We start from the raw sequence: 114,522 nt of genomic DNA, 5'->3' as shown, positions 1-114,522 counted from the left end.
TCTTGATCAGCTGCGGAATGTTGTGGCCGTCCACAGGACCTAAATACGTAAGTCCCATATCCTCAAACAGCATGCCCGGAATGATGATCTGTTTGATGCTGCTTTTCGTCTTCCGCATCGCATCCACCATGCCAGGTCCGATGCCCGGAATGCGGTTCAATGCCTTTGTGACGTCCATCTTGAAATCCGTGTACGCCGATGCCGTCCGAAGGCCGGACAGGTACGATGACATACCGCCGACATTCTCGGTGATCGACATTTCGTTGTCATTTAAAACGATAATAAAATTCGATTTCAGGCTGGCCGCATTGTTCAGCGCCTCGTACGCCATGCCGCCGGTCAGCGCACCATCTCCGATGATCGAAACAACGGAATAATTTTCTTTTTTCAGTTCCCGTGCACGCACATAGCCGACGCCTGCGGAAATCGAGGTCGAGCTGTGGCCGGTGTCGAATACATCGCAGTCACTCTCGCTCCGCTTCGGGAATCCGCTGATGCCGCCTTCCCGGCGCAGCGTTTCAAACCCGTCTTTCCGCCCGGTCAGAATCTTGTGCGTGTAGGACTGGTGTCCCACATCCCAGATCAGCTTGTCTTTTGGAAGATCGAAGACGCGGTGCATCGCAATCGTCAGTTCCACGACACCAAGATTGGACGCCAGATGGCCGCCGGTTTTACTCAAAGACTCGATAATAAATTCCCGGATTTCCTCTGCAAGCGCCGGAAGCTGGTCCGCCGGAATCTTCTTAATATCGTTTGGTTTCTGTATTTTTTCTAACATGAAATCATCCCTTACTTTTTTCTGGAAGTCAGAGATTCAAACAGCTCTTCCAGAAATATTTTATCTCCCGGACAGGACAGATTTTTCAGTTCGTCTACGGCCTCTTTCGTAAGCCGTTTTACCTCCTGCTCCGCCCCGTCTGTGCCAAACATCGTCACATACGTTGTTTTTTCATTCTTTTCATCACTGAAAACCGGCTTTCCAAGCTCCTCCATCGTGGATGTGACATCCAGGATGTCGTCCCGGATCTGGAACGCGATTCCGACTTTGGAGGCAATCCGGCAGAGCGCGTCAAGATCATCGTCGTTTGCTCCTGCAAGTGCCGCACCTGCCATCATGGCAGCCTCTAAAAGCGCCGAAGTCTTGTTCTCGTAAATGTAGTCCAGCATCTCACGGTCGATGGCGAAATGGCCGGCTTTTTCATTCATCACGTCAACACTCTGACCGCCCAACATGCCGGAAATTCCGGTTTTCTGACAGAGAATGCCAAAAGCACGCACTACGCGGTCGGTGTGCTCCTCCAGTGGAAAGGCTTTCCAGGCTGTCTCGTATGCATAGTTTAAAAGAGCGTCTCCTGCCAGCACGCCGACGGCCTCCCCGAAGACGACATGGGTCGTTTTTCTGCCGCGGCGGTAATCATCGTTGTCGATCGCAGGGAGATCATCGTGGATCAGGGAATGGGTGTGAATCATCTCCATGGCTGCCATAAATGGTTTTACAGCCTCCCCGGTTCCGCCGAACAGACGGAAACTCTCCTGCAAAAGCAGCGGACGAAGCCTCTTTCCGCCCGCTGTCATACTGTAATTCATGGCTTTTGCCAGTTCCTTTGCAAAGCCTTCCTCTTTCGGCAGGTAAGCGGCAATGATACTTTCCGCTTCCCGCGTTTTTTCTTCGAGTACCGCTTTAAAATTCTCTGAATGTTCCATCCTCATTCATCTGGAGCATTTTTTTCTCGACGCGGTCAATTTTCTGACTGCATTCGTTCAAAAGCTCCATTCCCTCCTTGTATAAACGAAAGGAGTCTTCCAGGCTGACATCGCTGCTCTCCAGCGTTTCGAGCATCTGATCCAGTTTTCCAAATGCTGCTTCCAGTGTCTCACCGGAAGGGGTTCCTTCTTCTTTTCTCTCTTCTGCTTCCATATTTCCCATGTTTTCTCGATTCTCTGCTTTTTCACGATTGTTCCATCCAGGATACGGCCGATGTCTTCTCTGCGCGCGCTGTGATCTTTCCGTCTGATACACAGATTTCGAGCAGATCACCTTCTTTGACATCCTGCACCGAAGTGATGGCTTTTCCTTCTTTTTCCACGTAGGAATAGCCCTGGTTCAGCTTGTCCAGCGGGGACAGACCCTTCATCGCCTGAATGTAAAGGGCAAGGCGGTGGCGCGCTTCTTTGAGCTTTTCTTCCATCGCATCTGTATACCGACGCTCCAGCTCGGCGTGGCGTGCTCTCTGGTCACGGATCTTATTTTCCGGTCCGAGATACTTCCACTTTGTCTCGTACTGCAGAAGGCGGCTTCTCGCTCTCTGCGTCTGGTTTGCCATCGCATGGTTCATGCGGCTTTTATAATTTTCCAGTGTGTTGAGTACCGCGCGGACATCAGCGACCGCCAGCTCCGCCGCTGCGGACGGGGTCGGGGCGCGCAGATCTGCCACGAAATCGATGATCGTTGTGTCGGTCTCATGGCCGACGGCGGAGATCACCGGCGTATGGCAGGAAAAAACGGCACGCGCTACTTTTTCCTCATTGAACGCCCAAAGATCCTCGATCGAACCGCCTCCGCGGCCCACGATCAGCACATCCAGATTCAGTGCGTCCAGACGGCGGATGCCCTCCACGATGCTGTCCGCCGCTCCCTCTCCCTGCACCAGGGCCGGGTAGAGGATGATCTGGACAAAGGGATTCCGGCGGAGTGCAATGTTTTTGATATCCTGCACAGCAGCTCCCGTCGGTGCTGTGACAACGCCGATTTTCTTTACATACGCAGGAATCGGCTGCTTGTACTCCGGGGCAAACATGCCCATCTCTTCCAGTTCTGCTTTTAGGGCCAGATACTTTTCGTATAAAAGGCCGGCGCCCTCTTTTGTGATCTCTTTTGCATAGATCTGATACTTTCCGTCCCGCTCATAGACGCTGATGCTGCCGCCGACAATCACATTATCGCCGTCCCGCATCGGGAAGGCAAGGCCGCGCCGCGAACCGGCGAACATGACACAGGAAATGGTTCCTTCCGCATCTTTTAAGGAAAAATAGATGTGGCCGGACGGATGGTATTTACAGTTGCTTACTTCTCCGCTGACGTAAATCCGGCGGAGCATATAGTCCTGGTCAAAGATGTTTTTGATGTATGAATTGACCTGGCCTACGGTGTAAACATTCTGATTTTTATTTCTCATCTTCTTCTCTTGCCAGTTTTCCAAGAATACCGTTGATAAAGGACGGAGACTGGTCTCTGCCGAAGCGTTTTGCCAGCTCAACGGCCTCGTTGATGGCTACACCGACCGGAACGTCCTCGTCGAATTTCATCTCGTAAACGGCAAGACGCAGGATCGCCAGGTCTACTTTTCCCATACGGGTCGTTTTCCAGCCCTCGGAAGTACGGTTCAGCATCTCGTCGATTTCCGGGATGTGCTCGGTCACATGATGGTATTTCTCTTCCATATAGGTCTGATCTTTTTCGCTTACGGTTACTTCTTCATCCTCGTCGTTGTCGTCAGAGTACGTAAAGTAAAGAGACATCTGCTGCGGCATCTCCTCTTTCTCCTGGAACTCTGCGGTATAGAGAAGTTTAAAAATATTTTCGCGAAGTTTGCTTCTGTTCATTGTCTGTTTTAATTCCTTCCTGTATAGTTAATTAACTATTTTTCTTCCATTTCATCTGGCTCTGAATAGTTAACAAGAACCGCGGGGTTGTAAGGGGTCGCCTTATTCCCTCGCGGTTCGTTGTTTTTTATTTCGTCTGTTCCATATTCACGCCTGCAATGGCTACATTGACATCGGAAACTTCCAGGCCTGTCATATTCTCGATCGCTGTTTTTACTTTTTCCTGTACGTTTTTGCAGGTTGCCGGAATCTCGTATCCATATTTGAGATTGAGGGCAAGATCCACGCAGACAACGCCGTCGAGTACATCAACTTTGACACCCTTGGAAAGATTTTTCATGCCAAGCTTGCTGACTAATTCGTTGGTAATATTTCCGGCCATGGAGGCTACCCCGTCCACTTCCGTTGCCGCAAGTCCTGCGATAATAGCTACCACCTCGTCTGCAATCTGCACGGTTCCGATTCCTTCGTCATCATATATCGTATAAGTGTTTCTTTTCTGAATTTTTGCCTCTGCCATCTTAAAGAACCTCCTCCTTGGCTGACTTTCCTTTATTATACCAAAAGTTTTCCGAAAATAAAAGTTTTTTTTATTCTTCTTCCTGTGCCGCGCACCACTCGCGTGCTGCCGGCGTGTTGGCAAGGCCGCCCTGGCCGGTTTCGCGCAGACTCGGATGCATCTGGTCGCCGACTTCCCGCATCGCATCGATCACCTGATCCGGCGGAATGCGGCTTATGATTCCCGCAAGTGCCATGTCCGCCGCAGAAAGTGCATTCACGGAACCGATCACATTCCGCTTGACGCACGGGACCTCGACAAGACCGCCGACCGGGTCACACACGAGACCGAGCAGGTTCTTTAATGCCATCGCTGCCGCATGCGTGATCTGGGACGGAGTGCCGCCGCCAAGTGCGGTCAGTGCGCCTGCCGCCATCGCGCTTGCTGTTCCGATTTCGGCCTGGCAGCCGCCGGAAGCGCCCGCAATGTAGGCCCGCGCCGCAACGACCTGGCCGATACCGGCTGCCGTGTAGAGCGCACGCACGATCTGCTCATCCGCTGTCCCCTTCTCTTTCTGGTAATTCACGAGCACAGCCGGAAGCACACCGCACGCTCCTGCGGTCGGTGCTGCAACGATCCGCTTCATGCAGGCGTTTGACTCACCCATCGCAAGTGCAGATGCCATAACTTTTCCGACAAACGGTCCGCAGAGCGTGTTCCCGCTCTCGACATACGCACGCATCGTCTTTCCGGCGCCGCCCACAAGACCGCTTCTCGACTGCAGCGAACCGTCGTAATTCCGTTCAGCGCCTTTCATGGCTTCCCACATGCCGCGCATCGTCTCAATGGACTCTTCGCGGCTTACATTTCTCTCATTCATATCGTCCAGAAGGATAACTTCATCAAACGGCAGGTCTTTTTCCTGGCACTCCCGGACAATTTCTTCCAGTGAATTATAAAACATCGTCCTCTTCTCCTTCCGTTACGTTGATGTATGTTACCTTTACAATGCCCTCACGATGCTCCAGCCATTCCAGCGACTCTTTGGGAAGCGGCTGATCCATCTCCACGACCATGACGGCCGATCCGCCTCTCTTGTCGCGGTAGAGGGACATATTCGCAATGTTGACTGACTTATGTGCCAGCATCGACGTAACCTCGGCTACGTGGCCCGGCTGGTCCAGATTGTGGACGATCAGGGTCGGAATCTCGCAGCTGCAGTTGACATCCAGCCCGTCGAGGCGGTTGATCATGATACGGCCGCCGCCAAGGGAGCACGCCTGCACCTCGAGCGTCCGGCCGCTCTTTCCCTTTACTTCCAGAACGACGCTGTTCGGATGGGCACTCGTCAGATTGGCGATGCCGAATGAATAGGAAAGACCCATCTTCCGGGCAATTTCAAAGCTGTCCGGAATCCGCTCGTCATCCGGCCGCATGCCGAGAAGACCCGCGACGAGACCGCGGTCCGTTCCATGACCCTTTCCCGTTGCGGCAAAGGAACCGTACATCAGTATTTTTGCTTCCACCGGCTGTTCCCCGAGAAGTTTCTGCGTCATCCATCCAATCCGCACTGCCCCCGCTGTGTGCGAACTCGACGGACCGACCATCACAGGGCCCAGAATATCGAATAAGTTCATTCCTTCTCCTTTTTAAGCGGCATCCCGCTCTTTTGTTCTTAGTTTTTGCTGAATTCGGTCAGCACAAGGTCTTTGTTTCGATCCTGTACCATGCCGACACTCCACGGATTGACAAAGAGAAGCAGCGGATTTCCCTTGAGGTCCATGACCTTCTTCATATCGGATGTACCCTGAATACGGTCCAGGTTGATCTCCTCTTTGTTTGCGATCCAGCGGATGTGCTCATACGGCAGGTTCTCCAGACGGATATCCACGTTGTACTCGTTCTCCAGACGGTATTTTAAAACGTCAAACTGCAGGACGCCGACAACGCCGACGATGATCTCCTCCATGCCGCCTTTGTACTCCTGGAAAATCTGGATCGCACCTTCCTGTGCAATCTGGGAAATTCCCTTGACGAACTGTTTTCTCTTCATCGTATCGAGCTGGCGCACTCTTGCAAAATGCTCCGGCGCGAAGGTCGGAATTCCCTCGTATGCGAATTTTTTGCCCGGCATACAGATCGTATCTCCGATAGAGAAGATGCCCGGGTCAAATACACCGATGATATCGCCGGCGTATGCTTCATCAACAATATGACGGTCACTCGCCATCATCTGCTGCGGCTGGGAAAGACGCATTTTCTTTCCTCCCTGCACATGGAAGACTTCCATTCCGGCGTCGAATTTGCCGGAGCAGATGCGCATGAATGCGATACGGTCACGGTGTGCTTTGTTCATGTTTGCCTGGATTTTAAAGACAAACGCAGAGAAATCCTCTTTGACCGGATCGATCACGCCGCAGTCTGCCGTACGCGGAAGCGGCGGCATCGTCATCGTGAGGAAGTGCTGCAGAAAAGTCTCCACACCAAAGTTGGTGAGCGCAGATCCGAAGAATACCGGGGAGAGCTCTCCCTTGCTGACAAGCTCCTGGTCAAACTCTGCACTTGCGCCGTCGAGCAGCTCGATCTCATCCATAAGCTGTTCTTTCTGGTCCTCATCGACCACATCGAGAAGATGCGGATCGTCGATATCAATTTCTTCCTCGATACCTTCCTTCGTTCCCTTCATTGTATCGGAGAAGGTAAGGACTTTCTTTTTGTCACGGTCGTAAACACCGCGGAATTTCTTTCCGGAACCGATCGGCCAGTTGATCGGGCAGGTTGCAATGCCGAGCTCTTTTTCGATCTCGTCGAGCAGCTCGAAGGTATCGTTCGCATCGCGGTCCATCTTGTTGATGAAGGTAAAGATCGGGATGTGGCGCATGACACAGACTTTAAACAGCTTTCTGGTCTGTGCCTCGACACCCTTTGAGGCATCGATCACCATAACGGCGGAATCGGCTGCCATCAGGGTACGGTACGTATCCTCCGAGAAGTCCTGGTGTCCCGGGGTATCCAGAATGTTGATGCAGTAGCCGTCGTAATTGAACTGCAGAACGGAAGAGGTAACGGAAATACCACGCTCTTTCTCGATCTCCATCCAGTCGGATACGGCATGGCGCGCAGTCGCTTTTCCTTTTACGGAACCGGCGAGATTGATCGCTCCTCCGTACAGCAGGAATTTCTCAGTCAGTGTGGTTTTACCGGCATCCGGGTGGGAAATGATGGCAAAGGTACGCCGTCTTTCAATTTCTTTTGTATAATCAGGCACAGTTTTATCTCCTTTGGAATATAAAATCTTATTTACTATGTTTTCCATGTTTATGCTTTTTAGACATACTAATTTATTCTATTATATGCCACCATTCCTGTCAATCGTTATCTTGACAGTTCATTCATAATCGAAGCATAAATCTTCTGACTCCGGTTTTCCCAGTTGCTGCAGATCTTTTTGGCCGCCTCCTCGGACGGAACCGTCACGACAATCTCAAAAATAGTCGTCTTCCGCTCTCTTGCCTGACAGCGGACCTCGTAGTCATCTCCCGCGGTCTTGTAGTAATCGGCCACAACGGACGCTTTTTTTCGCAGTTCATAGGAGTGTTCCTTCATATAGCGGTCGATTTCCTCCCGGATTTCCGGAGAGATCTCGTTTTCGAAGAAGGAAAGCGTCTTGCTGCCCTCCTCAGTCATGTGGTAGTACGAGGTGTTGCGCACCTTCTCGATCTCGATCAGCTTTGTATCCTGCAGCTCGCTTAACGCCTCCTGGAGATGAAAGTAGTTCGTGTACTCTTTTTCCAGGATAAAATCCGAAATCTGTGTATTTGACAGCGGAAAATTCACATTCTGCAGCATGTAGAGAATAATCAGTTTGTATAACGTAAAGGATGATTCAATCACGGTGTGTTTCCTCCTTTTTCTTCGTCCAGAAGCTGTCCCTGATACGCATGTTCTTCTTTCATGCGATGATGCAGCTCATTTAAGACGGCGCGTTTTGCCTGGCTCCATGTTGGTGCAATCAGAAGATCCCCGGGGCCGTCTCCCGTCACACGGTGGATCACAAGATCGGGACGGAGGCGCCGCAGACAGTCGATGACAAGGGTAAGATACGCCTCCTGCTCCAGCACCTCAAATTTTCCGGCCGCGTAGTCCGCCGCAAGATCCGTGTTTTTCAGCACATGAAGCAGCTGAAGCTTGATGCCGGAAATGGAAAGTCCATTCAGGTAATCCATTGTTGCAAAGACTTCTTCCTGTCCCTCCCCCGGCAGACCGAGGATCGTGTGGACAATCACGGGAATCCCCCGCCTGTGCAGCTCGTTTACTGCCTGTTCAAAACAGGAAAGCGGATAGCCCCTTCGGATATACTGTGCCGTTTTTTCATGCATCGTCTGCAGTCCCAGCTCCAACCAGACCGGTTTGATCCGGTTCAGCTCTTCTAACAGAGAAAGAACCTCTTCCCCTAAGCAGTCCGGTCTCGTTCCGATCGAAAGGACCACGACCTCCTCGTCCGAAATTGCCTCCCGGAAAATTTTTTCCAGATATTCCACCGGCGCGTACGTGTTCGTATACGCCTGGAAATAGGCGATGAACTTATGCACCGGCCGCTTTTGCTGCAGGAGGGATTTCTGCTCCCGGATCTGTTCCGGGATGGATTTGTTTCTGTCCCCGGCAAAATCACCGGAGCCGCCCGCACTGCAGAAAATGCAGCCCCGGTCACCGCAGGTGCCGTCCCGGTTCGGACACGTCATCCCGCCGTCGAGCGAGAGCTTGTACACTTTTTCCCCGAACGTCTTTTTCAGATAGGCGTCCAGCGAATAATACGGCTTTCCAAGCCAGTCTGTCATGATTTCTTCCCCTTTTATTCGATGTCTTTTCCAATTTTTTTGAAGTTTTCCCGGATCTTCTGCTCATAGCCGTTCGTTCCAAGATGAAGGAAACGGCTTCCTAAGATCTCGTCCGGCAGATACTGCTGCTCGACGTAGTGATTCGGGTAATCATGTGCATACTGATAGCCTTGACCGTGGCCGAGTTTTGCAGAACCTTTGTAATGGGCGTCCTGCAGATGCGGCGGAACCGACGTCCGCACACTTCCGACCGTCTTCATCGCCGCAAAGACTGCCTCGCACGAAGAATTACTCTTCGGTGCACAGGCAACATACGTGGCTGCCTCCGCCAGAATAATCTGCGCCTCCGGCATGCCGACGCGTTCCACGGCAAGGGACGCGGAAACTGCTACATTTAAGGCATTCGGATCGGCAAGGCCGACATCCTCCGCCGCGCAGATCATGATGCGGCGGGCGATAAACTTGATATCCTCCCCGGCATACAGCATTTTGGCCAGATAAAAGACCGCCGCATCCGGGTCAGAACCGCGCATGCTCTTAATAAATGCAGAGATCGTATCGTAATGCTGATCGCCCGTCTTGTCGTACCGCACGACGCGCTTCTGGATGCACTCCGATGCCGTTTCGAGATCGATATGGATTTTTCCGTCCGCCTGACGTTCCGTCGAGAGGACGCCCAGCTCGATTGCATTTAAGGCCGCTCTCGCGTCACCGCCTGCGATGTCGGCGAGGAACTCTTTTGCATCCGCATCGAGCACAACGTTGTACGTCCCGAGCCCCTTTACCGGGTCCGTCACCGCGCGCTCCAGCAGTTTTTCGATGTCCTCTTTTTCGAGCGGCTTTAATTCAAAGATAATGGAACGCGAAATCAGCGCCCCGTTGACCTCGAAATACGGGTTTTCCGTCGTCGCGCCAATCAGAACGAGTGTGCCGTCCTCCACAAACGGAAGCAGATAATCCTGTTGCCCCTTGTTGAAGCGGTGGATCTCGTCGACAAAAAGAATCGTCTTTTTGCCGTACATGCCGATCCGCTGCTGCGCTTCTTTTACGACTTCTTCCATATCCTTTTTGCCGGCTGTCGTGGCATTCAGCTGGGTAAACTCTGCGCTTGTCGTGTTGGCGATGACGCGGGCAAGCGTCGTTTTTCCCGTTCCCGGAGGGCCGTAGAAAATGACGGAGCCAAGTTTATCCGCCTTGATCGCACGGTACAACAGCTTTCCAGGGCCGATGATGTGCTCCTGTCCAACCACCTCGTCCAGCGTTGTCGGGCGCATGCGCGATGCGAGGGGGGACTCTTTTTCCATTGTGGTTTCTTTCATATAATCAAACAAATCCATGTATTTTTCACCCCATTTTTCTTCCTGCCATTTATCTTATCACATTTTGGCGGGTATCCTCAACCCCTTAATCTCGGATTCTCCGCAACTATGTTCGATGGAATCCGCGGAAGCTATTCTTCAATCAGCTCACGCACCGTCACAAACGTGTATCCCTCTTCTTTTAATTCTTTTAAGATCCGCCGCAGCGCTTCCACTGTCGCGCGGTAGCCGTCATGCATGAGAATAATGCTGCCATCCTTCACATTCGGAAGCACCTCGCTGCAGATCGACGCGGTGTTCTGGCTCTCCCAGTCGCGGGAATCCACATCCCAGAGTACCGGGATCATCGTCACTGCAAGGTCCAGCCCCTCTCTCCATTCCCCGAACGGCGGACGGATATAGACGGGATATTCCCCTGTGATCTCGTAGATTGCATTGCTTGTTTTCACGACCTCCTCCCTCGCTTCCTCTTCTGATACTTTCGTAAGCTGAACATGATGAAACGTATGATTTCCGATCAGATGGCCTTCCGCATGCATCCGGCGGACGATTTCTTCGTTTCCGGCAAGACACTGCCCCTGCAGAAAAAACGTTGCCGGAATTTCATTTTCTTTTAAAATTTCAAGCACCTCCGGCGTATAGCACGCATTCGGCCCGTCATCAAATGTCAGCGCCGCACGGCGGGGCACACTTTTTTCTGCTTCCGCCGCTGTCTCTTTCGCGCCTTCTCTTTCACACCGTGCCAGCTCTGCAAACAGAATAGCCGCCATTATCACAGCCAGAAGCGGCAGAGGAACGTGCCGCACTTTTCGGAATCTCCGCATGGTCTGCCCTTCGCACTTTCTTCTGCATTCCCTGTATTATATGAAAAACAGGAGAAAAGATGCCGCACCCGGCGGTTCTTTTCTCCTGTTTTTGTTCTTTATGTATCCTGCACCTGAAGAATATGCGTACCGGACGCAGTATCCTGGTAAACGATATCTCCGATGGACTGCAGCAGCGATTCGTTCAGTGCATCGCCGTATTTCTCCTTTTCTTTGCTTCCCACAAAAATGTAGGTCACATGATACTGCTCCAGCAGGCGCAGCACTTCATTCGTATCGGTCGAGGTGTACATCTGTTTCACGTCCTCGGCGCGGACATTTAAGTCTGCGGGATCCCCTCTCCAGAGCCATTCATGGACATACCATCCAAGCACGGTCGGAAGGCCGGTCATTGCGGAAACACGCTCGTAATCGCTGTAGCTGTCGCCGTTCGCCTCAAGCACAACCGACTGTCCTTCTATTGTTTCATCCAGCCAGCGGATGGCACCTGCGTCCTCGGAAAAGACATTTTCCAGATATGCTGTCGCATCGAGTCCGCGGTACTCGGACAGATCGAAAACATTTCCGAACCAGGAGTACACGCTCGTTCCAAAATAGCCGAACGTCCATAAAAGCAGTACCAGCCCGATTCCGCCGAACACCTGCAGAATCCGCTCTTTTTTCCAGAGCAGGAACCGCGTGATGATGTAGCTCATGCAGATACCGAACAGGATAAATGCCTGATACGTCAGCTTGAACATCGTGTTGGAGCGCGCATACGATTCTTCGTAGATATCGCGCACATAGACGAGCTCCGGAATGATGATAAGGCCGATGGCACAGAGGCCTAAAATACCGATCACCATATCGCTCACCGCAATCTCTCTCCAGAAATTACAGAAGGCAGAAACTTTTTTTGGCTTTTCCGCCGTTTCTTTTTCGCCCGGCTCCGGTTTTTTCTCTCCCAGAATCAGGGCAACGGCCTGCTCTTCCACCTCTTCCTGCGTCTTTCCATCGGCAAGTACAATCTGTCCCTGCCTCTCCATGCCCGGAAGATGACAGTTTTTCCGCCATGCTAGCAGAACGGCTGCGATAAACAGCACAACGAGCACCGTCGGAAGCCCCCAGAGAATCGCCAGCTGATACAGCATCGAATGGTGCTTGGCAATGCCGACACCGGAAACCATCGTCTCAAACTTCATTGTAAACGGAAGGGCGACAATCGTTCCAATTGCAAAAGCTTCTGCAGCCTGCAGGAGAACCGTTCCGATCGTCTCTTTCGCCCGCGCATGATACCGGTACAGCGCACTGTACAGAGAGAAGCCTGCAATCACGACGAAATAGATAACAAAATCCCAGTAGTTGGACCAGTGGAACACACCGATCAGAAAGCCCGCCGCGATGATCTGCGGCTGAAGCAGAACGTCTTTTAACGACCATTTCCACTCTTTTTCCGGATCACGGCAGGTATTTTTCACGTAGGAATATAAAAGGCCCAGCACCAGCAGGACGAACATGACATTCACCACATGGGCATGCAGGTCGCCGAGCACAAAGGAATACGATGGAAACTCATGAATCGTGCGGTCATTTTCCACAAGCGGGTCATACCCGATATAGCGGGTCGAACTCGGGAACCAGTAAGCCGATTCGTTCAGTCCCAGCCACTGTCGGATGCAGCCGTAAATCACATAGTGCATATTTCCTGCAAGGGAAACGGCGCCTCCCGAAAGAAGACCGCCAAGCACCGGTGCAATCTGGCTTTTATTGCCGCCCTCTTTCCGGATGCGGTGGCACGCACGCGACTCTGCCAGATGGTAGGTGATCGAAAACGGCAGAACAAACGCGAACGATGCCACCATCGTACGCATCAGATGGTACGTCTGCTTTACATCCGTGAAGGTAATCTTCGTCAGAAATACGGCATAGAACTGGCCGCCGTAATAGTAGTTAATACCGCTTCCGCTGTACCAGAGATCCTCTGCCGGAACGGCGGTGCTGCGCATCATGGCCTTCATAAAACCATAATCCATGAATTTTTCGGTTCCGTGTGCCTCCGGGTGAAAGCCCGCAAGATAGGTCCAGAGAAGGAAAAAGGCGAAAAACAACACTTCTTCCATCATCAGGAAGTCGATTTCCGGCGCATGGACGCGTACCTTAAAACATCCGAAAATCCAAGAAGCCAGGATCAGTACACCGACTGTGATCAGGCAGACCGGTGCGGTAAACGGAACCAGTCCGAAGCTTCCAAGAGCAAATACAGCAAAACCGGAAACAACGATGCCAAGCACTTTAGAAAACATCCATCCCCGGTCATGAAACCGCGGAAACAGCGCTGCGGCAGCCGGATAAAATCCAATACCGAGCACCAGGGTCATAAGCCACCACTTCAGGAACGAAACGTTGTCCGTTCCAAGAAGCGGCGTTGTGGCCAGCACAAGCAACACCAGCAGAATGCCGGAAACTGTCGTCTTTTTGCTCATCTTTAATTATCTTCCTCTGTCATTGTATAGACATGACGTTTTCTTGCCATCTCATCGCTTGCAAGATACTCGTCGTAGGTGGTCATCTTATCGATCAGCGCGCCGTTCGGAAGGATCTCCATGATACGGTTTGCTGTAGTCTGTACAAACTGATGGTCGTGGCAGGTGAACAGCAGCACGCCCGGGAATTTGATCAGACCGTTGTTCAGTGCAGTGATGGACTCCATATCCAGATGGTTGGTCGGCTCGTCAAGAACGAGAACGTTTGCACCGGAAATCATCATCTTGGAGAGCAGGCAGCGCACTTTCTCTCCTCCGGAAAGGACTCTGACACGTTTCACGCCGTCCTCACCGGCAAAAAGCATTCTTCCGAGGAATCCGCGGACATACGTTACGTCCTTGATCTCGGAATACTGGGTCAGCCAGTCTGCGATCGTCAGGTCGCAGTCGAATTCTGCGGTGTTGTCCTTCGGGAAGTAAGCCTGTGTAGTGGTTACGCCCCATTTGTAGTAACCGGAATCCGGCTCTTCTTCTCCGGTCAGAATCTTGAACAGCATGGTGATCGCCTGCTCGTTGCTTCCGACGAAAGCAACTTTATCTTCTCTTCCGAGGGTGAAGCTTAAGTTATCCAGGATTTTCACGCCGTCTACGGTTTTGGTCAGTCCCTCTACCTGCAGAACGTCGTTTCCGATCTCACGGTTCGGACGGAAATCGATGTAAGGATATTTCCGGCTGGACGGTTTGATATCGTCGAGCTGGATTTTCTCCAGGGCTTTCTTACGGGAAGTAGCCTGTTTACTCTTCGATGCGTTGGCGCTGAATCTAGAGATGAAGTCCTGTAACTCTTTGATCTTCTCCTCTTTCTTCTTGTTCGCCTCTTTCATCTGTTTTACCAGCAGCTGGCTGGACTCAAACCAGAAGTCGTAGTTTCCGGCATAGAGCTGGATTTTTCCGTAATCTATATCTGCGATCTGGGTGCAGACTTTATTCAGGAAGTAACGGTCGTGGGATACGACGATAACGGTATTCTCGAAGTTGATCAGGAACTCCTCAAGCCACTCGATCGCATCGAGGTCCAGGTGGTTGGTCGGCTCGTCGAGAAGAAGGATGTCCGGGTTTCCGAACAGGGCTCTTGCAAGAAGAACTTTGACCTTCTGGCTACCGGTCAGGTCTGCCATCTGTGCGTAGTGCAGTTCCGGCTCAATGCCAAGGCCGTTTAAGAGCTGCTCTGCATCGGTCTCTGCCTCCCAGCCGTTCATCTCTGCAAACTCACCCTCGAGCTCGCTCGCTTTGATACCGTCCTCATCGGTGAAGTCTTCTTTTGCGTACAGCGCCTCTTTCTCTTTCATGATCTCATAGAGACGGGCATTTCCCATGATAACGGTGTCGAGTACCGGATAGCTGTCGTATTTGAAGTGGTCCTGCTCGAGGAAGGAAAGACGCTGGCCCGGTGTGATGGTTACGTCTCCGTTTGTCGGTTCAAGCTGGCCGGACAAGATTTTCAGAAAGGTTGATTTTCCCGCTCCGTTGGCACCGATCATGCCGTAGCAGTTTCCCTCGGTGAATTTGATATTGACATCTTCAAACAACGCTTTTTTTCCGACACGAAGTGTCACATTATTTGCTGCAATCATACTTTTTAAAACCTCATTTTCTTATTCTTAATTGTAAACGTGAAGTTACCGCCGGGGTTTCCCGGTCATACGGAGTATAGTCTACCATAGGTTTCCGTTTTCTGGCAAGTAGGGAAAGCCCTTATTCTTCGTCTTTTTCACCGGAAATTGTAAAAAAGCTGTCATCCCGGTCTTTTTTGTCGATCAGTTCATTGTACTGCAGGCATTCATACTGCCGTTCGTACTCGAGATCCTCCTCCGGCGCATCGCTGTCGTTCCAGCGGTACCAGGTTCCGTCACTTGCTAAAAAGCCGAGGTGATTGAGCGCCGGCATCTTCTCGCGCAGGTCAAGCAGATACTCGTTGTACGGCGTCAGTTCCAGGCCGGTAAGGCTTAACGCATAGCTTGAGAGATAATTTGTGCTGATCCAGACATTGCTCTCGGATTTCATGCTGTAGTTGGTCCAGATGAAGAACGGGGTTCCATAGAACTTCTCCTGATCCTCGACCGAAAGATTCTGATAGGCGTCTCCGGCAATCCATGTTTCAAACGCATCCGGCAGTTTCGGGGAATGATCGCCGAACATAATGATCATCGTCGGCTCGTCCACCTGCTGGAAATACCGGATCAGATAGGAAATTGCCTCATCGGAAAGCTTTAACAGGGAGAAATACTGATCGGCCTCATCACTGTCGTAGCCGTTGCAGTTGATATCCGCCTGGAAATAACGGTTCGTGTAGCCGCTGTGGTTCTGCATCGTCACATCAAAGAGGAAGAACGGGCTGCCCGGCTCCTTGTTCTCGTAGGTTTCCACGATCTTCTCATAGTTCGCCTGATCGCTGATCATGCCGCGGTACCGCTTGGCCGTATCGGAGAACTGATCAATCGAGATGAAATCATCAAAATCAAGGAAACGGTATGCCGTGCTCCGCTTCCAGTTTGTCGCCTTGTTCGGATGCATCGCAATTGCCTGATAACCCTGGTCTTTTAACGTCGTGACAAGGGAATACTGGCTGTGCGTAAAGTAGCTGACGTACGGCACCATGCCCGGGAACCGCTTGCAGGAGTTTCCGGTCAGGAACTCATACTCCGTTTTTGCTGTTCCGCCGCCCTTGGTACACGTCAGCGTGTGCCCTTTGATGATATTTTCGGTCAGCGAGTCGAGGAACGGCATGTAGCTCTCGCTCGTCTGCGGATCGCCGACGGAACGGTAGTCAAACCACGACTCGTTCATGATCGCGATGATGTTGACGGGTGTCACGCTATCCGCATTATCTTTTCGAAGATCTTCTGTTTTCGTCTCTTTCTCGCTCGTATCGGCAATCGCTGTCACTTCGTCTTTCGAATAGCCGTCCGGCGGTGTCAGGCGCATGTATTTGGCGACCGCGGTAAAACCGACTGTCGTTCCGTACTGGCGGTATGTCTTCGCCGGATTCCAGAGGTCACTGATGACACCGAACTCGGCGTTCCAGTTCAGATTCATGTACGCCAGGTATGTTCCGAGCGTCAGCGCAGCAGCAGCCACGCGGAGCAGAATTTTATTTCTCGTTTTCCGTGCAAAACGGTATTCCCGGCTCTGCAGCCAGAGGCGCACAACGAGCATCATCGTGATAAACGAAGTCACGATTTCACCTGTGATCTCGAATTTGTAGCCGCCGACTACGTCCGCCGCCGTCGCAATGCTGTACAGGTCGATGAGCTGGAACGCTTCTCCGCGGAACAGATAAACATAGTAGAATACCAGACTCATGCAGAAATAAAAGATGTTCATGAAAATCATCGCGCGGCGGATGGAGTTCAGAAAGAGGGAAACGAGAATGGAAAGTACGAAAATGACACCGATATTCAACAACGCATAATACCATTTCATCTCCCGGAACTGGCTGTTTGTGACAAATTCCAGTGTGGCAAACAGATAGGCTGCGTTTGCCAGCATCAGAATCGGCTGTTTCCATCCCACATAGCGCGGTTTTGATTTCTGGTCCGGCTTTGCAGCAAACCGGCAGAAACTGACAACTGTCGTCAGTATGATACACGCCAGCAGGCATGGGAACAGAAAGTGAATACTCCACTCCCGGTCTGCCGCCGTCGTATCCAGCAGCGGGCGCGCCAGAAACAGCAGCACCGCCAGCACGCCGAAATACAAAACAAGAAACGCGCACCGGGCGCGCTCCTTTTGATTCTCTTTTAATCTCTGATAAAACTTCTGCATCGAAACTTTATGCTCCTTTTATAAACAAGAATTATAATCCTTCCGTAAACGGCTCGTCCGCCGGATAGCCGCCGCCTAATTTTTGCATACAGCGCTGGATGGAATCTTTTGAATTTCCCCAGTCCTTATCCTTGTTGCGGTAATCGAATTTGTCAGTAAACCATGTTACCTCTTCCTGCAGCCGCTGGTAATTTTCTTTCATGATTTTGAACAGAGTCGGGTAAAATTCCGCTTTCTGTTTATCATTCAGCTTTTTCTCCGCCGTTTCTACCAGATCCGCAAAATGCGGCAGACAGAAGCCTTTTCCCTCGCGGAACAGTCTTGCAAACTCCTCGTCTTTTTTGTAGAGATCAAAGAACGTATCAAGATAGCGGTTATAGTTTGCCTTGAAGTGATCGCAGACGTAGCACGAATGCGTCTTCTCATCAATCCACTGGCCGATCGCAGTCTCACGGCCCTGTTTGTCGAGGGATGTCTTCTGCATCCGCTTGAACACCGAGGATTTTCCCGGTGCAAACAGATCCATCTGTGCGGCAAGCTCCTGGTTCAGTTTTTTCAGATGGGTGGATAAAATCAGACCGCTTCCGAGACGGTTTCCGTAATCGTACATCATTTTATAGTGGTGGCGGCAGAATCCCATCGCGTCTGTTTCCGCACGCACATCATCCTCCATATAGGATGCGCCGGAACCGAGCGCAAACGAAATCGCATGCTGCTCTGCTTCCCGCTCCAGATAGCAGAACGGGCACTCATCTTCCGCCTTGAATGCATCCATCAGCGGAATGGTATGGATCGACTCTTTCATATGCAAAAACCTCCGATTTTATTTGTTGGTGCTTTCTACAGCATACACAAAAACCTCTCATTTGTCAAAAGAACTCTTTTTCCTGTTTTCCTATTATTCTGATGGATAATTTCTATATTTTGCACAATTTACATGTGCATTATAAAAATTTAAAGTTGTTTCTTTTTGGTATTTAATCGTTTAAGATAAATATTATATAAGTCTTTGTATCACTCTGTTCAGAAAGGAGCCATAGCAATGGGAGAACGTCATACGGAGGAGATGCGCCTCCTCGGTCTTACCATCGCTTTTTATCGCAGAGCACGCGGATTAACGCAAAGTGAGCTTGCCGAAGCTGTCCAGATCAGCCGTACACATATGAGCAACATCGAAGCGCCAAACAGTCATACCTCTCTGTCTCTAAACAAGCTGATGGATATTGCGGAAGCACTCGAAATTCCGCTGAAAACATTATTTGATTTCAAACGGTAAGCCCGGAAAGCTTTCCGTTTTTTATAGCAGATTTTTACAGCAACCCCCCGCAGCCGGTGTGCGCCCGGTGCGGGGGGCTTTTTCTCTCTTATTTTCCCGAAAAATCCGGAGTTCCGTCAAGATTATACGGGGTCACCTGGTATACATAGTAGTTCAGCCAGTTCGTGTACAGATTGTTCGCATGTGACCGCCATAAAAGCACTGGTTTTGTATTTGGATCGTCGTTTTTATAATAGTTCTTCGGAATCTCAATCGGGAGTCCTTTGTCTTTATCGCGGTGGTACTCGCCGTCGAGCGTCATACGGTCGTACTCCGGATGACCCATCACAAAAATCTTTCTTCCCTCTTCCGCCATGCCAAGATAGAATCCGGCTTCGTCGGACTCTGCGAGAATCGTGACATCTTTGCAGGCACGGATATCGTCGATCGGTACTTCTGTGTGGCGGGAATGCGGTGCCAGAAACTCGTCATCGAAGCCTCGCACAAGCGGGATCTTGCGGTTGTTGACTTTGTGCCAGAACAGCCCGAATTTCTTCTCCGGAAGCATCCGTTTCTTCAGTCCGTAGAAATGATACAGACTCGCCTGGGCTCCCCAGCAGAGGAACATCGTGGAGGTAACGTGTGTGTTCGTCCAGTCCATGATCTTTGTCAGTTCATCCCAGTAGTCAACTTCTTCAAATTCCATCTGCTCGACCGGTGCACCGGTGATGATCATACCGTCGTAATAATTTTTCCGCACATCCTCAAATTTCACATAGAACGTGTTCAGATGGCTGGTCGATGTATTTTTCGCCTCGTGGCTTGCCACCATCAGAAAGGTGACATCAACCTGCAGGGAGGTGTTGGAAAGGGAGCGCAGAAGCTGCAACTCGGTATCTTCTTTGAGCGGCATCAGATTCAGGATCATAATCTTCAGCGGACGGATGTCCTGATGAACCGCTCTTGTCTCGTCCATGACGAATATATTTTCGCTTTCGAGTATTTCTTTTACAGGTAAATCTGCCTGAACTTTAACCGGCATATTCTTTTTCCTCGTTTCTATTCTTCTTGATCTGCCGCGCTTTTCTCTGCGCAGACAGGCGGTTTGCTTTTTCCGGCAGGAATTTCTGCCGTCTGTTTCCGATTATAGCAGATTCCCGCGCGGGATGCAAACCGCCTTTGCAGATATTTCGTTATTCTTCTGTCATCTTCAGAAATTCCTCTTCTGAGATCACCGGCACGCCGAGTTCGCGCGCTTTCCGGTTTTTGGAGGAACTGGATGTCGTGTCGTTGTTGATCAGATAGCTCGTCTTTCCCGTTACACTTCCGGTGGCTTTTCCGCCGAGCTCCTCGATTCTTGCCTTTAATGCATTCCGGTTCGGGAAATGTTCCACACTTCCGGTGATAACGAAGGTAAGACCGGCTAATTTCTGTTCTTCCTGGCTTGCCTGCGGCTTCTCAATCGTCAGATACGACAGAAGGCGCTCAAGGCGTTCTTTATTTTCCTCATCCGCAAAGTAATCCACGATGCTTTTTGCAATCACTTCTCCGACACCGTCGATCTGCGCGAAATCCTCCGCCGATGCATTCCGGATCCGGTCGAGATCGAAATCGAAGGCTTTGCAGATCATTCTCGCGTTTGCAAGACCGATATTTAAGATGCCAAGTCCGAAAATCAGACGGGGCAGCGTTGTGTTTTTCGCGCGCTCGATGCTGTCGATCAGATTCTGGTATGATTTTTCACCGAAACCGTCCATCTCCACAATCTCGTCGCGGTAGCGGTCGAGACGGAAAATATCGGCAAACTCACGGATGAAGCCGTGGCCCACGAATTTTTCGAGCGTTGCCTCCGACATGCCGTCGATGTTCATCGCGTCGCGGCTTACAAACAGGGTGAATGCCTTCATGAATTTTGCCGGGCACTCCGGATTCGTACAGTAGAGGGTCTCGACATTATTCATCATCTGAATCCGGGTGGCACCGCCGCAGGCAGGACACGTTTCCGGAATATCGCGCACGCCGCTTCTCGTCAGATTCTCTGAGATCTGTGGAATGATCATGTTTGCTTTGTAGACAAGGATTTTATCACCCACACCGAGATCCAGCGAACGCATGATACTGATGTTGTGGACGCTTGCGCGGGAAACCGAAGTTCCTTCCAGCTCGACCGGCTCAAAAACCGCAACCGGATTGATGAGACCGGTTCTCGACGGGCTCCACTCAATTTCAAGCAGAGTGGTCTCCTTCTGTTCATCCGCCCATTTGAAGGCGAAAGCGTTCCGCGGGAATTTCGCGGTTGTGCCAAGTGATTCTCCGTAGGCGATATCGTCATACAACGCGACAAGGCCATCGGACGGAAAATCGTTTGTCTCGATTTTCGTGGAGAAATATTGCATCGCCTCGTCGAGGTTATCTTTGGTGACAGCCTTGTATTCCACCACCTCGAAGCCCTGCTCTTTCAGCCACTCCATCTGACGGATTCTGGAATTTTCGAAATCCTGTTCCGGAGCGCTCACAAGCGCAAATGCCATAAAATGAACGTGGCGTTTTGCCGTAATCTCATTGTTCAGCTGGCGCACAGAACCGCTGCAGAGGTTCCTCGGATTCTTGTATTTCGCATCGACATCCTCGATCTCCTCGTTGATCTTCTCAAAATCGGAATAGCGGATGATCGCCTCGCCGCGCAGAACCAGCTCTCCCTGGTACGGGATTTTTAAGGGAATATTTTCAAACACTTTTGCATTGTTCGTGACAACCTCTCCGATCACGCCGTTTCCACGGGTGACGGCCTTTGCGAGGGTACCGCCGCGGTACGTCAGAACGACGGTCAGACCGTCCATCTTCCAGGATAGCAGCGTTTTGTGATCCCCGATGAAGCTGCGGAGCACTTCCACATCTTTCGTTTTATCAAGGGAAAGCATCGGCGACTCGTGCGCTTCTTTCGGCAGTTCGTCCATCGCCTCGTAGCCGACTTTTGTGGTCGGGCTTCCGGCGAGTGTTACGCCTGTTTTTTCCTCTAATACCTGCAGTTCGTCATACAGCGTGTCGTACTCCAGGTTGCTCATGATCTCCCGGTCTTCCTGGTAATAGGCTTTTGCCGCTTCGTTCAGCTTTTTGACCAGTTCCTTCATCCGTTCTGTCTCGTTCATCGCTTTTCCTCCCCGATCTGCTTTTTCAGTTCTGCTAATTCTTTTTCCGTTAAAGGGCGGTACTCCCCTGTTTTCAGGTCTTTCAAGTGAATATTCATGATCCGCACACGTTTCAGCTTTGTGACACGATATCCTAATGCTTCGCACATCCGCCGGATCTGACGGTTCAGCCCTTGCGTCAGAATAATCGTAAAGCTGCGCTCTCCCGTTTTCTGGATCCGGCACGGGCGCGTCACGGTATCGAGAATCGGCACGCCGGATGCCATTTTTTTCAGAAATTCCGGTGTAGTCTCTTTGTTTACCTCGACCTGGTATTCTTTTTCGTGGCGGTTTCTGGCACGCATGATACCATTTACAATCGCACCGTCGTTCGTCATCAGAAGGAGGCCTTCAGAATCTTTATCGAGTCTTCCCACCGGATAAATCCGCACCGGGTAGGACAGATAATCGATGACGTTGTTTTTCTCCCGTTTTTCCGCAGTACAGACGATGCCGCGCGGTTTGTTGAAGGCGAGATAGACTTTTTTCTCCTCCGGGACAACGGTTTTGCCTTTCACAACAACAACGTCGCCAGGCTCCACCTGCATGCCGGTTTCCGCGCGTTTTCCGTTTATAGTAATCTCGCCCGCTTCTGTCAGACGGTCCGCCTCCCGCCGCGAGCAGACGCCCGCATCACTTAAGTATTTGTTTAAGCGCATGGTTTTATCCTTCCAAAAAAGCAGTTTCATAAAAACCAGAAACTGCTTTTTTTGTTTTGTATTATTCTATTGTTCCTACTGAATGCTCTCTACATATGCTCTCAGGGAAGCATCTGCATCGAGTGCATTCTGATAATCGTTCTGAACCTGTTCGATCAGATTTTTGACTTCTTCGTTTTCGAGCGCCGCTTTCATAGCCTCGGTTACGGCCGCATCGCTGTCGGTATCATCCATGATTTTCAGGCTGCCGTCTTCTGTCGTGTAGAGATAATACTCCGAAAGCATCGGCAGGGTCTGGTTGATTCCCAGATATTTGCATCTGCTGCTGACAAACGCGATGTACGTTCCGTCATTTGGACCGCTGATCGTGTAGGCCTTTACATCTCCGTATGACTCCACATCGCTTTCTGCCTCAATCTGCGCCTGCTCCTCCGCGGTCAGATTATCTGTTACTGCAAAAAGACCGTTGATATCCCTTGCACCGAGCGCGGTGTAATACTGCTCCAGAACGGTGCTTACTTCCGGGACATTGTCCGCGGCAAAGGAGACAGCCGTATTATCGGTATTCTCTGTATTGCTGGTATCGTCTGCCGCTTCCGGCTCACTTGTCGGCTCAGCCTCTGCATCCGGCGCGCTGGCGGTATCGGTACTGGAAGCATCTGCACTGGAATCATTCGCGGAATCCGAAACGCCCGATGAAATGCCTGTGCTGTCCTCAGAATCTGCTTTGCTGTCTGCTTTTACCTGTGTCTTTTTATCCGGCACATTGCTTCCGGTGCTGCTGCTTGTTACGGTTCCGCCGCTCGATTTTCCATCGTTTTTTGGTGATACCAGATGAACGATGAGAAGAACCGCTGCCACAATCAGGAGAATTGCTCCGATCAGAAGCATGTAGCGCAGATTATCGGAAATCCATTCCCGGATTTTATCTTTTGTTGTCATTGGTTTTGCCATATTTTTCCTCCTTCATCAAAACTGATCCGCCGGATCAGTTATTGATATGCTCAGTAAGCAAAAAAACCTCTACTTCACACCGAAGCAGGGGCTTTCCTTGTCCTGCGCCGGTCCTGCCCGCCGCAGCATGCCATGTAGCAAAAACGCGTCTGGAGGGATTCGAACCCCCGACACACGGTACCGGAAACCGTTGCTCTATCCCCTGAGCTACAGACGCTGATGTGATCTGTTTTCTCAACCACACTATGACAGTTTACCACAGACTCCTGCAATTGTAAAGTATTTTTCCCACCCAGCCGCCCATTTTTTTCTTAAATTATTCGCAGACTATTCTGCCACGCAGCTTACGTTTCTTTCTCACACAGCGTCAGTTCCCCGCTTTCCCGGTGGTAATAATAAACGTGATCCGACAGAATCTCCTGCGGCTTGACCGTCTTTTCATTCACGTCCCGTACCATGTCGGAAAGACACTCCTCTGGGAACACATCATAATCTGGAATCACCATGCACTCGTGGATACTGCTCGGAATCACATAAAGACTTGCCTCAAAGCGCTGCGAAAGACTCTCCAGCACGCCGGGATAGCACATGCAGATTGCACCCAGCTTTCCTCTGCGGTTGCTGACCAGGTAAAACTGTTCCGCCAGCGGACCAAGCTCGAACAGGGGAAACGTTACTCCGTACTCCTCTTTCAAATACACCATAAGGCTGTCTGTGCGCACCGGCAGATCCCGCAGGGTGTTCTCCCAGGCACGGGCATCCAGCTCCTCCGCCGAAATTCCCCACAGCTCCCGGTGCGTCTCGTGGATCAGAATTGTCGCATCCGGCACGCGGTTTCCCCGCATCTGGTAATAGTACACGACCGCGAGATCGAGAAATTTTCTGTGTGGAACTTCGGAGAGCAGCGTACGGTTTTTCTCCGCATGAATGAGCTCGCAGTAGATCTGCGGCGCAGCATTTTTCCAGTTGGTAAAAAAGGCAGCTTTCTCCGGTCTTCTCGCCTCCGCTTCCACTTTCCGGTACTGCTCCAGTACCTTTTCTGCAATCTGAGAAAGCGGCACGCCCTGCAGACAGCATTCATACAGAAGCTCCACGTAGATCGTCGGTGCAATCCAGTCCTTCTTTCTGCTGATGACAAACGCCTCTTTTTCGATACCGTTCAGCTTCTGCACCGATTCTACCTTCACCTCAAAATCATCGCCGGCTTTTCTTTTCAGCAGCGCGGCAAGCTGCTCTTTGAACATCTGATAGTCCATTTTTTCCCACCTTTCCTGTTTGATTGCCTTTTGTATTTTTGCTTTACGGAACAAAAAAAGCTCCGGAAAACACAACTTAAAAACCTCTGTACAAATCTGTATATGCCAGAGATTCGTTGGTTCGCGGAACTTCGAACGATGAGAAAAACGGGCCCGGGCTGCTTCCGACAGCCTTTATCAGCCATTTTTCAGACGAATATTCTATTTATTTAGAAAACCATGTCCGCCACAAAGAAAGTTGTGACGGACAACGGCGGGAACATTCTTACTTATACACGGGACAGATATTCACCTGTTCTGGTATCAATTTTGATTTTGTCTCCCTGGTTTACGAACAGCGGAACGCTTACGGTAGCACCAGTCTCAACGGTAGCCGGTTTGGAAGCACCCTGTGCAGTATCTCCCTTGAAGCCTGGCTCAGTCTCGGTGATCTCAAGCTCTACAAACAGAGGCGGCTCGATTGCGAATACATTTCCGTTGTAGGAACATACTTTAACCATTTCGTTTTCTTTTACGAATTTCAGAGCATCTCCGATGGTCTCTTCGTTCAGAGCGATCTGCTCATAGTTTTCTACGTTCATGAAGTAGAATAAATCGCCATCGCTGTACAGATACTGCATGTCTACACGCTCGATACGAGCCTGCGGGAATTTCTCGGTCGGACGGAAGGTACGCTCTACTACACCACCGTTGATGACATTTTTTAATTTGGTTCTTACGAATGCAGCTCCTTTACCAGGTTTTACATGCTGAAATTCAAGAATCTGAACGACCTGACCATCGATCTCGAGGGTAACGCCGTTTCTAAAATCTCCTGCTGAAATCATTCTGATTTTTCCTCCTTAACATAGTACGATGCGCCAAATGCGCACCATAGGCTTATCTTATAATATAATATTTTTCCCGATTTTTCAACTGTTTTTTTTCGTAATCCTGCCGCGGGCCAGATCACGCTCATAAAAGAACAGTACAATGTGTTCCAGATACCGTTTCAGAACGATCTGAATTTCCTCTTTCGGATCGATCGGCTCGGTCAGAATATTGTAAAGTCCGGTCCGTTTTGCACCGTACACATCGGTGAAAAGCTGATCCCCGACAAAGACCGCCTGCTCCTCTTTGATCCCCATTCTCCGGCATGCCTCCTGGTAGTTTTTCACCGAAGGCTTGTGCGCATTTTCGATATAGATAGAACCGACCGCATCGGCAAACGGAGCCACGCGCGGTTTCTGATTGTTGGAAAGCAGACAGGTGGAAAAACCAGTCTCCCGGAGAGACGCAAAGAACGCAGCCGCCTCCTTCGTCGCCGGCGCACCGTGCGGAACAAGCGTATTATCGATATCAAAAATCACGCCCCGGTATCCTTTCCGGTACAGATCCGCGTAATCGATCGTATAGGCACTTTTTTCTCTCCGGTCCGGGTAAAACATCCGCATCAGTATAGTTCCCCGGTTCTTCTGGTTTTTTCCACTCATCTTCTTTCTCCAATCCTCTTTTCGTTTATACAGTAACTTTATTCTTCTTTCAGAAACTCCTGCAGAGCCTCAAAATTTGCTTTCATCTGGTCATAGCCGTGCTGGTAAAATTCCCGCAGCCTCTCCTCGTCCTTTTCGAGACGCGATACCGCCGGTATCTCCGGGCGGATCACAAAGACGGAGCCTTCTTCTTCCCATTTTTCGATGCATTCGAGCACCTGGTTATAATGTTTCGCACGGTTTACAAGCGCACGCACGAGATTCGGGTATTTGCGGAATGCCGCCACATACAGCTCCCAGCCTCTCGTTCCCTCTTTTTTGCGGTAACCGAAATTCCGTGTCAGAATAATGACATTTTTTCGGTGTCCCGTCTTTAAGGAACGAATAATCGGGATCGAATCGGCAACACCGCCGTCGACGTACTCGTTTCCGTCGATCTCCACCATCGGGCAGGCGATCGGCATGCTCGATGATGCACGGCCAATTGCAAGCAGACGTTCTTTATTTTCGCGGTCATCCAGATATTCCGCGCGTCCCGTCTCACAGTTTGTCACAACCAGCTCACACGTCTGCGGCGATGCAAAATACGTATCAAAATCAAATGGAAAAATCTCATACGGATACCGTTCGAACACCATATCCATGTCGAGCAGTGCTTTTTTCTCAACGATTGTCTTGATATTCTTATTGACGTAGCGGTTTTTCTCATCCGTGACAATCATACAGTCCCTCGTTCTGCCAATCTGGCGCGATACATAGTCCAGCGCATTGCAGGCTCCGGCGGAAACGCCGATCACATGAGGGATATAATACTCCTGCTCCATCAGAAAGTCCAGCGCTCCTGCTGTAAAGACGCCGCGATTGGCCCCTCCTTCCAGTATGACTGCTCCGGATTTTGTTATGCTGTAATTTTTTGTCTCATTCATTCTCCTGCACTCTCCTATTTTTCACAATGACACATTACTTCCTGCACAGAGCAATGCCGGAGCAGATCGGAAAATCCCGACACGCTCCGGCCCTTCTGCCTGTTTTATCTGTTTTCCAGCGGAACATAGTCCACTTCATCTTTGACACTCTTGTACGCCGGGCGGATGATCTTGTCGGTGTTGATCAGTTCCTCCATCCGGTGTGCACTCCAGCCGACGATACGCGCGCAGGCGAACATCGGGGTGTAGAGCTCCAGCGGAAGATCCAGCATGCTGTAAACGAAGCCGCTGTAGAAGTCGACGTTTGCGGATACACCTTTGTAAATATGGCGCTCCTCGCCGATGATCTTCGGAGCCAGTTCCTCGACCATAGCGTACAGCCGGTAATCTTTCTCTCTGTGTTTTTCTTTTGCCAGCTGCTCAACGAAGGTCTTGAAGATGCGCGCACGCGGGTCGGAAATGGAGTAAACCGCATGGCCCATACCGTAAATCAGACCTTTCTGGTCGAACGCCTCTTTGTGCAGCAGCTTTCTTAAGTAATTCGATACTTCTTCCTCATCCGTCCAGTCTTTGACGTGTGACTTCATATCGTCGAACATCCGCACAACCTTGATGTTTGCACCGCCGTGCTTCGGTCCCTTTAAGGAGCCGAGCGCCGCTGCAATTGCGGAGTACGTATCGGTTCCGGAAGAAGAAACAACATGTGTTGTAAAGGTTGAGTTGTTACCGCCGCCGTGCTCCATGTGGAGGACGAGGGCAAGATCGAGGATCTTCGCCTCCAGCGGGGTGTATTTCTGATCCGGGCGGAGCATCAGCAGAATGTTTTCTGCGGTGGAAAGCTTCTTCGACGGATTGTGGATATATAAACTTTTTCCCTTGATATAATGGTTGTACGCCTGATAGCCATAGACGGACAGCATCGGGAAAACAGAAATCAGGTTAATGCACTGGCGAAGCACATTCGGAAGGGAGGTATCATCTGCGTGGTTGTCGTACGCGTACAGGGTCAGAACGCTTCGGGACAGAGTGTTCATCATGTCCTTGGTCGGCGCTTTCATAACAACGTCACGCACAAAGTTCTTCGGCAGGGACTGCTGCTGTTTTAAGATTGTCTTAAAATGATTGAGCTGCTCTTCATTCGGCAGATTTCCAAATAAGAGCAGATACGCAACTTCTTCGAATCCCATACGGTTTTCACTTAAAAAGCCCTGGGTCAGTTTTTCCACGTTGATGCCGCGGTAGTACAGACGTCCGTCACACGGCGTTTTGACGCCGTCAATGATATCCGAAGACACAACGTTTGAAATCTGTGTCAGTCCCGCAAGGACGCCAACGCCGTTGACATCGCGCAGTCCGCGTTTTACATCGTATTGCCCATACAGCGAAACATCCATTTTGGAGTTATCCAGACAGATGTTTGTCAGTTCCTCTATTTCCGGTGTTACTTTCATGCTAAAAGCCATATGCATTCCCCTTTCTCTTCTCTTTTTTTACTCACTTTCGCTCATTATAGCATTAAACCAGGGGATTCGTATACTGAAATTTTTATAAACATTCGAAAAATTTTCGTAAGATTTTGTCTCACAAAAGGTATCAGGCTTCTGTTTTACATGCATCGAAGGCTTGATCCAGTGCGTCCAGGAAATCTCCCATCACGTAATACAGCGTCTCAAACCGCAGATAATCGAGGACGTTTTCATCCCACATAAACTTCAGCACCGGCGGGAATTCCTCATCGGACTCCCAGAACTGGAAGACGAGCGGCAGAAACGGAAAGACATGAAAAACAAAAGCAGCGTCTCCCGGGAAATATGGTTTTCCGCCAAGGGAAACGCATGCTTTTTTCAGCTGTTCCACATGCCCGTCATACCGTGCGGCGCGGCTGTCGTGAACGCCGGACGCAATCGTGCGGCCTTTGATCGTTCCCTTTAAGGAATTGGTACGCGCATACGTGCCGGCGAGCACAATCTCCTTCTTTCCGCAGCAGAGCAGGTCGAAAATCGTCAGCGTCTCATTGAAACTGCCCTGATGTACATGAAGAAAATGGTCTTTTGATCCCTCTACAACGCCGGTATGGCGGTTCACTCTCCATTCTTCAAAAAGATACGGCACATAGAAATAATCGTCATCAAACGCAAAGCCATACTTTCCTTCGATCTCCTTCTGATCGTATGTCAGAAAACGTTCCTGCATCTGATCACGCATTTTAATATAGTTCGACACTTCCATTTTTTTGCCTCCCGCTATTTGTCGAGCATCTTTTTCAGCTCGTCCATGAACGTGTTGACGTCCTTGAACTCACGGTAAATCGACGCAAAGCGGACGTACGCCACCTGATCCAGGTCTTTTAAGTAATGCATGACCTTCTCTCCGATCACAGAGCTTGGAATCTCGCGTTCCTCGCCGTTGAAAAGCTCCGTCTCCACCTTGTTGACCATCTCGTTGATCTTCTCGGCGGACACCGGCCGTTTGTGGCAGGCGCGCAGGATACCGGTCTCGATTTTCGAGCGGTCATACTGCTCGCGGTTCATATCTTTTTTGATGACGATCAAAGGGATCGTCTCCACTTTTTCGTATGTCGTAAAGCGTCTGCCGCAGACATCGCACATCCGGCGGCGGCGGATCGCATTGCTGTCTTCAATCGGGCGTGAATCCACAACCCGGGTATTATCCTGATTACAAAATGGACATCTCATATCTTTCGTCCTCGTTTCTAAATAAGTATTTCGGAAAGTTTTCTACTTTTACAGTATACGCATTTTTCCGTGAAATTCAAGTCAACTGCAGCAACATTTTCGCATATGTTTTTCCATAGGAATCAGTAAAAAGGAGCACCGCATGCGCGTTGTAGATCTCCGCCAGAAAGAAGTTATCAATATCTGCACCTGCAAAACGCTCGGCTGTCCGATTGATGTGGAATTCAATCCAAAAACGGGACATCTTACCGGACTCGTTCTTCCGGGTCCTGTGAAATTCTGCGGCTTTTTCTGCCACGGCGAGGATTTTGTGATCCCATGGGACCGCATCTGCCAGATCGGCAACGATATCATTCTCGTCGAAATTCCGGAAAAAGAGAAAAGGCAGCCCTGATCAACGGATATGAAAACCGAATTCCGATTCCAGCGGAATCTTCGTCCATTTTGCATCCGTGATTTCGATGTAGCTGGAGGTGCGGATCCTTTTGATCATCTCCGTGATCGTCTCCTCATCACCCTGCACCTCCATCTCCACCGTCTCATCCCAGCAGTTTCTCACCCAGCCGGTCAGTCCGAGCTGGTAGGCAGCATAATACGCCCGGTAACGGAACCCCACGCCCTGCACCTGGCCGTAGAAAATCACATGGTACCGGATTTCTTCTTTTTCGTCTCTTCTGTCTCGTTTCGCTGTCTCGTTCATATTTCTCTGCCTCCCAACAGTCATTGCCTAAAATTCGTCTGCCGTCGCACAGTACAGCGGAAGCGGGAACCAGTCGGATGGAATGTTCTTCCAGATTTCAGATGGAACCTTGCTTCCCTTACTTGCCAGCGGTGAAAGAAGCAGTTCCTGCGCCTGCTCCCGGTTGAGTACATCTGCCCCCGGATGGGCTTCCCCTGTCACGGTCACAGTTCCATCTTTTACCGTCACGGTCACCGGCTGTCCCTCCAGTACAGCAGACCACGTTCCATCGCTGATGCCCATCGTCTCTGCTTTCATGGTCAGCATTGCCTCGATGACGTCTGCAAATTGGAAAATACGGTACATCGCGGAACCGCAGCGCTCTTTTGTGAAGCTTTCGCAGACTTCCGATAACGCTGCTGCTTTTCCGGTCTCATACACCGGAATGGAAATGAAAAGAGAGTCAAGCGCATTTTCTTTTAAATAAGCGGCAAGTGCAGGAACGAAATCCTGTTCCTCCAACACTTCTGCTTCCACAACCTGGTTTCCGCCGCAAAGTGCCAGATATCCGATCCGCTCACCGTTTTTCCAGATTGCAATTGCCTGCTCGCCGAACGTTTTCAGGCAGGCTTTCACATCCTCTCTTACCACGTAAAGCGGTTTTTCCTCATTCAGCTTCTTTGCAAAGGCTGCCGCCTCTTCGTCCGCTTCGCCGTTTTCCGGAAACAGCGGCGCAAAGGTGTAAGCGGAGAGTTCCCCGTTTTTCCAGGTATGGCGCACATTTGCCACATCCAGGTAAAACGTGTATTTTTCACTTCCCGGCGTAAAGCCAAAGTAGGCATACCGCTGTCTCTGGCCGTCCAGTGCCAGAAGATCACACGTTCCTTCCAGATCCGTAATCCAGTCGCCAAGAAGACGCTTCATGTGGCCTTCGCCCCTTGCCTTTGGATGCACGGAAACGCTTCCCACATATCCTGCGCGGAGCAGCTTACCCCCTGCCGCCATTTGCTGCGGAAGCACCGCAATCTCGGCCCGGAGTCTGCCGTTTTCCGCAACAGCGACGCGGTGGATCCGTGCCATTTTCGGTCCCGCCTGATAAACCCTTGGAATTAACTGCTCAAAGTCGTGCGGACGGTGTGCCGTGCTGAACACGTAGTTTGCAAGTTCGATGCAGTCCTCCCACTCTTCCGGCTTTGCAATTCTGTACTCTGTCATAATGTAAAAACCTCCTGATCCTAAAAACCCTTTTGTTTTTGCTCTTCTTTTTCTCTATCCTAACGGATTTTTGTCCTTTTGTCACGAAAATTCCGAACAAATTGCAATATTTTTGCTATATCTGGTAAAAAAAGGAAACGCGCCCGGAAATTTTCATTCCAGGCGCGTTTCCCTTTTCTCAATGTTTCCTGTTTTACTGGATTCCTTTTACGGTGTAATCCTGTGCCTCTACGGCTGTTTTCAGCACATCGTCTGATACCGGAGCTGTCAGTGTTACAACGGCTGTTCCTTTTTCATGGCTTACTTCTGCGGATGCAACACCCTCGATTGCCTCAAGTGTTTTCTTCACTCTTGCCTCACAGTGGCCACACATCATGCCCTCGATTGTCATGGTTTTTACCATTCCCTGTTCTGTTGTCATGTTCAGATCCTCCTTTGAAATTTCGTTTTTGATTCTTTTATCTTTTGACGCGTCGTGCATCCGAAACAGATTCAGACGCAGGGCGTTTGTCACAACGCAGAAGCTCGAAAGGCTCATCGCCGCCGCACCGAACATCGGGTTCAGCTTCCAGCCGAACAGCGGGATCCATACGCCCGCAGCCAGCGGAATACCGATGATATTGTAAATGAAGGCCCAGAACAAATTCTCGTGAATGTTCCTGAGGGTCGCACGGCTTAAGCGGATCGCTGCCGGTACATCGGAGAGGCGGCTCTTCATCAGGACAACGTCTGCCGCATCGATCGCGATATCGGTTCCTGCTCCGATGGCAATACCGATATCCGCACTGGTCAGAGCCGGTGCATCGTTGATGCCGTCTCCTACCATCGCTACTTTTCCTTTTTCTTTCAGGCGGCTGATGACCGCTTCTTTTCCATCCGGCAGAACGCCTGCGATGACTTCGTCCACACCCGCCTGTGCGCCGATGGCACGCGCGGTGCGCTCATTGTCTCCGGTCAGCATCACGACACGGATTCCCATATTCTGCAGCTCTTTCACCGCACGCGGGCTGTCCTCTTTGATGACATCCGCAACCGCGATCATACCGAGCATCTTTCCATCTTCACTGAAGAACAGCGGTGTCTTTCCTTCTTCGGAAAGTTTTGCTGCCCGCTCTTCCATCTGTTTCGCGAGAACCGCTTTTTTCGTAATCAGTGCGCGGTTGCCTCCGCAGAGCTCTTTTCCGTTCCGTTTTGCCACAAGGCCGTTTCCAGGAAGCGCAGAGAAATCACTGACTTCTTCGCGGGCCAGGCCTTTTTCCTCTGCAAGTGCAAGAATCGCACGGGCCAGCGGATGCTCACTTTTCTGCTCCAGTGCAAAGGCACCTTTTAAAAGCTCCTCCTCACTTACACCGTCCGCCGGGACAAGATCGGTTACCTGCGGCTCTCCGCTTGTGATGGTTCCAGTCTTATCGAGTGCAACGATCTGTGTTTTTCCTGTCTCCTCGAGAGAAACTGCGGTTTTGAACATCGTTCCGTGTTTTGCTCCCATTCCGTTTCCGACCATGATCGCAACCGGTGTTGCAAGGCCGAGCGCACACGGGCAGCTGATAACGAGAACGGAAATACCTCTTGCAAGAGCAAAGCCGACGCTCTCTCCTGCAAACAGCCAGATCACAATCGTAGCAAGTGCAATGCAGATAACGGCCGGCACAAAAATACCGGAAACTTTATCGGCCACTTTGGCGATCGGCGCTTTTGTCGCTGCCGCATCGCTGACCATCTGAATGATCTGGGAGAGTGTTGTGTCTTCTCCGACTCTCGTCGCCTCACAGGTCAGGAAACCGGACTGGTTTAAGGTCGCCGCCGATACGCGGTCGCCGGCCTCTTTATCCACCGGAATACTCTCGCCAGTCAGCGCGGATTCGTTGACGGCACTCGTTCCCTCCAGGACAACGCCGTCCACCGGAATATTTTCGCCCGGGCGGACGATGAAATGATCGCCCTTTTTCACCTGATCAATGCCGACTTCCACTTCTTTTCCGTCTCTTAAGAGAACGGCGGTCTTCGGAGCCAGCTTCATCAGACTCTTTAACGCATCGGTCGTTTTTCCTTTGGAAATCGACTCCAGCATTTTTCCGACGGTAATCAGGGTCAGAATCATGGCTGCGGACTCGAAGTAAAATTCATGCATATAGCTCATGACTGCATCCATGTCCCCCTGTACCTGCGCTCCCGTCATGGCAAACAGGGCGTAGACGCTGTATACAAACGATGCGGTAGAACCAAGCGCTACCAGCGTGTCCATGTTCGGTGCTTTATGCCAGAGACTCTTGAAACCGCTGATAAAGAATTTCTGGTTGATGACCATGACCGCAATGGTAAGCAGGAGCTGTACCAGTCCCATTGCGATGTGATTTCCTTCAAAGAATTTCGGCAGCGGCCATCCCCACATCATATGACTCATGGAGAAATACATGAGCGGAATCAAAAGAAGAACGGAGCTCACCAGACGGCGTTTCATGACCGGTGTTTCCTTGTCTTTCAGCATCTCTTCGTATTCTGCTGTGGAAGCCGACTGTGATGTGCTTCCCTTCTCGCCTTTTTTCGACGCACCGTAGCCTGCATTTTCCACGGCGGCAATAATCTCTGCCGGGGAGGCCGTTCCCTCCACGCCCATGGAATTTGTCAGAAGGCTGACTGCGCAGGATGTGACACCGGGTACCTTTGACACGGCTTTTTCGACACGGGTCTGGCAGGCGGCGCAGCTCATGCCGGTTACATTGTACTGTTCCATCGTATGTCTTCCTTTCTGTAGTTCTGGATTTTCTATTTCATATACCCTAATGGGGTATCTTGTTTTCTTCTACACTATATACCCTGTCAGGGTATTTTGCAAGTGTTTTTTCAAAAAATTTCCACTTCTCTTCTGCCATCCCCCGCACAATCCGGCCGGACCATCCTCAGAAATCCCTTGACAACCCGGCGCATGTATTTTATATTGAAGCAATCATGGATGATTTTTTCTTCTTCATCCTTCGGAGGTTTTTATGATTACATATGATTATTATCGCATTTTTTACTTCGTAGCACAATATCACAGTTTTACAAAAGCCGCGGAAATTCTGAAAAACAACCAGCCCAACATCACACGGTGCATGAACAATCTGGAAAGTGAGCTTGGCTGCAAACTTTTTATCCGTTCCCACCAGGGTGTCACACTGACAGCGGAGGGCGAAAAAGTGTATGAGCGTGTGGCCGTTGCCTACGAACAGCTCCGCACGGTTGAGGAGGAGCTGGCTCTTGAGCGGTCTCTTGAGAGCGGCCTTATCACAATCGGTGCGAGCGAGACGGCACTTCGTCTGATGCTGCTCTCCCGCCTGGAGCACTTCCACACCCGCTATCCGCACGTCCGCCTGCGCATCTCCAACCACTCGACGCCGCAGGCCATCCAGGCGCTCGAAAACGGTCTGGTCGACTTCGCAGTCGTCACAAGCCCGGTGGAAATCCGCAAACCGCTGCACAAGATCCCGATTTTCCCATTCCAGGAAATTCTGATCGGCGGATCGAAATATGCATCCCTTTCCGCAGAGCCGCATCATCTCGGCGAATTGTCAGAATATCCTTTTATCTCGCTTGCCAAAGACACCGGCACGCGGGAGCTATACGCCGAGTACTTTCTGAATCACAACCTCGCCTTCCACCCCGATATGGAGGCGGCGACGACGGATCAGATTCTTCCTATGGTCGAGTATAACCTCGGCATCGGATTTTATCCGAAGGAGCTGGCACGCGATGCCTTAAAGAGCCGTACCGTCTGTCGGATTCCGCTCATCGAGGAGGCCCCCAAACGTGAAATCTGTCTTATCATCAACCCGCGGCAGCACCAGAACGCGGCGGCAAAAGAGCTGATCGAGGAGCTTCTGGAACGCGTATAAGATTTTATGGACTTTTGTTTGAAACAGAAAAAGACCCTGTCTACCGGCGGACGGAACATCGCTGCTCCATCCTTCCCGTATACAGGGTCTCTTTTTTATTTATGCCTGCTGTCCGGCAATCTGCTCTTTTTTATGCGGCATGGCAAAGACCATCGCCGTGTAGGAAAGCATTGCGCCTGTGATGTAGAAGAACATCAGAAATCCGCTCCGGTTCAGCACAGCGATGCGGACGATTCCAATCCAGAAACCGACGTTGGACGCCAGGGAGAACACACGCGCAAACATCATGTTTTTCTCCTCACCCTTTGCCAGGCGGACGATCAGCAGCAGCATGGCCGCTGAAAAGAATAGTGTCATACAGCACTCCAGAAATACTTCCATTTTTTCAGCCTTCTTTCTTCACTCTCTCTTATTTCTCAGCGGTACTTTTCCAGTGACATCAGAAGGAAGCTCACCAGAAGAAGTCCGCAGGAAATCCAGATTACATGGATTCCATACAGCATGGAGAACACGCCTCCGATTCCGGCGCCGATGGCGAAAGCCAGAATCACGCCGAAATAGTATCCGGCCTGACGGAGCTGTTCTTTTTTCTTATCCCGCATATACATAGACAGCGCTGCGGTTCCGCTTCGCAGGTTTCCGATGCACATGGTGCTTGCATACGAATAACCGCCGACCTTGCGGAAGGTCTGTACCTGAATCGCGCACGCAAACGATACAAGCATCGCCGCGAGCATATTATAAGAAGACGGAATAAATCCGACGATCGCAAGGATCACAATTTCCGCCGCGAGAAGTACCTGCCGCCAGTGCAGCCTCTTTGCATACCGGTAATGCTCCTGGAAATTTTCTGCCAGAAATACACCCATCGCAAAAAAGAGGATCGGGAAGAGATACCGAAGGCCTGCCGTAAAGTTTCCTTCCAGAAAGTTCTGGCTCATCAGCACAACGTTTCCCGTCTGGGCATTTGAGAATACTTCATCTCTGCAATTGTACGTGTAGGCATCCTGAAAACCGCCGGACAGCGCCAGAAACATACTGTTGATAAATGCTTCCGACATCTGATTTTCCGAGAGCAGGCGTCCTACAAGGCTTGCTTTCTTTTCCATAAATTTTCCCTTTCTTTCAACAGACGGCCCGGCTTTTTGGCGCCTGCCGTTTTGCTTCCCTTATTATAACCGCCCGCTTTTTGAGATGGAAAAACGGATATCGTATTATGCTCATATATTTTTCATATGACTATATTGATTTAAAATCATTTTAATATGATACACCGTAAAAAAAGGAGAAATTTTGTCACTTTGCACAAACAAAATTTCTCCCTTTTTGTAAATTGTCTTTATTGTTCTAAAATTTTCTTACTTTCTTCCTCTCTGTTTCTCACTCTGCTCGCGGTGGTACTGCAGCGTGTAGAGCTGGTAATATCTTCCCTGCGCTGCTAAAAGCTCCTGATGCGTTCCATGCTCCACGATTTTTCCGTGGGACAGTACGATAATCTCATCCGCATGCTGGATCGTCGAAAGACGGTGCGCTACGATCAGCATCGTTCCGATGTTCTTCATCTTTTCCATGGAATCCTGGATCAGAAGCTCGGTTTCGGTGTCGATGTTCGCCGTCGCCTCGTCAAGGATCATGACCGAAGGCTTATGGATGATGGTACGCGCAAACGAGAGAAGCTGGCGCTGTCCGGCGGAAAAGTTGTTTCCTCTCTCCCGCACCGGCTCGTCGAGGCCGTGATCCAGCTTGTTGATAAACTGGTCAGCATTCACGTAATGGCAGACGTCCATGATCTCTTCATCGGAAATCCCCTCCTCGCGGAGAATAATGTTGCTACGGATCGTTCCCGAGAACAGAAAGACATCCTGCAGCATCTGGCCGAATTTTTTCCGCAGGGAATCGATCTTGATCTTTCGGATGTCGATGCCGTCGATCAGAATCTCACCCTTCTGGAACTCGTAGTTCCGGCAGATCAGGGAAAGAATCGTCGATTTTCCGGAACCGGTGGAACCCACAAATGCGATTGTCTCTTTCGGATTGACGTGGAACGAAACGCCTTTTAACACCCACTCGCCCGGGATATAGGAAAACCATACGTCGCGGAACTCAATTTCACCCCTGATGCCGGTAAGCTCGATCGCATCCGGCGCATCCTGCATTTTTGGCTCAAGATCCAGAATCGAGAATACTTTCTCGGCGGATGCAAATGCAGACTGCAGCCAGTTGAACTGCTCCGCCAGGTTCTGGATCGGGTTGAAGAATTTTGAAATATACATGTAAAAGCTGACGATCATACCGCTGGTAAGCGTCTGGCCGAGGAACGACGTCCCCTCCAGATAGCCCTTGCCGCCTAAATACAAAAGGCAGAGCACGGAGCTGATATACAGCATGTAGACGAGCGGACGAAAAATACCAAACACGAAAATCTGCTCCTGCTGTGCGCGGCCGAGTGCGTTGCTCTTGTCGGTAAACTCGCGCATCTTGGCATCCTCGCGGTTGAAGATCTGTGTGATTTTCATACCGGAAAGGTTCTCCGACAGATACGTGTTGATGTCCGTAGTACAGTCTTTTACTTTCCGGTGTGCTCTTCGCGAGAATTTGCGGAAAATAATCGAAAACAGCATGATAAACGGCACGAAGCAGAGCACCATCAGCGTCAGCTCATAGTTCAGAAACAGCATCGCAATCAGAATACCGATGATCACGAAGAAGTTCTTCAGAAGATTGACCAGAAGATTGGTGAACATCAGCGAAATCGCGTTCGTATCGTTTGTCGTTCTCGTGACAAGCTTTCCGACCGGAATCTCATTTAACTGCTCGTGGGAAAGGCGCTCGATGTGGACGAACAGATCCTCCCTCATATTGGAAATGATTTTCTGACCCGTCTTCTGCAGAATCACGGCCTGGAAATACGTGCACGCCATCGAGACAAGAAGGATTGCCGCATAGCCCGCTACCCACAGAAACAGGGTATTCAGCGCGAATTTTCCAACGACGAGCTCCTCAATTTTGCCGACGATCAGCGGCGAAATGATATCGTACGCGATCGAAAACAGCATCAGAAAACCAACAACGATAAACTGGCGGTAAAACGGCTTTGCGTAATCCATCAGACGCTGCATGATTTCACTGTCTTTCATGTTCCGCTCAAAGCCGGTTTCTTTTTCTCCATCTTTCACTACAAACGCGGCCACAATCAGCAGGGTGGAAATCACGCCGATGATCGCGCCGACCCAGAGAATCGGATAATAATTGTGCATTTCTACTCCTCCCCCGCTTCCTCTTCAAGTTTCTGCAGATCGACCATCTTGCGGTACGCCGTGCAGGTCCGGTACAGATCCTCGTGTTTTCCGACTGCATGGACTTCTCCGTCCTCGACGAACACGATCTTGTCCATCTGCTCCACCGTTGAAATCCGGTGTGCGATCAGAATTGTCGTCAGTCCCTCACGTTTTTTGAGATTGTCGAGAATCGTGCGCTCTGTTTTGGTATCGACCGCAGAGACGGAATCGTCGAGAATCAGAATCGGTGCGTGTTTCATCAGCGCACGCGCAATCGAGATTCGCTGCTTCTGTCCGCCGGAAACCGTCACACCGCGCTCGCCAAGAACGGTGCGGTAGCCCTCTTTGAACTCTGCGATATTGTCATGGACATCGGACATCATCGCCGCATCCTCAATGGCCTCCTGGTTTTCGTCATCAAAGGCGAAGGAAATATTGCCGGAAATCGTGTCGGAGAACAGGAAGTTGTCCTGCGGCACGTAGGCACAGCCCTCACGCACGGTGTGGATGGAAACGGTGTTGACATCGTGGTCATCAATGAACAGCGTTCCGTCCGGCACGTTGTAGGTGCGGAGCAGCAGATCGACGATGGTCGTTTTTCCGGAACCGGTCTTTCCGACGATGCCGACACTCTCGCCCGGCTCAATGGTAAACGATACGTTTTTCAGCACATCGTACTCCCCGTCCGGATAGCGGAAGGTCAGATTGCGGAACTCGATTTTTCCATGGATGGACGGCAGATCCTGCACACCGCCGCGGTCCTTCACATCGACTTTTGCGTCAAGCAGTTCCGTAATACGGTTTAAGGACGCTTTTCCACGGGATGTTTTCTCGATCAGCATGGAGACCGCCATGATCGGCCATACAACGGCCGAGAAATAGCCGATATACTCGACAAGCTGGCCGGCGTCGAAGCTTCCGCAGTAAACGAGATAGCCGCCGTAGCCTAAGATTACACAGATGACGGACTCGACGAACAGCGTTACCATAATGTTCAGCAGTGTGGAAATTTTGGTATATTCTACGTTGATGTCCTCGTTCTCGCGGTTCAGTCTACGGAACATCATCAGCTCTTTCGTCTCTTTGACGAATGCTTTGATGACAGCAAGACCGGAATAGTTTTCCTGCGCGAAATCGGACAGCTCGGAAAAGGCCGCCTGGCGCTCTTCCCACTTTTTCATCAGGTATTTGCCGAGCGTTGTGCCGGCGGCCATCAGAAATGCCATCGGGATCATGGAAAGGCCGGTCAGGAAGTGGTTCATGCGCCACATTTTGATCACGGCAAGCAGGCCTAAAAACAGCGCATCGCAGAACATCAGAATACCGTCGCCGAAGCACTCCTGCACGGTATCGAGATCGTTCGTGTAAAGACTCATCAGGTTTCCGACTTTGTTGACCTGATAATACTCCTGGGACAGCTCCTTGCTGTGCGCGAACATGCAGGTACGAAGATCGGTCACCACGCGGATCGCGGAGCCGAAAAAGCAGACTCGCCACAGGAAACGGCCGACTACCATGACGATAATGGTAATAATCATGGGCCGGCAGACCTGATCCAGCAGAAATTCCATATCAAACACCGCCGCCTGGCCGTTGACCAGAACAGGGTCGCCGTTCATGCCGTTGATGACCATGCGGTACAGCTCCGGTATGAAAAGCTGGAAATAATCTACGAGAATCAGCGCTGCAAGACCGAGAATCAGAATGGGCGCATTCTTCAGGTAGTATTTGTTAATGTACTTTCCAAATATCATATATTTTCTCCCTCTTTTTGTTTTTGCCATTGTCTGCTATGATCTTTCTGACCATAACAGTCCTTCCCTTTTCCAAAGCGTTTTCGCCCCGGAATGCCTCCTTTCTTCTCCTGCATTTCACAGCTCCGATGCAATTTTAACAGAGATAAACAGAAGGAACTGGACTTTGAAAAATCCAATTCCTTCTGTTCCAATTCACATTCCTGCTCCAAAAGCGTTCCGCTTCTTCTTTGCAGGACACCGTTGTCCTGTGAATATTTGTTCTATTTTTTAGTATACGGTTCTTTTTCTCTCCCGTCAAGCATTTCACGCGTTTTTCTGTTTTCTTTTTTATTTTTTGCCGTTTTCCGCTTTTTTTGCGCAAAATCTGCGCATTCCGGTTAAAACAGCCAAAAGAAGAAGAAGGCTGACGCCAAGTGTGATCCACCACGTTCTGGTCACGGCTGCAATCAGATATCCCACCAGGCAGACACACGCCGTAACGGCCGCATACTGCATCTGCGTCGATACGTGGTTCAGATGGTTGCTCTGCGCACCCGCACTTGACATAACCGTCGTATCCGAGATCGGCGAAATATGGTCACCGCAGACCGCCCCTGCCAGGACGGCGGATACCGAGATAATCATCATCTCCAGATTTGTTCCGGCGGCGAACATGCCCGTTGCAATCGGCACAAGAATCGCGAACGTTCCCCAAGAGGTTCCCGTCGAAAAGGAAAGGAACACCGCCACGGCGAACAGCACCACCGGGATAAAAATACTTGCGGATGCATGGTCTCCCACGACGCTTCCGACAAACTGGGCCAGGCCCATCGCATCACCGACGCCTTTTAAGGTCCACGCAAAGACGAGAATCGTAACCGCCGGAACCATCAGCTTGAAGCCCTCGGACAGGCTGTCCATAAAGCTCTTGAAGGTGATGACCTTCCGCGGCAGATACAGCGCCATCATAAACAGGATCGTCACGACGGAGGCAAAAATCAGACTCGTCTCTGCATCACATCCTGCGAACGCGGAAATCACATTGTCCGCGCCGCCGAGGAAGCCAGTGTAAACCATCGCTCCAATCGCTGATACAATCAGTACGGCAACCGGGAGCACGAGGTCGATGACTTTTCCATTCGGATTGACCTCCTGCTCGGAAACCTGCTCAAACTCCTCGCCTCCGGTCGTGAAAAGATCACCTTTGGCGGCATTATCCTCGTGGAGCTTCATCTGACCAAAATCAAAGCCGGTGTAGCAGATGTAAAAGACCATCGCAATTGTAAGGATCGCATACAGGTTATACGGAATTGTCCGCAGAAACAGCTGGAATCCACTGATTCCCGCATCCGCCGGCACATACGAGTTGACGGCTGCCGCCCAGCTTGAGATCGGCGCGATAATACAGATCGGCGCTGCGGTGGAGTCGATGATGTATGCGAGTTTCGCGCGGGAAACCTTGTGGCTGTCCGTGACCGGGCGCATGACAGAGCCGACTGTCAGACAGTTGAAATAGTCATCCACAAAAATCAGAACACCAAGCCCCATCGTTGCCAGAAGCGCACTCCGCTTCGTTTTGATCTTCGTCCCCGCCCATTTTCCATACGCCGCTGAGCCGCCGGATTTCGCCATCAGCACGACAACCATGCCAAGCAGGATATCGAAGATCAGAATGTTGATGTTCATGCTGTTCCGTAAAATTTCAAAGAAGCTTGTGAACGCATCCCACGGATGGAAGCCGGTGTACAAAAGGACACCGACTGCCGATCCGATGAACAGGGAACTGTAAACTTCTTTTGTGACAAATGCAAGCAGAATTGCAAGCAGCGGCGGGACGAGTGCCCACCAGGTTCCGATAAACATTGAACCATTCATGTCGTCTGTTTTCCCTTTCTGCTGTTAAGTTCGTTTACACTTCCGGCGTCACAATTTTTCCAGCTACTGCACATGCTGCCGCTGTCTTTGGAGATGCCAGATAAATTTCAACTTTAGAAGTACCCATTCTTCCAAGAAAGTTTCGGTTGTTCGTTGCTACAACACGCTCGCCGTCAGAGAGGATTCCGCCCGCTCTTCCGCAGCACAGGCCGCATCCCGGATGTGTAATCATGGCGCCTGCCTCTGCCAGTGTATCGAGAATGCCCATTTTGCTTGCCTGCAGATAAATCTTGCGGCTTGCCGGTGTTACGATCAGTTTTACGTAGTCGGCTACTTTTTTGCCTTTTAAAACCTCGGCTGCCGCCTGCAGATCCTCGAGACGGCCGTTCGTACAGGAACCGATGAAGACCTGATCGATCGGGGTTCCCTCGAGAACGCTGGTATCACGGATCTTGTCTACCTGGGACGGGCATGCCATAACCGGCACAAAATCCTCGGCGCGGTAGGTGATGGTACACAGATATTTTGCATCCTCATCGCCTTTTAAGCTCTTCTGATAGTCATTGAGTTCGATCTCGCAGTATTCTGCGGTCTTCTCATCCGGGGTAAAAAGTGCACATTTGGCACCTGCCTCGATCGCCATGTTGGCAATCGTCATACGGCTTGCCACGGTCATATTTTCTACGGTGCTTCCTGAGAACTCCAGTGCGCGGTACGTTGCGCCGTCTGCACCGAGGTCACCGATCAGACGCAGGATAATGTCTTTTGACATCACATTTTTCGGCAGCTCGCCTTCGATGACAACTTTGATCGTCTCCGGCACTTTGATCCACATCGTACCCGTTCCAAGGATGCTCGCCATCTCTGTGTAGCCGATTCCGGAAGAGAATGCACCGACACAGCCGTATGTCGTCGTGTGGCTGTCAGTTCCGAAAACAACGTTGCCCGGTTTTACGTAACCTGCCTCTGTCATTAACTGATGGCAGATTCCGTCGCTTCTGTGTACGTTTTTCATGCCATATTTCTTTGCAAATTCATCGCCTTTGTGGAAATGTCTCGTATCGTCCACCTGGCTTGCCGGAACGAGGTGGTCGTAGATCAGAACGACTTTATCCGGGTCCCACAGTTTGGTAAAACCCATCTCCTCGAATTTATCGCCGACAAACGGGATGAAGATATCATGAATCATGACTCTGTCCACGTTGACCGTCACAATGTCGCCCGGTTTTACGTCTTTTCCGGTGTTGTGGCGGATGATTTTTTCAATTACTGTATTGCCCATCGTTTCTTCCTCCCGCTCTTAATCCAATCCGTTGCGCTTGCGCATTGCCTTTACCAGGCCGCCTGCCTGAATGATATCCATCAGGTTCTCCGGCAGAGCAGCGATCGGGTATGTTTTTCCGTTGTAATCAACATGCTCATTCATCTTGACGGTGATGGTGTCGCCCTCTTTGATATCGTCGTGCAGATCCGGCTGCTCGATCAGAAGAAGGCCGTTATTGATGGAGTTGCGGAAAAAGATCCGGGCAAAGGATTTCGCGATAACGCAGGAAATGCCGAGCGCCTTGATGATCTCCGGTGCCTGCTCTCTCGAGGAGCCGCAGCCGAAGTTCTTTCCTGCCACGATGATGTCGCCCTTTTCAATCTGTCCGGCCAGTTCCGGGCGGAGCGGGGAAAAGCCGTACTGTTTCATATCGTCAATTGTCTTTAAAGCAAGATACTCGGTCGGGATAATGATATCGGTATCAATATCGTCTCCAAGCACCCATACTTTTCCTGTAAATGCTTCCATATGTTTATTCTCCCAAAAATATTATGTATCCCTCAAAGAAAATGGTCAGATCTGATCTGCCGTCGCAATCTTTCCGGCAATCGCGGATGCGGTTACCGTAGCAGCGGATCCCAGGTATACTTTGGAGCTTGGATGACCGGCACGGCCCTTGAAGTTACGGGTTCCGGTGCTGATCAGCACTTCGTTCTCGCCGATGACACCCTGGCAGCTTCCCCAGCAGACGCTGCAGTTCGGGTTCATGACGATGGCTCCGGCCTCCATGAAGGTGTCGATGATGCCTTCTTTTAATGCCTGGCGGTAGATCGTCTGGCTTGCCGGAACAACGAGGAAACGGACGCCCTCTGCGACTTTCTTTCCGCGGATGATCTCTGCGCCGACGCGGAGATCTTCGATTCTTCCGTTGTTGCAGGATCCAAGGAATGCTTCATTGATCGGCGTTCCGCAGGTCTCTTCTGCCGGAACAACGCGGTCTACGAAATCCGGTTTTGCAACAACCGGGCGGACTTTGGAAAGGTCAAAGGTGTACTCTCTGACGTATTTTGCGTCCGGATCGCTGTGGAAGATTTCTTTTGGCTCTCTTCCGTGCTCTTTCAGGTACTCGATGGCTTTCTCATCTGCCTCAAAGATACCGGTCTTGGCGCCGGCCTCAACTGCCATGTTGCAAAGTGCCATACGGTCGCTGATGCTTAAAGTCTTTGCACCCTCACCGGTAAACTCCATCACCTGGTAGTTGCATCCGTTTGCGCCTACCTCGCCGATGATGGTGAGGATCAGATCTCTCGCATAAACGCCCTCCGGCAGTTTTCCTACAAGATTGAATTTTACGCTTTCCGGTACGAGTACCCAGGAAGTTCCCGTTACCATGCCGTACAGGAAATCGGTACAGCCGACACCGGTGCCGAATGCGCCGAGTGCTCCGTAAGAGCAGGTATGGCTGTCAGCGCCGAAGATCAGCTCGCCCGGGCGGACGTAATTCTCGATCATCACCTGATGGCATACACCTTTTCCCTCCCAGAAATCAATGCTATTCTCTCTTGCAAAATCACGCATTTTTTTCTGGGATGCCGCTGTTTTCGGGCTGTCGGACGGTACATTGTGGTCAACGATAAAAACCAGCTTTTTCGGATCCGCGATGTGCGGATGGTTTAATTTATTGCGATACATATCAACCGTCAGATGAGTAGTTCCGTCATTGCTCATCAGACGATCCAGTGTTACGGTATGAATATCTCCCGGTTTTACTTCCGGAACGCCGGCTGCAGCGGCGATAATTTTCTCTGCAATTGTCATTCCCATGGTCTTACTCCTCCTCGCGGTTCAAAGAAGCGATCAGGCCTCCCTGATTCAGTATATTCTGCATATATTCCGGCAGTTTCGTGCAGGTGTACGTTTTCCCGTTCACTTCTGCGGTTCCCTCGGACATGTGAAGGATCATGGTATCACCGTTTTCTACGGCATCCGGCAGGTCTTTACAGACAATCGCCGGCAGACCAATATTGATGGCGTTGCGGAAAAAGATTCTGGCGAAGGATTTTGCGATAACTGCCTGCACACCCAATGCTTTTAAAACACCCGGCGCCTGCTCTCTTGAGGAACCACAGCCAAAGTTTTCTCCTCCTACGACAAAATCTCCCGGTTTTACTTTCTTTGCAAAGTCCGGATCTAACGATTCAAACGCATGGCCTTTCATCTCATCCAGATTCGGCAGAAGCAGATACTGGGACGCGATGATCTGGTCTGTATCAAGGTCATTATGAAATTTAAAAATTTTACCCTCTTCCATTTTCTTTCGTTCCTTTCGCATAAAAATTCTGACAAAATCTATTGTAACACAAAAGATATGGTTTGCAAAAGGGAAAAAAGCAAAAAATATAGGCCGCCTCACCTTTTTCCGGTAAGACGGCCTGAAATGCTTCTTTAGTGGGTCGTTCCCATTGCCTCTTTTACTTCTTCTTTGTTGGTTACAACCGCCTCGATGCAGTATTCCAGAGATTTTGCAATCGTTTCCAGCGGCATGCTTGCCATGGTGCTTGCTTTTCCGACTACCTGCTCGCATGCGAACGGTACATGGATGAAGCCTGCGCGGATGTTCGGATATTTCGTTGCGCACAGGTGAAGCACATTGTACATAACGCAGTTGCATACGTAGGTGCCTGCGGTGAAGGATACGTGGCACGGAAGGCCGTGTTCGCGGACGTTCTGAACCATTGCTTTGACCGGAATCGTTGCAAAGTATGCGGTCGGGCCGTCTGCCTGCAGCGGTTCATCGGACGGCTGCTCTCCGGCGTTGTCCGGGATTCTTGCGTCTGCAAGGTTGATGCCGACTTTCTCTACGGTTACGCATGCGCGTCCGCCTGCCTGTCCGACATCGATGACAACGTCCGGATTGTGCTCTTTGATGGCTGCTTCCACACAGGAAATACTTCTGGTAAACTCGGTCGGAATCTCAACTTTTACGATCTCTGCTCCGGCGATGGTATCCGGCAGAAGTTTGATGGCCTCGAATGCCGGGTTCACGCTCTCTCCTCCAAATGGGTCAAATCCTGTTAATAAAACTTTCATCGTCTTTTCTCCTTTTGTCTCTTAATTTTTGTCTCCTGGTTCTGTCCTTTAGTATAACACAGGCTCGGGTGCAATAATCTTTCCCCGGTCCATAATCTGACGGTTATCGGTAAAAATATCGGGTTCCCGGCAGACCAGGTCGAAGTGGCCTTTCGCATTCTGCACGCCGCCGAGCGCGATATTGCGTCCAAGCCCTACGTGGAAGGTTCCATACGCGGATTCATCCTCAATGTAGCAGTTGCCGAGGCAGTTCGAGCACGAATTCAGCCCTATGCCAAGCTCTCCTGCGATATAAATCCGTGGATCGAAATATTCCTCCATGTACTTCTTTAAGCGGATGCCGGTCGGTGTCTCCTCGATATCGACGATTCTGCCGCCTTTGAAGATGATTCTCGTCGGCTCATCGGCTCGTCCGATGTATCCCAGCGATCCGTCGAGCACCATAATGCCCTCTGTCTTTGTCTCCTCGATCGGTACATAGACCTCAATACTTGAGGACGAATAGCCTTTTCCGTCTCTTAATACGCCGTTGAAAAATCCCGGATTGCGGTTCTCTTTGTAGAACATCATATCCGTTCCTGCCGGTGTCGTCACATGCACTTTGCCGGATGAACGGAGATACTTCATAAACAGCTTTGCCATCATGCGGCTCTTTTTCGTGTCCATCAAAAGGAAATCGAACTCCAGAAGACTTCTTCCGTCGTTCGTCGAAAGCGGAAGCGACAGAAACTTTTTGTGCTTCTGAATCGCACGCTTCGCTGCTTTTGTTGTCACAAGCGAATACTCGGTCGCTGCAATGATCGCAGTGTAGGGATCAAAGACCGCCTCGTTATCGTCGAAAAAGATGCCCACATGGCGTCCTTTATTTTCAACAATCAGTGTGTTGACGGACCGCGCTTTTTTCCGCGCCTGCATTTCCAGCGCTTTCGCCTCCGCCTGATGCTCCTTTGATGTCACAATCAGTACTTTATCCCACGCTTTTACTCTTACCCATTCGTGGATGATGATCCAAGCCCCCCGTTCCATGTTCGGTGTCATTTGTTTCTCTTCCTTCTCCTGTCATATCTAGTCAACCATTTTACGGACGTTAAGGCCACCGCCCTTCCCTTTCGGAAAATACGATGACCTTAGTTAGTCTGTCCTGACGATTTACTTTAATACTATCATATAACAGATCTGGAATACAAGCATAATTAATCCAACCAGCACCTGATTTTTGATTACGCCCCAGCGGTCCTTCATATTCAGGATTGCAACCGGTACGATATTGAAGTTTGCTGCCATCGGAGTCATTAAGGTTCCGCAGTAACCGCAGGTCAGTGCGATCATACCGATGACTACCGGATTTGCACCGTATGCCAGTACGAACGGAGCACCGATACCAACCGTCATAACGGTGATGGCTGCAAATGCATTACCCATGATCATGGTGAACAGTACCATACCAACGGCATAAACGATGATACCAATATTAACATTTCCTTTCGGAACAACTTTCTCTACGATCTGTGCAATAACCTCACCAACACCGGCTGCAGTAAAGACACCGCCCAGGCAGCCAAGCAGCTGCGGCAGCATACTGAGCGGTCCTGTAAGGGAAAGGAAACGCTCGGAATCTTTCAGGAAAACCTGCGGTTTGTTCTCTTTCGAGTCGTATGCAACCAGGAAAATAATGGCTACGAGAACACCAAGTGTAATCGCGATCATGGAGCTCATATTGGAGAACAGTGAAAAAGCAAGGGAAAATACAGCAACACAGAATGCCGGAACGAAAATCTTCATTCCAATCTTCTTAAACTGTGCTTCGGTGTGTGCTTTTTCCGGTGCGTTTGTTTTTCCAACCTTTACTTTCTTGAAGATCGGCGGCAGACACATAATAATAACAAGGACACCGGAAACCTTGGCCGGAAGCCAGGTGCCAAGTGCTGTAACAATACCGAACGAACACCAGAAAATGGCTGTTCCGATTCTGGACGGATTTTCTTCATCCAGAAGGTTTTTAATGCCCGCGTAGATTGCAATCAGGCCAACGAGAATCCATACAATATTTAATCCGGCCGTATTAAATGCGGCTGGAACCTGTATAACTTTTAATGCGCTCATCTAGTGTTCCTCCTATTTCTGTGTCTTTTTGCCGGCTGATTTTTCATAGTATTTTTTCGAAATCCGATTGTCTTTTACAATGACATAGACACAGGAAACAACCAGTGAGAATAATGCAACCGGAATTTCAACTGCCGCAAGGTCAATCAGGCTTACTTCATAGCCAAGACCGGCAAGTGTCGTCTGTACCAGAATTCCACCGGCACCGCCGACAAACAGAACCTGGAAGAAGAACCAGGTGAAGTTCTGCATTGCTGCTGCAAGTCCTTTGACTTCTTCTAAGTGCTCTTCGTTTACGGTACCTTCTTTGTTCTCGATCGCACCTTCTGCCATCGGAAGAAGAACCGGACGGATGAATCCGGCAACACCGCCGAATCCTACGTTGAATGCACCGAACAGGCCATTTAATACGCCGTATACAGCGATCAGCTTGCCGGCTGTTGCACTCTTAACTTTCTTAATCAGGTTTGCTGCTGCTTCACGAAGACCGTTTCTTTCAAGCGTACCAGTAACGAGCAGGATCATCATGAAGATCGCCATGCTTCGGTTCGCTACGAAGTTGGTTCCGATGGTCTCAAGAAGACCGCCGACGCCAAGGCCGCCAACGATCCCTGTCGTAATCAGCGCCAGGAAAATGATGAGGATTGAATCCAGTTTCAGCGCGAATCCGACGATAACGATTAACACGCCAAGTAATTTGATGAGTTCCATACCTAAACTCCTCCTTAAATAAAATGTAGTTTTTTTGGATACAGGCTGCTCCGCACGCTCGTGCTTTCACAACCCTGTATCCTGTATTTCTTCCAGTTACCTAGAGACAATCATCGGTCTCTTTCGTATGTAGCTGGTCAAAATCGTTCCATCCTGCTCGGTAAAGCGGCAGTCCATAACGTTCCGCGCCTCCATGAGCATCTGTATTGTCACTTCGTCGTGCGCCACATGAGCCCGCGCACACAGGTTCAGGTATTCTCCCTGTGCCGTTTCATCCGCAACCTCGCTCGTATAAGCGACGGTTGTAATCCACGGATAGCGGATCGACGAATATCCATGCGTCGGATTCGATTCATACGGAATCCAGTAATTGATCATTTCTTTATAATAATTAGCCGGAAACAGTTTCGGCATCCACGCATGGGCATATTTTTCAAACTGTGCACTCCACTCCTGGTTCAGTGCTTTCATCTCCGGATACGCTGCAATCTTGTCTGCGATCACATCCTCCATGACCTTATTCACATCATAGTTTCCTTTGTATTCCGGATTCATTACATACCAGAAATAACCATATAAGAGCGATCTCGGAAGCCAGAAACCTTTGTAGGACGGGGAGGTATAACCAGAAAACTGCTGCTCCCATTCGTGGCTTGGCACACCGTGGTTATCCACCATCATATCCGGTGCATATTTCTCGTAAATCCGGCTGATGCCCATCGCTTCGCTGTGAATCGTATCCTGCTGGAAATAATGACGGTAAAACTCTTTTCCAAGAGAATTGAACCGTGCCACATGGAATTTCCACGTCGGATGCTCCTTCTGCAGTTCATAGTGAATCGCTGCACCGTCCACGTTTTCCATCGGGATCAGGATCAGATTCAGCTTATCCGGCAGCTCTTTGTAAACATCTTCTGTTAAAAGTTTCTTCAGCAGCATAAACGATGCATTCGTTGAGGCAACCTCGTTTGCATGGTGTCTTGCATTGATCACCTCGCTCGGCACTCTCGCCAGACGCTTTGTCAGCGACAGATATCCCTCGTACTCCGGTTTCAGCCAGACTGCATAGAGCTCGCGGCCCGTATAGGAAACGGCAATCCGGAAGACCTTGATACCCGGAACTTCTTTCAGCTCCTCAATGATCTCCCGATACGTATCGTATCCGATCAGTTCGTGCTCATGCAGGTTGATGTTCTCGATCCGTTTCGCCTTTGGCTTTTCTTCCCGCTCCGGGGTCTGTGCCGCGTACGATGCGCCGCTTTCTGTTTCAAAGACAAGCGCTGTTTCCACAGGAACACAGCTGCATTTTTCAAGAACACCTTTCGACCACAGCGCTGCGTATGCTTTTACGGTAGCCTCTGCTGCGCCTTTCACTGTGATATGGAAATTCAGCTCTCCGTTTTCCCACGAAACTGCGGAAATCCAGGTTTCGACTTCACTTCGTTTTCTCTCTGCGGCAGCGGTCTCTCCGTCTTTTGTGATGCATGCCGCATCTTTTAACGGCTCTGTCAGCGTAACGCGAAAGACCGGCCGGCCCTCTTTCTGATGGATCACCGGCAGAATCAGGCCCGGTGCATCCAGCATCACGCCGGCTTTCTGAATGCCGTAATTTTTAAAATAATCACCGCCCACAAAATACATGTCCTCATGGAGTGCATCAAGCGATGAGATCAGATCCTCACGGGAACCTGTCGGCTCGTCCGGCTCGCTTACCGTAATGTCCATTCTCAGTTCGTGGAAGAACGGCTGCATCTCCTCCGCAACGGTTCCGCCGGTTTTTTCCTCGATATAGCGGCGGCAGTCCGGAAGGACTTCGCTCTGATAGACATCCCAGATTTCTTCCAGATCGGTGCGGACTTTTTGGTCAAGGATGGTGTTTCCATCTACTTCCACTTTTATATAACCGGTCGACGGATGAACTTTTCCCATCTGCGGGTATTCATTCATATACGGGCGCTCCGACCACGCGGCCTTGTATGTATCCTCACAGCAGACGCTGTTTTCTTTGCTTCCCTGGCAGAGATATGTGATGTCATCTTCTCCCTCATAGGCTTTGAATACGACATTTTTTCTCTCGATACCGAGCTCTTTTACCAGAAGATCCTCGATCGGGTACAGCTCCTGCAGATAACGGATCGGTAGGTCGTACCATTTGTCCGGCGTCTCGGCACTCAGGTTGTGGTAAGACGGGATGGCTCCGTTTTCATCATTCCATTCCGTCTGGCCTTCTGGGAGAAACGGTTTGAAATAAACGGTAACCGTATCGGCTCCGGCCTCTTTCAGACGCGGAAGCATTTCTTCTGCCAGCCAGGAATAGCCCTGTTTGTAGGCACAGTAAATCGTTGTCTGTTCCGGCACAGCGCCTGCTTCGCGGATTTTTGCATCGATCGCTTCGCACATCTTCCGGCGCACGCTCTCGGTCTCGCTGACTGCTCCGGTGATTTTTACGGTGCTTCCCTCTTTGAGTTTCGGATAGACTTCCGTTTCCAGAAGTTCTTCAAATACTTCGACCTCCCACGGGAGTTCATATACTTTCTCGTACATTTTCTGACCGGATTTGTAATTGTAGACTTCTGCATCTCCGGCCTCTTTTTTCTGCTCTTCGCTCCAGCGCGGCGATCCGTAAACCGCATAGGTGCCGCTTTCTTTTTCCTGTAAAGCTTTCAGTTCGGCAAGCTGGCCGTCCTCTCCGCGTAGGATAAAATCATCCACCATGTCCATCAGGAGATCTTTCCAGCTTCTCTCACCGCAGATCTTTGGAAATGTATTGCAGAGGCGGGCGGTGAATGCGGTCAGTGCTTCGCCGTCTCCGCGCAGATACACTTTTACGCCGTCACCGTCTGTCTCTCCAAGGACCAGTTCTGTCTGATCTGCTTTTTCAAAAATAATCTGATTTCCCTTGTAACCCGCCTCGGCAAGAATGGTTCCTTCGTATCCTGTCGTCTCCATCCCGAAACGGTATGCCAGATCACACGCTGCAAGAAACATAGCATCGCTTGCGTCCTCTGGAAGCACCAGTTTTACATCAAGTGCATCCGGGAGGAAATCGTGATTCTGATCTTTTAAAAACGGACCTTTTTGGAACATTTTTTCCAATCCTGTTTTTTCCCGGAAATCCAGGTCGTAAACCGGCCCGATGTGGTCCGAAGCCGCCTCATACCCCTCCGGGGCTGCATCTGCTGTTTTCTTCCACAGCTTCCGGAATTCTTCTTTTGTTTCCGGTACCGGGATTTCTCCATCCGCGGCTGCAACAGGAAACACTGCCGTCTCTGCCTGGAAACCAAGAAGCAGCGCCGCCTCAACGGTGTTTCGCTTCTGTTCTTTTGTCATATCTGCTGTAAACCTTAACCGTTTCATGCATGCACCTCCGAAATCGTTATCGTTCACACATATGTTGTAACTGTAACCAGCGGTTGGATTCGTCATCCAAAATCCGCCGTTTTCCGCACTGCATCATGAATTCAATTCTACTAAAATGTTCAAAAGATGTCAACCTGTTTCTGATTTTTCTATGAAATTTGCACAATTCTTCCAATAAAAATCAATTTTGCGTCCGTACTATCTGAAAATTTTGTGGAAAATTTCTTTTTCCTCAAAAAGAAAAAGAGGCGTTCACAGCCAGCAGAAACATTTCTTTCCTGCGGACCGTGACAGCCTTTTTGCCGTCTTTCTTTTTCTTATTTCCAGACCGTATCGTAGTTGATCGGTTTATAGAATGCTTTTTCCCGGCTCTCATGATCATCCGGACGGTTGCCGAGAAGCCACATGGTTTTAGTTGCGACTGCCTCCGGGGTCATATCGTATGACTCGAGAATGTTGCACAGGGTTTTCATCTCATGGCCGACTTCATAGACGGTCATATCGCTTCCCTCGTGAGAAACCTGGGTACACATGATGATGAGTTTTTCCGGGTACTTCTGGCAGAGCTCGTAAAACGGCTCCTTGATGCTCGCCGGAATACCGCCGACACCGAAGCTCTCCACAATGATCGCATCGTAGTGCTCAAAAATCGCCGGAAGCAATACCGGGCTGATTCCCGGGATCAGTTTCAAGAGAAAAACGTTATCGCTTAAGTTTTCATAAAAACGAACCGGCTTTTCATACGGCAGCATCGGCAGATACCGAAGAATCCGGCGGTCCTGTATTACCGCAAGGTACGGGAAATCGATGCTGGAAAAGGCATTGTAGCTCTTCGTCCGCACCTTCTTCGCGCGCGTTCCCGCGATGACTTTTCCGTCGAACACAATCTGCACACCCTGGGATGCATCATCACAGGCGTAATAAAAGCTGTCGGACAGGTTTGTCTTTGCATCCGTGATATCCAAATTGATCGGCCGCTGTGCTCCGGTGATGACGATCGGCTTTTCCGAATTCTGAATCATATAGGAAAGCGCCGCCGCGGTGTACGCCATCGTATCAGTTCCGTGCGCGATGACGAAACCGTCGTAATCCTCGTAATGCTCCTTCGCCACTTTCACCAGCGTGCTCCAGTTCTCCGGAACCACATTCGAGCTGTCCAGATTAAACGGATGCACCGCCGTAATCTCACAGAGGCCTTCCACCTCCGGAATATAAGACAATAACTCCTCCGGCGTAATCTGCGGAGTCAAACCATTTTCCGTCTTCTTCGAAGCGATTGTGCCGCCGGTTGCGATAAATAAAATCTTTTTCAATGTAAATCACTCCTGTTTTCTCGTTTGGTAAGAAGTTTTCTTTATCTTAGCAGACTTTTTCGGCGGTGTAAATGATGAATTTGGAAATCAGGAAACCAATTCTTTCCACCGTTTTATTCATTCACAGACATTTTTTTCAGAATTTCCGTATTCATTTCATCGTAAGAATTCCAATATTCCTTTCGAATTGAAATTCCCGTATAATTGAAAAGTTCTTTGATCATCGCCATGATTTTTTCGCTGCTGAACCCTGTCAATGCCACAATTGTTTCTTCTGTAACAGAAACAATTTCATGCGCCGCAAGATTACGTATATTTTCTTCCACGCTTCTTACATTTGCAATCAATTCTTTTAAATGAGCATCTTCCGATAAACCATCAAGCAGGATTTTTAAATGAATGGAATAAATATCCCCTCCCAAAAATTCTTTATTCTTCTCCGCATAATATTCTTTAAAAACTTCTTCTGCTCTTGTTCCCTCCAATTTTCGTTTTGACCACCATCTACGCTCTTTTCCATCTTCTCTTTTCTTATTGCAATAATCATTAATATCAATTTTGCACTGTTTTTTCAAAATAATTTCAAACAAGTCCACTATTAATGGTGTAATGGAACGCACGAAATCAACATATTCTTCTTTTTTTAAACGCAGTTCCATGTTAAGTGCATATTCAAAATATTTCCTCTGTGACGATGAACGGACCGGCAGACACTGAATCTTCGTTTTTTCAATCATTTTGTCTACACTCTTAAAATCCAGCAAAACTCTTGCATAAGCTAACTTTAGAAGATCCTTGTACTCTGTCGTCATTTCATCCGGCAATGTCTCTGCAATATCAAACGCAGCACTGTAATTATAAGCCAGCACATGCTTCTTTATAATCTCTTCTTTTTTTATATTTGCCAGCGTCGGGCATTGCACCTCTTTGCAGCGGTTCTCATAATTTTCTGCATTATCCTCATTTAATTCCCACAATGTAACCACATCATAATCTTTATGAACATGTTCGTTGATCCTTTTCTCTGGAGTTGCCACCTGTATCAGTTTCGCAGGGAATTCACCAATTGTCTGCAAAACCGCGAGTCCGCTTTTCATCGCCGGTGTGCCCGATGATATATTCAGCAGCAGCGTATCTGTCTCATCCATCGTTTGATACACTCTGCTTATAATATCGCGAAAATCCTGATAAAAATAATCGAATTCATGAACCTTTGTCAGTTCCCTCCTTTCGATTACCTCATATTCCACTTTTCGATTCTGCATCTGTGCCAACCGATCCAGACAGTAACGATATCGATTGTCCTTTTCTTGGTTGTCCAGCATCTCCTTTGACATATATAAAATGACTTTCTGCGGCTGATACACTCTGCAGATATGCAGCATAGATCCATCATGAATATTAGTAGATGAGATCGGATCTGTTCCTCCAACTGGTGTAAATAAAATAGTTTGATTCATTCTTCCCCTCCGTCAAATAATGATTACTTCTTCGTTTTTGATCTCCTGATTAATTCCAAACAAATTAACCTCTCCAGCCCCTCTGATTTTGTATATTCGAACACTATCCGTTGTCTTATCAATTAATTTCGGGATTTCTGCTAATAATTTTCGATACAAACTCTCCGATACCATTGCCTCAAATGCTGATTTCTGGACACGGAAGCCATATCCATTCATTTTCTTTGCAAAATCTGTCCGGCACTTGTTATTCACAATATCATAAATCACAAGAATGTAAACCTTTTTCTCCGTCTTTATTTCTTCTGTATTCCAAAAATAATTTTCCATCCAAACAGCGCCTTTCTTTTTATCGAATCAAGATCGGAGAATATTCTTCTACATTTTCTGTCTCGATTGCTTTTACAAACTGGTTAATCTGCATATTTAATGCCTGCCGGAAACTGACGCTGTACTCCACATAGGAAAGATACTTATTCTGGGTTCTGAATTTGGTTTCCAGCTTCTGGATATATTTTTTGAACCCTTCTTTTTCCAGAAATACTCCTGGCTGATCTATTCCACTGTAAAAATTTTCTGTCGTCAATTCATGTCCATTCAGCATACTGAGCGCAGTTGTATCAATTAATACGGCTCTCCACTCTTCCATCAGGTCACTCGCCAGTGTTGGGTGTTTTTCTCTGTCTTTGTGCATTACGCCAAAATACGGATTTAGTCCTTTTCCTTCGATTTTTCCATAAATTTCATTCAGAATAATGGAATATCCGAGGCTGATCATAGAGTTGAACGGATCCATCGGCGGACGTCGGGACCTTCCTTCAAATGCAAATTCCGGTTCGATAAGCTGTCCTAATACCTGAAAATATTTTCTGGCAGCAGTTCCCTCATACCCCATAAGCTGTTCAATACTTCCTGCATTCTGTACTTTTTTGCACATATACTGCATTTCATCAACTGCCCGCCCAACATCTGCGTGGCTTGACCTCGCATATCTTCTTAAAATTACAACCTGATTTCGGATTTTGGCATCAATAATCTTTTTTGAAAAAGCAAGCTTAAACTTTTCATTTTTTCCAAGATCCGCCTGTTTTCTCTGCCTTTGTACATTGACATGTGTCGTTGAAATCAGGCGGCCGTAATAGGCTCCATAGGTAGAGTAAAAGATGATATTTACTCCACGTTTCAAACATTCCGCCAAGCATTGCGTTGTCACCTGAACATTACCAAAAACTTCTATCACTTCCAATGTCTCCGCTGGAATACTCCTTAGCATTCCATCCTTGTACTTCACCTGAAATCGATTCTCAGCGACTCCGATGCTAGCTCCTTGTTCACAAACATATAGGTAGCTCATGCACTTCCCTCCCTTTGCATTTTTCACTCTATCCCACTCCATACTGTTTTCTGCCCCTAGCGGGGTATCTACTTTTCTACCTCATTCACCAAAACCAATGGCGAGGCAGGCAGCAAAAGCCTATGGGAAATTCTCGTCCCCTATCGGAGCATCTTCTTTTTTTATACGTAATGAAAGCACTTGGTGATAAGTTCGTAGAACCGTTTTCGTCCCCTATCGGGGAATCTACTTTCTCTACGAAGAAAAGGTGATGATTTGCTTTGTAATGGTAACAAGTTTTCGTCCCCTATCGGGGAATCTACTTTCTCTACAGTATTCACAGAAAGGAAAGCGATTTTATGATGATTGTTTTCGTCCCCTATCGGGGAATCTACTTTCTCTACTGAGCGCAAGCAAAACGTCAATCTTGATCGGCGACCTCGTTTTCGTCCCCTATCGGGGAATCTACTTTCTCTACAGCAATTACAAGGATTTATATCGTTTTTTGACGTCGAGTTTTCGTCCCCTATCGGGGAATCTACTTTCTCTACAAAGCAAAAAAAATTAAAAGTCTGGAAGGAATCCGTTTTCGTCCCCTATCGGGGAATCTACTTTCTCTACGAAATACAAGATTAAGCTTTACATCGGTGGTCATTTGTTTTCGTCCCCTATCGGGGAATCTACTTTCTCTACCAGAAATGAATTACAATACGATAATTTTAAAACGTTTTCGTCCCCTATCGGGGAATCTACTTTCTCTACGATGGTGTCTTGAAATGTATCACAGACGTTTATTACCGTTTTCGTCCCCTATCGGGGAATCTACTTTCTCTACTGATAACAAAGTGGTTTTAAAAGGGAAAGTCTTGTTTTCGTCCCCTATCGGGGAATCTACTTTCTCTACAAATCCGGAATGCAGAAATACTGTTCTCCAAAATGCAGTTTTCGTCCCCTATCGGGGAATCTACTTTCTCTACAAGAGAGCCAACGAAGCAGCAGAAAGAAAACAAATTGTTTTCGTCCCCTATCGGGGAATCTACTTTCTCTACTGCAAAAGAAATTTCTAAAATAACTGGTTATGCAGTTTTCGTCCCCTATCGGGGAATCTACTTTCTCTACTTATCGAAATCCTGTTAGCAGAAAACATCACCGAATGTTTTCGTCCCCTATCGGGGAATCTACTTTCTCTACTGGAATAGTCCAGATAAGACAACGATCAAAGCAACGCGTTTTCGTCCCCTATCGGGGAATCTACTTTCTCTACCCTGCCTCTAGAACCCCTCTGTTTATCAGGGTTCCGGAGTTGTTTTGCGGGGCAAAATTTAAAAATTGTTTTTCTTTTTCTATTTCTTATGCTTGCGCCGCTTTTTCCCTTATTTTATGCAGTGCGGCGCAAAATTCTTTTTACTGCCGGGAAAACTCTATTCTTCCCATTCCCATATCATATAATTTTCCTTGATATTTCGTGCATTTGCATACATGCGGTGCAACTCCAAGGCCTACGTCCTTTGCATGTTTATGCTGTGCATACACTTTAGGATGCAAAGTATTTCGATTTATCTGATCAATCACGCGTACTGCTTTTCTGCCAAACATTGGATATAAAACCGTTTTTGTTGGAAATCCGCAGCCGCCGCCAAGCCAGACAATTCCTTTTTCTTTTGTTCCGCGATGAAACCGCATATAGAAATTATCATAGCATGTTTTCTGAAATTGATCCAGTGCAGATTCTATTTTTTCTATTGAATATGGGCATAACGTTCTATCGATGGTAAGGCTGAATCTAATCTCTGTCCCTGGTTTCAATGTTTCTCTCAAAATCGGTAGTGGTTTTTCTTCACCATTCAAAGTTACGTCTATCTTTTGACTCAAAGTTAACTGTTCTAAATCAATTGGCTCACTATCTCCTACAAGTAGACCTGCCATGTGATCATTCACAGCACTATTCAGCCGTTGCTCCCGGCCTAGCGTGTAAAATGCCTGCTGCTCCAATTTCTGTGTTTCTTTCATCAAACACGCACGATCTGGTATTCTTTTCGCACGTTCCTGCGACTTTTCACTAATCTCCAAAGCAATTCTCTTATATTTTTCTGGATTATTTTCTATTTCCGATGCAAGTAATGCTGTCCGAAGCATTCCCTTTATACTACTTCCCGGCACATACGGCATTCCATACCCATCTCTACAAAATCCATCAATATCACTGCTTTTTTTCCTGGGTCCTAATTGCAAGAATGCTTCCCCAGCATCCATTTCGTATCGTTTCCATTCCCGCCATTCTTTTTCACTGATTCCATGGCTTCCCAGCCATTGCGCCAACGACGGACCTCTGTCGCCGCTGCTCATAAGATAGCTTGTAAATTCCCGTTCCAGTCCTTTTTTCCGCAGTGCAGTATACATTTTTTCAATATCAGGAATTACGACTCGATGATTTCGCGGCGCATAAATATATGCATTCTTTTTTATTTTTTCTCCAGACCCAACATAAATAGGCGATAAAGCATATATTTTTCCCTCATAGTGTTCTAAATAATCTTTCATCCCTATATCCTCATAAATAACGGCTTGGCATACCGATAAACTGAATGGTTTCCTCCGTCTGAGACATCGTAAATATCTCCCTCGAACTTCTTTTCAAAACAGGAACCCGCCTGAAAAACATAGAGATCCTTTTTTCGCCTCCACTCCGGAGCATATTCCGGTGATGCTACAAATCCCGAACGTTTTTCCAACTGATAACTGGCCCCTGAGAGTGCCTCTTCAAGTTCTTCATCCCTTGGAAGTGCTGGCGAAAGCAGCATATATCTACCCGCCTTTTTTTCCAATTGCTTCATAAATTGTTCTGGAACTTTTTTCGGAATGCAGTTAAACTTTCCAAGTCCCGAAAACTTCTTTCCTCCAATTCCTGTATAAGACAAAGATTCCAACAATTCTTCCAATAACTGTTTATCCTCTTCCTGCTCCCATGCTGTCAGAATATACAAACCGCTTTTTTCTCCAAAATAGAAAACACCCACTCGATAGGGCAGTGTATCCTCTTTTTCTCTTCTTACCGCTGCCTGTGTTTCCTGCTGAAATTTTCCGAAATCTTTCATGTCAATTTCTGTCGGATCTAAAGTTCCCTCCAGGAAATCGTCCATCTTATCAATCGGCAGGAATTTTAATTTTTTGTATGCTTTTTTCTGCTCCGAAACGCCTTTTTTCACCGGTTCTACATACACCATTGGCTTTGGCACAAAATACTGCTGTCCCATATAGGGAAATGCATCTGAAAACAATAATCTTCCGCTTCTTACTGCATCCAGAAACTCTTCTTCCATCTGCATTTTTAATGCTTCGATATAAAGTGCCGAAAATAGCTGGTCTGCCTGAAACGTATTCGCTGTTTCATTCAGCATTCCTATTCCAAAATGAACACCGGTTAAAAATTCAAATTTGTAAATCGAATAATTCATCGCTGCTCCTTTATCCTTCTAAAACTTCCCGGCACTGATCCATTGTTTCATCTGAAACATCTCCAATCAGTATATCCAGATCAAGATCTGTGATTTTTACTCGTCCGTATCCTCTTGAACCGCTTCCTCCCAGATAATCAATCTGCATCAAAGTAAATCCATCTTTCAGGATCTTGAAATCTTTGATCATAGTTTCTTCATCTGATACTTCATAGATCAGCTCCATTGGAAATTTTGCTCCGCGCACAACACGTTCAATCTGACGCGGATTTGCAACTGCTGTTGTTCTCTTAATGCTGTTCTCGAATTTAACTTCTGTATAACTTGTCAGTCCTGCATTTTTCAGCTCGTCTGTATTTTCCAGAAACATATCGGAAAATAAAATACGGCTTACTTTTCCCTTTTTGGCACTTCCAAACAGGTTGGTCAGGCACTCTGCATCATCATCTGGTGTTTCTGCAATCCAGTCCTCATTATATCTCTTTGCAAGCAGCGCCCGCATTTTTCCTTTCAAGCTGCTGCCTGGGATCATCGGTCTTCCCGTTCTGCTGTCTTTTACAACAGGAGAATCAACTGCACCAATTGCAGAAAAAGCACCGGAACCTCCGATATGTAAGCCTGTAACTGTTTCTATCGTTCCACTGATCATAACTTTTGCAAACATAGTTTTCTCCCCCTATTCATCTTTCTGTCCGTAAAATTTTCTGTATGCTACCAAAGCTTCCATATACCGGCTAAATAGTAAAAACTGTTTTCTGCTTCCTTTTATATCATCCAAACAATCCAAAAGTTCTGCCCCAACGACAAAATTTTTTACGGAAGGTTCTCTTCCCGCTTCATAAACAACTCGAACTTTTAAGTAATTGATTCTTCCAATTACTTCCTGTGATAAACGCTCATCTGTGGAATTAATCACATCATTATAAATTTCTGCTGTCATTGCAAGCAGATTTCGAATTTTAGATGTTGTCACCAGTCCTATTCGACTTTTCTTTTGTTCTATTTCCTGAATCAATTTCTTAATAACATTTTCCGCCGTTTTCACATAATTTTCTTCTGTTAATTTCATTTCTGTTCCTCCTTGTCCCGTTTCAGATAGACGTAAAGATAAATTGCCGTAATCAACTCTCTTTTCTCTCTTGCATCATTTCCCCACTCGTACATTTTTCTCGAAAAAATCTGATACGCCTCTTTTTCTTCCCTGCTGCTGTCCTTATCCGGCTCCATTCTGGAAAGCAGATAAGCATATCTTGCAATATTAATATGCTCTTCACTGTTTCGCAGCAATTCTGTCAGATGATACAGAAAAGACATTCCTCTCTCTTCCGTCTGTTCAAAATACCATTTTAGTGTTTTTACTTTTTCTTCTACTACCTTCTTCTGGAATTCATCCCACGGATATACGTGGCTTTCATCCAGCACGGTGATGGCATTTTTCCCATCGTTTTGTTTGGATGCATCCTCCAGACGTTCTACTTCCTTTGCCATAACATTTAATGGATATTTTTCCGGGTAAACACCAATTCCGCCGGATATTGTCAAAGTTCCCTGTGCGAAACGGGCCAATGCATTTTTCAATTTCTGGAAAGCTGCAATCACTTCATTCCATGCCCCCACAAGAAATACATCATCACCTCCGGAATATACAATGGCAGCGTTTCGTTTTCCTTTTCCAGCAAAAATCCCCGCTTCGCCTTCTCTCAGCAGACTGTTTATGTAGCATTTGAAAAACAAGGACAATTGTCTTGACAAGGTTGCCGTTCTTGACAGCGTAACATATTTGTGGCTTCCATCTGGCCGTTGAAATCCATAGACAAATGTGGTTCCAAGGTTATCAACATCTGCACGTAAAACACCGATTCGCTCAATTCCTTCTGCTTTCTGTGCAAATCCTTCAAAGGTATCTTCTGTTGCATAATCTCCTACCCACAATTTTGTTGCTACCTGATTTCCTGTATAAAAATCATTTTTGGTATAACTTCGAACATATCCATCCTGCTGCATTCTTTTTAATAAGCTTTCCTTTGTATCTGCCACAAGATATTTTTCTCCTGGAAGAGGAAGCGCATTTTTTTCTTTTCCTATTACCACGGTAAAATAAGGGTCGTGCAAAATATTCCCTGACATTTTTTCCAATGCATTACACATTCCGCATTTATCATCTGTCAATTCTGCCATTCTTCGACACACCTTGCATTCCCGCTCTCCACTGTGTCGTTTTTTGTTTAAGGATCGTATCATATCCGCATCATAACGATGGGATTTTTTTCCTGCAATCATTTTCGATATTTTCAGATATAATCCCGAATAACTGCCTTCTGGTTCATCTCTTAATTCATTTGCACTGACTGGCGCATATCCGCTTGCCACATAAAGTGCTGTATCAAACTGCCGCATCATCCAGGCATTTAATTCTTTTTCATAGTCTGCTATCTCATTTTTTACATGTTCTGTATTCGGTAAAAGCATGTAGCAATGACCACCACCTGTATAGATCAAATTTGCTCTGGAAAGCGCCAGTTTTTCCAGTAATTCATCTACTACATGTTCCATCATGATTTCAAGATAAAAACTTCTCGCCCGGAGTCCTTTTAATACTCCGCTCTCTCCTACGGTATAAATAAAATTCTGAATGCCGGAAATATCCATGGAATACAGGAGAAACATCTTTTCTTCATACGACTGTTTTGCATTTTCAAACAGAAGTTTTTTATAATTTCTTTCCTGTTTTTCTTCCAGATACTGTTCTGTACACGCTGCGATCGCTGCTGTCATTTTTATATGATCATACAGAGAGATATCTGTCAGCTCTTTTTTCGAAGTAGATGACGGAATATAACTAAGATTTGCTTCCAATACGGATAAAAGCGAATTCAGATATTTTTCATCCAGTTCTATTCCTCTCAGGCATTCTGTAATATTCTGTATTACTGTTTTATAAAAATGTTCATCCATAGAAACTGGCTGATCCGTCGGATAGTTGATTCCTGCATGTGGATCTAATACCTGCATGGCATAATGCTTTTTCTCATGATTTCCATTCAAAATATTAAAAACACTGTCCAACGGCACAGTTTTATCAAATCCGCCTTCGCCCTCTTCTGCTTCTCTCCGATCCGTAAAGGCCGCAATATTGTCAGCATAATAAGTCAAGTAAGAAAGATCGTCATCTGCGACCTGTGCTGTTCTTAAATTTTTTCCATGGTGAAACCGAACGCAATTTAAAATATTCTGATCGAAAATTTTTGCTTCTGTTTTTAAATATTCATATCCGCTCTGACTGTGGTTTCTTCCATCTCCGCTTCGGTAAACCACTTTTCCGATATCATGGAGCAGACTTCCTATCACCAGTTTTATCTGTCGGTCTGTTATCATCGTTCTCTCCTCTCCAGTAATTTTATACATCCCATACCAATCGACGTTTTTATTCCAACACCTGAATATGTACCAAATTCAAATAGCATTTTCGCGAAATTTGCCATGGTCTGTGTTCCATTCATTTTAATTGTAATCTTTCCGATAAACGATGGGATTCTTACGCTTTCAAGAGGAAAATTTACGCTTTTCAAATCGTACTTTACAATCTGCGCATTTTCACACAACTGCTCCAGGGTTTCCTCATCCACCATGATATCTTCCTTTACTGCAGCGTCATATTTTTTCATCAGGCTTTGGAAAATACAGCGCAGATCTGGATAGAAAACGTATCTTCCTTTTTGTTTAAACGCTGTAGGGGTTAAGAAATGGATCTGGAAGTATCTGTCATCACTTACTGCATAGAAATGTTCCAGTAATTCTTTATTTGAAAGTTCTTCATATTTTTTCTGCTGGATGCATACTTCCATATTTCTGTTTTTGATTTTAAATTTCTCCTGGTGCATTAACGTATCCAGGATGATGATTTTAGCCGCTTCCTCATTTAAGGTGCAGATCACCCAATACCAGATTCCATCTCGATATTCTAAATGCTGTGTGTAGGGATGTAACTGTGATAAATGAAGATATTCTGCGTATTCCTCTGGCAGCATTTCTATTAATGCTCCATGGAAAAGAGATGCCATCGGATATGTGATTTCCTGTTCTGCTTTTAATTTTAATTCCAATTTTGCCAGCATATTTTTTCTCTCATTCTTTTTATTGGATTTCTAAAATTGTTTATTATGTCGTTTTTTTGCTTCTGTTTGCTTTTTTATTTGTATTATATAACAATTTCTCTGTATTGCAAATAAGTTTTTATATTTTTAAACCAATAGTTTAAAATTTCTGTCACTTAGTGCAAAAAAGTCAGAAGATATTTATTTCATCTTCTGACTTTCTTATTGATTTCTATATTCCTTTCAATCTACATTCTCAAAAATCTCCGCCAGTGTCATGCTGATATGCGGAAATTCTTTTAACACAATCTTGGTGTCTGCATTATAATGTGCCTCTTCTGCATCATCCTGCAGAATATAACTATATTTCAACTCATATTTCCCATCTTCCAGATAATAAATTTCCACTACCCGCTCTCTTGGCGATATGATCCAGTATTCTGCCACACCAGCGTTCTGATAAATTTCTTTTTTCACTGTCTTATCTCTCAACGCCGTAGCAGGGCTAAGCGTCTCTGCTATAAACTTTGGTACACCGAAATAAGATCCACCTTTTAAGTGTTTTCTGTCACATGCAACCATTACATCTGGGATAACGTAATCATCGTTTATATCCGCATGGTATTTATAATCCAGATTTCCCATAAAGACCAAATTATTTTTTCCTCATAGCCCTTCCGAAACAATGCAGTATATATTTCCATTCCACCTGCTTTTCTTACATCTATATTCCGCACAAGTTGGCTCATGATCCGATGCAATTAACAGGCAAGCACTCGTAAGCACTCCAATCACCGACAGTGTAAGCGTAATTTCCGTGATACTGTCTTTTGTACTTTTCTTCATACTCTATATTTTTTATAAATCCTCTGATATACCATCATAAGCGCCGGTAATCCCACCACCATGGCAAGTATGATCAACGTCAGCGCAGCTGTTCCGTTCCAGAAGCCTGCAAGGGAAGCCGCCCACAGAACCAGCGAATACACGATCCACATCACTCCATTGGCATGATTATACGCCCGGATATCCGAAATCTCATTTTCTTTCACGCTTGAGCCAGACCAGAACCACATGGGTTTCTTTCGGTTCCATGCGTAGATGCCGAATCCTGTAATCAAGGCGCTGCAGGGAATTGTCGTGATAAACCAGATTATATTGTCCATATTCTTTTCCTCCCATACTTAGGTAATCTTCAACACCGCTTACTGATGTCATTATACCATATCATTCCGTCATCTGCACAGAAATTACGATTTTGTAAGTTTTTATATCTGTGATCTCTCCGCCGTAAAATACTGAAACAAACATTTCTCCGGCACGACGTTTTCCAGTACCATTTCGCAGTAAACGCTCTCCGGTGACAGATCGGCAGCCTTGGCGGCGGTGAATACTTTTTCTACGGTTTCATGCTGTGGAAAGCCCATTTCGTAGAGGCACATTCCTTTTCCGGAAAGAATTTCCGGGCCGGAGGGGTCGGTCTGGTAGCAGCCTTTTACGGTTAGATCCGGGCCGCCAAAAACTGTTAATGCCGAAGGACTGATCTTTCATGAGAGCGACCGGCTCAAAGACAATGCGCTGGGGTTCGCGGTTCTGCAGAAATGGTTCGCCGAGATGTCTCCGCGCCTCAGCGACCTGGGTGCAGGTGTAGCGGATGTTTTTTGCCTGCTGCTCGAGCTTTCTCTTCTGCTCTTTTATAATAGAAAGCATCATCCCCATCCGCTGCTCGATTCCGGCGAGGTCGTCCTGTTCCATGATGGTTTTGATCTCCTCGAGGGAAAAGCCATAGTCGCGGAACAGAAGAATCGCCGAAATTTCGTCTATCTGCGAAAGGCTGTAGTACCGGTATCCATTTTCCCCGACCAATGCCGGGCGGAGCAGGCCATGTGTTTCATAGTATTTCAGCGTCCGCGGCGTCACACCGCACAGTTTTACAAATTCGTTTACTTTATAGTATTTTTCTGATGGCATATTCTTTTCTCCCTTCGTGCAGATTTTGCTCTTGACCTGTACGTTACGTATAAGTTTATGCTAGCAGAGTCAACAACAAAAATGAAGGACAAAGTTATGGATTTAACAAAAGGAAAAGTATCTACAGCACTTTTGAAATTCACCATGCCGATCATTCTGATGCAGATTCTGAACCAGGCATACATGGTCGCGGACAGCGTTATCGTCGCGCGGTTCGTCAATGAAACGGCGCTCTCGATCTGGTCATCGGCGAACAATATTCTCTTAATCGGTTACACCATTTTAAGCGGTTTTTCCGGCGCAGGCCATATCGTTGTGGGACGTTTTTACGGCGAACAGCAGTATAACAAAATAAAACCGACCGTCTTTACTCTGGGAATGGCGGGCATGGCGCTCGGTCTTGTTCAGACAGTTATTTATCTTCTGTTCTCCTGCATCTCTGAAAGAATATCTGACCCTCGCCATTCCAACGATTGTCCAGAGCTCCGTGCTCTCGATCGGAACGATGGCGCTTCAGGTCATCGTAAACCGCGCCGGTATTGAGTACATCAACGGATATACCGTGGCAACTACCATTTTCAACCTCCTGCTCCTCCCAATCGTGGCAACCAGTGTCGGATTTGAGACGTTTGCCTCGCAGAACATCGGCATAAAAGAAATGGGCCGCGTGAAAGAAGGCTATTTCTTGTGACCAGAAGCTGACCCCGATCAGAATCAGAACACAGGCGATGCCGTCTGCCGCAGTCAGCAGTAAAAATTTATTCTGGTACAGGATCCGCTGTTTTAACAGTTCTTCCAGCTCCTGCGCATTCACAATCTGCTCTGCGGAATCCAGAAATGCTTTCTCGATCGCCTCCGAGTAGATCTTTAGCACAAGCAGATTCACCAGCAGGAAAAGAAACAGCGTCGCCAGAACCATCGCCGTGTCGGATACAAAAATGCGTCTTCGAACCGTTCCTTTTTTCATCGCTTTCTCCTTTCGTCTGTTTTTCTGTCTCTATCATACTTTGGAAAGATAAACAGAACATCATAGAAATGTTAAACATACGTGAAACGCCCTTTACCGGCTACGCCTTCAGCAGCACCTTCTGCCCGCAGACCGGGATTTCCTCGAGATACTTAAAATACCACTTCTTCCTCCGCGCCGAATACCGCACCACCACCGGAATCCAGCAATTTTCCACTTTCAGATACACATACTGCCCGGAAGCCACTTCCACCTCGCCGTTCTGCTGCTCTACAAATGCACGGTTTTTCTTTATTTTTACAATGCCTTTCGTCATAATGATCATCCTTTCTGAACGGGTTTGAAAAGATACTCTACCTGTATTGTATGCAGAGGGGATAGGAAATTTCCACTTTTCAGGGGCAAAAAAACAGGACACGGGATTCCCCCATTGTCCTGTTCTCCTTTTATCACACACCTGCTTACCCCTCAGCATCGTTCTGCTGCCAAACTTTATCGCTCGAATCAGAACAGCTGCCCCAGCAGTTTCAGCTTTTCCTTTTTGGGGAATGCGGCTTCAAATTTTTCAAAAGCTTCCGGGTTCTTGTCACAGATAAAACTCCAACGCCAGCTGCATGGCCGTTTCATCAGAATCCGCCAGCTTACGAAAAATCACCGCCATATATTTCAATGGTCCGCCCGCCAGATAATCATGATGAAGCTGCGCAAGTTTTGAATCGCGGTATTGTTCCAGCGTCAGCATTTTGCGAAAATTGGCAGAGAATGTTTCTTTCGTCCAATGCTCAAACTGCGCCATGCTGTAATCATGAATCTGTGCAATCGGGGTCTGCAGATAGAAGTGTAATGGGGTCTGGTACCAATGTGCAGCTCCTCGGTGTCCAGAAACGCATCCTTGTGATCGACTCTTCCGGCTTTCCGGATCTGGCCTGTCTGTGCTTTTTTCAGGCAGCCACATTCCCGGCAGCCCGACTCACTGATTATCGTAACACGTAACCTCTCTTTGTGAAACCCCGGAGTCAAAAACAAAAAATCTCAAAACCAGTTGCTCTTGTTCTCCTGGTTTTGAGATTTTTTATGCTGTGTATCTTTTATTTTTCACCCGCCATCGGCTGATGGTCTGCAATTTTCAGAAAAACAAATCCAAGCGCAAAGAAAACCGCCAGACATGCAACCGCTACGTTGATCGTTCCTCCCGCCAGCTTTACAACTGCAATGACTACAGATCCAAGGAAGGAAGCGCCCTTGGCAAAAATATCATAGATGCCAAAATATTCTCCCGAATTCTCCGCCGGAATAATTTTGGAATAATACGACCGCGACAACGACTGAATTGATCCCTGAAAGCATCCCACTCCAAATGCCAGAATCGCAAAGTGCACCAGCGTCCGCAGTGTCAGCGCATAGAGGCAGATGACAAAATAGCCTGCGATACAGATCAGAATCAGGGATACCGTGTCTTTTTTCCGCGACAATTTTGCAAAAAACAGAGATCCTCCAAAAGCGACAACCTGCGTGGCAAGCAGGAAAACAACCTGTCCGACCGTATTCAGATTCAGATCGGTTCCGATGTTGATGCAGTTGTCAATGATAGTTCCAACCCCATCAATATAGAGAAAGAATCCAATCAGAAAGAAAAATACTTTCCGGTCCGAAACTGCGATTTTTTTCAGGGTTCTGAATATTTTTCCAAATGTCTGACCGACGGTAACCGTTCTCATTTCCACGTAATTCTTCTGCCGATACTCCTTCAGCAACGGCAGCGTCACCACCAGCCACCAGAGAGCCGTCACGCAAAAGCCAATCATCTTAGAGACAAAATCCGGCAGCACCCCGACCATATCCGGCCCCAACACGTAAGCAATCAGTGCTACAAGAAACGGAATGCAGGATCCCAGGTATCCCCACGCATAGCCATAGGAGGATACCTCATCCATACGTTCCTCCGTCGTCACGTCATTCAGCATGGAATCGTAAATCGTCAGCGATGCATTATAGCAGACTCTTGTCACAATATAAATGACCAGAAACAGCACCCAGCTCGTCGCAACGCCATTCAGCACACATCCTGTGATGCCAAGACCTGCCGTTGTGGTAAAAAAGATCTTTTTCTTATCCTTACGATCCGCCAGCACACCGCAGACAGGACCGATCAGTGCCACCACCACCGTAACAATTGAAATGGCAATCGAATAATACGCCGTCGCCTGATCCGAACTGATTTTTCCCGGCCCTGTACCGATTGCCAGACTCTTAAACCAGATCGGAATCAGCGAACAGGCAAGCATAATAAATGCCGAATTTCCCACATCATATAAAACCCATGCAAACTCCTGCTCCGTCAGATTTCGAAACACTTTTGTCCGATGAAGAGCACGAAACAGACCACTCATACTCCAATCCCCACTTTCCTTTATTTTGTCATGCAGTATCAGTGTAGCATAGATTTCTTGATATTCAAAGTATTTTTTTGTATGAAAGTAGCCAAAATCATTTGCGAAACGCCAGTTTTCCCATCCTTCCATGATCCGCCGGAAATTTCACAGCAGATCATTTCGATTTCTCAGATTAATGCCGGTGTCTGCGCCAAAACGGAAAGGATCGCAATCACCGCAAAAATCACAGCAGCTGCCACTGCAGCAATCATAATTTTTCTTTTCATAGCATACCTACTTTCTCTATCATGTTTGCGGAATATTTTGTTTTCGTAATCATATCTTTTTTTCTAAAGACATTATACCCTATGCATAGGAATACATCAAACTTTTCCAGTCCAGGCCATTTCCAGACAGCTTTTAAAAACAGTCTGGCATGACTCCAAACGATTACAGGCGCAGGCGGTCATAACCGTCTGCGCCTGTAGTCGTTTCACTTTTTTTGCAGATGTTTTATAAGAATCTGATTACTATTTTTTTATTTCTCTGCTATACTTATGCTAAGATACCAGACACGCTCTTGCACCGGCCTGGCAGTCCGTGCATTGAGAAAAAATAAGAAAGCAGAGGATCAAAGAGATGACGAAAATCCCAAACAGACTTCACAAATACGTGCCATCTATGCTGCTGTTTCTGCTGTTTGAAGCAGTGGCAGTTACGCTGTGGCTCACAAAGGACAATTTTTTCTATCTGCTGAATTTCAGCTACATCGGAGCCTGCCTTGGGCTTGGAACGGCACTGTTTACCGCCGGGAAACGGTATGCCCGGCATTTCGTCCAGTTGGCGGTGGGCAGCTATATGTTGCTGTACCTTGGCGTGATTTCCCGTGAAAATATGCAGATCGAAGGGTTCTGGTACTACCTGTTTCTCGGCGTTTTCGAAGCAGCAACTATCCACTACGCGGTTGCAAAAATTTTCGGACCGTTGCTTTTTGGGCGTGGCTGGTGCGGTTACGCCTGCTGGACAGCTATGGTGCTGGACTTTCTGCCCTACAATCAGCCGCAGAAGCCACGAAAAGAAAAGCTGGGCTTCCTTCGCTATGTGATGTTTCTTCTGTCTCTGGCGTTGGTGTCTGGGCTGTTTCTGATGCAGGTGGCACATCTGGAGCAAATCATGTTCTGGCTTTTCCTGGCCGGAAATGCGCTTTATTACCTTGTCGGTATTGTGTTCGCCTTCCTGTTTCAAGATAACCGGGCATTCTGCAAGTACCTGTGTCCCATTACGGTTTTTCTCAAACCTATGAGCTATTTCTCTCTTCTGCGCGTCCACTGTGATGAGGATAAGTGTGTCCATTGCAGGAAGTGTCTGCAGGTCTGCCCCATGAACGTGGAGGTTAATAAGGAAACCCGCAAGCGGAAAAACGGAACAGAGTGTATTCTCTGCTATGAATGCACGAAAGTTTGTCCCTCAAAAGCACTGCATTAACCGTTTTTCCTCATCCGTAAGTTTATTCCTCGCTTCGGCTGATTGATCATATATAGTACATTAATGATTGGAATTATCTATATCTTCTTTTAGCATTCTACTGCTACCTTAATTACACCATCTCTCTTACCTTCAAAGAGTTCATAAGCTTCCTCTATCCTTTCTAAGGGATAGGTGTGGGTGATAAGCGGCTCTGTGTTCAGTTTTCCCTCTGCAATCAACCGTAATGTTTCTTCACAGTCACAGCCATCCACTCCTCCGGTTTTAAAGGTAAGATTTTTTCCATACATATCCGGAAGCGGCAGGATCTGTGCCTGATCATAAAGAGCAACCACCGTCACCAGACCATTGGGTCTCGCGCATTCCCAGGCCAGACGGAAGGTAGCTTCCGCCCCCGCAACCTCCAGCACAACGTCAGCTCCCCCATGATCGCTGTTTGCCCGTACAAACGCTTCACACTTCTCCGGAGAAACCAACAAAATCTCCGGATAATGCTGTCGGATAAACTGCAGACGATTTTTATCCTTTTCACACACAATAATCCGTCTTGGTTTTTTCAGCATTACCGAAAGCAGGGTACAGATACCGGTGGGGCCGGCTCCGATGATCAGCACCGTGTCCTGCTCTGAGATCTCTGAAATACGCGCTGCCCAGTAACCGGTAGCCAGAACATCGCCCACCAGCAATGCCTGTCGATCTGTAACGCCATCCGGAATCTTATTCAGTCCCTGATCTGCAAAGGGCACACGCACATATTCCGCCTGGCCGCCATCAATCCGGCAGCCCAGCGCCCAACCGCCATTTTCATCTGTACAGTTATTCACATACCCTTTCTTGCAGAAAAAGCATTCACCGCAGAAGGTCTCCACGTTTACTGTCACCCGGTCTCCCGGTTTTACCTTGGTAACTGCCTTTCCAACCTCTTCCACAATCCCCACCATCTCATGACCAACCGTGATCCCGGGTACTGCCCGCGGAACGCTGCCATGTTTGATATGCAGATCGCTGGAGCAAATGCTGGCGAGTGTCACTTTGACAATAGCATCCCGCTCCTGCATCAGGGTCGGTTTTGGCTTCTCTCTTAATTCGAATTTTCCTTTTGAAACGTAGGTATACGCCTGCATATTTCTATTTTCCTCCACGTTTTTTATAATCCTCATCTATACGTTTTTTCCAGTCTGCGTTCAACGGGGCACTGCACCGGACAGAGCTGATTGCTTCGCTGACCACCTCATAATTCAACGCGGTTCCTTCACTGTCGCACTGATAGTTGACTGCACGGTCTGCACCGATTCCGAACTGGCTTGCGGTCTCTACCGCGTCAATATTGGCACCGAGGAACAAAAACTCCCAACCGTATTTCGCTTTCTGCCGCTCGATCATCTGCTTCACTTTTTCGCTGTCATACCGGCGGCTGGCATTTTCCATTCCGTCCGTAGTGATTACAAACATGGTATGCTCCGGGACATCTTCCGGTCGTGCGTACTTATGAATATTTCCAATGTGATGAATCGCACCGCCGATGGCATCTAAGAGCGCTGTGCATCCGCGAACTGTATAATCCCGGTCGGTCATCGGTCGGATTTTCTTTACATCTACACGGTCGTGCAGGACTTCACTCACATTGTCAAACAGTACCGTTGAGATCAATGCTTCGCCCTCTGCTTTTTTCTGCTGCTCAATCATAGAATTGAATCCGCCGATGGTGTCCCGTTCCAGTCCGTTCATGGAACCGCTACGGTCTAAGATAAAAACGATCTCTGTTAAATTCTTTCTCATATGCTTGTCCTCCTCCAAAAAGATCTCGCCCTTGCGGGCTCGCTGTCGCGGTATTCGCCAAGGTTTCGAGCAAGCTCGAACTTTGGCTCATTACACGCGCATATGGCTGCTCGGTTTTGTACCTTACAGTCATAGTATAGCGATTTTCTTTTGTGGAGTGGTCGCATGGAAAGCGACATTTCTTTGTTCTTATGCTCCGATCAGACTCTGGTCAAAGGCAAACAGTGCTTCATTGATTTCATACACATTATAGTTTCCCCGTTCAACAAAATATTCTACAATGATGTCGAATTTACTCGAATGGGACAATGTGAATCCTGCCTTGCCGAGCATCTCCTGCATCTGGGCAAGCGGCAGCTCCAAAGCGAGGGCAAATGCCAGCACCGTAGGTTTGGATGGCTTATAGAATCTATCCGAACGGATTTTTGAGAAGAGCTTTCTGTCAATATTTGCTTTCTTGTAGCACTGTGCATCCGTCATACCGCTTTCCTCAATCTTTCGAAGCAGCATTTCTGAAAAGCTCTCATCCATCTGTCCCAGCGCCTCTTCCAGAGACTGACTGCTGCAGGATTTACAGATTGCTTCGGGCGGCAGCGGGACAGATGCAGCTTCAAAGCAGGATTCCTCTTGCCATGCTTCGGAACACCGACTCTGTTCTGCCCTCCTGTCGGTATGTTCTTCCACATACCTGTCATCTATGTACACTGCGATGTCATCAAACAGCTTTCCGCTAATCTGATATGTCTTTCGGTCAAAAATAACGATATAGACCATCATCTCGTTTTCCAGCAGAAATTCGCTGATGGTATCGACTGCAACCTTCAGAGCCTGGTCTTTTGGATAGCCGTAAACACCGGAAGAAATCAGCGGAAAAGCTACAGACTGACAGCCATTTTCTTTCGCCAGATTCAAAGATGTCCGATAACAGGATTCCAGAAGCTCCTGCTCCCGATGCCTGCCATCCCTCCAGCGCGGACCGACTGCATGGATCACATATTTGCAGGGCAGGCGGTATCCCTTTGTAATTTTTGCACTGCCGGTTTCGCAGCCATGCAGCGTACTGCATTCTGCAAGCAGTTCCGGTCCGGCCGCACGATGAATGCAACCGTCCACACCGCCGCCGCCCAAAAGGGACGTGTTGGCAGCATTGACGATTGCGTCAACGTTCATTTTTGTAATATCGTTTCTGATCATTTGCAACGGCATGAAGCACCCCTCCCATTCGTCCAGCAGTTGAAAATCAACATTAGTAAATAAAATATCCCATAACATAAGCTTCTTTAAAAACACTTTGATTCTTGACTCCAGGAACTTTATCGAGATATTCCATGTCATTACTTGCAATCTTAACTCTTTTTAAGTTAAGATGCAATATTTGAGTTAAAAGTAGTTGAAAATCAACATTATTAAAAATCATTTTCGAAAAAAGTCCGATGTAGCATGAGCATTACACCCACACTGCACCGGACATTCCACATCATCAACTGCTCTGTCTATTTTCTTCTTCCTGCTCATGCAGCTGCTCTTTTTTCTACTCGTCCCCTTTCAGGATTTCTTTGCCACAATGTCAAGTGATGAATTAAAAAAAGACAAGCAACATCAAAGAAAAATTTCTTTCACAGCACTTGCCTTTTTCTATTATATTATCGTTATAAAAGCTCCTACTTGAATGCTTACAAACTGTTCTTCAAAATCTCCAATACCTCATCATGATTCAACACCTTATATCCACCTTCCATGATGATGGTTCCATTTGCAATACCATGCAACATTTCTTCTGTTGCCCCCAACTCATGGAGATTCATTGTAAGTCCCAGTTCTTTCATCCAAACTTCCATACAGGAAAGCCCTTCTCTGGCAACCTGTTCATCAGCTTTTCCAGCAGGATTGACCTCCCACACATTCACAGCAAAACGGCAAAACTTGCTAAGACCATAAGGCATAATATACCGATATTGAACTTATTATAAATGAATCTATATCACCTGAAATGTTTTCCATTTTCCGGACTTCTGCCTCCAGAAGAAAATGACCGCCCGAATGCTCCAGTCACAAACCATTGCAATAGCAATCCCGATCACGCCCATTTTCAAAACAATTCCCAAGAGCCATGATAAAAGCAGACGCACCGCTATCGTGGAGATAACCGAAACATACATGGTAAATTTCACATCACCCGCTGCCCGCAGCCCATTACTAAGCGCACCGGAAAAGGGATATGCTGCTGCATTAAACACGTTATGGATTAAAACCAGCCAGATTACAAGCCGTTTGGTCTCCGGCTGCAAAGCATAAAATTTCATAAAGAATGGAGTCAGAAGAAAAATCAAAAGATTCCATGCCGATGAAATCAGCAATGTGATTCTTGTCAATCTCTTAAAATAATGCTCCGCAGCATCTGCATCCCCATTTCCCATACACTGTCCAATGACCGTTATAAATACGGGACCCATAGCGACTCCCGCCAGCGCAGCCAATGACCAGATACTTTGTGCAACACCATTTGCAGCAATCTGATATGTTCCAAAAAGTGCAACGATACCGCTTAATGCTACTTTGACTAACTGGAATATACCGTTTTCCATCCCATTTGGAATAGCGATTTTTAGAATTTGTTTCATGAAATCCACATTCCACCGGAAAATCCACTTGCAGCGATAGAACACTTCATTTTTTCTCTGAAAACAAAGTACTGTAATCATCACGGCTGAAAATGTCCGAGCGATCAGTGAAGGGTATGCAACACCTGCAACACCTGCACGCAAAACAAGTACACCAATGAAATTTCCAATAACATTGATGATATTGGAAATTACCGACAAATACATGGTCACACTGGTTTTTCCAATACTGCGAAAAAGGGCAGCGCCAGCATTGTAAACCGCCAATGCCGGATAGGAATATGCAGAAATCCTAAGGTATGTAATACAAGAGTGCATCACAGAATCTTCCACTTTACCGAACATCAGACGAAGCATCCCTTCATTTCCAATTAGAACCATCACTACGATCAGTATGGAAAAAATCGCAGAAAATGAAAGAAGCTGACTGGCGGATTCTCCAGCGTCATCATTTTTCTTTCTACCAATATACTGGCTGATCACAACCGCCCCTCCAGATGCCAATGCTGTAAACAGATAAATAAAAATAGTATTGAACTGATTTACCAGTGAAACACCGGATACTGCCACTTCTCCTGCGTAGCTGACCACCAGTGTGTCCGCCATCCCTACAAGCATTATCAGCAGCTGCTCTAAAAACAGGGGAATAATCATAGCCATCAACTTCTCGTTTGAAAACAGAGTTGTTTGCTGATTCACGCCTTTTCCTCCTCTTATTGTTATTTTTTTGTTTTACAGATCATATAATCGATTGCATCAAGTGACTGCTGCTTTTCATGTACCTCATCAAGCAATTTGTACCGATATTTTCGCAACATCCTTATCTGCATTTCTTGATCTTCGCATCCTGAAATTTTTGCGATTTCTTCTTTGCTTAATCCGGCGTTTATACGGGAATCATAATCCGGTTTCATGAAATGGCACTCCCTCCTCAATAAAAAATATAGGTGCAGAAATTAAAGCTGTTTGCTTTATCTCTACACCTATATTATAATTTTCTAATTGAATTATATCAAATACTTAGTTTTTATGGTTTGTCCATGCCTAAAAAGCATTGAATATGTTTGATGAATTTTGTGGTTGCTAAGCTAAACGGCTGACCACGTTTCCATGCTAATACACTTGTTGCTGTAAGTGGCGGATCAAGCGGTCTGAATGTAACCTTTGATTGATTCCAGAACGGTACAGCCCCTTCAATCACCAATGAATATGCCAAGCCTCCATTCACCATAATTGCGCTGTTCGTACTTAAATTGCTGGTAAAAACAATATCCAGTTTCTCATAGTAGTTGCCAAACCAACTTGCCAACTCACTCTGCACATTCATACGCCTAGGAAGAATCAAAGGCAGTACAGACAAATCTTTTGCGCTTACCGTTTCTTTCTTGGAGAGTGGATCATCCGATTTCATCAGAACCACCCATTTTTCCCTTATATTCAAGCGAATAAATTCATATTTTTCCATATCAACCGGCTCAAGAAGCAAACCAATATCCAGTAGTCCCTTCTCCATTTGTTCCTTTACCAAATCTGCTGTGGCTGTAAAAATGTCAAAAGTAACACGGGGATATTTCCGACGAAAGGACTCAATTATTTTAGGAAGAAGTTGTACAGCAGCAATTTCTCCACACCCAATGGAAATTTTACCTTCCACCTGTTCCTCTTGCTCCACTAATTCTTTTTCTGTCTTATCTACAAGCTGCAAAATTTCTTCCGCACGACGGCGAAGAAGTATTCCTTCATTTGTCAATTTGATTTTCCGTGTCCCTCTATCAAACAGCTTTACACCAATATCTTCCTCCATCTGTGCAAGCTGACGTGAAAGTGTCGGCTGCGTGATATGTAAAACTTCTGAGGCTTTTGTGATACTTTCTTCCCTTACTACAGTCAGAAAATATCGAAGAACTCTAATTTCCACGAAAAATACCTCCCAAATTCATCATGCTTAATAAGTATATTTTAACGTATCTATACTCGAAAGGCAATAAAAAACATCTGCTCATCGTATGCTTACCGGTAATATAATTTTATGTAAAACTTGATAAACACCTATCATTTAATCGTTCTGTCTACATTGTAGAGCGGGGAAAATCGAAAAACAATGGACGGAGTACAAGTCCTTCCAAGAGGGATAAGAAAACTTCTGAATGGGTAAACAGTGCTAAAAAAGGTTCTGACATTGAAGCACAGCTCCATGTCAGAACCCATTTATTTCACAAATTATTTTTGTGGGTTGCGTCGCCCGGTGTTTTCCGAGCCACGCACTTCCTCATGGTAAAAGTAATCCACAATGACCGGGTGCCCAGGCTCTGCCCGGCCGTAGGGCAGCTCGTTGTCCACGAAGGGACAGCTGTTTTCTTTCGCCAGCCGTTCCGCTTGATCCTCCAAACCACGGAAGTAGCTTCTGTCTCTCTTGTTGTAGATAGCGTCGTACAGCGGAACCAAGTCAGGATATTTTTTACAAATATAGTCCATGATGTCTTTTTTGAATCCGCCTCGCAGGTTTAGATTTTCTAACCATATCAGGTCGCATTGATTTCTGGCCTGATGGAAGATAGCCTCAAAATCCGTGATACCCGGAAAGACAGGGGCAATAAAGCAGACGGTGCGAATGCCCGCATCATAGATCTGCTTCATGGCATCCAGCCGTCGCTTGATGCTGACGGCATTGTCCATATCATTTTTAAAGCCTTCGTCCAATGTATTGATCGACCAAGAGACCGTGACCTTTCCCAATTTTTTCAGAAGGTCGATGTCACGGATTACCAAATCCGACTTGGTACAGATGAGAATTTCTGCCTCACTGCCCCGGAGCTGTTCAAGAAGCTTTCGGGTGTTCTGAAACTGAGCCTCCTGGGGCAGATAGCCATCGGTCACAGAACCGATGACTACGCGTTGCCCTTTGTACTTTTGCGGATTTTTGATTGCTGGCCAATGTTTCACATCCAGGAATGTACCCCACGGTTCGGTGTGCCCGGTAAATCGCTTCATAAACGAGGCGTAGCAGTATTTGCAGCCATGGGTACAGCCCACATAAGGATTGACGGAATAGCCTCCCACCGGCAGGGCGGATTTTGTCATAATATTTTTGGTTTCTACATCCTGAATCAGAATGCTGCTCTCTTTTACTTCTGTCATGTCTTCTGTTCCTCCAATACCCGGTAAAAAGCCGGGGGAAATTCTTGTACCATCTGTGCCTCTCCCATGATAGGAAGCAGATCTTCCTTCATAAATACAGGGATGCCAAGCGAATGGGCCTGATGTGTCAGGTTCCACACCCATTCCGGTTTCGATACGGCTTTGCCCTTCCTATGTCCGGTCTCAGTCCCAATGACGATCCACTCAATTTAATACAAACAGCCACCGCTGATGCCGCCTTACCGTTTTAAGATTTAGCCTTCTGCCGCAGGTGCAACTTTCCCGAAGCCGTTCCAGGCATACAGGCCCTTCTTGTCCCCATCGCCCAGGAACTTGTCCACCTGACAGATGTGCAGGATATGGTCGCCAACTTCCACCGACTGCTGCAGGGTGGCCACCATCGCCAGACGAGTATCCACCGGAATCTGGATATCACTGCCATCCACAGCCATCATCTCGATGTTGTTGGCGGCCACCTTGTCGGTCTCGGCACCGGTAGATGCTCCGCAGGCCATTACTGCGCCTGCCAGACTCTCACAGGGAACAGTGACAATGACTTTGCCGGTCTCACGCACACGCTTGCCGGTGTGGGACTGTTTGCCAGTGGCGAAACCCACCATAGGCGGATTGAAGGAGAGGTAAGACACAAAGCAAATGGGAGCCAGGTTCGTAGAACCATCCTCCTTTTTAGAGCAGATCAATGTCAGCGGATTGGGGGAGGTCAGAACAGTAGCCTCCATAATGTTCAGTTCTTTCATATCATTCAGACCTTTCTGAGAAATTTCAGTCGTTGACTGCATGGCCAACCAGTGATATATTTATTATACTTGACAGCAATTTTTGTTCAAGTACGCAAATTATTTGTACCTGGTATCAAAAAGTATACTGCAAAAGACGAGGAAAGATCCAATCATGACTTATGAAGAATTCAAAGAAAAGGTTGGCAGTGTCATTCTAACCGATGATGGAAACTGCCCGGTCACACCGGTGGTTCAAATGCTGCAGGGCAAATGGAAACTCCAAATTCTCTATGAACTATGCATCAAGTGTCCCATGCGGTTTGGGGAACTGAAAAAAGTTCTCAAGCCCATCACCAATACAGCCCTTACCAACGCCCTGAAGGAGCTGGAAGCGGATGAATTGATCCAGCGCATCCAATATAATGAAATGCCTCTGCGAGTGGAGTACTCCCTCACCGAAAAAGGGCGGGACCTGCTGCCGGTCTTTTACGCCATTTCCCAATGGGGAATGAAATATATACCATGATTCTAACTATATTAATATCTGCCTGATAATAGCCGGGAGGCATTGACAATTTGAGTCAACTTCCCGGCTTTTTATGCATTCTCTACTGCTGCAAAGGATTCAGGAAGCAACCTGATTCATGAGAGTTTATGCATTTGTATAGTCATTTTGAACCTGCTCCGAAATCGTCATACCTCACACGCCTCCCGGAGAGCAGGCAGCAGCTCATCCAGCCGCCCGTCCAGTCCGAAGGACTTCTCTTTGATATTGTCCGCAATGTAGATCTCCCCCAGATTGATGGTCACATAAGTGGCGTTTGGCTCGCCGGCCACCAGGCGCATCATCGGGGCCTTGATCAGCTGATTGCGCCAGCCAATGCCCAGCTCCAGAACCACCAGTTTCTTTCCGTGGTAGGTTTTCAGAAAGTTTTGGAACCGTGCCTGGGCAGCGGCATCCGGGATCATTCTCTGACCCGCGCCCATGTGGATGTCCATGGGACCTCCGCACTTGGGACAACGCGGCACCAACTCTGTAGGCACATGGCCGCCCTGTTCGGCAGCCGATAATTTTTCGGCCACCTCTAAACTTGAATAGAGGGTATCGTGGCAGGGGCGGGCACACTGCATAGTAATCCAGTTGCCCTCAATCTCATAGATTTTCGTCGGATCAAAGCCACACAGTTCAAAGTGACCTTCTCCGTTTGATGTGACGACAAAGTAATCTTTCTCTCCCACAATGGCCTTCAAATCGTTCATCACCGGCGTAGGCTGGTACTGCCCACAGTAACGATGGATGAGCCGGGCCCAGAAGGCCCATTTTTCCTCCTCGCTGGGCCATCCGGCCATCATGCCCTGCAAAATACAACGTAAGCCGTATTTTTGTTTGAAATCCCCAAACAGTCTTTCAAAAGTCGCATTGTCCGCAAACAAATGCAGTCCTTCGGTGATGGACAGGCCGTTACTGGCTCCGATCAGGATAGCGTCCGCTTCTCTGAATTTTTTCGCAATAGGGTTCCAATCAATCATATTCGTTCGCTCCTTTCTATTTTATGGTTGCTGCGATGGATCGCTCCTGCCGGAGGGCAGCCAGAGTTTCCGCCAAATCTCCTTGCAGATACAGGCTGCGTCCCCGCAGATGCTCTGGCCTATGAGCTGCCTCTCGATTAAGACATGCATAAAAGACGTTTTCGTTTTTGGCAGTAAGTTCCCAGAAGGGCAATTTGATGATACTGGGTGTCATCTCACCCACGCCAAGTTCCAACAGCAGGACTTTTTTGTCGGACTGATCCATTATCCAGTGTCGCAGGAATCTATGGTAGCGATGCAGACTATCCTGCCAGAAGGTTCCCTCCAGAAAGGTATCATCTCGTACCCAGGGCACCAGCACCCGCCCGCAATCCGGGCAACGAGGAACAGCCTCCTCCGGCAGGCGAACACCTGCCAGGCAACCAGTCAGTTCCTTCACCAGTTCGCGGTTTTCCCCAATATCATCCCGGCAGGGCTGACTGCATTGGCAGTAGCTAAAGTCTCCCTGAAAGGCGCAAATTTGTTTCTGGGGAAATACTCGAAAAAACTGCTGATCCACATTGGTGGTCAGAACAAAAGCAGGTTTGTCCGCAACAAGCGCCTGCAGGTCCAGATAGGGCTGCCCAGTAGGGGCTTCCCACATGAAGCGGATATATTGACTGTAATACCCCCACTGTTCCCCATAGCTGGAAAAGCAATGGTAGAATCCAGCCAGCGGAGAGGTAAAGCCATACTGTTCGCGAAAGGGAGCCAATGCCTCCGAAAGTGCCGGGGACCAATGGTAGTGGTCGTATCCAGCCGCGCTTGACAGGCCGGAGCCGCCTCCGATCACAACAGCATCTGCTTGATCAATACGCTCGGCAAGTTCCTGAAGCGTCGCTTGGTTTGCAACCCTCATCGATCGTTATCTCCGCTGTCCATGGTATCCCGTGCATCCCGCAGCACTTGAGCAATGTCGGCCACAATGGTCATGCCCTTGTCCTCCAACTGCTTGGGCAGGAAGTCATACTTGTTGTTGACAGCAATATATCGAGCATGGGGAAAGCTGAGGGTCATGTTCCAGAAAGGTTCTTGGATAAACATGGGAGTCATTCGGCCCACGCCCAGCTCCAGGAACAGAATTTTGCTGTCTTTGTGTTCCAGCACATAGCGAGAAATTTTTTCGTACTGTTCTTCGTATTTCTTTCCTTGCAGAAAATTCCCATATCCTCGCACCCAAGGGAATGCCTCGCCGCCGCAGTGGGGGCATCGGGGAATGAGATCCGTGGGAATCTTCGTGTCACTCCCCATAGCGGCTACCATATCAGCCACCGGCTTTACCGCATCCCAAGTGTCATCGGTACAACAGGCGGCACACTGGAAGAAGCGGTGATCCCCCTGAATCTCTGCCACCTTCTCCTCCGGGTAGAGTTTGACAAACTGGGTATCCTGGTTCGTGGTGAGGATGAAGAAGTCCTTGCCTTTCAGCAAAGCGTCTAAATCCAAATAGGAATGACGCACAGGTGCGGTCTGGGTGGTGTGAAGGAATGTGGCGAGATACCCCCAATACTCTTCCCTTGTCTTCCAGGGGTGCATCATCCCTGCAAAAGCACCTTTGAAGTGGTACTTCTCGGCAAAAGGGCGGAAGTATTTGCGGTAGGAGTCGTTGTCCTCGTAGTAAAAATCTCCACCACCGGCAGCGGACAGGCCGGAGGCCCCGCCCACTACCACACAGTCAGCTTCCTTTACCTCCTGTACCAAACGATGGATCTGTTCGCTATACGGCAGCGGCTTTTTGTCAGTCAGCTGATAAGGCGTACCGCCGGAAGCATAGATATGATAGTGCCTGGAATAATTCATCTGGGTCTGCATGACCAGATCATCATAGAAGTTCATTGTCACCATTCCTTTCAAGTGGGTGTTATTTTTATTCTTACTTCAAATTATTTTAGCATCCTCTTGCGTCACTGTCAATATGTTGTTATAATAAAAATAACATCAAAGCAAAAAAGGAGATCAGGCTATGAAATATTCTACCCGCCTTAGCGATGCTGTTCATATTCTGGCTTTTATCGCTCTGTACCCAAACTGCGACCTGACCAGTAACAAGCTGGCAGAGAGCATTCAGACGAATCCTGCCTATGTGCGCCAGCTCATGTCCGCCCTGCGGAAGGGAGGACTGCTGGTCAGCGTGAAGGGACATCCCCGACCTGCTCTGGCTCGTGAGCCGGAGAAAATCACTCTACTGGATGCCTATCGGGCAGTAGAGGGCAACAAGCCCCTGCTCCATCAGGACATCCACACCAATCCTGCCTGTGGCGTGGGTGTAAATATTCAACTGGTGCTGCGGGATTTTTACTTGGACATTCAAAAAGCAGCGGAACAAAGAATGCAAGGAATCACGTTGAAAGATGTGCTGGAACAATATCACATGACTCCCATTGGTTACCCCTGTCCTTTTGCCAAACGTATGCGGGAGCTGGTGCAGAAAGAGATAGGTGATGGTGTCCGTATCTTGGATTACACCCATGACGCTGGTCCTGAACCAGAAATATTTCAGAAGTAAAGTTTCTTTTTCCTTCAGCCTATGGTAAGATAGACTTTAAGGAGGAGTGCTAAATGATTCAGAACCCCTTACCACACGACCACGGACAAACTATCGAGCAGGAACTGGAACATATGCCCCGCGTAGAAAACTTTCAAACCGTAGCTGATATTTTCAAGCAGCTGGGGGATGGCAGCCGTATTCGCATTTTTTGGTTGCTTTGCCACTGTGAGGAATGTGTTATCAATCTTTCAGCCATGGTAAATATGAGCAGTCCTGCAGTTTCTCACCATCTCAAGCAGTTGAAATCAGCAGGTCTGATCGTTAGCCGCCGGGACGGAAAAGAGGTCTATTATAAAGCGGCCGATACCGAGCAGACCCGAAATTTCCATCACATGATTGAGTGGCTTGTAAAAATCGCCTGTCCGTCGCAAGTAGAAAAACAAAAAGGAACGCCATGAAAAAAGAAGAATCCAAAGTTATCGCTCAAAAATTTCAAAAAATTCTAAACGGCACCCTCGCCTTGAAGCATTGCCGGGCTGGCGGAACGGGTACCACACTCTTTGGAGAACAGTTTCGAGCGGTTACCGCTGGAAAAGGGGTTATGGAGGCATATGAAACTTTTCCTGGAATAGAGGTATCCTTCAATGTTTTTCTTGCTTCAGAGATCAAGTTTCAGCATGATGCTTCGGATTCTGTTTTAGAAATTTACTATTGTCGCAGTGGTCGCGTGGGTTGGAATATGCAAGACGGTACTGCCGTCTATTTAGGTACAGGTGATGTGACAGCACACAGTATGGCCTGCTGCGCGGATTCCGCCATGATGTTTCCCCTAGGATATGCAGAGGGAATTTCCATTTCCGTGGATCTGAAACAGCTCTCTTCCATTTGCCCGGAAGTTTTAAAGAATGCCGGTGTGGAGGCAGACCAGTTACGGGATCGATTTTGCTCCGGAAAGCCATCCGCAATCCCGTCCTGTTCCGATTTAGAGCACATTTTTGCCCCACTCTTTTCTGCTCCTGTATCCGTTCGAATTTCCCTCTTGAAATTGAAGGTGCTGGAAATTTTGATTTATTTGAGCAACATGAAATCGGAGCATAAAGAATTGACTCAATACTTCTCCCAGCAAACCGAATTGATAAAAGAAATTCATCAACAGTTGACAGAGCACTTGGATCAACGATTTACGATCGCAGAACTTTCCAAACAGTATTTGATAAATACCCCCACTCTAAAGGAGATATTCAAGGCAGTCTACGGCCAGCCTATCGCCACCTATATGAAGGAATTTCGAGTGCGTCAGGCTATGAAATTATTACGGGAAACAAATGACACTATCGCGGATATTGCTTCCCAGGTAGGCTACCAAACCCAGGGAAAATTTTCAAGCGCTTTTCAGTCTATAGTCAAAATGTCACCCAGAGAATACAGAAAAATCCAGGGTATAGCTCCATCGGATTTCTTTAGCAAAACACTGTAATGAAAAATTCTGGTAGACTACTGCCAACAAAGCCAAGTTCTTCACTTTTGATGTATAGTCAATCAGCGTTGTCATCCTAATCCGTGCTGACTGCATCAGCAGCCGTTTTCCACATACTGAACATAGGAGATCAAACCGTCTGTTCTTACAGCATCCAGTGTTTTTACGCTGATTCCCAGTATACTGGCTGCTTCCTTCCTTGTAATCAGTTTATCCATCGCCTTCTTCGTCATAGTTCATAGCGAAAGCTCCCTTCCTGTGATAGCTACATACTACCACAAAAGTAATTATCTTTCACTGACAACTATCCTAACACACAGGGATAACTTGAATAGAGTAAAATGCTCGCATCTATCATTTCAAGCAAGAGAAAATGAAGTGAAATGCTTGCATTCTCTAATGATTATTATGAATTGATTTTTAGGGCAACACAATCCGTCGAATTATTTTGCGCTTACTTTCAAAAAATCTTGAAACGCATATTTTTAAAAATGCAGATGTAGACTGTCAAGGAGCTGGAAGCGGATAAACTGATCGTCCGCACCGAGTATCCGCAGATTCCGCCGAAGGTGGAATATACGCTTTCGGAACGAGGAAAAACGCTGATGACTGTGCTGGATCAGCTCTGTGTCTTGGGCGAGGAGAATCGACTGACAGAGTGACAACTTCCAATGGAGCAGTGAAGCACACTGCCGCCTGTGAGAAATCCTACATCTCTGGGGTGATAAGAAAAAGTACAGAGAAACCATATTTTCAGAAAGCACTGCCGGGTGCTGTATCAGCATGATACTTGGCAGGCTTTATCCATATCAGTGTATGGAGATTGGAGACAACAGCAAATGAAAGAAAACTGTCTATGGTATTGGCAAAAAAAGAGACAGGACAAATGTCGAAAGGATAGTCCAGAATTAAAGGATGCACTCCTCAGGAGGATGCTTCCACCAAACAATGAATCTATTACCAAGATATCCAGAGAAGAAGGAATCTCTGAACAGACACTTCGTAACTGGCGGGATAAAGCCAGAAAGGAAGGCTATGCTGCTCCTGGTACGGATGCTGTTCCTGATGACTGGAGTACACAGGATAAATTTTTAGTTGTTGTTGAAACAGCAGGTATGAATGAAACGGAACTTGCCGAGTATGCCCGTAAAAAAGGTCTTTATATCGAGCAGATCAAAGCCTGGAAAGATGCCTGCATGAATGCCAATGGTGGCATCGCTAAAGAAGCTTCCCGGCTTAACCGCGAACTTAAGGATTCTGAGAAAGAACGCAGAAAACTTGAAAAAGAATTACAGCGCAAGGGCTACGTCTGCTTCCATCAATCGGGGCTTGACCGTATCGCCCAGACCGTCCTCGGCGGTCTGATAGATGATATTGAAAGGTTCAAGTGTCTCCATACCGGGCAAAGGCTTTCGATTGGTGCAAGCCGCCGCAAGGCGCATGGCAAAGTAGGTCTTGCCCTCGCCGGGATTACCCTAGATAATTGTCAGCTTTCGGGAAAGGACTTGCCGTAAAACTCTATGACAAAATCAATGGGATAGCCGCCCTTGCTCTGGCTGTGGCGAAACCACTTGTTTCCCCGGACGGTCAGACTGTCATGTTCTTTCCAGCGGTATTCTCGTCCGCTTTTTATCAGTGTCTCTCCCTGTGTGCGGAGAAAATCTTCCAGACTGACGGCATTTGCCCGGTCAATCTGCGCTTGGGTATAATTCATCGGGATAGTTCCTCCTTTTTCTGTCGTGTTTGGGGTCGATTTTGGAGCTTTTGTTCCTCTGTACGCTCGTTAAATCGGGCGGCAGTATCTACACATGACTTGACCTTCCAAAGGCGGTGTAAATCGTCTCTGACAGCCTTAAACTCGCCGTAGGTGCTTTCGTGTGCCTGTTCCAGCTCGTCATACTCGTCGGACAGCTTTTTCATATCCACCTTGCCGTCCGGGAACTCCTCGGTCAGCTTTCGTCTGGCGGCGTAGAACTGTATCAGTTCCGCTTCATGCTCTACCTTGTACTTGGCTCTGGGCTTCTCAAACTTGATTTTCTGCAAGCCGTCATAGACAGGCTTCAAGTTCTGGAAAGCGGCGGAGCTGTCATAGAGTTGCTTAATTGCTTTCATTCGGGCGGTCTGTTCGTCCAGCGTTTTCTTCAAGCTCTCTGTGGCAGCACTGTGTTCGCTGACACGGCTTTCCAAATCTTCAAGGGAGTAAATGCCGTTTGCCCGGAGATAATTGAAAGTCTCGTTCATCTCCTTTAGATTGCTGACCTTGCCTTTCTGCGAATATGCCCCGGCTCTGCGCTGGGTGTAATAGGCGCTCAGCAGCGAAACAAGGTCGGGTGCCTGCGGCTTGGCAAGCTCCGCTTTTGCTTCGGCAATCCAATCAAACAGGAGAGCGATTTTCTTCTTGATGTCCCGGATAACGGCATTGGTGGCTCTGATCCAGCGGTTGAACTCGCCTTTCTCGGTGCGTATGCCTTTCTTCTCCATTGCCTGGACGGTTGCGCCCTCATGGACGGTGGGAAAAAGCTCCACGCCCTGACGCTCATAGCTCCGGTGGTCGATACGAACATCAATACCTTTTTCCGCAAACTTGGCATTGCATAGCTCCGCCCATGCTTCACGCCAATGTTCCAGCGTTTCGGGACTGCCCCAGTCGGTAGTGGGAACGGCGTTGAACACAAACTTTCCGTCTGCGTCTCGGATACGGTTGCCGTCCTCGTCCAGCTCATACACCCGGCGTTGCTTTAGTCCCCATTTGCCGTTCTGCTCGATGGGGCGGATGGGGCAAAGCACATGAAAATGCGGATTGGGTACGCCGCCGTCCTCCCGGTCTGGCTGGTGTACGGCGAAGTCAACCACCATGCCACGGCTCACAAAGTTCTCCAATAAAAATTGCCTTGCAAGAGCGATGTTTTCCTCAAGGGAAAATTCATTCTGCAAGGCAATGTCAAAGCTGTATGCAAGCTGGGCGTTCTTTCCACGCTCGGCTTTTTCCACGGCGTTCCATAGGGTTTGGCGGTCTGCGTATTCTGGCGGTGCATGGGACGGCAAGAGAATGTCAGAGCAGATCACGCCGCCCTTGCGGGTGTAGTCGCTGTATTCGCCGTAATACTCGCTATACAATCGCTCCCCGGCTCGGTAGGCAGCAGAAGCGATAGCGGACTGTCCTGCGCTTCGCTTAGTCTGCGTGACGCTCAGATGAAATAGTGCCATCGGCTTTCAACTCCTTTTCTCTGTTTGCTTGGCTGATGTGGGTAATCGTCATGTGACGGACGGCTCGCTGGACTTCGGACAAAGAAAAGATTTGTTCCATCAGCTCTGTCATTTCGGTGCGTGTGAGATCTTTGACCTCCGGGGCAAGGCTCTCAATCGTGCCGCCCAGATTGCAAAGACGATGGGTGCGTTTCTGCCTTTCGCCTTTCTCCAGATATTTCTTTCTGTTCTCAAGACGGTTGAGCTTGTGCTGTTCCTGTGCAAGCTGCGTCTCGGCCCGTTCCTTTTCGGCTCGGAGCTGGTCAAGGGTTTTCGGTTTTGTCATTGTGATTGACCTCCTATTTTTGATTTTGGGGATAAAAAAAGACCGTCAACTTTTCGCATAGTGCGACCAGTCAACGGTCTGATTTTCGGTATTTGTTTTTCCAAACTTGCTGGCGGCGAACGGTTTGTCAAAACCGTTTGCGGACGGCAAGTACATAAGGGATAGCCGCATTAGCAGCGCAAGGGGGTGTAGCCACCTTGACGGATCGAAGTGACGAAACATTCTCGGTCATGCAGCTTTTTTCTGCTGACAGAGAATGAAGCTCCGCAGGACGCACGATACTCCCGATAGGAGAGTATAGAAGTGCGCCCTTTAGTTCCTAAAGGGATTTTATCAGTTCGCCAAACTTGAATCTGTCGTATTAGAGATTCTTCACTTGCAGCTCCCTTAACGATTTCTTCGCTGGCGAAGTTGGTAGCGACCGATACATCACCGGCTACAAACTGTGATAATCAAAAATAAACACATTTGCCGATATTAAAGAAAGGAAGCCCCCTTTTTGGGGGCTTCCTTTCTTGTTTACTCCACCGATCAACGGCTCAATATTAAAAAATCTCCGAAACCAAGAACGCTACAACATAGCAGATCGGTTGGTGTATCATGTAAATAATAAGCGAATGTTTCCCTAAAAAGTTAATACCTGGAACTTTCCATTTTCCAAATAGCCGGTTAATCAGCCCCTTTTCCTGTAAGAAACTGTACAGGAAATATCCTGTTGCAAATAAGAAAATCCATGGGAGCAACGGAAAATAGTCGGTAGATGAAAAGCCAGCTTGCGGAAATCCAATATAAGCTAATACCGATTTCAACCATGTAACATTCAGCAAATTATCAGATAGTTGGATAGGGTCTTGCTTCGTCCAACTTCTGAGAATGAGGAATAGCACAAAACTAACACTTACCCCAACCCCAGCCGGGATTTTTTTCAGAACCTTATCCAGTAAAATCCATATCAAAATACAGCTGCCAATAAGCGTTAGAACACCGTAGCGCACCCGATCATTGGGAAGAACTATGGCGGTAACGAGCGAAACGACCACACCACCACCAAACGCCCACAATCCCCTTTTCATGTGTTTTTTTCCTAAATGCCAGCTGAACCCAGCCAGCAAAATAAAAGTCCAGCAAATGGATTGCTGCCAAATATAGGCACCGTGGGACTTATACCATGGAATATCTGCATTATACAGATAAACTAAATCCCATAAGAAATGATACGAAATCATTTCAATAATGGTTATACCTCTTATCAAATCAATAAACGGTAAACGCTGCTTTATTTGCGTTGTTTCCAGCAAAATTTCATCACCCCTTTTATTTACTCCAAAATCGGCTCCACCAGCTCCGGGGCGACTCTGGCTGCTGCCGTTCCGGCTCTGCCGGAGCTACGCAATCCTCTGATTTTCTTCATGTTCTGTACCTCTTTCGTAAATTCCGATTCATAATGTAAGAGTAAGGTCTATCCGGCCTTGCTCTTTTCTTTTAAAATGGAGATATGGTCTGACGAAATTTCCGATTGGGACATCACGCCCGCAGACAAATGTGTCAGCCAGCCTCCATTTGTTGCTCACTTTTCGTATTCAAATTGTACCATAAAACTTGTGAACAGTTCTACCGCAACTTTGGACTATATGAGAAAAGTCCGAACAGTTTTCTGCCCGGACTTCCTCGCTCAATCATAAATCAATTCCGCTTTCACAATCTCCTCTGCCTGTGCCTTGCAAGCGTTCATCTGCCGCACCCATTCCATTTGATTATCGGCTTTCAGTTGCTCAGTCACACCGTTTTGCTCTGCCAGTGACCGCACGATCTGCTCCATGCGGTTTCGTGCCGCTTCGTCAATCTCGGCACAATGTTCAAAGAGCTTGTCGGATAGCACCAGTTCATTGAACAGTATCGGGCGGTGCATTTCCAGATACGCCTTGCGAAGTCTGCCGTAGTGTCCGATGGGCTTGGTCTTGCGGATAACGATGTTCGGGATAAGATAATCTCCGTTCTGTGTGTAAGTGATATTCATGCTGTTTGTACTCCTTTCATCGGCTCTCTCTGCGGTAAACTGCTGACAGGGACGAACACGCCCTTTGCAATGTCCTCCGCACGAATGGCGGCTTTCTTAGCTTCAATTTCTGCCTTTTTCCGCTTCTTGATTTTGTCCTCGTATCGCTTCTGCGCTCCGCTGGCTTTCCGCTTCAAGTAGTTCTGATGAAGCCTGTCCTTGCGTTCCTCACGCTTGCGGATTTCCTCTAATTCCTCCGGGGTAAGCTCCGCTTCTCCAAACGCCGGGGGAACGAATCGCCCAACAAAATTGAAGTAAATCTCGACCTCCTGTGTGGTCTGTATACTGCCTTTACGGTCACGCTCATGCACAAGGATTTTCTCGATAAACTCGTTGAGCATAGCAATGGTCAGCTTGTCGAAGTTCTCATACTTGTCAATCAGAGCGATAAAACGATCAGCGTCCTTTTCGTGCTTCTCATAGCTCTTGACAGCCTTTTCCAGAACAGAGATTTCAGCGGTAAGCTCGGACTGTTCCTTTTCGTATTGAGCGTCCAGAGTGGCGTATCTGCTGTCGGACAGCTTGCCTAAAATGTTGTCCTCATAGATTTTGCAGAGCAGGACTTCCAGCTCGGAAACTCTCTGCTTTGCTGTGGCAAGGCGTGTACGCTGTTTCCTGACCTCTGTGGTCTGCTGGCTGGACTGCGCTTCCTGCACCACACGGACAAACTCGGCTCGGTCATGCTTGGCATACTCGGCAATGGCTTTCAGCATTTCAGAGACAAGGGACAGTACCACATCTTCATTGATACGGTGCTGGGTCTTGCAGAGCTTTCCAACTGGGACTTTGCTGTATTGGGAACAGGTATATTGAGAAATGCGCTTGCCGTTGTTGGTGCGGTGGACATACATCTTGCCGCCGCAATCGGCACAATAGAGCAAGCCCGTGAGGGGAGCTGCTTCGCCCCAGCCGTCCGGGTAGCGTCTGACATTTCCACGGATTTTCTGCACAAGGTCAAAGGTCTGCTGGTCAATGATAGGCTCATGGGTATTCTCAAAAATTGTCCATTCGTCCTCCGGGACATAATGGCTTTTCTTTTCCTTGAAGTGCTTTCGGGTCTTGAAATTGATGGTGTGTCCCAGATATTCACGCTTTTCAAGAATGTTGCAGATGGTGGAAGAACCCCAGCCGTACACATCTTTGAAAGTCTTGTTTTTGTTCACGCCCTCGCTGTGCTGGGCAAGGTAAGCGGACGGAATGAGGACTTTTTCTTCTTTCAGCTTGCTGGCGATCTGATACGGACCGTAGCCCTCAATCGTCATGGCAAAGATGCGCTTGACCACATCAGCGGCTTCGGGGTCAACCAACCATTGGTCTCTGGCTTCGTTCCAGAGATAGCCGTAAATGACCGTGCCTGTGAGGTGCTTGCCGGACTTGCCTTTGGACTGGAAAGTGGAACGGATTTTACGGCTGGTATCTCTGGCGTAATACTCGTTCATAATGTTGCGGAACGGGGTAAAATCATCGTCCCCTCTGGCACTGTCCACGCCGTCATTGATGGCGATAAGGCGAACGCCACGCTGACGCAGAATTTCCATAATCTGACCGACTTTCAGATAGTCACGACCCATGCGGCTCATGTCCTTGATACACAGATACTCCACATTCCCGGCTTCAACCTCTTTCATCATGGCTAAAAATCCGGGGCGGTCAAAACAAGTGCCGCTGATACCATCGTCCGTGAAATAGACAATGTTTGTAAAGCCCTGCCGTGCGGCGAAGTCCTCCAACATAGCCTTTTGATTGGATATGGAATTGCTCTCACGCTGTTGGTCATCATCTTTGCCAAAGTCATCACGGCTCAGTCGTTCGTACAGAGCTGTGATTTTCTCATTTTTTCTCATAACTTGCACTCCTTTCTTCGGTTTTAGGTTGTGTGTTCTAAGAGACTTCCCAACCGCTTGATTAAGAAGTCTTTTAGAGCATACAACACCGGCTGCCAGCTTATATTTCTTATACTGCCGCACTGCGAAGTGGTTTGGCTTTTCCGATTCCAGTGCATCAAACATCAGGTCTACGGGATTTTTGAACTCCTCGTCATCCTCCCGGACTTCCATGGCGTTGATGAACTCGATGAGGGTGGAGAAGTTTTGCTCCTCCACCGGAGCTTCATAGTGGATATATCCGATCAATGCGCAATACAGCAATGTTTCCGCCTTGACCCAGAAATCGTCTCCGGCCTTGCCCTCGCCTTTGGTATTAGCGATTAGCGTTGTCACCAGCTTCAGAATATCCTTTTCCGAGTGGATGTATGCAAAGGGGTTATAGTGCATGGACTTCTTGAAGTTGATGGTATTTAGGACCTTGATTCGGTACGGCTCATAAATGACCTTGCCGTGCTTATCCTTCATGGGCTTTCCGTCCTTCTCCAGCTTGGGTGCGCCCCTTTGGAGCATTTTTCCACACTCCACCAGAATTGTTCCTTTCGGAAGCGTTTTGTCAATACAGAGATTCGTAATTCATTAAAAAATGATTGTTTTTATGACAAACTCATTAGAAATTACCGGCAACCACTTCCTGACAGATCAGATTCTTCACTCTATCCTCTACTGTTACCTTTTTTGCTTTGTTGAAGAACACCCCGACAAGATAGGTAGTGTTTCCTATTCTCGCCTTGAAATTGCCACCATCAATATAATTCTCTTTATTTTCCACTGCTTTCTCCTCCTGCATTTGCACCGCTCCTTTCCAAGATTCCCCTACAAGGGAAAGGGTAACAAAAAAGGTAACATGACCGAAAAGACTTCTCAAATCACCGCTACCTATGCTTGCTATCCGTATTTTATTTATTTTTCTATTTTCTTGTTACTTTTGTTACCTTTCATAGAAAGCCCAGTAAAATCAATACTTCCACTGGGTAACAAGATAAGTAACAGCAAGGTAACTTCATCAATTTTGTTACTTAAATGGTATCTCCAACTCCATCTGCTTTGGTATTTCGATAAACCCATCGCTATCCGCTTTGTCGGGGATTTCCTGAGACGAACCGGCACGCACCCAGCCACGCTGTTTACCATATTCTCCAAAGTGCATTGCCCCATCGCTCATTACCCAGTCGCTCACAGAGTTGTTCATAATATCACAAATCTGCTTTAGTTCAATTCTCTTTGGCTCATAGTCTCTGCGAAGCGCTTCTTTCCATAGCAGTTTGGAGCAGACTCTGTCTCCCTTGAAATCATCAAGAAAAGAAAGTATCATACCGGCATCAGCATCTTCCGGCATGAACTGCTTCTGATACTCTTTCAGGTAATCAGAGGACTCTTTGCCAAGCATCAGTTTGAAGTCTCCTGATCTAAATATCTCCATAGCTTCCGCCCACACTTGCTCGATATATTCCCTTGAAAGAGCTTCATTATCAAGAATATGACAATCCGCCCTCTCAGGATAAACCATGACCGGCATGAACCGTCTGTTACCGGTTCGGTCAAGCGGAAGCGTATCCATAGCATTGGATGTGCCACCAAATACACACTGTCTTGGTCTGTCCTTGGGCTGTGTTTCATAAGGTACTTTGTAAATATCACTCTGCCTGCTGATAAAAGACTTAATATCTTCAATACTCCTTGCACTGGCTGTCGCTATCATTTCCGACAATTCTATGATTAGATGCCCCTGCATTTTCCGGAACACATTTTCATCATCAAGCTTTTTCAGATCATCAGTAAACCACGAATCATTCATGGCAAGGAATCTGAAAAAAGTTGACTTTCCGGCTCCCTGACCGCCCACAAGTATCAGCATATATTCAAATTTCGTTCCCGGATGAAACACTCTTGAAATTGCCCCCAACAAAAGAACTTTCATTGCTTCGTAAACATAAACATTCCTGTCAGCTCCAAGAAAGTGATACAACACATCCTTGATACGCTCTTTTTTGTCCCAAACCAAAGAATTAAGTTTTTCCTGAATGGGGTGGTACTTGTTTTCCATAGCCACTACATTGATTGCCGATTTTATCTTTTTCTCCGTTGTCAAACTGTAATTTTCTTCAAGATACAGCATGATATGGTCTATGTCAGAATCCGTCAGGACAGGACTTTCCCGATACCATCCTAAATCTTTTACAATGTCGTTCCGGTCTGTCATCATGTTGTAACAAATAACACCCCTGAACTTCGGATCATTCCCCAATACCGTAACAACATTCCTAATGCACTGCCTCACAGCTCCTTTGTCTGTTGTGATTAACTGTTCCCTGATTTCTGAGATACTCATTGACTCTCCGTTCAATATCCTCCACCCCCTTTCCCAAATCTCTTACCAACATTTCTTTTTCTTCTTCTGTCCCCCATAGCAAAATATCAAGCTGACACTCCACTTTTGGCAGATTCTGCACCGCTTCCTCATACCTTGCATCAATTTCATCCATGCTCTTCGGTTTGAAATTTCTTTCCCATTTTTTTAACAAATGGAAATAATCAGACAACACCCGGTAGGTCTTTGTCTTAGCTTCTGCCAGTATCTGCATTGGGGATTTTTCTCTCCTGACCGGCTTTGGTGGAGAACGAACCGAACTGTCATAGGCTATTCCAAATTCATCTGCAATCTGCATGGCTGCATCTTTGGGAGAAAGATTATAATACCTGCCAACAAAATCAATCGCATCTCCTTTTTCCCCACAGCCAAAACAGAAATATTTTTTATCTGTCGGCTTTACTTTCATGCTCGCTGTCTTATCCTGATGAAACGGACATCTGCACATATTACTACGGTTAAAAACAATTCCGGCTCGTTCCATAACCGCCCTTGCGGTCACTCGTTCCTTTACTTCATCAAATACTCCCATAATATCCTTTCCGGACAATAAAAAAGCATCTGTTTTTTCCAGTCATGGATAACAAATGCTCCTTAAAGTTCCATATTCTTTTTTCTGACAGATACGTTCCGTTCTTTCTCTGCTTCTTTGACTTGCTTTTGCATTTCTTTCAGCTTCTCCTGAATAGATACTCTTGCCTGCTCCCGAATCAGCTCCTTTGCTTTCGCCTTATTCTTCGGTTCATTTAGGGCAGAAATGATATTGCCAAGAAAAACCTGAGACGCTTTTTCCAGTCGGAAAACAATCGCATTTACAACTTTGGAAGCAACCGATTTGGAACTGTCACTGAGCTTCTCCTTTGGCTGTTTCTGTAACAGTTCCCCATAATCTTTTACGACATCCACATCATGCTTCACTGTTTCCTCTTTCACACGCTCTGTGACCACCTCACAAGCCTTTTCATAGGCAAGGTCTACCGCTTCCTCAACAACTACATTTACATCCTCTATCTTCATCATAAGACCATCTAAGACAGCTTGTTTCTCATCAATGCGCTTCTGTTGGTTCATGATAATAAAATCCTGCTTTTCCAGATAGCTTGCACCACCAAAGACCGGTTCAACATCTATATCCAGTCCGTGTTTCTGACAGATGCTGATAAACAACTTTCTGCACTCTTCATCAAAGACCATCTTACGGTTATTGTATTTCCCCTTTTTCTCATTCGGTTTCGGGAGTTCAAACCCCAATTCTTCCAATGCCTTATCCTGTTGGGGACACAATTCTCCATATTGATTGACCACATCAAAAACGTGTCTTTCGTGGATATGCGGTGTGGCTTCATCAAGATGCAAAGCCCAGTCCAAAATATGGACGTGAGAACCATATCGCTTATTAAATTCCTCAAAATATTCTGCACTAATCTGAGCAAGTACATCGGCTGAAACTGTTCCGTCAATGTTTCCAAGCTGTAATAAAGTCTCTTCCGGACACGTTTTGTTATTTTCAAGAATACCATCAATCGTTTTTACACGGTCATAGTGCCTTGCCTTTCGATTTCTTTCGTTCTGTCCTTCCACATGATCTGAATATTTTTCAACATAATATGCCTTCTCCACTTCGGTAAAAGTAAATCTTGCTCTTTCGTTTTCATCATTTGGCAGACTATAACCCTGATAGCAGTCCCAATAGACATTGAATTTCGTCCTCTCTGCGTCAATATGCTCACTGTTCTCAACATCAAATCTGCGGTCATTATGTTTGGCATCATAAGTCCCATGCTTTCCCGACCTTCCATTATGTCTTGTTGCTTTCATTCAACTCTTCCTTTCTTTTTTTCTACAAAAAAAGACCAAGTAAATCTCTCTACTCAGCCTGTTAATAATAACAATATTTAGTTTTTCCCGAAGGGATTTGCAACGAAGTTGCTTAATCTTGTGAAGCTCTGCTACAAGCAATACCCAGTACTTAGTGGCGAAACGCCACTAACTGGGCAATGGTTGCACCCTTGACCGGCTAAGGCGCTTCGCCCTTAACCCAAGCGGAGTCTTTCTCCTGCACCTTGCGTAAGGCTCTGCCTTTACAATCCGACAACCTGGAATTTATCTTTTATCAACGGGAAACGTATTAAACCACGCTCTTTCTTCAAAAGGGCGTTTTTTAGGCAAAATGTTTTCTTCTTCTGGAATACCAATCGGAAGAAAACAGACCAATTCATAATCATCAGGAACATTTAAAATTTGCGCCATTTGATAACCTATTTTATCTTCGTCTGTAATATGTCCTTCATACCAACAGCTTTGATACCCTAGTTCCACCAATGCAAGCAACATATTTTCAATAGCTGCGGAATAGTCCTGAACTGCAAAACACTTATCTCTATATGCATTTATTCTCTGTGTTAAAACACAAATTATAGCTGGCGCAGTTTCTCCTACAGGTGGATTTATAACATTATGCAGTTTTTGCAATATATCTTTATCATCTACGGCAATTAAACTTGTTGTCTGTTTGTTACAGCCAGAAGGGGCATTTAATCCCGCCTGCATAATTGTAATCAAATCTTCCCGTGGAACAGAAATTGGTTTGTATTTTCCACGATAGCTATGCCTATTGTTAATAATATCAATAATCTTCATTTTATCCTCCTGCAAACTTGAAGTTATAATTTTCCTTACTTCTATAAATCTTCATCTTCTTTATCTTTTTTTCGTTTACTGCTACGTGAACTATCTATTCCTGCTCCAACGGCTACACCGATAGCAATTCCCAAAGGAAGATTATCTAAGGCAGTTCCAAATGCAACACCTAAACATAAACCAATTGCCATATACATAATGACACCTCCATAAATTCAAGTTGTCAATAGCGTTTAACAGAATTAAGATTCTTTTTATTCCTTTATTCTGCCTTATTAAGATGCCACAAATCAAGAATACTTCTCAATTTGTGGCACTAATTCATTAAACAAAATGTGCTATAATCGAATGTCTTTCTTCAACTATATTAAACCTAAATGTTTTTCGACACAAGTTAATGTACTCTCAACTGTACTATCCACAGTTCTCTCTATCCAAAAGAAAGAACTGCTTTTAATCTCCTCTATGCGATTTACATTGAGTTCATATAAGGTAATATTCACAGTTTGTTTGGCTTTTTCTATATCAGTCGCTGAATTTAAGTACTGAAAAAATCCCTGATGATCTGGTCGATTACCATATTCATCAACAAGATTAGATGGGTCTTTTATGAGAAAAACAACTCTCGCTGGTTCAGAAAAAGCGAGTGCCTGAGCAACTGTAAGATGACAATCGCACAAAACTTTCTTATTTTCTGATAAACGAATCAAATCAAGAAGAACAAACTCTAACTGTTCACGAGTATTATTCAACAGCCAATTCTTATATTCTTCAACTGTTCTTCCAAAAAATTCATCTGCACTGTTAAAATACGTATTCATCGCAGGCTGAAATAATGGGTTCGACATTTTTTTGTGCTCGTCGAATCTCTCATCAACATCAAATAGTTCAAATCCATACTTTTCCGCCAACGCACGTGAAACGGTTGTCTTTCCTCCACAAGGTGTTCCCGTTATAAAATAAACATTTTTTAAGTACTCTTTGATTACATTATCTTGAAATATCATTGCACAATCTCCTTTATTAAATAGTTTTTCGGGTTCTGCCTATACATAAAACTATTTAACATAGTTCTATGAACTCAGATATTTCTTAATTTTAAGAACATCATCATATTCATTTCACCTCCACAACTTTCGATTTGGTAAACCATCTATACAATACCATACTTCATTGTCCATTACAATAATTGCATCGCTCCCGCTTATTCTCATCAATTCTGCAACTATTATATTGTGATATTATGCTTACTCTTAGGCTGTCTGTTCACTTTTCTTTGCGTGATACGCTTCACGTCTCATAGCCAGTGTTTTTTCATATCTTACTTTTGCAATAGGATCTCCGCTTAATGCATCGTCACGCATTTTTCTGTAGCTCTTCACTGTGGCTCTAACCTGATACTGTTTACGCTCTGCAAGCTGACTCTGTGCTTCCTGATCTCCGGCTTCCGCTCTGGCTCTCAAGGCTTCCATCTGCTCCTTTCTTCTTGCGGTATGCCGTCTGTTGTATTCTGCATTTCTCTCTTCCAAATATTTCGCATATTCAGGGTCATTTTCTGCTCTCTGCTTACGCTTTTCTGCTGATTTCCTTGAACGTTCTCTTGCAATAGCTCTACGCTCCTCAAGCTCTCTGACGGCTTCCTGATTGCCTTTTTCTGCCTGCTCCTTTAATTCTGCCAAAGCAATCTTTTTCTTCTTTGTAGCACGCTCCTGACGTTTCTTTTCCCTTTCCAATGCCAAGCGTTCTTTCTCTTCCATCTTCGCCCGATATTCAGGGTCAGACATTCTCAATTCTCGCATTTTTTCAGATCTCTTACGGTTGTTCTGTCTGCCTTTTTCAAGGATTGCTTTATATTCTGCCATAGTTTCAGGATCTCCAGCTTCTGCTTTTGCCTTGATCTCTGCACGCTTCTGATTTCTTTTCTGCGTAGATTTCTTAGAAGATTTTCTCTTTCTTTCAGCAATCTCTTCCGCTCTGCGTGCTTCCTCTGACTGCAAGGCTTCCACTTCATCCTCACTGAGTGGAAGAACAAAATTTCCAATGAAATTGAAATAAATATCCACTTGCTGAGTACGGTCTTTTGTTCTGCCACCCTCTGCTTCATGAATTACAACCTTTTCAATGAAATCATTAAGCATAGGTGTTGTCAGTTCCTCAAAATCTCGGTATTTCTTAACCAGTCGCACAAATTTATCAATCTGCACTGCCTTAGTGGATATACGTTCTGTAGCAGTTTCAAGTTCTGACATTCTCTGCTCTAGGTTGCTTTGTTCGGTGTCATATTCTGTCATAAGGCGGTTAAACTGTCTCTCCGGCAATCGCCCAAGTGTGAAATTCTCATACAGACCTTTTATCAGATCATCCAAATCCATCATACGACGTTTTGCTTCTAACAACTCTTTTTTATCATCTGTATTATCCTTTTCACACTGCAATTCATACTGTGCTTTCAACTGTTCTACAAACTCTTTTTCATCTTTAAGGACATACTGTGACACTCTCTTAGTTGCCTGATAAATCAGCATTTCTATTGTGCTTGCCTTGATATAGTGACCAGTACATGAATGATATTTATTGTGGTACCGGCTACACCGGAATGCCTGATTGCTGTCATATATTTTCCCATCTTTTGGCTTTGAATTGATATATGCCAGTCTGCTTCCACAATCCGCACAATAAAGCAGTCCTGACAGCCTGTGCGCAGGCTTTTCACTGTTTCGCCTTGGAGATACCCTTTTTCTCATTCTCTGCACTTTATCATATGTTTCCTGATCAATGATAGCTTCATGTGTATTGTAAAAGACAAGCAGTTCGTCCTCATTTGCAATTCTTTTCCGTTTTGTCTTAAAATTATCCCTCGTTGTCTTCCCAAGAACGGTATGCCCCAAATACTCACGTCTGTTCAAAATATAGCCCACTGTTGTAGCATTCCATGTATAAGGGTCATGGTAATTCGTACACTGGCAATCCTCAGGATGATTCTGTCTCGCATAAGCCGAAGGAATAAGGATTTTATCCTCTGACAAGGTATCTGCTATTGCGGTTGCACCCATTCCATCACAAGCAAGCTGAAAAATACGTCTGACAACCGAAGCAGAAGCTTCATCAACATACAATGTCTGCTTATCCTCAGGCTTTCTGTAATAGCCATAAGGCACTGCACCGCTGACACGTTTTCCGTCTCGCATTTTTGCCTTGAACACTGCCTTGATTTTCTTACTGGTATCTTTTGCATACCACTCATTCATGATATTCAGAAATGGTGTAAAATCATTATCTGCCGGATTGGCACTGTCAACTCCGTTATTTACTGCAATAAAACGGACATTTTTCTTAGGGAACATCATTTCCGTATAGAAACCTACTTGCAGATAGTTTCTGCCAAATCGGGACATATCTTTGACGATCACTGTTCCCACTCTGCCGGCTTCAATCTCTGTCAGCAAAGAATTGAATGCCGGTCTGTTGAAGTTCGTTCCTGAATATCCATCATCACTGAAATGCTGAATATTACCAAAGCCATGTTGCACTGCATAATCTTCCAGATACTTCTTCTGGTTTGTTATGGAGTTGGATTCGCCCTGCATCTCATCATCACGGGACAGACGCTCGTAAAGTGCTGTTATTCTATTATCTTTAGCCATTTTCTCAGCTCCTTTCATAATGCTAAAAAATAAGAACACACAGAAAACACTTCATTTTTTAATGACCTATTTTCTCTGTATTCTTAAAATCTAACCCTTCGGGTCCGTCACAACATAGGAGCTGTGCATCTGCATCAGGTTGGGTTTCAGCCAGAATCGGGTCTTACCGGAACCGGAGCCGCCAATCACCAGTACATTTTTGTTTCTGGCAGTCTTGGGGTCCTTGGGGCGACTGTTCATGGTCAGGCTCTCCGTTTTCGTCAGAATCACATTGTTCTGAAATACAGGATCAACGTAAGGTGCAATATCCTCACGGGTTCCCCATGAAGCGTTTTGTCAAGTGCTTTTTTGAGTTATTGACGCAAATTATCGTGAAAGTGCGAAAGTGCAAAGTGCAAAGGGTCTGCGTTTTGCACTTTCAGCTTGCGGGTTCGGGTGGCTGCTTCTTCTTGATGAAGTTGTACCATTGACCGCCGACACGCCTTGCGCCTAAAATGCCGCCCATGTTGCGCTTGGCGTTCTGTACCGTCCTTTCGGATATTCCGGCTTCGGCTGCGGCTTTTACAATGTCCTCGCTGGCAAGCTCTTTCCCGTCTGCAAACAGGGCAAGTATCAGCCTTTCGGCTTGCTCGGTCTTGGTGGCGGTGTTGCCGCCCGCGCCGGACAGCAGCTCGTCAGCGGTGATGTCGTATTCGCCTATCCACGAAAAGCCCGTTTCCGGGTCAAGGCAAAAGGCAACGGGCTTGCCCTCCGGCGCAAGGGAAGATTTGTCATGGACGATAACGCGCACATTCGGTTCTCGCTTCACGCGCCCGATCAGCAGGACGCTCCTTGCTGCGGCGCGGAAGTCGATAGAACCTAAGCCCCTGTATGCGCTCTGCCCTCCGGCAGCTTTGTTGAGATGTCCGATAAGGATAACGGCGCACCCGGTACGCTCGGCAACATCGGCAAGGCGGCGGAACATGGGGCGCACTTCGTTTGCCCGGTTCATGTCGGTTTTTTCGCCCATGTACGCCTGTATGGGGTCAAGGATAATCAGCCGCGCCCCGTTCTGCGTGATTGCCTTTTCTATGCGCTCATCGGACAGGGTAAGCTCCCGCTTGGCTTCATCAATCACAAGCACCCGGTCAAGGTCGGCTTCGGCTTCTATCAAGCGGGGCTTGACGGTATCGCCCAGCCCGTCCTCGGCGGTCTGGTAAATCACTTGGAATGGCGGCAAGGGCTTCATTCCCGGCAGCGTTCCCCCGGTGGTGCAGGCGGCGGCAAGGCGTAGGGCAAAGGTGGTCTTGCCCTCGCCGGGATTGCCTTGCACAATGGTTACTTTCCCAAAGGGGATATACAGCTCCCATAGCCATTCAACGGTCTGTGTGTCAACCTCGCTCATGCAGATAATCTCAACGGTTTCTTCCTGCGGCGGCTCTTTCAAGCCATAGACAGCTTCCCGCAGATATTTCCCGTCTGTGATTTCTGCCCGGTGCTGCAATACCTCGTTCCAGTCCTTGAAAAGAGGGATAAGCCGATGGACGGTCAAGCCCTCCGGCACAAGCTCTGCAAGGCGGCTACAAGCGTCGTTTCCGGCTTCGTCGCTGTCAAGGCAGAGAAAAACGGTCTTGATGTTCGGACGGTCAGAGAGAAAGCGCAACAGGGCTTTTTCTCCCACGCCGCCCAACGCCAGATAGCTTTGCTTCTGCCAGTCCTTTTTGAACAGGCAGAGGAAAGATAAGAGGTCTATCGGGGCTTCAAAGACAAACAACCTTTCGCCCTCGCCACGGTAGCAGAAGTTAAAGGCTTTGTCGCTGCCTTTCACATCAAGCCGAAAACTCCCGGCTGTGCCGCGCTGATGGGCGTATCGCGGTATGCCGCTTTCATCTCTGCCGACGAATACGGCGTTATGGTGGGCGGCTTCCTCGTAAATATCCCCGGTGGAAAAGAAAAAGCCCGTCACATCTTCATCAATACGGCGGGCTGCTGTGAGGTAGTTCCTCGCTATGCGGTTGTCGGTGCTGCGGGGTGGCAGTCGGAAGTCGGATAGGGGCGCGGGGCTTGGTCTGTCCGGCGGCGGGGCGGCTCCTTTTTCGCCTGTCAGCAGTTCAACGGCTTCGGTGAAGCTCTTGCCGAAAAACTCCATGACAAAATCAATGGGTGCACCGCCCTTACTCTGGCTGTGCCTGTACCATTTGTTTCCCCGGACGGTCAGGCTGTCGTGCCGCTTCCAGCGGTATTCATTTCCGGCACGGGTAAGCTGCTCGCCCTGTGATTGCAGGAAAGAAACAAGGTCGGCTTGTTTGGCGCGGTCTATCTGTTCTTGGGTGTAATACATAAAAGTTCAACTCCTTTCAGCGGTCTATATCATGCCGTTTGGTGCGGCTCTGCGTCTGCTCCGGTTGGTCGGCGCGGAGTGCAATATCCACGCACCTGCGGATTTTTTGAAGCTCGGCAACCTCGGCGCGGGTTTCTTTCAGTTTGGTATAATCGCCGTCCCTTTGTGTTTTGAGGTCAGCATATTCCTGTTCCCATTCCGCAATAGGCAAGGTCTTTGTTCCTTTCGGCAGATTTGCATGGAGATAGCGATTTGCTGCGTTCCATAGGGTCAGCTCGGCGCGGTGGGCTTCCTCGTACTTGTCGCGCTTGTTTGTCCAGCCGTTTTGCAGCTTTTTCAGTTCATCGTGAATGGGCTTGTACTCTGTGTAGTTCTTCCCGTATTCAATTAACTTTTGTAGCTTCTTCATGCGTTCCTCGGCGGTTTTCATTCCTGCCCGGATTGAATAGGCTCTATCACTGACAGAGGAAAGAGAAGCGTCCAGCTCGTCAAGATTAGAGATGCCATGCTCGGAGAGATAGTTGACCGCTGCCGCTATGGTTTTCAGTTCATCGGCTGTGTGCTGTTGTTGCCAACGCTGCGAATACTTCCGGCTCTTTTCTCTCTGAACGCTCAAATACTTCATCAACAGATTTGCAAGGTTGGGAGATTGCGGCGGCTGCTTCGGGGCGGTTTCCCACACTTTGAACAGGTCGGCAATCCATTCTTTGAGCTTGCTAACCTGCGCCCGGATTTCCCGTATAAGGCGGTTTGCTTTTTGGATATTTCGGTTCAGTTCGCCTTTCTCGGTGGCTACACCTTTCTTCTCCATTTGACAGGCGGCTACGCCCATATGGACGGTCGGTATTTCGTCAATGCCGCGCTCGGCGTTACTGCGGTGGTCGATACGCTCCGGGCTTCCGGCACGCTCAAGATAGTCGTTTGAAATATCAGCCCATGCCTTGCGCCAAACAAGCGCATTCTCTTGGCTGTTCCAGCCCGTGAGGTCAACCTTGTGCGTCTTATATCTGCCGCTTGGCAAGCGGATACGCTCACCGTTTTCATCAAGGTCATATTCCTTTTTGGACTTTGCCGCCCACGCGCCGCGCTCGTCAAGGGGGCGCATAGTCAGCATGATATGACAATGGGGATTGCCGCTGTCGGTGTCGTGAATGGCAAAATCCACACACATTCCTCTGGAAACAAATTGAGAGGAACAGTATTTCCGGACAAGCCGGATCTGTTCCTCTCTGGATAATTCTATGGGGAGTGCTGCGTCAATCTCACGCGCAAGCTGGGCGTTCCCGGCTTTCTCGTAAAGCTCCACGCTGTTCCACAAGGTTGAACGGTCAGAGAATGAGGGCGGCGCGAGGGGCGGCAGCATGATTTCTGTATGGACAACGCCGCCTTTGCGAGTGTAGTCATGGGTCATTCCGTCCCATTCGTTTGTCAGCTTTTCGCCGCTTCGGTAGGCGGCGGCAACGGCTGATTTGCCTTTTCCTCGGCTCACAATGCCGATGTTCCAATGGTAAATGGCTATGGGTATCACCTCCCGGATAGGATAATAAAACCCTCAAAAATGGTACAGACGCCAAAGGCGGGTGTACTGTTTTTGTGGGTGTGCAGGGATAGCCGCGAAGCGGCGCAAGGGGTGCAGCCCCTTGTTGCGGCAAAGCCGCCATATCGGAGCGCGGGGAAATCTCCCTGTGCGGAGATAAGCCCTCGGCAGAGCGCACACGCCCGTAAGGGTGTATAAGTGCGCCCTTAGTTCCTAAGGGATTTTCAGCTTGTCGTTTCCTCGGCTCGTTTTTTCAAAAACTCCTGTGCTGGCTCGCTCGTCAGGGCAAGCCGGAAAAAGGTCTGCGCATCCTCGTCCGGCATGGCAATAAGCTCCGGCACAAGGCTTTCCATGAAGCCGCCGCGCTTGCAAAGCCTGTGGTTTCTCGCCTTGCGTTCCTCGACGGATAGCTTCTGCTTGATGATTTTCTCCCGGTTCTCAAGCTGCCGGATTTTCTTCTTTCCGTCCTCAATCTCGGCTTGCAGCTCCTCGCGGGTTTTCTCTCTTGGCTTTGTCATGGTTGGTCGCTCCTTTCTGCTCATAAGCATAGAAAAAGGACAGTCGATTTTCTCGGCTGCCCTTGTGGGTGGCTATTCAATTTTAGTCTGCTGTTTTCAAATATATAAAATAGCTTGCTGTTCCGCCATAGCCATTTTCAGTATTCCATTCAGCTGTTACTTCATAAATATATCCGCCCAGTTTAAGAGTGAGTACGTTTCCAACAATAGTTACATCTTCGCTGTTTGCAGCAGGCTCTCCCCAATGTTCGTCACTCCAGCACTGCACACTTAAAATTGTATCTGGGTCTTCTGTAAATCTTAATGTAGCTGTTGTTTCTGTTGTTTCAAATGGCGGGGACAACAGATCCTTGCACTCTAACGGGTGTGGGCTATCAGCTATTGTGCTTTCAGCAGTTCCGTCAATATTTGTTTTTTGCCACGAATAAGTTCCTAATACTGCACCGATAGCGGTTTCGTCACTCACAACGCTTAATGTGGGCGGTTCTTCCAAAATTATATTGGCAGTCCCAGAGTTTAGTAATTCATTTGCATAGTTGTTGAGTGCTTCACATGGCTCATATTTTGTCTTATAACCGATACCGTCAATGACAATAAATGGGTTATACGCCATAATATCTGTTTGTGTACCGTCTACCATAGTCAAGGTAAAAACAACGCCTTGTCCAGCATACTCTGTGTAAGAATTATCCTCATTATAGACAACAACATCATTCAAATATTCAACTAATTCTTGGATATTTTCAATCTCAATCGTTTTGTCTGGCGGTGTTAATAACACTTTAGCGGAAACAATCTGCGCTGCGTCCAAATCCTTATACGGTTTTTTCCCCTGTTGTGAAAAAAATACGATTACCGCGATACCTACTAAAATGATACAAGCTATTGCAATCATCAATCTCTTTTTTCTCATGGAACAAGCCTCCTGTTCTTCTCTGTTACTTGTATAGATGAAAAAATTGAAAGGAAGTTTCACTATCTATAAATATCATAGCACATGGTTATGAATAAATCCACCTCATTTCAGCCTGTCAGTGGCCTTGTTTTCTCTGGCAGACCGCCGCGCAGCTTCCCGCCGTTCCTCGTTGTATGGGGCGGTCAGACGGAAAGAGAAGCGCCCCTTTGCAATCTCAAACTCCATGCAGCCCGTTTCGGGGTCTGCGTCGGTCTGGCGGCACTGGTCGGGGTGCTGTCTGGTGTAGGCGGCAAGCCGCTTCTTTAAGTCGGTGTTGTGGGTGCGGATATGGATAAGGGGGTCTTTCTCGTCAAACCAAATATCGGTGGTCTTTTCCTGCTTCGTAAGCCCTGTTCTCATGTAAGCTCCTTTCTGCGCCCCTGTTACGCAATAGGGGCATTTTTCGGGTGTTTTTTCCGGCTCTTGACTTGGGGGAAATGAGGATTTTCAAATAGAAACCGTCCAGACAGGGAATGGTTCGTCGGGGCGGCTGTTATCGCAAGATTTCCGTTTTTTCCGGCTCTTGACCGTCAGACGCAGATAAACGCGAACTGTCGGCAAGTACCAGTTTGAGCAGCTTGTCGCAGAACGTTTCTGTGCTGCTGTGATTGAAAAACAACTCCGCAACAATGGTCTGCCCGTTCCTCTGAGTTGTGATGATACTGTCGGGGGGCTGTTCTGCCATAGGCGGCTCCTTTCTTTGGGCGCAAAAGAGGGATTTCCCGTAGTTCGGAAAATCCCTCTTGGTTGACGGTTATTCTGTTTTACTGTGTGGGCTGTGCGGCGGCAGCCTGTGCCTTTCGCCTTGCCCGGTATTCCCGCGCTTTCATGCGGTCATACTCCCGCTGCTTTTCAAGGTTTCGCGCCCGGTACTCCCTTGAATACTGCCGGTGGTATGCGCGGCTCTTTTCCTTTTTGGCTTCTTCGATTTCCTCCCGCATTTGCCGGATTTCCTGCTCGGTCGGCTCTGCAAGCTGTGTCACTTCATTCTCAAACTTGCCGATATAATTGAAATATATGCTGATGTGCTGGATTGCGTATCTCGCCCTTTTCTGGTCGCGCTCATGCACTTCAATCCGGCTGATAAACTCGTTGAGAATGGCGGGGGTCAGGTCGGTAAAGGCGGCATGGCGTTCCGTCAGCTTCAAAAACTTCTGCACCCGTCCTCCCGCGTTCTCATAAGCGGATAGCTGCTCTTGGAGCGTGGCAAGCTCCGCTTTCAGCGCATAGTATTCTTCCGAATACTTCTGCGACATTTGCTCATAACGGTCTTGCGGGATAGTGCCGAGGGCGTTGTCCTCATAGAGCTTATTCAGCACCTTGTCAATCTGTTCAAGGCGCGTCGTGATTTGCGGAATACGCTTCTGCTGCTTTTTGGTCTGGTCGGTCTGCTGCATGGCAAGGTTCTTTTTCACTAAGGCTTCAAACTCCGCCCGATTGCTGATAGAATAGTCCTCGATTTTCTTCAGCACTTCTGCGATGGTCTGCATGAGCAAGTCCGCGTCCATGATGTGCGGGGAATTGCATTTCGGATTTCTGGCTTTCCCCTTGTGGTACTCGCTGCAATAGGCAACATGCCGCTTGCCGCCGTTTCGGTAATCTATACGAATGTGCATTTTTGCGCCGCAGTCCTTACAGAAAAGCAAGCCGGACAGAGGGTGGATTTCCCCGTCCCCGTTGGGGCGTTTGACGGGTGCGTTTTCCAAAATCCGCTGTACGGTTTCAAAATCGCTGCGGCTGATAATCGGCTCATGCACATTTTCTGTGATGTGCCACTGACTCCGGTCTACATAGTGGTTATGTTTATCTCGGAAATGCTTTGTGGTCTTGAAGTTGACCACATCGCCGCAATACTCCTGCCGTGTGAGGATATTGGTCAAGGTGACTTTGTTCCACTTGCAGCGGTTATCCTCGTTGAGCGTCTTATTTTTACAGGTTCCCCACCCGCGGTCTTTCATGTAGAAAGTGGGGGTTGGGATTTGCTCCTGTGTCAGATATATGGCGATTTGATTGCGGTTCTTCCCACCGATAAACAGACGGAAAATCAAACGGACAACCTCGGCGGCTTCTTCGTCGATTATCCAAAAATCCTTGTCGTCCGGGTCTTTGACATAGCCGTAAGGGGCTTCGGTGACAATCGGCTTTCCACTCATGCCTTTGGTCTTAATGCCCGTTTTCACTTTCTTGCTGATGTCCTTTGCGTACCACTCCGACATGATATTGATAAAGGGCGCAAACTCCAATGTGTCGGGCTTCTCGCTGTCAATGCCGTTGTTGACCGCGATAAAGCGCACATTGTTCCGTCTGAATATCTCCATAGCGTTTCCGACTTGGAGATAGTCACGCCCCCAGCGGGTAAGGTCTTTCATAATGCAGACACCGATTTTCCCGTTTTCCACATCGTCCATCATGCGGGAGTATGCGGAACGGTCAAAAAACCTGCCGCTTTCGTCATCGTCGATGTAGTGCCGGATATTCGTCAGCTTTAACTGTCTGGCGTAGCTTTCCAGAAATTTCTTCTGATTCTGTATGCTGTTGCTCTCGCCGCCGTCCCTGTCCTCGTCGCCCACGGAAAGGCGGGAGTAAAGGGCTGTAATTTTGCTATAATCAGTCATGTGCATAACCTCCTGTGCGTCCATGTATGTGTCATTTACACTTAAAATTATGCACTCCAGCGGGCCGAACCATATTCCAAACCATGTCGATATTTCTTGGCGTTCTTGCTTTTAAGATACACCGCCAGCCTCAGACTGCCTCCACAACACAGCCCTACCAACAAGTCCAATGGATGCAGGCTTGGCCAGAAACTTTCCAGCGCCCCAGGCAGAACCGCAATCAGCGAAAGAAACTTTTCTGAAGCATCCGCCCCTTTTGCCATTCGCCATGCCTCTCCAAAATTGGTAGCAAACAGTCGTCCCATCAGGATATACGGCATATTCAGCAAAATGAGCTTTTTGATGTCCAATGTCTTTTTCATCGTTCCAGCTCCTTTCGCTTGGTGCGATCCACCACAGCATTTTTAACCATCTCTTTGAACTGGTTAAGTTTTGCCAGTACGGACGAGCGCTCTGTTTTCGTTGCCTTTTTGACCTTTTTGTTGGTGTACTCTGTAAAAGCTGCTGTCAAAGCATCTGCATCACGGCCTTTGAAAAAAATTAGGTACTTTGGCGGAGAACTGCTGCGGTCCTTTTTCACCGCATAATCCACACCATATTTCCGGGCGATTTTCTCAAACTCCTTGATAGAGGGGTCTGTGATCTCAATGTTGGATATTCCCTGATTCTGCCCGACAAGCTGCTTCACAGTCTGTTTTCCATGCGGAACAACTGGCGCATCACGGCTTCTCTGTTTTTCCAGCTTCTTTTCCTTGCGATGTGCCATGTACTTGCTTATGGCAGCCTTTAACATTCTGCCGGTAAACTTTGTTCCACTGACAACCAGCGTCAAAGTTCTGTTTTCCACTTCTTCCTGCATTTTCTCGCCTCCTTTCCACGAAGTTTGCAGGGAATCTCTTTTTTTGCTAAGGCGGAACCACCAGCCGCCGCAGAAGATAACGCTTCATACCGCCCTCCTTAGCGTAACTGGTCAGAATGGTCATAGTGCAGATTGCCCTGACGTACCTTTGCGTGGCTCAAAATCTTAATCTGCCCCTTTTCCTGACTATCCAGTGCTTTTTCATAACCGGTATCCGACAGGAACAGGCGGGTTCGTTCGCCTTTCCAGCCAACAGGGGAATCGTTCGTCAGCACATCAAAAATAATCATGTGCCGGGTGTCCTCCGCAAAACGCTGGAGATCCATATATCCATGACCGTGATAATTCTGCGCTCCTGCCTTTGCCCGCATTTCTTCCATCAGCTGCCCTATGGTCTTTCCCTCAGACATCATGCTTGCTCCTTTCTCCCGGCAGTTCCGGGCAATAAAAAAGCGACCATTTACCAGCCGCCATACAGATCGTGATTTACTTGTGAGGTGTAATGATTGCTTATCGTGGTCGGTGCATTGAACAGAACGGTCAGAAGATACTGCTTCATGTTACGAATTTCCGTGGTGTTCTTCTGTAAACAGTCCATGACAAACTCAATGTGCGAGTTATCCAGCTTCAAGAATCTGGAACGAACGATTTCATGCGGAAAATCACTTCCTGCAATACGGGTGGTCTTTCGCTTTGCACAGACCGTTTCCACGATTAGCTCCACAATCTCATCCAAATCCTCCCGATAAGTTTCATACTGCTGACACAGGTATTCATACCCGATATTCTCCTGAATCAATTCCCGATAACTCTCTATCTCTGTGAGTGACATCGCATCCCTTCCTTTCCGTTCCGGCAGACAATCTGCCGCGCAATCCCGGAAGGGAATGGAATCGGTACTTGATCCATAAATATTTTGTTTTTGAGTATTTGATTTCTCTATATTTAATTCTGCGGGCTTTTCCGTATCCGGTTTATCCATATACGGGTTTTCCGTATCTGGTGAATCCGTATCCGGTTTTCTAAGCTGTGGCTGCTCGTATATGACATACTCTGTATCGCTGATGCGTCCCTGCCGGTCACGCAGCTTGTGCCGCACAATGTAACCGGCAGCCTCCAATTCCCGCAACGCAACGCCTATGGCATCCACGCCCTCCTTACAGATCTTTGCAAGACCACGGGTGGTGTAATTCCAGTCCTCTGGCAAAGATAACATCATGGAAAGCAGTCCCTTGGCTTTTAACGACAGGTTTGCATTTCGTAAATGATGATTGCTCATCACGGTATAATCACGGGTCCGTTCAATGCGAAAAACGGCCATCGACCTCACTCCTTCCGAATTTTGGGTACAAAAAAACCACAATCCTAAATCAAAGAATTGTGGCGTTCAACTTTCTCTATATTTTCTTGTGCATTTCTTTCCCGGCTTAAAGTCGAGGATGTGTCCCTCAACAACACGGGCATACCGCTTGATTTTGATTTTCCGGCGCTGATGATCTTGGAGAGCGTTCTAATAGCTGTCCTCTGCAAGAAACAGACGCATTTCATCACCTCTGCTCCCGTAAGCACTGCACGGATGGAGAACACCAAATTCAATCATCCATCGGGTGCTGTCCTTAAAGCGTTCCACAGCAAGAATGTTATGTCCTTTCAGCTCCCTTGCTAAAATATCTTTCATAGGCGGCTCCTTTCATCGCTCCTGGTCTCTCTGACGTTTACGCTGCCATTGTTCCAATAGCTTGATAATGGTCTCCTGCATCCTGGCTGGTGTGTAGCTTCTGGGAAAATACTTCCGCAGAGTGTCAGAAGTAAAAGTAACCCTGTCCAGCAGTTCGGGAATCAGTTCTGTCAGTCGAATAAATCTTTGAACCTGATTTCTACTTGACCCCGCCTGTTGTGCCAAAATTTCGTCAGCCCGCAACTTCGTCCCAACTTGGGACGAAGTTAAATCCACTCGCTCTCCCTGATGCAAGCACGATAGTCACTTTCCTCCTCGCCATGACAAAAAGCACCCAGTTATTTGTTACTGAGTGCCTGCATTAGAATCGTATTTAATTGTTCAGATTTGGTCAGATTATGCCAAACCCTCCAGCGAAAAATCCGGTGTCTGAGAGTGCCAAATCACCCTCAAAAATACCCCCGAAATTGTTCTCTGGTTGTCCTATTTTTTAACCACTAAGACCGTTTTTTGACCCCATTTTTGCCGACTGTCCTATATTTAACCACTAAAAATCGGGTGAAAACGGCTCTCGTTTGGTCAAATGAGGTCAAACTATATCAGCCTGTTTAGGTATAAGAAAACCCCGGAAAACCTTGGCTTAACAGTGATAAGGAACTAATTTACTTATCAACTGTTAGCTGACGGTTTCCGGGGTGCATACGGACAAATCCCGTCTGATTTCTAACAGGAAGTCAGACGGGATTTTCGCTTTATATTACGAATTATGGAGGACATACCATGAAAACCTTAATATCTTGTGCCTACAATATGGATAATTGCTGTGTGGAAGTGAAATTCAGCGACGGCAGTATGATTGCGATTGACACTATCGTCGTTGAGAACGAGATTGCTGACAATATGTATCAGCGGTCAGAGCTGGATTATTTGATCTACAACGCTCCTTTGGAGTATGCAGACCTTATCTTGAACGGCGATCCCGAAACCTATTTGAAAACTGTAACAGAATACAAGCCTTGGGATAGCTGACAACACGCTGCCCGCAGGAGAAAATCCTGCGGGCGTTTTTCTGTTTATATTATTTCCCTCCGTTGGATCTCAATTTAGGAAAGAAGATGACAATCTTGAAGCTCTTTCCCCACTGGGAAGCTGCTTCCAGATGAAGATTTAGATCGTCGGCCATCTTCTTAACCAGGTAAAGTCCCATACCGGTAGCCTTCTTTCTGCTGTCAGTAGAATCCCCGGTAAAGCCCTTTTGAAAAATGTACGGCAGATTATATTTTTTTACGCCAATGCCGTTATCTTCAACAGAAAGGATATCTGCAGTCTCCGAATGTATCACGGAAATTGTAAGCATGGGACTATCGCTGCTATATTTGATGGCATTGCTAACGATTTGTCCCAACATAAACTGAAGTCCTCTACGGTCTGTATAGACTGTTTCAGATTGCAGTTTGTTGAGAATGACAAAATGCTTCTCTTCAAGAAGTGGGGCATAGTCCTCCAGAACTTCACCCAAGCAGTCATTCAAATTGACATCCTCAAATCGGTAATCCTTTGTACTGCTCTTCAACCGGGCATAGTACAGCATCTGCGTGACATCCTCCTGAAGCTGACTGCGGACATAATCCAGCTTTGCTTGCAGGGAAGGAGAGATTTCATCGTTCCGGTTATCCAAGAGCATGGTCAGCAACGATAGGGGCGTTTTCGCTTCATGTGCCCAGCCCTCCACGTATTCTTCATAGTCCCGTAGGGCATCCGCCATATTGTTACTCTCGTTTTTGTATTCCCGTAAAACCGAAGCCAAAAATCGGACAGATTCTCCTTCTTTCTGACTAATGGCACTGAGCAGCCGTTCTTCATTGCAGATGGTAGGATCACTGAGGAAATCTCGGAACAGTTCCATGTGGGTGTTCTCCCTCTTGTTTAGTACAAACAGAATCGCTGAAAACAAAAGGATGCTCGTCAGAACTACTAACCCGATCAAGGTTTGAAATACCTGAATGTCAGAAATCCAAAGAATGACAGCGCAAAAGCAATCCACGCCCAGCAGCAACAGAAGCCAGGGGTAGTACCGTTCTATCATGTGCCAAAGCTGCTTCATAGAGACACCTCCGCTTCCAAACGGTAGCCCATTCCTCGAACTGCAACGATTCGCTGCTTCATTTCAAGGGCGGACATCGTTTTTTTCAGCCGGGTTAGGTTAACCTGCAAGGCATTTTCATCTATGTATTCCGTGGTTCCCCATAGTGCCATGCAAAGCTGCTCCGTCGTGACCAGAGCATCGCCGCCGGACAAAAGAGCGACCAACAGTTTTCCCTGATTTTTTGGAAGCACCACAGAGGTATTATGAATATAAAGCGTGTAGGTCTGCTGGTCTAACAGGAAATCTGGTCCCTCTATGAGATTGGTACGGCCTTCATACCTTTTGAGAATATTGGATACCCTGGCAAGAAGTCGATCTTTTCTGCACGGCTTCGTCAAATATTCATCGGCACCCAACTGGAACGCTTGCAGTTCATCCTTTACCTGATCTCTGGAAGTCAGCACCAGGACGGGGATAGCAGTTTTATTCTTTAGCTCCTGGCAGATTTGAAAGCCACTGATCTCCGGCAAGTTCAGGTCTAAGATCACAAGGTCAGGGCGGAGGGCTGCCAAGAGCCGAGCGGCATCTTCAAACTCGGTAATTG

General features: G+C 47.6%; 112 protein-coding genes, 1 tRNA gene, 7 pseudogenes and 1 CRISPR repeat array (2 of these 121 cut by a window edge). Of the genes and pseudogenes, 13 read left to right on the top strand and 107 right to left on the bottom strand.

The genetic code is table 11. The features are described from left to right. The 17 genes from dxs to DWY63_RS00935 all read right to left on the bottom strand — a co-directional run. Positions 1-778 carry the 5' end (the start) of a 1-deoxy-D-xylulose-5-phosphate synthase gene (gene dxs, locus DWY63_RS01015; RefSeq protein ID WP_117800839.1) on the bottom strand. It extends 1,100 nt beyond the left edge of the window, so the window shows 778 of its 1,878 coding nt (coding positions 1-778); the start codon lies at positions 776-778; the stop codon falls past the left edge of the window. An 11-nt stretch (positions 779-789) separates the two neighbouring features. Further along, positions 790-1,704 (bottom strand): polyprenyl synthetase family protein, encoded by a 915-nt coding sequence (locus tag DWY63_RS01010; protein WP_330415388.1) that lies wholly within the window; start codon positions 1,702-1,704, stop codon positions 790-792. Continuing rightward, the gene (gene xseB, locus DWY63_RS01005; protein ID WP_226906307.1) at positions 1,682-1,927 is read right to left on the bottom strand and encodes an exodeoxyribonuclease VII small subunit; all 246 of its coding nucleotides are present in this window, start codon (positions 1,925-1,927) and stop codon (positions 1,682-1,684) included. The genes DWY63_RS01010 and xseB overlap by 23 nt, the downstream gene beginning before the upstream one ends. A 22-nt stretch (positions 1,928-1,949) precedes the next feature. Beyond that, entirely contained in the window at positions 1,950-3,176 is a 1,227-nt protein-coding gene (gene xseA, locus DWY63_RS01000; protein WP_022463350.1) for an exodeoxyribonuclease VII large subunit, read from the bottom strand. After that, positions 3,166-3,603: a transcription antitermination factor NusB gene (gene nusB / locus DWY63_RS00995; protein ID WP_022463351.1), complete on the bottom strand. Its 438-nt coding sequence runs from the start codon at positions 3,601-3,603 to the stop codon at positions 3,166-3,168. The genes xseA and nusB overlap by 11 nt, the downstream gene beginning before the upstream one ends. 127 nt (positions 3,604-3,730) lie before the next feature. Continuing rightward, positions 3,731-4,123 carry an Asp23/Gls24 family envelope stress response protein gene (locus tag DWY63_RS00990; protein ID WP_022463352.1) on the bottom strand — a complete coding sequence of 131 codons (393 nt, stop codon included), beginning with the start codon at positions 4,121-4,123 and terminating at the stop codon, positions 3,731-3,733. 70 nt (positions 4,124-4,193) lie between these two features. Further along, on the bottom strand, positions 4,194-5,066 hold the full coding sequence (sdaAA, locus tag DWY63_RS00985) for an L-serine ammonia-lyase, iron-sulfur-dependent, subunit alpha (RefSeq protein WP_117760404.1): 873 nt from the start codon (positions 5,064-5,066) through the stop codon (positions 4,194-4,196). Next, positions 5,056-5,739, bottom strand: a complete 684-nt coding sequence (gene sdaAB, locus DWY63_RS00980) for an L-serine ammonia-lyase, iron-sulfur-dependent subunit beta (protein WP_117760405.1) — start codon at positions 5,737-5,739, stop codon at positions 5,056-5,058. The genes sdaAA and sdaAB overlap by 11 nt, the downstream gene beginning before the upstream one ends. Before the next feature lie 38 nt (positions 5,740-5,777). Further along, positions 5,778-7,370, bottom strand: a complete 1,593-nt coding sequence (locus tag DWY63_RS00975; protein WP_022462532.1) for a peptide chain release factor 3 — start codon at positions 7,368-7,370, stop codon at positions 5,778-5,780. Positions 7,371-7,477: 107 nt separating this feature from the next. Beyond that, complete coding sequence (locus DWY63_RS00970; protein WP_022462531.1) at positions 7,478-7,996, bottom strand: DUF4364 family protein; 519 nt, start codon at positions 7,994-7,996, stop codon at positions 7,478-7,480. Further along, positions 7,993-8,940, bottom strand: coding sequence for a TIGR01212 family radical SAM protein (locus tag DWY63_RS00965; protein WP_022462530.1), 948 nt, complete (start codon positions 8,938-8,940; stop codon positions 7,993-7,995). The genes DWY63_RS00970 and DWY63_RS00965 overlap by 4 nt, the downstream gene beginning before the upstream one ends. A gap of 14 nt (positions 8,941-8,954) precedes the next feature. Further along, positions 8,955-10,277: a replication-associated recombination protein A gene (locus DWY63_RS00960; protein ID WP_022462529.1), complete on the bottom strand. Its 1,323-nt coding sequence runs from the start codon at positions 10,275-10,277 to the stop codon at positions 8,955-8,957. Between the two features lie 113 nt (positions 10,278-10,390). Next, entirely contained in the window at positions 10,391-11,065 is a 675-nt protein-coding gene (locus DWY63_RS00955) for a polysaccharide deacetylase family protein (protein ID WP_158568302.1), read from the bottom strand. Between the two features lie 116 nt (positions 11,066-11,181). Continuing rightward, positions 11,182-13,545 (bottom strand): DUF2298 domain-containing protein, encoded by a 2,364-nt coding sequence (locus DWY63_RS00950; RefSeq protein ID WP_117800836.1) that lies wholly within the window; start codon positions 13,543-13,545, stop codon positions 11,182-11,184. Positions 13,546-13,547: 2 nt separating this feature from the next. Next, positions 13,548-15,179, bottom strand: coding sequence for an ABC-F family ATP-binding cassette domain-containing protein (locus DWY63_RS00945; protein ID WP_022462526.1), 1,632 nt, complete (start codon positions 15,177-15,179; stop codon positions 13,548-13,550). Positions 15,180-15,300: 121 nt separating this feature from the next. Continuing rightward, positions 15,301-17,370, bottom strand: coding sequence for an LTA synthase family protein (locus DWY63_RS00940; protein ID WP_117800833.1), 2,070 nt, complete (start codon positions 17,368-17,370; stop codon positions 15,301-15,303). Positions 17,371-17,401: 31 nt separating this feature from the next. Beyond that, positions 17,402-18,175, bottom strand: coding sequence for a DUF6062 family protein (locus tag DWY63_RS00935; protein WP_117509116.1), 774 nt, complete (start codon positions 18,173-18,175; stop codon positions 17,402-17,404). Between the two features lie 237 nt (positions 18,176-18,412). Here DWY63_RS00935 and DWY63_RS00930 point away from each other — a divergent pair, with 237 nt between their 5' ends. After that, positions 18,413-18,646 (top strand): helix-turn-helix domain-containing protein, encoded by a 234-nt coding sequence (locus tag DWY63_RS00930; protein ID WP_022462523.1) that lies wholly within the window; start codon positions 18,413-18,415, stop codon positions 18,644-18,646. An 88-nt stretch (positions 18,647-18,734) separates the two neighbouring features. On the opposite strand, the gene metA is transcribed toward DWY63_RS00930, so the two are convergent. From metA to nrdR, 12 genes are all read right to left on the bottom strand, one after another. Then, the gene (metA, locus tag DWY63_RS00925) at positions 18,735-19,667 is read right to left on the bottom strand and encodes a homoserine O-acetyltransferase MetA (RefSeq protein ID WP_055228462.1); all 933 of its coding nucleotides are present in this window, start codon (positions 19,665-19,667) and stop codon (positions 18,735-18,737) included. A 151-nt stretch (positions 19,668-19,818) separates the two neighbouring features. After that, the gene (ligA, locus tag DWY63_RS00920) at positions 19,819-21,774 is read right to left on the bottom strand and encodes an NAD-dependent DNA ligase LigA (RefSeq protein ID WP_117800830.1); all 1,956 of its coding nucleotides are present in this window, start codon (positions 21,772-21,774) and stop codon (positions 19,819-19,821) included. Beyond that, on the bottom strand, positions 21,771-22,472 hold the full coding sequence (locus tag DWY63_RS00915; protein WP_117801207.1) for a pseudouridine synthase: 702 nt from the start codon (positions 22,470-22,472) through the stop codon (positions 21,771-21,773). Before DWY63_RS00915 ends, ligA begins: the two co-directional genes overlap by 4 nt. A 75-nt stretch (positions 22,473-22,547) precedes the next feature. Next, positions 22,548-23,426 (bottom strand): hypothetical protein, encoded by an 879-nt coding sequence (locus tag DWY63_RS00910; protein WP_117800827.1) that lies wholly within the window; start codon positions 23,424-23,426, stop codon positions 22,548-22,550. A 144-nt stretch (positions 23,427-23,570) separates the two neighbouring features. Then, positions 23,571-23,643 (bottom strand) — tRNA-Arg (locus tag DWY63_RS00905). 127 nt (positions 23,644-23,770) lie between these two features. Then, positions 23,771-24,682: a DUF5688 family protein gene (locus DWY63_RS00900; RefSeq protein WP_022462518.1), complete on the bottom strand. Its 912-nt coding sequence runs from the start codon at positions 24,680-24,682 to the stop codon at positions 23,771-23,773. A gap of 269 nt (positions 24,683-24,951) precedes the next feature. After that, complete coding sequence (gene efp / locus DWY63_RS00895) at positions 24,952-25,509, bottom strand: elongation factor P (RefSeq protein WP_022462517.1); 558 nt, start codon at positions 25,507-25,509, stop codon at positions 24,952-24,954. A gap of 84 nt (positions 25,510-25,593) precedes the next feature. After that, positions 25,594-26,118: a YqeG family HAD IIIA-type phosphatase gene (locus DWY63_RS00890; RefSeq protein WP_117801204.1), complete on the bottom strand. Its 525-nt coding sequence runs from the start codon at positions 26,116-26,118 to the stop codon at positions 25,594-25,596. A 74-nt stretch (positions 26,119-26,192) separates the two neighbouring features. Beyond that, the gene (locus tag DWY63_RS00885; RefSeq protein WP_117800823.1) at positions 26,193-27,080 is read right to left on the bottom strand and encodes a patatin-like phospholipase family protein; all 888 of its coding nucleotides are present in this window, start codon (positions 27,078-27,080) and stop codon (positions 26,193-26,195) included. A gap of 104 nt (positions 27,081-27,184) precedes the next feature. Next, the gene (locus DWY63_RS00880) at positions 27,185-28,543 is read right to left on the bottom strand and encodes a citrate/2-methylcitrate synthase (protein ID WP_117801202.1); all 1,359 of its coding nucleotides are present in this window, start codon (positions 28,541-28,543) and stop codon (positions 27,185-27,187) included. A gap of 130 nt (positions 28,544-28,673) precedes the next feature. Beyond that, complete coding sequence (locus DWY63_RS00875; protein ID WP_117760416.1) at positions 28,674-29,309, bottom strand: DUF3786 domain-containing protein; 636 nt, start codon at positions 29,307-29,309, stop codon at positions 28,674-28,676. 14 nt (positions 29,310-29,323) lie between these two features. After that, on the bottom strand, positions 29,324-29,776 hold the full coding sequence (nrdR, locus tag DWY63_RS00870; protein WP_022462512.1) for a transcriptional regulator NrdR: 453 nt from the start codon (positions 29,774-29,776) through the stop codon (positions 29,324-29,326). 142 nt (positions 29,777-29,918) lie between these two features. On the opposite strand from nrdR, the gene DWY63_RS00865 reads away from it, so the two are divergent. Continuing rightward, complete coding sequence (locus tag DWY63_RS00865) at positions 29,919-30,170, top strand: YlmC/YmxH family sporulation protein (RefSeq protein ID WP_117760417.1); 252 nt, start codon at positions 29,919-29,921, stop codon at positions 30,168-30,170. Here DWY63_RS00865 and DWY63_RS00860 read toward each other — a convergent pair whose 3' ends face one another. The 3 genes from DWY63_RS00860 to DWY63_RS00850 form a co-directional block, all read right to left on the bottom strand. Next, positions 30,171-30,476 carry an acylphosphatase gene (locus DWY63_RS00860; RefSeq protein WP_022462510.1) on the bottom strand — a complete coding sequence of 102 codons (306 nt, stop codon included), beginning with the start codon at positions 30,474-30,476 and terminating at the stop codon, positions 30,171-30,173. A 27-nt stretch (positions 30,477-30,503) separates the two neighbouring features. Beyond that, positions 30,504-31,670 carry a GNAT family N-acetyltransferase gene (locus tag DWY63_RS00855; protein ID WP_117800820.1) on the bottom strand — a complete coding sequence of 389 codons (1,167 nt, stop codon included), beginning with the start codon at positions 31,668-31,670 and terminating at the stop codon, positions 30,504-30,506. Positions 31,671-31,863: 193 nt separating this feature from the next. After that, positions 31,864-34,404 (bottom strand): heavy metal translocating P-type ATPase, encoded by a 2,541-nt coding sequence (locus DWY63_RS00850; protein WP_117800818.1) that lies wholly within the window; start codon positions 34,402-34,404, stop codon positions 31,864-31,866. A gap of 253 nt (positions 34,405-34,657) precedes the next feature. Here DWY63_RS00850 and DWY63_RS00845 point away from each other — a divergent pair, with 253 nt between their 5' ends. Then, the gene (locus DWY63_RS00845) at positions 34,658-35,545 is read left to right on the top strand and encodes a LysR family transcriptional regulator (protein WP_117800816.1); all 888 of its coding nucleotides are present in this window, start codon (positions 34,658-34,660) and stop codon (positions 35,543-35,545) included. A 99-nt stretch (positions 35,546-35,644) separates the two neighbouring features. On the opposite strand, the gene DWY63_RS00840 is transcribed toward DWY63_RS00845, so the two are convergent. The 28 genes from DWY63_RS00840 to DWY63_RS00710 all read right to left on the bottom strand — a co-directional run bounded on the left by DWY63_RS00840 (position 35,645) and on the right by DWY63_RS00710 (position 66,588). Then, a complete protein-coding gene (locus DWY63_RS00840; protein ID WP_022462506.1) occupies positions 35,645-35,926 on the bottom strand; it encodes a hypothetical protein in 282 nt (93 codons plus the stop codon). A gap of 35 nt (positions 35,927-35,961) precedes the next feature. After that, positions 35,962-36,654 (bottom strand): YoaK family protein, encoded by a 693-nt coding sequence (locus DWY63_RS00835; protein WP_242991102.1) that lies wholly within the window; start codon positions 36,652-36,654, stop codon positions 35,962-35,964. 249 nt (positions 36,655-36,903) lie between these two features. Then, a complete protein-coding gene (locus DWY63_RS00830) occupies positions 36,904-38,802 on the bottom strand; it encodes an ABC transporter ATP-binding protein (protein WP_117800814.1) in 1,899 nt (632 codons plus the stop codon). Between the two features lie 2 nt (positions 38,803-38,804). After that, positions 38,805-40,577, bottom strand: a complete 1,773-nt coding sequence (locus DWY63_RS00825) for an ABC transporter ATP-binding protein (protein ID WP_158568301.1) — start codon at positions 40,575-40,577, stop codon at positions 38,805-38,807. Between the two features lie 330 nt (positions 40,578-40,907). After that, positions 40,908-42,434 carry a Na+/H+ antiporter NhaC family protein gene (locus DWY63_RS00820; protein WP_055267079.1) on the bottom strand — a complete coding sequence of 509 codons (1,527 nt, stop codon included), beginning with the start codon at positions 42,432-42,434 and terminating at the stop codon, positions 40,908-40,910. A 34-nt stretch (positions 42,435-42,468) separates the two neighbouring features. Then, on the bottom strand, positions 42,469-43,716 hold the full coding sequence (locus DWY63_RS00815) for a 3-isopropylmalate dehydratase large subunit (RefSeq protein WP_117800812.1): 1,248 nt from the start codon (positions 43,714-43,716) through the stop codon (positions 42,469-42,471). 18 nt (positions 43,717-43,734) lie between these two features. Continuing rightward, the gene (locus DWY63_RS00810; RefSeq protein WP_022462500.1) at positions 43,735-44,226 is read right to left on the bottom strand and encodes a LeuD/DmdB family oxidoreductase small subunit; all 492 of its coding nucleotides are present in this window, start codon (positions 44,224-44,226) and stop codon (positions 43,735-43,737) included. Positions 44,227-44,271: 45 nt separating this feature from the next. Further along, the gene (locus tag DWY63_RS00805; protein ID WP_117800810.1) at positions 44,272-45,522 is read right to left on the bottom strand and encodes a 3-isopropylmalate dehydratase large subunit; all 1,251 of its coding nucleotides are present in this window, start codon (positions 45,520-45,522) and stop codon (positions 44,272-44,274) included. 4 nt (positions 45,523-45,526) lie between these two features. Beyond that, positions 45,527-46,009, bottom strand: coding sequence for a LeuD/DmdB family oxidoreductase small subunit (locus DWY63_RS00800; protein WP_117800808.1), 483 nt, complete (start codon positions 46,007-46,009; stop codon positions 45,527-45,529). Between the two features lie 134 nt (positions 46,010-46,143). Further along, positions 46,144-46,788, bottom strand: a complete 645-nt coding sequence (gene pcp, locus DWY63_RS00795) for a pyroglutamyl-peptidase I (protein WP_022462497.1) — start codon at positions 46,786-46,788, stop codon at positions 46,144-46,146. Positions 46,789-46,836: 48 nt separating this feature from the next. Continuing rightward, entirely contained in the window at positions 46,837-47,826 is a 990-nt protein-coding gene (locus DWY63_RS00790) for a peptidase (RefSeq protein ID WP_243001820.1), read from the bottom strand. A gap of 111 nt (positions 47,827-47,937) precedes the next feature. Beyond that, positions 47,938-48,891 carry a DUF979 domain-containing protein gene (locus DWY63_RS00785; protein ID WP_022462495.1) on the bottom strand — a complete coding sequence of 318 codons (954 nt, stop codon included), beginning with the start codon at positions 48,889-48,891 and terminating at the stop codon, positions 47,938-47,940. A gap of 12 nt (positions 48,892-48,903) precedes the next feature. Continuing rightward, complete coding sequence (locus DWY63_RS00780) at positions 48,904-49,602, bottom strand: DUF969 domain-containing protein (RefSeq protein ID WP_117800806.1); 699 nt, start codon at positions 49,600-49,602, stop codon at positions 48,904-48,906. 96 nt (positions 49,603-49,698) lie between these two features. Then, the gene (locus tag DWY63_RS00775; protein ID WP_243001819.1) at positions 49,699-52,959 is read right to left on the bottom strand and encodes a M14 family metallopeptidase; all 3,261 of its coding nucleotides are present in this window, start codon (positions 52,957-52,959) and stop codon (positions 49,699-49,701) included. Between the two features lie 320 nt (positions 52,960-53,279). Then, positions 53,280-54,275, bottom strand: a complete 996-nt coding sequence (locus tag DWY63_RS00770) for an asparaginase (RefSeq protein ID WP_117800804.1) — start codon at positions 54,273-54,275, stop codon at positions 53,280-53,282. Positions 54,276-54,388: 113 nt separating this feature from the next. After that, the gene (csm6, locus tag DWY63_RS00765; protein ID WP_117800802.1) at positions 54,389-55,735 is read right to left on the bottom strand and encodes a type III-A CRISPR-associated CARF protein Csm6; all 1,347 of its coding nucleotides are present in this window, start codon (positions 55,733-55,735) and stop codon (positions 54,389-54,391) included. A gap of 12 nt (positions 55,736-55,747) precedes the next feature. After that, positions 55,748-56,065, bottom strand: a complete 318-nt coding sequence (cas2, locus tag DWY63_RS00760; RefSeq protein WP_117800800.1) for a CRISPR-associated endonuclease Cas2 — start codon at positions 56,063-56,065, stop codon at positions 55,748-55,750. 19 nt (positions 56,066-56,084) lie between these two features. Continuing rightward, positions 56,085-57,089 carry a CRISPR-associated endonuclease Cas1 gene (gene cas1, locus DWY63_RS00755; RefSeq protein ID WP_117800798.1) on the bottom strand — a complete coding sequence of 335 codons (1,005 nt, stop codon included), beginning with the start codon at positions 57,087-57,089 and terminating at the stop codon, positions 56,085-56,087. A gap of 202 nt (positions 57,090-57,291) precedes the next feature. Then, positions 57,292-58,332: a CRISPR direct-repeat array (repeat unit 36 nt; unit sequence GTTTTCGTCCCCTATCGGGGAATCTACTTTCTCTAC). Between the two features lie 140 nt (positions 58,333-58,472). Beyond that, entirely contained in the window at positions 58,473-59,609 is a 1,137-nt protein-coding gene (gene csm5, locus DWY63_RS00750; RefSeq protein WP_117800796.1) for a type III-A CRISPR-associated RAMP protein Csm5, read from the bottom strand. Between the two features lie 2 nt (positions 59,610-59,611). Next, positions 59,612-60,523 (bottom strand): type III-A CRISPR-associated RAMP protein Csm4, encoded by a 912-nt coding sequence (gene csm4, locus DWY63_RS00745; RefSeq protein WP_117800794.1) that lies wholly within the window; start codon positions 60,521-60,523, stop codon positions 59,612-59,614. Positions 60,524-60,533: 10 nt separating this feature from the next. Further along, positions 60,534-61,187: a type III-A CRISPR-associated RAMP protein Csm3 gene (csm3, locus tag DWY63_RS00740; RefSeq protein ID WP_117800792.1), complete on the bottom strand. Its 654-nt coding sequence runs from the start codon at positions 61,185-61,187 to the stop codon at positions 60,534-60,536. Positions 61,188-61,199: 12 nt separating this feature from the next. After that, positions 61,200-61,592, bottom strand: coding sequence for a type III-A CRISPR-associated protein Csm2 (csm2, locus tag DWY63_RS00735; RefSeq protein ID WP_117800790.1), 393 nt, complete (start codon positions 61,590-61,592; stop codon positions 61,200-61,202). Then, complete coding sequence (cas10, locus tag DWY63_RS00730) at positions 61,589-63,898, bottom strand: type III-A CRISPR-associated protein Cas10/Csm1 (RefSeq protein ID WP_117800788.1); 2,310 nt, start codon at positions 63,896-63,898, stop codon at positions 61,589-61,591. The genes csm2 and cas10 overlap by 4 nt, the downstream gene beginning before the upstream one ends. Next, positions 63,895-64,584 carry a CRISPR-associated endoribonuclease Cas6 gene (gene cas6 / locus DWY63_RS00725; RefSeq protein WP_243001818.1) on the bottom strand — a complete coding sequence of 230 codons (690 nt, stop codon included), beginning with the start codon at positions 64,582-64,584 and terminating at the stop codon, positions 63,895-63,897. Before cas6 ends, cas10 begins: the two co-directional genes overlap by 4 nt. A 276-nt stretch (positions 64,585-64,860) precedes the next feature. After that, positions 64,861-65,262: a Uma2 family endonuclease gene (locus tag DWY63_RS00720; protein ID WP_117800784.1), complete on the bottom strand. Its 402-nt coding sequence runs from the start codon at positions 65,260-65,262 to the stop codon at positions 64,861-64,863. A gap of 197 nt (positions 65,263-65,459) precedes the next feature. Next, complete coding sequence (locus DWY63_RS00715) at positions 65,460-65,783, bottom strand: hypothetical protein (RefSeq protein WP_117800782.1); 324 nt, start codon at positions 65,781-65,783, stop codon at positions 65,460-65,462. A 102-nt stretch (positions 65,784-65,885) separates the two neighbouring features. Beyond that, the gene (locus DWY63_RS17920) at positions 65,886-66,044 is read right to left on the bottom strand and encodes a hypothetical protein (RefSeq protein ID WP_158568300.1); all 159 of its coding nucleotides are present in this window, start codon (positions 66,042-66,044) and stop codon (positions 65,886-65,888) included. Continuing rightward, positions 66,025-66,588 (bottom strand): MerR family transcriptional regulator, encoded by a 564-nt coding sequence (locus DWY63_RS00710; protein WP_117800780.1) that lies wholly within the window; start codon positions 66,586-66,588, stop codon positions 66,025-66,027. Before DWY63_RS00710 ends, DWY63_RS17920 begins: the two co-directional genes overlap by 20 nt. 96 nt (positions 66,589-66,684) lie before the next feature. Here DWY63_RS00710 and DWY63_RS00705 point away from each other — a divergent pair, with 96 nt between their 5' ends. Next, positions 66,685-67,131 (top strand): MATE family efflux transporter, encoded by a 447-nt coding sequence (locus tag DWY63_RS00705; protein ID WP_158568299.1) that lies wholly within the window; start codon positions 66,685-66,687, stop codon positions 67,129-67,131. Next, positions 67,094-67,279, top strand: a complete 186-nt coding sequence (locus DWY63_RS19025; protein ID WP_117800776.1) for an MATE family efflux transporter — start codon at positions 67,094-67,096, stop codon at positions 67,277-67,279. Before DWY63_RS00705 ends, DWY63_RS19025 begins: the two co-directional genes overlap by 38 nt. 67 nt (positions 67,280-67,346) lie before the next feature. On the opposite strand, the gene DWY63_RS19020 is transcribed toward DWY63_RS19025, so the two are convergent. The 4 genes from DWY63_RS19020 to DWY63_RS00680 form a co-directional block, all read right to left on the bottom strand. Further along, entirely contained in the window at positions 67,347-67,634 is a 288-nt protein-coding gene (locus tag DWY63_RS19020; protein ID WP_147343047.1) for a hypothetical protein, read from the bottom strand. A 21-nt stretch (positions 67,635-67,655) separates the two neighbouring features. Next, positions 67,656-67,871, bottom strand: a complete 216-nt coding sequence (locus DWY63_RS00695; RefSeq protein ID WP_022462490.1) for a hypothetical protein — start codon at positions 67,869-67,871, stop codon at positions 67,656-67,658. 270 nt (positions 67,872-68,141) lie between these two features. Further along, positions 68,142-68,351, bottom strand: a complete 210-nt coding sequence (locus DWY63_RS00685; RefSeq protein ID WP_243001817.1) for a hypothetical protein — start codon at positions 68,349-68,351, stop codon at positions 68,142-68,144. 292 nt (positions 68,352-68,643) lie between these two features. Beyond that, positions 68,644-69,945 (bottom strand): MFS transporter, encoded by a 1,302-nt coding sequence (locus DWY63_RS00680; RefSeq protein ID WP_117760423.1) that lies wholly within the window; start codon positions 69,943-69,945, stop codon positions 68,644-68,646. A gap of 630 nt (positions 69,946-70,575) precedes the next feature. Here DWY63_RS00680 and DWY63_RS00675 point away from each other — a divergent pair. After that, on the top strand, positions 70,576-71,412 hold the full coding sequence (locus tag DWY63_RS00675; RefSeq protein WP_055218396.1) for a 4Fe-4S binding protein: 837 nt from the start codon (positions 70,576-70,578) through the stop codon (positions 71,410-71,412). Between the two features lie 89 nt (positions 71,413-71,501). On the opposite strand, the gene DWY63_RS00670 is transcribed toward DWY63_RS00675, so the two are convergent. The 9 genes from DWY63_RS00670 to DWY63_RS00625 form a co-directional block, all read right to left on the bottom strand. Beyond that, positions 71,502-72,536 carry an alcohol dehydrogenase gene (locus DWY63_RS00670; RefSeq protein WP_055228476.1) on the bottom strand — a complete coding sequence of 345 codons (1,035 nt, stop codon included), beginning with the start codon at positions 72,534-72,536 and terminating at the stop codon, positions 71,502-71,504. A 4-nt stretch (positions 72,537-72,540) separates the two neighbouring features. Further along, positions 72,541-73,191: a vWA domain-containing protein gene (locus DWY63_RS00665; protein WP_055218310.1), complete on the bottom strand. Its 651-nt coding sequence runs from the start codon at positions 73,189-73,191 to the stop codon at positions 72,541-72,543. Positions 73,192-73,380: 189 nt separating this feature from the next. Continuing rightward, entirely contained in the window at positions 73,381-74,397 is a 1,017-nt protein-coding gene (locus tag DWY63_RS00660) for an O-acetyl-ADP-ribose deacetylase (RefSeq protein WP_117800771.1), read from the bottom strand. 467 nt (positions 74,398-74,864) lie between these two features. Next, entirely contained in the window at positions 74,865-75,029 is a 165-nt protein-coding gene (locus DWY63_RS18650) for an oxidoreductase Fe-dependent alcohol dehydrogenase family (protein ID WP_022462483.1), read from the bottom strand. Positions 75,030-75,167: 138 nt separating this feature from the next. Further along, complete coding sequence (locus DWY63_RS00650) at positions 75,168-76,511, bottom strand: MATE family efflux transporter (protein ID WP_055218315.1); 1,344 nt, start codon at positions 76,509-76,511, stop codon at positions 75,168-75,170. Between the two features lie 20 nt (positions 76,512-76,531). Further along, positions 76,532-76,726 (bottom strand): DUF4224 domain-containing protein, encoded by a 195-nt coding sequence (locus tag DWY63_RS00645; RefSeq protein WP_022462481.1) that lies wholly within the window; start codon positions 76,724-76,726, stop codon positions 76,532-76,534. 113 nt (positions 76,727-76,839) lie between these two features. After that, complete coding sequence (locus tag DWY63_RS00640) at positions 76,840-77,730, bottom strand: LysR family transcriptional regulator (RefSeq protein ID WP_022462480.1); 891 nt, start codon at positions 77,728-77,730, stop codon at positions 76,840-76,842. Between the two features lie 302 nt (positions 77,731-78,032). Beyond that, positions 78,033-78,950: a radical SAM mobile pair protein B gene (locus DWY63_RS00635; RefSeq protein ID WP_117800768.1), complete on the bottom strand. Its 918-nt coding sequence runs from the start codon at positions 78,948-78,950 to the stop codon at positions 78,033-78,035. A gap of 254 nt (positions 78,951-79,204) precedes the next feature. Next, positions 79,205-79,708: a flavin reductase family protein gene (locus DWY63_RS00625; protein WP_117800766.1), complete on the bottom strand. Its 504-nt coding sequence runs from the start codon at positions 79,706-79,708 to the stop codon at positions 79,205-79,207. A 154-nt stretch (positions 79,709-79,862) separates the two neighbouring features. On the opposite strand from DWY63_RS00625, the gene DWY63_RS00620 reads away from it, so the two are divergent. Continuing rightward, a complete protein-coding gene (locus DWY63_RS00620) occupies positions 79,863-80,216 on the top strand; it encodes a winged helix-turn-helix transcriptional regulator (RefSeq protein ID WP_117800764.1) in 354 nt (117 codons plus the stop codon). Between the two features lie 167 nt (positions 80,217-80,383). Here DWY63_RS00620 and DWY63_RS00615 read toward each other — a convergent pair whose 3' ends face one another. Genes DWY63_RS00615 through DWY63_RS00605 form a run of 3 tightly spaced genes read right to left on the bottom strand, consistent with a single transcriptional unit; the run spans position 80,384 to position 83,095 of the window. Further along, positions 80,384-81,220, bottom strand: a complete 837-nt coding sequence (locus tag DWY63_RS00615) for an NAD-dependent protein deacetylase, SIR2 family (RefSeq protein WP_117509141.1) — start codon at positions 81,218-81,220, stop codon at positions 80,384-80,386. A gap of 16 nt (positions 81,221-81,236) precedes the next feature. Further along, on the bottom strand, positions 81,237-82,118 hold the full coding sequence (locus DWY63_RS00610) for an NAD-dependent protein deacetylase, SIR2 family (RefSeq protein ID WP_117800762.1): 882 nt from the start codon (positions 82,116-82,118) through the stop codon (positions 81,237-81,239). Then, a complete protein-coding gene (locus DWY63_RS00605; protein ID WP_173841546.1) occupies positions 82,115-83,095 on the bottom strand; it encodes an NAD-dependent protein deacetylase in 981 nt (326 codons plus the stop codon). Before DWY63_RS00605 ends, DWY63_RS00610 begins: the two co-directional genes overlap by 4 nt. A gap of 127 nt (positions 83,096-83,222) precedes the next feature. On the opposite strand from DWY63_RS00605, the gene DWY63_RS00600 reads away from it, so the two are divergent. From DWY63_RS00600 to DWY63_RS00590, 3 genes are read left to right on the top strand one after another with little or no spacing between them, the layout of a single operon-like run. Further along, complete coding sequence (locus DWY63_RS00600) at positions 83,223-83,765, top strand: Rrf2 family transcriptional regulator (protein ID WP_243001816.1); 543 nt, start codon at positions 83,223-83,225, stop codon at positions 83,763-83,765. 53 nt (positions 83,766-83,818) lie between these two features. Then, positions 83,819-84,205 (top strand): ArsR/SmtB family transcription factor, encoded by a 387-nt coding sequence (locus DWY63_RS00595; protein WP_117800760.1) that lies wholly within the window; start codon positions 83,819-83,821, stop codon positions 84,203-84,205. Then, complete coding sequence (locus DWY63_RS00590) at positions 84,202-85,224, top strand: helix-turn-helix domain-containing protein (RefSeq protein WP_117800758.1); 1,023 nt, start codon at positions 84,202-84,204, stop codon at positions 85,222-85,224. The genes DWY63_RS00595 and DWY63_RS00590 overlap by 4 nt, the downstream gene beginning before the upstream one ends. Before the next feature lie 95 nt (positions 85,225-85,319). Here the strand turns inward: DWY63_RS00590 and DWY63_RS00585 are convergent, their stop codons facing one another. After that, positions 85,320-85,457 (bottom strand): hypothetical protein, encoded by a 138-nt coding sequence (locus tag DWY63_RS00585; RefSeq protein ID WP_442857661.1) that lies wholly within the window; start codon positions 85,455-85,457, stop codon positions 85,320-85,322. 273 nt (positions 85,458-85,730) lie between these two features. On the opposite strand from DWY63_RS00585, the pseudogene DWY63_RS18810 reads away from it, so the two are divergent. Further along, positions 85,731-85,886, top strand: a pseudogene (locus DWY63_RS18810) (winged helix-turn-helix transcriptional regulator); the annotation flags it as partial. A gap of 177 nt (positions 85,887-86,063) precedes the next feature. Beyond that, positions 86,064-86,738: a transposase gene (locus tag DWY63_RS19015; RefSeq protein ID WP_442857747.1), complete on the top strand. Its 675-nt coding sequence runs from the start codon at positions 86,064-86,066 to the stop codon at positions 86,736-86,738. Here DWY63_RS19015 and DWY63_RS19010 read toward each other — a convergent pair. The 28 genes and pseudogenes from DWY63_RS19010 to DWY63_RS00425 all read right to left on the bottom strand — a co-directional run. Then, a pseudogene (locus DWY63_RS19010) lies at positions 86,714-86,938 on the bottom strand (AAA family ATPase); the annotation flags it as partial. The gene DWY63_RS19015 and the pseudogene DWY63_RS19010 overlap by 25 nt on opposite strands. Beyond that, on the bottom strand, positions 86,935-88,431 hold the full coding sequence (gene mobQ, locus DWY63_RS00555; RefSeq protein ID WP_117800755.1) for a MobQ family relaxase: 1,497 nt from the start codon (positions 88,429-88,431) through the stop codon (positions 86,935-86,937). The gene mobQ (DWY63_RS00555) and the pseudogene DWY63_RS19010, both read right to left, overlap by 4 nt. After that, the gene (locus DWY63_RS00550; RefSeq protein WP_117499338.1) at positions 88,397-88,756 is read right to left on the bottom strand and encodes a DUF3847 domain-containing protein; all 360 of its coding nucleotides are present in this window, start codon (positions 88,754-88,756) and stop codon (positions 88,397-88,399) included. The genes mobQ (DWY63_RS00555) and DWY63_RS00550 overlap by 35 nt, the downstream gene beginning before the upstream one ends. A 545-nt stretch (positions 88,757-89,301) precedes the next feature. Then, on the bottom strand, positions 89,302-90,054 hold the full coding sequence (locus DWY63_RS00540; protein ID WP_117509146.1) for a heparan-alpha-glucosaminide N-acetyltransferase: 753 nt from the start codon (positions 90,052-90,054) through the stop codon (positions 89,302-89,304). Positions 90,055-90,428: 374 nt separating this feature from the next. Then, a complete protein-coding gene (locus DWY63_RS00535; protein WP_117800753.1) occupies positions 90,429-90,773 on the bottom strand; it encodes a TnpV protein in 345 nt (114 codons plus the stop codon). Further along, positions 90,770-93,247: pseudogene (locus DWY63_RS00530) on the bottom strand (DUF4368 domain-containing protein); the annotation flags it as partial. The gene DWY63_RS00535 and the pseudogene DWY63_RS00530, both read right to left, overlap by 4 nt. 58 nt (positions 93,248-93,305) lie before the next feature. Further along, entirely contained in the window at positions 93,306-93,485 is a 180-nt protein-coding gene (locus DWY63_RS00525; protein ID WP_066647474.1) for a hypothetical protein, read from the bottom strand. Between the two features lie 225 nt (positions 93,486-93,710). Further along, entirely contained in the window at positions 93,711-95,027 is a 1,317-nt protein-coding gene (locus DWY63_RS00520) for a virulence-associated E family protein (protein WP_117800751.1), read from the bottom strand. After that, on the bottom strand, positions 94,960-95,598 hold the full coding sequence (locus DWY63_RS00515; RefSeq protein WP_117800749.1) for a CHC2 zinc finger domain-containing protein: 639 nt from the start codon (positions 95,596-95,598) through the stop codon (positions 94,960-94,962). Before DWY63_RS00515 ends, DWY63_RS00520 begins: the two co-directional genes overlap by 68 nt. A 62-nt stretch (positions 95,599-95,660) precedes the next feature. Next, complete coding sequence (locus DWY63_RS00510) at positions 95,661-96,884, bottom strand: serine/arginine repetitive matrix protein 2 (protein WP_117800747.1); 1,224 nt, start codon at positions 96,882-96,884, stop codon at positions 95,661-95,663. A 285-nt stretch (positions 96,885-97,169) separates the two neighbouring features. Continuing rightward, positions 97,170-97,706 (bottom strand): nitroreductase family protein, encoded by a 537-nt coding sequence (locus DWY63_RS00505; RefSeq protein ID WP_117800745.1) that lies wholly within the window; start codon positions 97,704-97,706, stop codon positions 97,170-97,172. A gap of 41 nt (positions 97,707-97,747) precedes the next feature. After that, positions 97,748-97,903, bottom strand: coding sequence for a hypothetical protein (locus tag DWY63_RS17915; protein WP_158565820.1), 156 nt, complete (start codon positions 97,901-97,903; stop codon positions 97,748-97,750). A 165-nt stretch (positions 97,904-98,068) separates the two neighbouring features. Then, on the bottom strand, positions 98,069-98,713 hold the full coding sequence (locus tag DWY63_RS00500) for an AAA family ATPase (protein WP_113999138.1): 645 nt from the start codon (positions 98,711-98,713) through the stop codon (positions 98,069-98,071). A gap of 246 nt (positions 98,714-98,959) precedes the next feature. Beyond that, entirely contained in the window at positions 98,960-101,350 is a 2,391-nt protein-coding gene (locus tag DWY63_RS00495; protein WP_117800743.1) for a recombinase family protein, read from the bottom strand. 93 nt (positions 101,351-101,443) lie between these two features. Beyond that, a pseudogene (locus DWY63_RS00490) lies at positions 101,444-101,683 on the bottom strand (type IV secretory system conjugative DNA transfer family protein); the annotation flags it as partial. An 85-nt stretch (positions 101,684-101,768) separates the two neighbouring features. Then, on the bottom strand, positions 101,769-103,670 hold the full coding sequence (locus DWY63_RS00485) for an AAA family ATPase (RefSeq protein WP_117800741.1): 1,902 nt from the start codon (positions 103,668-103,670) through the stop codon (positions 101,769-101,771). A 16-nt stretch (positions 103,671-103,686) separates the two neighbouring features. After that, positions 103,687-105,198: a MobQ family relaxase gene (gene mobQ / locus DWY63_RS00480; protein WP_055228718.1), complete on the bottom strand. Its 1,512-nt coding sequence runs from the start codon at positions 105,196-105,198 to the stop codon at positions 103,687-103,689. A 233-nt stretch (positions 105,199-105,431) separates the two neighbouring features. After that, entirely contained in the window at positions 105,432-105,725 is a 294-nt protein-coding gene (locus DWY63_RS00475; protein ID WP_055228717.1) for a DUF3847 domain-containing protein, read from the bottom strand. Between the two features lie 82 nt (positions 105,726-105,807). Continuing rightward, complete coding sequence (locus DWY63_RS18260; protein ID WP_070103256.1) at positions 105,808-106,638, bottom strand: hypothetical protein; 831 nt, start codon at positions 106,636-106,638, stop codon at positions 105,808-105,810. Positions 106,639-106,743: 105 nt separating this feature from the next. Then, a complete protein-coding gene (locus DWY63_RS00465) occupies positions 106,744-107,040 on the bottom strand; it encodes a hypothetical protein (RefSeq protein ID WP_055228716.1) in 297 nt (98 codons plus the stop codon). Positions 107,041-107,173: 133 nt separating this feature from the next. Then, the gene (locus tag DWY63_RS00460; RefSeq protein WP_117800739.1) at positions 107,174-107,365 is read right to left on the bottom strand and encodes a transposon-encoded TnpW family protein; all 192 of its coding nucleotides are present in this window, start codon (positions 107,363-107,365) and stop codon (positions 107,174-107,176) included. A 79-nt stretch (positions 107,366-107,444) separates the two neighbouring features. Next, the gene (locus DWY63_RS00455) at positions 107,445-109,295 is read right to left on the bottom strand and encodes a recombinase family protein (protein ID WP_330411338.1); all 1,851 of its coding nucleotides are present in this window, start codon (positions 109,293-109,295) and stop codon (positions 107,445-107,447) included. A gap of 56 nt (positions 109,296-109,351) precedes the next feature. Next, a pseudogene (locus DWY63_RS00450) lies at positions 109,352-109,657 on the bottom strand (recombinase); the annotation flags it as partial. Then, positions 109,654-110,154: a PcfB family protein gene (locus DWY63_RS00445; RefSeq protein ID WP_117800733.1), complete on the bottom strand. Its 501-nt coding sequence runs from the start codon at positions 110,152-110,154 to the stop codon at positions 109,654-109,656. The gene DWY63_RS00445 and the pseudogene DWY63_RS00450, both read right to left, overlap by 4 nt. Positions 110,155-110,252: 98 nt before the next feature. Then, positions 110,253-110,564, bottom strand: coding sequence for a DUF5720 family protein (locus tag DWY63_RS00440; RefSeq protein WP_044024580.1), 312 nt, complete (start codon positions 110,562-110,564; stop codon positions 110,253-110,255). Positions 110,565-110,614: 50 nt separating this feature from the next. Further along, positions 110,615-111,475: a DUF6017 domain-containing protein gene (locus DWY63_RS00435; protein ID WP_117800731.1), complete on the bottom strand. Its 861-nt coding sequence runs from the start codon at positions 111,473-111,475 to the stop codon at positions 110,615-110,617. A 66-nt stretch (positions 111,476-111,541) separates the two neighbouring features. Next, positions 111,542-111,832, bottom strand: a pseudogene (locus DWY63_RS00430) (DUF5720 family protein). Positions 111,833-111,844: 12 nt separating this feature from the next. Then, a pseudogene (locus DWY63_RS00425) lies at positions 111,845-112,123 on the bottom strand (ParB/RepB/Spo0J family partition protein); the annotation flags it as partial. A 489-nt stretch (positions 112,124-112,612) separates the two neighbouring features. On the opposite strand from DWY63_RS00425, the gene DWY63_RS00420 reads away from it, so the two are divergent. Then, the gene (locus DWY63_RS00420) at positions 112,613-112,861 is read left to right on the top strand and encodes a DUF6061 family protein (RefSeq protein ID WP_033121501.1); all 249 of its coding nucleotides are present in this window, start codon (positions 112,613-112,615) and stop codon (positions 112,859-112,861) included. 49 nt (positions 112,862-112,910) lie between these two features. On the opposite strand, the gene DWY63_RS00415 is transcribed toward DWY63_RS00420, so the two are convergent. Both DWY63_RS00415 and DWY63_RS00410 read right to left on the bottom strand, forming a co-directional pair. Next, positions 112,911-113,936 carry a sensor histidine kinase gene (locus DWY63_RS00415; RefSeq protein ID WP_055228679.1) on the bottom strand — a complete coding sequence of 342 codons (1,026 nt, stop codon included), beginning with the start codon at positions 113,934-113,936 and terminating at the stop codon, positions 112,911-112,913. Then, positions 113,933-114,522: the 3' portion of a response regulator transcription factor gene (locus DWY63_RS00410; RefSeq protein WP_055228678.1), read on the bottom strand. Its footprint extends 88 nt past the window's final position; 590 of the gene's 678 nt are visible here — the last part of the coding sequence; its start codon lies beyond the right edge, outside the window; its stop codon occupies positions 113,933-113,935. The genes DWY63_RS00415 and DWY63_RS00410 overlap by 4 nt, the downstream gene beginning before the upstream one ends.

This window comes from Blautia sp. AF26-2 (assembly GCF_003460955.1).
Lineage (GTDB): Bacteria > Bacillota > Clostridia > Lachnospirales > Lachnospiraceae > Fusicatenibacter > Fusicatenibacter saccharivorans.
The sequence above is the reverse complement of the archived record's forward strand: the minus strand, read 5'-3'. Positions and strand labels throughout refer to the sequence as shown.

What these genes read in the sequence shown, in the direction of transcription:
- DWY63_RS01010 (WP_330415388.1), bottom strand. Translation starts at nt 1,704, where the DNA reads ATGGAACATTCAGAGAATTTTAAAGCGGTACTCGAAGAAAAAACGCGG.
- xseB (WP_226906307.1), bottom strand. Translation starts at nt 1,927, where the DNA reads ATGGGAAATATGGAAGCAGAAGAGAGAAAAGAAGAAGGAACCCCTTCC.
- xseA (WP_022463350.1), bottom strand. Translation starts at nt 3,176, where the DNA reads ATGAGAAATAAAAATCAGAATGTTTACACCGTAGGCCAGGTCAATTCA.
- nusB (WP_022463351.1), bottom strand. Translation starts at nt 3,603, where the DNA reads ATGAACAGAAGCAAACTTCGCGAAAATATTTTTAAACTTCTCTATACC.
- DWY63_RS00990 (WP_022463352.1), bottom strand. Translation starts at nt 4,123, where the DNA reads ATGGCAGAGGCAAAAATTCAGAAAAGAAACACTTATACGATATATGAT.
- sdaAA (WP_117760404.1), bottom strand. Translation starts at nt 5,066, where the DNA reads ATGTTTTATAATTCACTGGAAGAAATTGTCCGGGAGTGCCAGGAAAAA.
- sdaAB (WP_117760405.1), bottom strand. Translation starts at nt 5,739, where the DNA reads ATGAACTTATTCGATATTCTGGGCCCTGTGATGGTCGGTCCGTCGAGT.
- DWY63_RS00965 (WP_022462530.1), bottom strand. Translation starts at nt 8,940, where the DNA reads ATGACAGACTGGCTTGGAAAGCCGTATTATTCGCTGGACGCCTATCTG.
- DWY63_RS00960 (WP_022462529.1), bottom strand. Translation starts at nt 10,277, where the DNA reads ATGGATTTGTTTGATTATATGAAAGAAACCACAATGGAAAAAGAGTCC.
- DWY63_RS00950 (WP_117800836.1), bottom strand. Translation starts at nt 13,545, where the DNA reads ATGAGCAAAAAGACGACAGTTTCCGGCATTCTGCTGGTGTTGCTTGTG.
- DWY63_RS00945 (WP_022462526.1), bottom strand. Translation starts at nt 15,179, where the DNA reads ATGATTGCAGCAAATAATGTGACACTTCGTGTCGGAAAAAAAGCGTTG.
- DWY63_RS00940 (WP_117800833.1), bottom strand. Translation starts at nt 17,370, where the DNA reads ATGCAGAAGTTTTATCAGAGATTAAAAGAGAATCAAAAGGAGCGCGCC.
- DWY63_RS00935 (WP_117509116.1), bottom strand. Translation starts at nt 18,175, where the DNA reads ATGAAAGAGTCGATCCATACCATTCCGCTGATGGATGCATTCAAGGCG.
- DWY63_RS00930 (WP_022462523.1), top strand. Translation starts at nt 18,413, where the DNA reads ATGGGAGAACGTCATACGGAGGAGATGCGCCTCCTCGGTCTTACCATC.
- metA (WP_055228462.1), bottom strand. Translation starts at nt 19,667, where the DNA reads ATGCCGGTTAAAGTTCAGGCAGATTTACCTGTAAAAGAAATACTCGAA.
- ligA (WP_117800830.1), bottom strand. Translation starts at nt 21,774, where the DNA reads ATGAACGAGACAGAACGGATGAAGGAACTGGTCAAAAAGCTGAACGAA.
- DWY63_RS00915 (WP_117801207.1), bottom strand. Translation starts at nt 22,472, where the DNA reads ATGCGCTTAAACAAATACTTAAGTGATGCGGGCGTCTGCTCGCGGCGG.
- DWY63_RS00910 (WP_117800827.1), bottom strand. Translation starts at nt 23,426, where the DNA reads ATGGCAAAACCAATGACAACAAAAGATAAAATCCGGGAATGGATTTCC.
- DWY63_RS00900 (WP_022462518.1), bottom strand. Translation starts at nt 24,682, where the DNA reads ATGGACTATCAGATGTTCAAAGAGCAGCTTGCCGCGCTGCTGAAAAGA.
- efp (WP_022462517.1), bottom strand. Translation starts at nt 25,509, where the DNA reads ATGATTTCAGCAGGAGATTTTAGAAACGGCGTTACCCTCGAGATCGAT.
- DWY63_RS00885 (WP_117800823.1), bottom strand. Translation starts at nt 27,080, where the DNA reads ATGAATGAGACAAAAAATTACAGCATAACAAAATCCGGAGCAGTCATA.
- DWY63_RS00880 (WP_117801202.1), bottom strand. Translation starts at nt 28,543, where the DNA reads ATGGCTTTTAGCATGAAAGTAACACCGGAAATAGAGGAACTGACAAAC.
- DWY63_RS00875 (WP_117760416.1), bottom strand. Translation starts at nt 29,309, where the DNA reads ATGGAAGTGTCGAACTATATTAAAATGCGTGATCAGATGCAGGAACGT.
- nrdR (WP_022462512.1), bottom strand. Translation starts at nt 29,776, where the DNA reads ATGAGATGTCCATTTTGTAATCAGGATAATACCCGGGTTGTGGATTCA.
- DWY63_RS00865 (WP_117760417.1), top strand. Translation starts at nt 29,919, where the DNA reads ATGCGCGTTGTAGATCTCCGCCAGAAAGAAGTTATCAATATCTGCACC.
- DWY63_RS00860 (WP_022462510.1), bottom strand. Translation starts at nt 30,476, where the DNA reads ATGAACGAGACAGCGAAACGAGACAGAAGAGACGAAAAAGAAGAAATC.
- DWY63_RS00855 (WP_117800820.1), bottom strand. Translation starts at nt 31,670, where the DNA reads ATGACAGAGTACAGAATTGCAAAGCCGGAAGAGTGGGAGGACTGCATC.
- DWY63_RS00850 (WP_117800818.1), bottom strand. Translation starts at nt 34,404, where the DNA reads ATGGAACAGTACAATGTAACCGGCATGAGCTGCGCCGCCTGCCAGACC.
- DWY63_RS00845 (WP_117800816.1), top strand. Translation starts at nt 34,658, where the DNA reads ATGATTACATATGATTATTATCGCATTTTTTACTTCGTAGCACAATAT.
- DWY63_RS00840 (WP_022462506.1), bottom strand. Translation starts at nt 35,926, where the DNA reads ATGGAAGTATTTCTGGAGTGCTGTATGACACTATTCTTTTCAGCGGCC.
- DWY63_RS00835 (WP_242991102.1), bottom strand. Translation starts at nt 36,654, where the DNA reads ATGGAAAAGAAAGCAAGCCTTGTAGGACGCCTGCTCTCGGAAAATCAG.
- DWY63_RS00830 (WP_117800814.1), bottom strand. Translation starts at nt 38,802, where the DNA reads ATGCACAATTATTATCCGATTCTCTGGGTCGGCGCGATCATCGGCGTG.
- DWY63_RS00825 (WP_158568301.1), bottom strand. Translation starts at nt 40,577, where the DNA reads ATGATATTTGGAAAGTACATTAACAAATACTACCTGAAGAATGCGCCC.
- DWY63_RS00820 (WP_055267079.1), bottom strand. Translation starts at nt 42,434, where the DNA reads ATGAATGGTTCAATGTTTATCGGAACCTGGTGGGCACTCGTCCCGCCG.
- DWY63_RS00815 (WP_117800812.1), bottom strand. Translation starts at nt 43,716, where the DNA reads ATGGGCAATACAGTAATTGAAAAAATCATCCGCCACAACACCGGAAAA.
- DWY63_RS00810 (WP_022462500.1), bottom strand. Translation starts at nt 44,226, where the DNA reads ATGGAAGCATTTACAGGAAAAGTATGGGTGCTTGGAGACGATATTGAT.
- DWY63_RS00805 (WP_117800810.1), bottom strand. Translation starts at nt 45,522, where the DNA reads ATGGGAATGACAATTGCAGAGAAAATTATCGCCGCTGCAGCCGGCGTT.
- DWY63_RS00800 (WP_117800808.1), bottom strand. Translation starts at nt 46,009, where the DNA reads ATGGAAGAGGGTAAAATTTTTAAATTTCATAATGACCTTGATACAGAC.
- pcp (WP_022462497.1), bottom strand. Translation starts at nt 46,788, where the DNA reads ATGAAAGTTTTATTAACAGGATTTGACCCATTTGGAGGAGAGAGCGTG.
- DWY63_RS00790 (WP_243001820.1), bottom strand. Translation starts at nt 47,826, where the DNA reads ATGACACCGAACATGGAACGGGGGGCTTGGATCATCATCCACGAATGG.
- DWY63_RS00785 (WP_022462495.1), bottom strand. Translation starts at nt 48,891, where the DNA reads ATGAGCGCATTAAAAGTTATACAGGTTCCAGCCGCATTTAATACGGCC.
- DWY63_RS00780 (WP_117800806.1), bottom strand. Translation starts at nt 49,602, where the DNA reads ATGGAACTCATCAAATTACTTGGCGTGTTAATCGTTATCGTCGGATTC.
- DWY63_RS00775 (WP_243001819.1), bottom strand. Translation starts at nt 52,959, where the DNA reads ATGAAACGGTTAAGGTTTACAGCAGATATGACAAAAGAACAGAAGCGA.
- csm6 (WP_117800802.1), bottom strand. Translation starts at nt 55,735, where the DNA reads ATGAATCAAACTATTTTATTTACACCAGTTGGAGGAACAGATCCGATC.
- cas2 (WP_117800800.1), bottom strand. Translation starts at nt 56,065, where the DNA reads ATGGAAAATTATTTTTGGAATACAGAAGAAATAAAGACGGAGAAAAAG.
- cas1 (WP_117800798.1), bottom strand. Translation starts at nt 57,089, where the DNA reads ATGAGCTACCTATATGTTTGTGAACAAGGAGCTAGCATCGGAGTCGCT.
- csm5 (WP_117800796.1), bottom strand. Translation starts at nt 59,609, where the DNA reads ATGAAAGATTATTTAGAACACTATGAGGGAAAAATATATGCTTTATCG.
- csm4 (WP_117800794.1), bottom strand. Translation starts at nt 60,523, where the DNA reads ATGAATTATTCGATTTACAAATTTGAATTTTTAACCGGTGTTCATTTT.
- csm3 (WP_117800792.1), bottom strand. Translation starts at nt 61,187, where the DNA reads ATGTTTGCAAAAGTTATGATCAGTGGAACGATAGAAACAGTTACAGGC.
- csm2 (WP_117800790.1), bottom strand. Translation starts at nt 61,592, where the DNA reads ATGAAATTAACAGAAGAAAATTATGTGAAAACGGCGGAAAATGTTATT.
- cas10 (WP_117800788.1), bottom strand. Translation starts at nt 63,898, where the DNA reads ATGATAACAGACCGACAGATAAAACTGGTGATAGGAAGTCTGCTCCAT.
- cas6 (WP_243001818.1), bottom strand. Translation starts at nt 64,584, where the DNA reads ATGGCATCTCTTTTCCATGGAGCATTAATAGAAATGCTGCCAGAGGAA.
- DWY63_RS00720 (WP_117800784.1), bottom strand. Translation starts at nt 65,262, where the DNA reads ATGGGAAATCTGGATTATAAATACCATGCGGATATAAACGATGATTAC.
- DWY63_RS00715 (WP_117800782.1), bottom strand. Translation starts at nt 65,783, where the DNA reads ATGGACAATATAATCTGGTTTATCACGACAATTCCCTGCAGCGCCTTG.
- DWY63_RS17920 (WP_158568300.1), bottom strand. Translation starts at nt 66,044, where the DNA reads ATGGGCTTTCCACAGCATGAAACCGTAGAAAAAGTATTCACCGCCGCC.
- DWY63_RS00710 (WP_117800780.1), bottom strand. Translation starts at nt 66,588, where the DNA reads ATGCCATCAGAAAAATACTATAAAGTAAACGAATTTGTAAAACTGTGC.
- DWY63_RS00705 (WP_158568299.1), top strand. Translation starts at nt 66,685, where the DNA reads ATGGATTTAACAAAAGGAAAAGTATCTACAGCACTTTTGAAATTCACC.
- DWY63_RS19025 (WP_117800776.1), top strand. Translation starts at nt 67,094, where the DNA reads ATGGCGCTTCAGGTCATCGTAAACCGCGCCGGTATTGAGTACATCAAC.
- DWY63_RS19020 (WP_147343047.1), bottom strand. Translation starts at nt 67,634, where the DNA reads ATGTTTAACATTTCTATGATGTTCTGTTTATCTTTCCAAAGTATGATA.
- DWY63_RS00695 (WP_022462490.1), bottom strand. Translation starts at nt 67,871, where the DNA reads ATGACGAAAGGCATTGTAAAAATAAAGAAAAACCGTGCATTTGTAGAG.
- DWY63_RS00685 (WP_243001817.1), bottom strand. Translation starts at nt 68,351, where the DNA reads ATGGCGCAGTTTGAGCATTGGACGAAAGAAACATTCTCTGCCAATTTT.
- DWY63_RS00680 (WP_117760423.1), bottom strand. Translation starts at nt 69,945, where the DNA reads ATGAGTGGTCTGTTTCGTGCTCTTCATCGGACAAAAGTGTTTCGAAAT.
- DWY63_RS00670 (WP_055228476.1), bottom strand. Translation starts at nt 72,536, where the DNA reads ATGCAGGCGTATACCTACGTTTCAAAAGGAAAATTCGAATTAAGAGAG.
- DWY63_RS00665 (WP_055218310.1), bottom strand. Translation starts at nt 73,191, where the DNA reads ATGAGAAAGAATTTAACAGAGATCGTTTTTATCTTAGACCGTAGCGGT.
- DWY63_RS00660 (WP_117800771.1), bottom strand. Translation starts at nt 74,397, where the DNA reads ATGCCGTTGCAAATGATCAGAAACGATATTACAAAAATGAACGTTGAC.
- DWY63_RS18650 (WP_022462483.1), bottom strand. Translation starts at nt 75,029, where the DNA reads ATGGAAGTTTGGATGAAAGAACTGGGACTTACAATGAATCTCCATGAG.
- DWY63_RS00645 (WP_022462481.1), bottom strand. Translation starts at nt 76,726, where the DNA reads ATGAAACCGGATTATGATTCCCGTATAAACGCCGGATTAAGCAAAGAA.
- DWY63_RS00635 (WP_117800768.1), bottom strand. Translation starts at nt 78,950, where the DNA reads ATGACAGAAGTAAAAGAGAGCAGCATTCTGATTCAGGATGTAGAAACC.
- DWY63_RS00625 (WP_117800766.1), bottom strand. Translation starts at nt 79,708, where the DNA reads ATGAAAGAACTGAACATTATGGAGGCTACTGTTCTGACCTCCCCCAAT.
- DWY63_RS00620 (WP_117800764.1), top strand. Translation starts at nt 79,863, where the DNA reads ATGACTTATGAAGAATTCAAAGAAAAGGTTGGCAGTGTCATTCTAACC.
- DWY63_RS00615 (WP_117509141.1), bottom strand. Translation starts at nt 81,220, where the DNA reads ATGATTGATTGGAACCCTATTGCGAAAAAATTCAGAGAAGCGGACGCT.
- DWY63_RS00610 (WP_117800762.1), bottom strand. Translation starts at nt 82,118, where the DNA reads ATGAGGGTTGCAAACCAAGCGACGCTTCAGGAACTTGCCGAGCGTATT.
- DWY63_RS00605 (WP_173841546.1), bottom strand. Translation starts at nt 83,095, where the DNA reads ATGAACTTCTATGATGATCTGGTCATGCAGACCCAGATGAATTATTCC.
- DWY63_RS00600 (WP_243001816.1), top strand. Translation starts at nt 83,223, where the DNA reads ATGAAATATTCTACCCGCCTTAGCGATGCTGTTCATATTCTGGCTTTT.
- DWY63_RS00595 (WP_117800760.1), top strand. Translation starts at nt 83,819, where the DNA reads ATGATTCAGAACCCCTTACCACACGACCACGGACAAACTATCGAGCAG.
- DWY63_RS00590 (WP_117800758.1), top strand. Translation starts at nt 84,202, where the DNA reads ATGAAAAAAGAAGAATCCAAAGTTATCGCTCAAAAATTTCAAAAAATT.
- DWY63_RS00585 (WP_442857661.1), bottom strand. Translation starts at nt 85,457, where the DNA reads ATGACGAAGAAGGCGATGGATAAACTGATTACAAGGAAGGAAGCAGCC.
- DWY63_RS19015 (WP_442857747.1), top strand. Translation starts at nt 86,064, where the DNA reads ATGAAAGAAAACTGTCTATGGTATTGGCAAAAAAAGAGACAGGACAAA.
- mobQ (WP_117800755.1), bottom strand. Translation starts at nt 88,431, where the DNA reads ATGGCACTATTTCATCTGAGCGTCACGCAGACTAAGCGAAGCGCAGGA.
- DWY63_RS00550 (WP_117499338.1), bottom strand. Translation starts at nt 88,756, where the DNA reads ATGACAAAACCGAAAACCCTTGACCAGCTCCGAGCCGAAAAGGAACGG.
- DWY63_RS00535 (WP_117800753.1), bottom strand. Translation starts at nt 90,773, where the DNA reads ATGAATATCACTTACACACAGAACGGAGATTATCTTATCCCGAACATC.
- DWY63_RS00525 (WP_066647474.1), bottom strand. Translation starts at nt 93,485, where the DNA reads ATGCAGGAGGAGAAAGCAGTGGAAAATAAAGAGAATTATATTGATGGT.
- DWY63_RS00520 (WP_117800751.1), bottom strand. Translation starts at nt 95,027, where the DNA reads ATGAGTATCTCAGAAATCAGGGAACAGTTAATCACAACAGACAAAGGA.
- DWY63_RS00515 (WP_117800749.1), bottom strand. Translation starts at nt 95,598, where the DNA reads ATGGGAGTATTTGATGAAGTAAAGGAACGAGTGACCGCAAGGGCGGTT.
- DWY63_RS00510 (WP_117800747.1), bottom strand. Translation starts at nt 96,884, where the DNA reads ATGAAAGCAACAAGACATAATGGAAGGTCGGGAAAGCATGGGACTTAT.
- DWY63_RS00505 (WP_117800745.1), bottom strand. Translation starts at nt 97,706, where the DNA reads ATGAAGATTATTGATATTATTAACAATAGGCATAGCTATCGTGGAAAA.
- DWY63_RS17915 (WP_158565820.1), bottom strand. Translation starts at nt 97,903, where the DNA reads ATGTATATGGCAATTGGTTTATGTTTAGGTGTTGCATTTGGAACTGCC.
- DWY63_RS00500 (WP_113999138.1), bottom strand. Translation starts at nt 98,713, where the DNA reads ATGATATTTCAAGATAATGTAATCAAAGAGTACTTAAAAAATGTTTAT.
- DWY63_RS00495 (WP_117800743.1), bottom strand. Translation starts at nt 101,350, where the DNA reads ATGGCTAAAGATAATAGAATAACAGCACTTTACGAGCGTCTGTCCCGT.
- DWY63_RS00485 (WP_117800741.1), bottom strand. Translation starts at nt 103,670, where the DNA reads ATGTATTACACCCAAGAACAGATAGACCGCGCCAAACAAGCCGACCTT.
- DWY63_RS00475 (WP_055228717.1), bottom strand. Translation starts at nt 105,725, where the DNA reads ATGACAAAGCCAAGAGAGAAAACCCGCGAGGAGCTGCAAGCCGAGATT.
- DWY63_RS18260 (WP_070103256.1), bottom strand. Translation starts at nt 106,638, where the DNA reads ATGAGAAAAAAGAGATTGATGATTGCAATAGCTTGTATCATTTTAGTA.
- DWY63_RS00465 (WP_055228716.1), bottom strand. Translation starts at nt 107,040, where the DNA reads ATGAGAACAGGGCTTACGAAGCAGGAAAAGACCACCGATATTTGGTTT.
- DWY63_RS00460 (WP_117800739.1), bottom strand. Translation starts at nt 107,365, where the DNA reads ATGGCAGAACAGCCCCCCGACAGTATCATCACAACTCAGAGGAACGGG.
- DWY63_RS00455 (WP_330411338.1), bottom strand. Translation starts at nt 109,295, where the DNA reads ATGACTGATTATAGCAAAATTACAGCCCTTTACTCCCGCCTTTCCGTG.
- DWY63_RS00445 (WP_117800733.1), bottom strand. Translation starts at nt 110,154, where the DNA reads ATGCAGGAAGAAGTGGAAAACAGAACTTTGACGCTGGTTGTCAGTGGA.
- DWY63_RS00440 (WP_044024580.1), bottom strand. Translation starts at nt 110,564, where the DNA reads ATGTCTGAGGGAAAGACCATAGGGCAGCTGATGGAAGAAATGCGGGCA.
- DWY63_RS00435 (WP_117800731.1), bottom strand. Translation starts at nt 111,475, where the DNA reads ATGGCCGTTTTTCGCATTGAACGGACCCGTGATTATACCGTGATGAGC.
- DWY63_RS00420 (WP_033121501.1), top strand. Translation starts at nt 112,613, where the DNA reads ATGAAAACCTTAATATCTTGTGCCTACAATATGGATAATTGCTGTGTG.
- DWY63_RS00415 (WP_055228679.1), bottom strand. Translation starts at nt 113,936, where the DNA reads ATGAAGCAGCTTTGGCACATGATAGAACGGTACTACCCCTGGCTTCTG.